We start from the raw sequence: 115,343 nt of genomic DNA, 5'->3' as shown, positions 1-115,343 counted from the left end.
CAGCAGTAGTGAAAGGAGTAAGAAATGGTAAACTGAAATATACAGCTTTACTTATTGCTGCGACTATAGTTTTTTTTGGGACCTTATCTTTTTTCTTTCCTCAAACCCTTTCCAGGTTTGAGAGCTTGAAGAATACAAGCTATAACTTCCAGAATAAATCGTCAGAATACCATTTTGCGTTTGATAATGCGGCCGAAAGCTGGAATGGTTTAAATTTAAGACTTGCCAAATGGGTATGCGCATTAGATGTGATAAAAGAAAATCCCGTTATCGGAGTCGGTTCGGGTGATATTAAGGATGCACTGGTAACTGCCTATACTAATCGTAGTTTTTTCTATGCTGTAGAAATGAGATTTGACCCACATAACCAATACTTAGAAACAACAGTAGGTATTGGCGCTATAGGACTTTTGGTACTATGTCTTTTTTATTTTTACCCACTTTACCTGGCAGTCAGAAAAAGAAATTGGCTTTTTTCAGCGTTTACTGTTATGGTTATTTTCTGTTCTTTAACAGAATCTATTTTAAGCAGTTCTCAGGGTATAATTTTCACTTGTTTTTTCATGTTCATTTTTGTAAAAATGGTGTTTGAAGACGATATCCTTATAACGAGAGAAGGATGATCTTCTAACATATTCTGAAATAAATATATTAATTTAGCTGTTCGAACTATAATACTTATTACTTTTCTGTGCCTGGGCTCTATAATAGATACATTAAACTTATACACTCACTGGGTGATTTAGCAGCAGTAATCATATCTACTGCCGTAGCTAGTTTTCTGGTCCATGGAGGAATCACCAAAAATATAACAACGGACAGCAGCCTTTTCCTGCTGCATTCTGTATTGGCATGGATAGTGTGTACGCTGCTTTTGGGTACGTATAGGTACTATAGAGTGGCAAAAACACTTTGGGTATTAGTAGATGCGCTAAAAGCAGTATTACTTTATATACTTCTTGTTGAAGCTACGATAGGTTTTGTCTACTCCTCTCCCTTTTCAAGAGATTTTCTTCTTTATCATTATCTGATTCTCGTACTGTTTGTTCTGACTCTGAGGGTGTCTGTAACTTATACGCTAAGATACTTGCGCCGAAAAGGGTATAATTCTAAAACAGCGATAATTGTAGGGAATTCTAAAACGGGGCAGGAATTAAAGAACTTCTTTTATAAACACCCGGAATATGGATACAGGTTTGTAGGCTTTTTTGATGATAACTCTGAGGGAAATCCGCTGACTATCGGGCAAGTAAAGGACGTAGAACAATTTGTGCTGAAATATCATATTGACGAAATTTACTGCTGTGCCTTCGCATTGAAAAAAGAACAGTTGATTTCATTGATGGAATTCTCTGACAACAACTTGGTTCGTATGAAGTTTCTACCTGAACCAGATAGTTTCAGATATCAAAAGCTTAAGATTGACTTCTATGACATGCTACCGATTCTGGTAGCTCGTTCTATCCCTCTCGATGATGTGATAAACAAAATTTTAAAACGCACTTTTGATATTGCATTCTCTCTTTTTGTTGTCGTATTCTTACTGTCATGGCTACTGCCCATACTGGCTATTATCATTAAACTAGACTCCAAGGGACCTGTTTTCTTCGGCCAGGTGCGCTCTGGCATTAATAATAAAACATTCTTGTGCTGGAAACTACGGTCTATGTACATCAACACAGAAGCCAATTCGCAACTTGCCCGGCGTGGAGACTCGAGGATTACACCTGTAGGCGCCTTTCTGAGGAAAACTAGCCTGGATGAGCTTCCTCAGTTCTTTAATGTTCTCCGAGGCCAGATGTCAATTGTTGGTCCCCGCCCACACATGCTAAAGGCAGATCAGGAATACGCACTTATAGCAGAGAAATACATGGTCCGTCATTTTATAAAGCCAGGTGTGACGGGTCTGTCACAGGTACGTGGTTACCGTGGCGACACGACCGCAGATTACCAGGTACGCGGACGGGTGAAGCTGGATATCTTCTACCTGGAAAACTGGACTTTCCTTTTAGATGTAAAAATTATCTTCTATACTATCTACAATGCCATTAGAGGCGATAAGGCTGCTTTCTAGCACCGTTATTCTTTAACTGGTGTGTTACCACCTTTCCGCTATTTAACTCCAACCTTTCGGCAGCTTTTAGTAACTTGCACCTGCAAACCTGCATGAGCATGAGTAAAGAAAAACCATCCATACCGAAAGGAACCCGCGATTTTGGCCCGGCTGTCGTGGTGAAGAGAAATTATGTTTTTGGTGTTATCAGACGCACCTTCGAGAAGTTCGGCTACCTGCCCCTGGAAACACCTGCCGTGGAGCAGCTGTCGGTACTGACCGGCAAATACGGTGATGAGGGCGACCAGCTGATTTTTAAAATACTGAACTCCGGAGACTTTCTCGCAAAGACTAAGCAAGCTGATATAGACGAGGGGCACAAACACCTGACCCGCAAAGTCTCTGAAAAGGCACTCCGTTACGACCTGACCGTACCTTTTGCGCGCTACGTGGTGATGAACCGAAACGACATCACTTTCCCCTTTAAGCGTTACCAGATACAGCCAGTATGGCGGGCTGATCGCCCGCAAAAAGGCCGCTATCGTGAATTTTACCAGTGTGATGCCGATGTGGTAGGTACAAACTCCCTGCTTTGCGAAGCTGAGATTGTACAGATGATAAACGAGGTACTGACAAAGCTGGGACTGACCGATTTTACTATCAAAATCAACCACAGGGGCATACTGGCTGGCATAGCGGAGGCGATAGGTGAAAAAGGACGTGAGGGTGACATTTGTGTGGCTATCGATAAGCTCGATAAAATCGGAAAGGAAGGTGTGCGCAAAGAATTGCTGGAACGAGGCATATCAGAGAAGGCTGTTACAAAGCTGGAACCGCTTTATTCCCTGGAAGGAAGCAACAAGGCTGTGCTAGACCAACTGCAAACCATATTGGGCGACACAGCCGAAGGGCAGCGGGGGCTTAAAGACCTGCACGAAGTATGGAATTACCTCAGCAGGCTGAATAGTGAGGCTCTCACTGCGCAGAATGATTCCGGAAACCCGCGCCTGCTGTTGGATGTAACGCTGGCAAGGGGCCTCTCCTACTACACTGGCTGCATTTTCGAGGTGAAGGTAAATAATGTGAGCATGGGAAGCATCAGCGGTGGTGGCCGCTATGACAACCTCACCCGTATGTTTGGCTTACCAGGCGTATCTGGGGTGGGCTTTTCCTTTGGCGTAGACCGCATCTATGATGTCATCGAAGAGTTGCAACTGTTCCCCGACAGCAGCCAGGTAGGCACGAAGGCGCTCATCGTGCAGTTCGACAGGGAGTCTGAACTATACGCTTTACCGGTACTGCAGCAGTTGCGTGATGCAGGCATAGCCTCAGAACTTTATCCTGAACAGGCCAAACTTAAGAAGCAAATGAGTTATGCCGACCAGAAAAGCATCCCGTACGTAATCCTGATAGGCTCGGAAGAAATGGCAAGTGGCAAGCTGAAGCTGCGCAATATGGAACTGGGTGAGCAGCAGGATCTGACGATAGATGACATTATCAGCCAACTGAAATAAAGGTATGGGCAAAGTCCATTACATATCCAACGAGCACCTGAGCCTGGAGGCGATAAACACAATTCTGACGCAGCAGTATACACTGGAGCTGTCTGAGGAGGCAGAGCAGCGAATTGTGCGCTGCCACGAATATCTGCAGCAGAAAATCAACAGTACTGACCGAAGTATCTACGGCATTAACACCGGCTTCGGCGCCCTCTGCAACAAGAAAATATCCCACGCTGACCTAGAGCAACTGCAGCGCAACCTCGTAATGTCGCATGCCTGTGGCACAGGACCCGAGGTGCCGCAGGAGGTGGTCAAACTCATGCTGCTGCTTAAGATCCAGTCGCTGGCCTACGGGCACAGCGGGGTGCAGTTGAAAACGGTAAAGCGACTGATTGACTTCTACAACCGGGAGGTATACCCGGTGGTGTACCAGCAAGGTTCTTTGGGTGCCAGCGGAGATTTAGCGCCTTTAGCGCACCTGTGCCTGCCTTTGATAGGAATGGGCGAAGTAAGTTTCCAGGGGTATAAACTGGCCAGCGAGCACGTGCTGGATATGTTTAGCTGGGAACCGGTTACTTTAAAAGCCAAGGAAGGACTGGCCCTGCTGAACGGAACCCAGTTTATGGCTGCTTACGGTGTGTTGGCACTCCTGCAGGCAAGGCGGCTGTCGCGGCAGGCAGATGTTGTTGGGGCTCTTTCGCTGGATGCTTTTGATGGACTGCTGGAGCCTTTTAATAAGGCTATTCACCGCCTGCGTCCGCACAAGGGGCAGTTACAGACAGCAGAAGCAGTACGCCGGTTGCTAAAAGGCAGCAAACTGATACAGCAGAAAAAAGAGCATGTGCAGGATCCTTACTCCTTCCGGTGTATGCCGCAGGTGCATGGCGCAACAAAAGATGCACTGGCTTATGCAGAGAAGGTGTTTCTCACAGAAATAAACTCTGTAACCGATAACCCTAATATTTTTCCGGAAGAAGATGAAATTCTTTCCGGGGGGAATTTTCACGGGCAGCCCTTGGCCCTGGCCTTGGATTTTATGGCCATTGCCCTGGCAGAACTTGGCAACATCTCCGAGAGGCGTATCTATCAACTCATCTCTGGCGGGCGCGATTTGCCGGAGTTTCTGATAGCGGAACCGGGTCTGAACTCCGGCTTTATGATCAGCCAGTACACTGCTGCCGCTATCGTGAGCCAGAGCAAACAGCTTTGCAGCCCCGCCTCCACCGACTCTATTTCCTCCTCCAACAACCAGGAGGACCATGTGAGTATGGGTGCAAACGCGGCCACCAAACTGTATCAGGTGGTGCATAACCTGGAGCGGATAATAGCCATTGAATTAATGAATGCTGCGCAAGCTCTAGATTTCAGGCGTCCGCTGAAAACTTCACGGGTGCTGGAAGGAATGGTGGCGCGGTACCGGGGAAAAGTTACTTTTGCCACCACAGACCGTATGCTGCACAATGACATTATGGCAAGCATTACTTTTTTACGAACAGACACAGTATAAATCTTTGCCTGAAGAAATAGGCGCTAAGCCATTCATGCTGATGCCGTACAATAAAAATACAAGTCTTCCTTTATAGCTATAGGTTTGTGACCCAAATTAAAGTTTTATACTTGAAACACCTGCTGTACATCGTACTCCTCTTCATAACCTTCATCTCTCAGGCGCAAAACGACAGGTGCTTCAAGGCATACAATCAGCAGGGGGAGGAAGTGGAGGTATTATGCGTTGGCCAGGAGGTAGAATTCAGGGACTGTGGTGACCAGGTGCCGGATGAAAATGAGTACTACATTTTCAATTATAAGAAGGGCACGGCCATACCAACACCAGCCTCTACTATTAAAACACATACTTATACTACGCCAGGTAGCTACAGAGTACTGCAAATAGCCAATTACGGAGGAAATACCCTGACAGACACTGTATCACAAGTTTTTGAGGTAAGAGAAGCTCCTGTTCCCGATTTCACTATCAGCCGCTGCGCCAACAGGGCTGTTTCAGTTGCCATTACGGATGACATCTATGACAGCTATACCATTGACTTCGGAGACGGCCAGCAATCTGTAAGCGCTCTTCCTAACAGTACCACCCCATATAGCTACAACACACAGGGAGACTACACCATCACAGTTACAGGGAGTTATACCGGCGGCACTTGCGCAGGAATAAATACTGCTACAGTTACCACGCTACCACCTGCCCCTCAGCCTTTTATCCGGAACCTGACGGTATTGGAGCAGGCAGCAAATGGCCTGCTTCAGTTGGCCCTCCAGGACTTACAGCCAGGATACAATTATGTGGTGCAGCAGTGGAATGGCAGCACATTTGGGACCATCGACACCATCCAAAACATTACACAGGCAAGTAGTCTAAATCATCAATTACAAGTAAACACAACAGCAGGCGCGCAGTACCTTGTAAAGCCAATAGATGCCTGCGGTACTCCCTTTCCAAACTCAAACGATATCTCTTCTATTGCCCTGGAAGCCACCTCCGGTAATGAGCAGATTACCTTGTCCTGGCTAAGTGCTCCTATTACCGGCACCTTTGAAGTCTACAGAAACGGCACCTTGTTGGAGACACTAAGCAGTTCCACCAGCATATATACCGATACCGATGTTTCCTGCGGGCAGGCTTATCAGTATGAAGTAAGGGGCATTGCTTCTGATGGCAGTGTTTCCGTATCAGCCCCACAGGAGGTCCAGGCAACTTCTACCACCGTTCCTGCAGCACCTTACTTGCTCACCACGTTCGACCTGAATAATCAGGTACTGCTTAGCATAGAATTGCCGCAGAATGAGGCAGCACAGCAAATAAATGTGGAGCGAAGTATGACAGGTGGGGCTTTCCAGAGTATTGGTCAGAAACAACAAACAACTTTTACAGACGATATTGATGCTCCGGAACAGGTATGCTACCGTGCCACCTTCTTGAATGCCTGCGCCAACACGTCATCTTACAGTAACATCTCCTGCCCTGTCTTTTTACAGGCGCAATCGCAGGAAAATGGCAGTGCTGTGGTACTTACCTGGTCAGCTTATGAGGGTTTTCCAGGGGGTGTGAGGCTGTATACTGTAGAACTGCTCGATGAAAGCAATAACATCATAAGCAGCAGCACTTTAACCGGAACCACCTTTACCGATCGCAGCCTCAGTAATGAGCAACAACAGCTTCGCTACCGCATAATGGCGACGGCAGCAAATGGCGCAGCTTTTACTTATTCCAACATCGTTGTTATAGAGCAGGAACTGCAGCTACATATGCCTTCCGGCTTCACTCCGAACGGAGATGGCCTGAACGATACTTTTGAAGTAAAAGGCCGCCTGTATGACAGCTATAATATACAGGTATACAACAGCTTAGGCCAAGTTGTTTACAGCGGCACTGAAGCAGATGCAGCATGGGACGGCACCTTTAAAGGGGAAAAATTACCCGCTGGCGCTTATGCTTATAAAATAACCGCACGGAACAGCTTTGGCACCACCAAAAGTCGCACCGGTACCATAACCTTACTGCGATAGCTTACTATAATTCACGCAGCCTTCATCCTGAAAATTTTAACACTGTAATAGATTGAATACCGCTGTTTCAGGAAGCAGTATCACCATACACTTCTACAAATATATTAAATAGCTTTTGTATGCCTATATTTGCAGAAACAACAGGCAAATATGCCTGAACCTCGTACAAATACACTTACCAAAACAGAAAAACTATGTTTGATATGATGGGCATGATGGGCAAAATGAAAGAAGTCCAGGCCAAACTTAAAGAAGCGCAAGACAAACTACAGGATATTACCGTTACTGCCGAATCGGGTGCCGGTTTGGTAAAAGCAACGGTAAACGGGCAGCGTAAGCTCCTGAAGATAGAAATTGATGAAACTATCATGAACGCGAGCGACCGTGAGATGGTCAATGACTTAGTGGTTGCCGCCGTAAACAACGCTATGCTGACAGCCGCAGAACGTGCACAGGAAGAAATGAAGAAAAACACCGAAGGCCTACTGCCAAACATCCCTGGCTTAGACTTAGGAAGCTTTGGCTTATAGTGAATTGAAAACAGCCATAGTTATCCTTAACTGGAACGGGCTGCGGTACTTAAAAGAATTTCTGCCATCGGTGGTGGCACACAGTGAGGACTGCCAAGTTATCGTAGCCGACAATGCCTCTACCGATGGTTCAGTAGCTTTCTTACAGGACCACTTCCCCCAGGTGCGCATTATTCTGCTGCTGGAAAACTATGGCTTCTGCGAAGGCTATAACCAAGCGCTCCGGCAGGTTCAAGCTACCTATTATGTGCTGTTAAACTCTGATGTGTCGGTGCCTGCCGGTTGGTTAGAACCAATAACGAATTTAATGGACGCTGATGCCAGTATAGCTGTTTGCCAGCCTAAAACAAACGCTCAGCAACATCCGGGCTATTTTGAATATGCCGGTGCCGGAGGTGGTCTATTGGATACGTTAGGCTATCCCTTCTGTCGGGGCCGCCTGTTTGAGACGCTGGAGGAAGACAGAGGGCAGTATGATGATGTGCAGGAGATTTTCTGGGCCACAGGTGCCTGCATGTTTGTGCGTGCAAATGTATTTCATGCTTTGGGAGGATTAGAGCCTGCTTTTTTTGCCCACATGGAGGAAATAGACTTTTGCTGGCGCGCCAAAAATGCCGGCTATAAAGTAATGTACAACGGCCACAGCCAGATATATCATGTAGGTGGCGGCACCCTACATAAATCTAATCCCCGCAAAACATACCTGAATTTCAGGAACGGACTCGCCTTGCTGTACAAGAACATCCCTTCAAAAGAGCTATTATCTACGCTATTGCTGCGCGTGTTGCTGGATTGGATAGCGGCCCTACGTATGGTGTTAGCCGGTCAGACAAAAGATGCGCAAGCTGTGTTAAATGCACACGCAGACCTGCTTCGCCACAGGCACTATTGGCAAAACCGCAGGAAAACGCAACAACCCAAAGGCAATTTCCCTGAAATGCCAGGCGTTTACAAAGGCAGTATTGTCTGGCAATATTTTATAAGGCAGAAAAGAACGGTAGCGGAATTATAGGTCCCAGACGGTGCTGCGCTCACGGCGCCAGTGCTTGTGCACGTTCATCCAGAACGCTAGCATCAGGTAAATAAGCACGGGAGAACCCATTGTCAGAAAAGACAGGTAAATAAATGAAAGTCGGATGCTACTGGTAGCAATGCCAAGCTTATCACCCAGCATCGTACACACTCCAAATGCACGGGATTCGATAAAGTATTGCAGTCGCTTCATTTACGTTAAGTTTAATTCACTAATTTACGCTTTGTATCACAAAAGCAAAAACAACTACGCTTCAATCGCTAAAATTGTAACATCTAAAACAGAGAAATTGTTTAAGGCTACATTATTTTACGAATTAAGCTTCTTACAGGATATGCAACAGCACAATAAAAATAAAAGTTTAATTCTGCTCCTTTCTCTCTCGCTTAGCATTGGCGGTTCTGGTTGCACCTTACAGCGCATGGTAAGAACAGCCGAGAAAAAACAGGAGGTAACAGTGCAGCCTAATCCCCTGTCTGCCAATGGCCAGCATGTAAACTTCGAGCTTAAAGCGCAGGTGCCGGAAAAGCTCGTAAAAGACAAGCAGACCTATAAGCTTGATATCTACTACGAGTATGGACTGGAGCGCGAAAACATCGCCACCTACAATTTTCAGTTCGGCGAGTTCATCTATGAAGGTGGAGAACCAACAATCACCAAACAGCTTTCTTTCCCTTACGCACCTGAGAAAAACAAAGGACGCCTGATGGTACAGGGACGTGCTATAGACAACGAGGATGGTGATGTGCGCTATACTGTTCCGGAGCAAGTAGCAACAGGTTTGGTAACGACCCCACTCCTGCTGGTTCGTAACAATGACTTTAACTTTATACCAGACACTTATAAAGCGAAAGCCGACCAGCCTGCCAGGTTTGACTTCTTTTTTGAGGAGAATCAGGCAAAACTCCGCAGTAACCTCGGGGCAAGGTTGCAGGTGCTGGACCAGTATGTGCTGGATAACGTTGACGCACAAAAAATCACCATCACGGCGAGCCAGTCGCCGGACGAGTCAGGAAACGGCCTGGCTGAAAAGCGGGCACAGACCCTGGAAGACTACTACCGCAAAAAGCTGAAAACGCTTGACTACAGCGGGAAAAAAGTTGATATCCAGACAAGCGTGCAAAAAGCGGACTTAGAAGCGCTGGTGCAGAAACTGCAGGCATCTGCGCTGCCAATTGAGGAAAAAAACGAAGCGCTTGCCATTCTCAACAGCGACCAAAGCCAGCAAGCTAAACTGAATGCGCTGAAGCAGGCCCAGGCATTCGATTACATTGAACGCTATATCTTCCCGGGGCTCCGCACTGCCCGCGTGGAAATGAACTATAACCGCACCCGCAAATCAGATTATCAGTTGTACATACTCGCTAAGAAGATTGCAGAGGAAAAAGCAGATGCAGATGAACTGACGGAAGAAGAACTGCAATATGCTGCCACTCTTACGCCCCTGTTGGCGGAAAAACGCAGACTCTATGAAGCAGCCGTTAAATCCACTGACAAATGGCCAGCCTATTATAATCTGGGCGTGGTATACAATGAAATGGCCCGCAAAGACTACCGACCTGAGGCAAAAAAGGCGCTGCTGGATAAAGCCATCCACAACCTCTCCTTTGCCGGTTTCCGGAACCCTACTCCACAGGTATATTACAGCCTGGCCAGTGCCTACCACCAACGCGGTGATATGCTGGAGGCGCTGCAGTACTATGATTATGCTATAAAATTAGGAGCCGAAGAAACCGTTTTACAGCGGATATTTGCCGATAAGGCGGCGCTGGAGATTGAAATCGGGCAGTATGACGATGCCATCGCCAGTCTACGTTACGCTGGAGACAGCTACCAGACCAACATGAACCTTGGCCTCAGCTATATGCTGAAAGAGAACTACGAGGGAGCTGAACGTTTCTACACCCGTGCCATCGAATTAAAGCCCGACGATGCCCTGGCCTATTACAGCATGGCCCTGCTTGGCGCCCGCTCGCAAAACGAACCGCTGCTGAAGCATGGCCTGCTCAGAGCCATACAGGCAGACCGCACCTATATGGAACGGGCCATCAACGATCCCGAATTTGAAGCCTACCGTAACAAAGAGGCCTACAAAGACGCGTTTAAACGTTAAAGCAAGGGCAGAAAAGAAATAAGTACATTGGAAATTGACTTACTTCTTTTAATTTTACCTTCTGACAAAAGATATAAAACATCATATATGCGAAGTATACAATTTAGAGAGGCTCTCCGCGAAGCCATGCAAGAGGAAATGCGCCGCGATGAGCGCGTATTTCTGATGGGTGAAGAAGTAGCTGATTATAATGGGGCTTACAAAGTGAGCCAGGGCATGCTGGATGAGTTTGGTCCGGAGCGTGTAATAGACACTCCCATTGCGGAACTTGGCTTTGCCGGTATTGGTGTGGGTGCTGCTATAAACGGCCTGCGTCCTATCATTGAGTTTATGACCTTCAACTTCTCTTTGGTGGCAATAGACCAGGTAATAAATTCTGCCGCAAAAATAATGTCCATGTCTGGTGGGCAGTACAGTGCTCCTATGGTTTTCCGTGGCCCGACTGGTAGCGCCGGTATGCTGTCTTCGCAGCACTCCCAGAACTTTGAGAATTGGTTTGCCAACACAGCAGGCCTGAAAGTGGTGGTGCCTTCTAACCCTTACGATGCCAAAGGACTTCTGAAAACCTGTATAAGGGATAATGACCCTGTAATTTTTATGGAGTCGGAGCAGATGTACGGAGACAAAGGGGAAGTGCCTGAAGAAGAGTACCTGATTCCAATCGGAGTGGCTGACATCAAGCGCGAAGGAACTGATGTTACGATCGTTTCTTTTGGCAAGATGATGAAAGTAGCACTTGCTGCTGCCGACGAATTGGCTAAAGACGGTGTAAATGCGGAGGTCATTGACCTGCGCACAGTTCGCCCGATAGATTATAAAACGCTGGTTGCGTCTGTTAAAAAGACAAATCGCATGGTAGTGGTAGAAGAAGCATGGCCTTTGGCTTCCATCTCTGCTGAACTGGCCTACCACATCCAAAGCAACGCTTTTGATTATATGGATGCCCCGGTGAAGCGCGTAACCTGCCGCGATGTGCCGCTTCCTTATGCTCCTACCTTGATCGAAGCATCGCTTCCGAACATTGAGCGTACCATTGAGGCCGTTAAGCAAGTTATGTATCAGAAAGCTTAAAAAAGCTGGATTTATGTAAAGCAAAAGCGAAGCCCTTCACAGGTGCTTCGCTTTTTTTCTTTTAGTGTATATCTTTATTCCCTAGCGCAAGCGTTGACTATAACTATGGATATTGCTAAGCCAGCTTAGCCTTACCACCACTTTAAAACCCTTTCGCTCGTCGTGCTACGAGCTACATGCATCGTATTACCGATTATTGTTCTGTTTCTATTTCCGTGGTTTCCACTTTCACGGCGTGTTCCTGAGGTTTGATACCTTTGTCATGCACACGGGAGTACACCTGCGTAAACTCTGCCCCCAGCAGGAAAATGATTGAAGCATAATAAACCCACACAAGAATCAGCACCAAAGAACCCGCAGCACCATATGTGTCAGAAAGCGGATCATGCTGGAAATATATATTAAGAACATACTTTCCTAACACAAATAACACAGCCGTTACGGAAGCCCCAACCCAAACATTACGCCACCTGATTTCTGCATCGGGAAGTACTTTGAAGATGGCCGCAAAAATAAGTATACTGATAGAGATGGAAACGATAATGTTGGCAGTTGTCATAAAATAAACGGCCACGCCAGTCATTTCCTGTCGCAGGTAATCATCTATCACACCTAAAACAATATCTACAGCAAGTGTCACCAGCAGCAAAAAGCCAAAACTGACGACCAGGGCCAGTGAAAGCAAACGGTCTATCACAAGCTTCCACCATCCTCTTTCAGGTTTGGCTCTCACCTCCCACATTGCGTTGATAGAATCCTGCAAGGCAACAAAAACGGTAGTGGCTGTAAATATCATGGTGGCAATCCCAATAAAAGTCCCAATAGCGCTTGATTCAGACTGGCTGGCATTTTCTATGATACTTTGTATCTGCTCAGCGCTACTTCGACCAATGATACCTCCGATCTGCTGCACCAGTTCTCCTCTAACTGCTTCCTCCCCGAAAGCTGCACCTGCAATCCTGATGGTGATAATAAGTACTGCCGGCATAGAAAAGATGGTATAAAAGCCTATGATGGCGGCATAATCCAGCGGTCTGTCATCGGCAAACTCTTTAAAAGTTCTTTTTGTGATGTCCCATCCTGTTTTGAATCCTTCTTTCATGTGCTTAAATAAAATTTTATAATGAAGCCTGTGCAGCTGTTTTTGCATGTATGCAACAGACACTATTGCTTTCTATTACGGTACACCAGCCATCACGATGCATGTAAATTGTTATAAAGGTTTAGCAGCATTATTTTCTGATTTTGGGCCATACCAACTCGTCACCTCTTCCAAAATCTTACGCTTCAGGTTGGGAACCTTCACCTCAGCGGCCGGATAGCCTACGGGTAACAGCAAAAAGGGGCGCTCGTTTTCCGGGCGCTTTAGCAGCTTTGTCAGGAAGTTCATAGGACTTGGTGTATGCGTAAGCGTCACCAGACCTGCCTGGTGTATGGCGGCAATCAGAAACCCACAAGCAATACCAACTGACTCAGAAACGTAGTAGTTATTGCGCTTTGATCCGTCATCCTTTAAATCATATGCTTTTTTAAAAACCACTATCAGGTAAGGCGCTGTCTCTAAAAACGGCTTTTGCCAGTCTGTACCCAGAGGAGCTAAATCCTCCAGCCACTCTTGTGTCATGCGGCCATTGTAAGAATCAAACTCCTCTTTTTCAGCCGCTGCTCTTACTTGTTTCTTCAAAACAGGGTCAGAAATGACACAGAAAGTCCATGGCTGCTTGTGCGCACCTGACGGCGCTGTGGAGGCAGTCAAGAGGAGTTGTTCCACTACCTCTTTTGCAACAGGCATGTCTGAAAAATCGCGCACGGTGCGGCGTTTGTCCATAAATTGGTAAAACTCCTGCGCGCGCTGCAGTGTTTCTTCCGTAGACAAGTGCTCTGGATGATAAGTTACAAAAGAGTTAGGTGTAACTGACATAGTGAATGTATACTAAGAATATATCAAAAGACTTCTAATTCAGTTATGCTTCGGCTAGTACAAGCCTTGCCAGGTATTCACCGTATCCCCCTTCATATAAGACCTCGAATGCAAAACCGTGTTGGATGGCATAATCTTCCAGAATAGCTGGATCTATAAAGAGCCAATCAAACCAACCTGTTTCCACTGTTTTATAATGCATATTATACTTCACTTCTCCGTAATAACCTGCGTTCAGGTCAAGCAGTACTCCCCCATCCTCATCTTCATACATATACAGGATATCAGAAGACTCTAGCAGAATCTGACCTCTTGGGTTCAGAATGGTTTTAGCATGCTCCAGAAAGCGCTCCAGCCCCACTAGGTTCCCTGCTATTCCAATGCCGTTCATCAGCATCAGGAGCGTATCATACTGCTGTTCTTTCAGCGCAAGCACATCCTGGTGCAGCACCTGCTTCACGCCCCGTTGCTGCATTGCGGCTACTGCCCCTGCCGATATATCCAGCGCAGTTACCTCCTGCCCCCGCTCCTGCAGGGCAAGGCTATGGCTGCCTGCGCCCGCTCCAATGTCTAGTACAGAACCCTTGCAAGCTTCCAAAGCTAAAAGCTCCAGTTCCGGCATCTCCTTTACACTTCGGAAAAGATAATGCACCGGTATCACATCATTCTCTGCCAGGTTACTGGCTACCACTACCTCAGCGTCTTTGGCACCTTGCATGTAATCTGCCAAGGCTGTTCCTATAGGGTCATTCTTCATCTTATAAATTTGATTTGATGCAATTTCGACACAATATCTTAAAGTAAAAAAAGCATATGATCTGTGTAGTTATAATGCGGGTACTGGAATGAGTGCATATCTTTTAAATCCAATTTAAGAAACATTATATTTTACTATATATTACATTGCTTTTATTGAAAATAGCTGTAGCTTTAAAATATGTTTTCTTACCCCGAGACTATGAGTACAGAAATTTATAGCCATATTGAGCTCATGAATTTAAAACTGGAACCGAAATACCTTCGGTTGGAGAATTCCCGCAACCGCCTTCTCGATGAACTGGAAGGCCTAGATGAAGTCTTGCTGAACACACCCGCCCCGGGGGGGAAATGGTCGCTTAACCAGCACGTAGCACACCTGATACTTGTAGACAAGGTGACGATGGGTTATGTGCAACATAAGCTGAAGAAAAAGGAGGAGTTACCCACTACTTCTTTTTCTAACTCAGTGAAGTCATTTTTACTAAAGCTGGCACTTCAGTCAGGAAGAAAGTTTAAAGCGCCGGCCCCTGTTGCCACAGTTCCTGATACTGCTATATTATCTGATTTACGCAAAGAGTGGGATGATGTGCGGTTTACCTTAGAAGATGTACTTACGGACACACCGGAAGAGTTGCTTGATAAGTGCCTTTTCAAGCACCCTTTTGCCGGTCCTCTCACCCTCTCCCAAACCCTCACATTTCTGCAGGACCATTTTGACCACCACCTCCGCATCATTCAGCAGTTAAAGAAGCAGTTGACTTCTTAAGCTTGATTATATGCGAAATATAATCAAGCTATGCACTTTTGTTTGATGCCATAACAGTTGAGACTCCTATTATCACACAAAGCGATAGCTGAAGACTGTCTTCCCTTGATACCGAGTCCCAAGGCAGGCGGAATCGTGAAGTATTTCAAATAAAGTTTCTATTTCAAAGTCCTTCAAGCAGTTAGTTTCAGGAGGACCCGAAGGAACTATAAATTAAAATAAAAATACGCCAATTATCTTGAGCAGATGCACAAAAACTAATATTTTGCATCATAATCTCATACCCTTATGAATACCCGTATTACCCGCTTTTTATGCACTTCTTTTGCCTCCGTCACTTTGTTTCTTGCTGCATGTGATGAGGCTAATACACCTGCTACTGCCGTTCCCCCACCTGACTCACAAACTACATCCTTACCCGGCACAGTTTCGTCTGTTGAGATAAAAACTGATGAACCGTTGCCGACTATAGATTTAATGGCTGATGCTAAAACAGTGCTGGCACGTCCGCAGGTACCTATTCTGTGCTACCACCAGATCCGTGACTGGAGACCTACTGATTCGAAACAGGCGAAAGATTATATTGTGCCCGTTGCTCGATTTGAAGAGCATATTAAAATGCTTGCCGACAGCGGTTATCATACTATTCTGCCTGATCAGCTGATCGCTTACCTCACCACCGGGGCTCCATTGCCGGAAAAGCCTATCATGCTTACCTTCGACGACACTAACCTGGACCAGTACACTGTTGCCGCTCCGGAATTGGAAAAATACGGGTTCAAGGGCGTCTTTTTTGTTATGACCGTATCCTTAGGTCGTCTCCGCTACATGAGCAGAGCAGAGGTAAAGGACCTGTCAGACAGAGGCCACAGCATCGGCAGCCATACCTGGGATCATCAGAATGTGAAAAAGCTGAAGAACGAGGAATGGATAACGCAGGTAGAGAAGCCTTCAAAAGTGCTGGAGGAGATAACCGGGAAGCCTGTGACCTATTTTGCTTACCCCTTTGGCCTTTGGAATAAAGAAGCTATTGCTGAATTACAAAACAGGGGTATCACAGCTGCCTTCCAGCTGGCCAACAGCCTGGATGAAGAAAAACCGCTTTATACCATACGCCGCAATATTGCCAGTGGCTACTGGGGAGCGGAGACACTGCATAAAAAAATGATAGAGAGCTACGACCTCAAGGAAGTTCCAACAGTTTCACCAACAAAGCTGGCCCTCCTGTCTTCAGCGCAATAATTGTTTTTCCGTATTACTAACCTGATGATGCTGAAAAGATGTCAGGGTACTGAGAGCGTTACTCAAATTTAAACTAGCTGATGAACGAAGATAGGCTGCAGCATATGGGCGTAGACTATGGGGCAAAACAGTCTGGCACCACGGCTGCAGCCATGCTGGTACAAGGGCACCTGCAGGTGTGGCAAAGCGCAAAGGGGCAGGATGCTGACAGATGGTTGCTTGAACTGGTACAGGAGCTACAGCCTAACGTCATTTACCTGGATGCCCCGCTCACGCTGCCAAAGGTTTACACCCAAAGCACTCACTCTCCCACCTCAGACTATTTCTACCGCCAGGCTGACAGGGAATTACAGGCAATGTCTCCAATGTTTATTGGTGGCTTAACGGCACGTGCCATCAAATTACGGTTTCAGTTAGCAGAAAAGGGCATAGCCGTTTTAGAGACTTATCCTTCAGCTCTGATAAGGCAGTTGCTACCACAGCTTCCCGGATATAAAAAAAGCCTTGCAGCTCTCCCCCATTTCTCAGAGGCACTACAAGGCCTGTTACAGTATAATTCAATCAAAACTCCTCAAAACTGGCATCAACTGGATGCACTGCTCGCCTGGTTCAGCGGTTATCGTCATCAGTTGGGGCAATCGCTGCTGTATGGGGATGCGCGTGAGGGTCGGGTTATTGTTTAATCACCAGTTACGTCTGCAGCAGTTTCAAGAGTACGAAACTCCATCTGCAAGGCTTTTATTTTCACCTCTGTCTCAGTATCTATATTGGTTTCAATCTCACTCTTGCGCTCGTTCAGTTCTTCAAGTACCATTTTGGCCATTTCCCAGTCTGCATCTGTCCAGTTTTCTCTTTGCTCCCGAACATTCTCCATGAACGTGATATAAGCTTCCCGCACATTTGTCGCGTTTATAGTGGACATATCGGCCCAGTTGCCGAGAAGATTTTGCTCCCACTCCGTCTTAACGGCTTCACTCCTAACACCCTCGTAAGCCTCATTCGCTTCGCTGAACTCCTGCTTCAGTTGCTGATATTCCGCCCTCAGCTCTTCGGAAAATTCTTCTTCTTTCTGGTCAAGTTCCTGCGTACGCATCTGAAAATCCTGCTTGGTACGTTCCCAGTCTGTCTTGGTTCTGTTAGCCAGTTGAGAAGTTTCTTGGCTTACCCAAGTTCTGAACTCGCCTAACTCATCTTCAATTTCCTGCTCCCTTGTAGTGGTACAACTGCTTATGCCTGATATGCCTATAAACAGCATCAGAATAAAATATATTTTGAATTCTCTTTTCATGATTTAAATGGTTGAAAAAACATAATAAACACTGCCATAGATACGAAAGAGCTACCTGAAAGATATTTGAGGATAGCCCAAGTCCGCAAGGGCCTGTAAAAGAGAGGTTAAAGCAATAAGCCTATGAAAGAAGCAGATTCATAAACCATTGATAACATGACACGTAACTATACTATGAGTGAACAAAAGAGTTCATCATCCTCTTATTTTAAGAGAGCAAGAGCGTGATAGCTTACAAGGCGAGTATGCGATAAAAAGCACAAGTGTCGGGTAAGCTATTTTTGCGAGAAATAAATCATTTAGCCCGCTCAAAAACCAGGAGCTGTTCTCCAGGTCCAATTTGGTTGAGAATTAACTGCTGAGGTGTCAGTTTCTCAATTTGCCAGCGGTAGAGCATGGCGCTCAATATAGAACGGCCATCTACATTGGTTACCTGTACACTAATATAGCCTCTGCCCATATTTATCTCCCAGTTACCCCATTCCACCGTTTCTATACTATTTAAGAAGTTAACTGTATTATGTTGCCGGATAAGCTTGTAAGTCGAATCTAGATAAAACTCCAGACGGATAGGTTCAAACGGTTTTATTGGCTGAAACTCACCCTCCTCTTTATGAAGGCGCTCACGTAATCCCCACACATTAGTAAGTAAAGACATGGAATCCTGCGCCACTGTTTCTGGCAACGGTAACATGGCAGGTGTCTCCCCCGGGGCAGGCGCTGCGTATAGGAGGCATACAAAATGTAAGAAAATTGTTATATTGACCATGGCATCTTACTGATACTCATATATACGGATACAGAAGGTTAGAGTAAATGAAATATACTCTGGAACTGATATTTCTCACCGTTTACCATACCTGATCACACCTGTTAAAATCTACAGCCCCGAAAGCACATGAATGAAAAGCAAAAGTTTATGAAAGAAGCCATACGCCTCTCTGTAGAGAAAATGGAACAAGGCTATGGCGGACCATTCGGAGCCGTGGTGGTTCGAAATGGAGAAATTATTTCCCGTGGCTTTAACAACGTGCTTTCCTCTAATGACCCTACTGCACATGCAGAGGTAGACGCTATCCGTAAGGCATCTCAGGCACTTGGCTGCTTCGACCTTTCTGATTGCGACCTGTACACCAGCTGCGAGCCATGTCCTATGTGCCTTGGGGCTATCTACTGGGCCCGTTTCAGAAATGTTTACTATGGCAACACCCGAGAGGATGCAGCCAGCATTGGTTTCGATGATGCCCTGATTTATGAGGAAATAGAAAAGCCACTTGAACAACGGAAAATTCCGATGCAGCAACTATTGCCGGAAGAGGCCCTGAAAGGATTTGAAGCTTGGGAGCAAAAGGAGAACAAGAAAGGATACTGAACAAGGTAGTCCGACGATAGTGTCAGGCTTATATAATGCTGGTTAAGCAACCGATAAAAAAAGGGAAATAAAGCAGCTTCAGAATATGAGTTAAAACAAAAGGGGCTGCATTTAAATAAAATACAGCCCCTATGCTAAGATACTACTTCTCCTGAATAGGAATTACTTTTTAATCATGTTGGCTAAATTGCCTAAACCACCGCGTTTCCCGGCCATTTTGTTCATCGAACGCATCATCTTGCGCATGTCATTGAACTGCTTCATCAGGTTGTTCACCTGCTGCACATCGGTACCACTCCCCTTCGCTATACGCTGACGGCGGCTACCGCTAATCATGTCCGGGTTCTCACGCTCGGCAGGTGTCATGGATTTAATGATGGCCTCGATAGGTTTGAAAGCACCTTCATCAATCTCCACATCCTTCAAGGCTTTGCCCACACCCGGAATCATCCCTACCAAGTCTTTGATATCGCCCATCTTCTTGATCTGCTCCAGCTGTGTCAGGAAGTCGTCGAAGTTGAACTGGTTTTTGCGGATTTTCTTGTTGATGCGCTTCGCTTCATCCTCATCGAAGGCCTGCTGTGCACGCTCCACCAGGGAAATCACGTCACCCATACCTAAGATACGCTGCGCCATACGATCCGGGTAGAACAGGTCCAGCGCTTCCATTTTCTCACCGGTAGAGATAAACTTTATCGGCTTCTCCACTACGGCACGGATAGAAAGGGCAGCACCACCACGAGAGTCACCATCCAGCTTAGTCAGCACCACACCATCGAAGTTAATGCGCTCGTTGAACGTTTTGGCTGTATTCACTGCATCCTGCCCTGTCATGGAGTCTACAACGAACAGCGTCTCCGTTGGCTTCACAGCGTTCTTTATCTCCGCTATCTCTTTCATCATTGCCTCATCCACAGCCAAACGACCGGCGGTATCAATGATGACTACTTTCTTGTTAGTCTTTTTAGCATGCTCTATGGCGTTGAGGGCAATCTGAACCGGGTTCTTGTTTTCCAGCTCTGTGTAAGCCTCTACACCTACCTGACCTGCCAGCACCTGCAGCTGGTTGATCGCAGCCGGACGATACACGTCGCAGGCGGCCACCAACACACTGCGACCTTGCTTTTTAATGTAGCTGGCCAGCTTTCCAGTAAATGTAGTTTTACCGGAACCCTGCAAACCTGCAATCAGGATAATGGCCGGATCGCCCTTCAGGTTGATGTCCTGTTTTTCACCGCCCATCAACGCTGTCAGCTCTTCGTGCACAATTTTCACCATCAGCTGCCCCGGCGACACAGCGATCAGTACATCGCGACCCATCGCCTCATCCTTGATCTTATCGGTTACAGTTTTGGCTACTTTATAGTTAACGTCAGCATCCACTAGTGCACGGCGCACCTCTTTAATGGTTTGCGCCACGTTGATTTCTGTAATGCTTCCCTGGCCTTTTAGCGTTTTGAAAGCCTGGTCTAATTTGTTACTTAAATTATCAAACATCTCTATTTCTGGGTTTACTTACAAAAATAAGCAATATCTCTTTTAATTACGAATTACAAGTTACGAATAACAAAGCCATCCTAAAGAATTCTGACATTAGATTAGTTATTCAAAGAATATCTTTCGGATGATTGAATCAAATTTTAAAAGTAACAGTCATTTATTCCTATTAATTTATATTTGCATGATACCGTTCCCCTTCCACTCATAAAGCTGCAGCTAAAAGCATATATAGAAACAGCAAATTCGCAGGTCCGTAATATTATTTTTATATTTGAGACGACAGCAAAGCAGAGGAAAGTACTTTGGAAAACACCGATATTACTGACATTTTATATATTTCTTATTACTGGCCCCCCTCTGGTGGACCCGGCGTACAACGTGGTTTAAAGTTCTGCAAATATTTTCCGCAGTTCAGTGTGCAGCCAACAGTGCTGACAGTAGACGAAAAGCAGGCCTCTTATCCGCTTCTTGATTTAACTTTCGAGAAAGAGGTGCCGCAGGGGCTGGAGGTGCATCGCACAGCCACCACAGAGCCTTTTGAATACTATAAAAGAATATCAGGCAAAAAAGAAATACCGTTCAGCGGTTTTGCCAACCAAAAGGGTAAAGACACACTGGTAGATAAGGTATTCAAATTCGTACGCGGCAATCTGTTTATACCGGATGCACGCGTTGGCTGGAACAAACATGCGCTAAAAAAGGCGGATGAACTACTGCAGGACGTTAAGTATAAAGCGATATTAACCACTAGTCCCCCACACTCTACCCAGCTTATCGGCCTGAAACTAAAGAAGAAGCACAACCTCCCCTGGATAGCTGACCTGCGCGACCCCTGGACCAATATACACTACTACGACCAGTTGCATCATACAGCAATTGCCAAGCGCTTAGACGAAAAGTATGAACAGCAGGTGCTGGAGGAGGCCGATGCTATTATCGTAACAAGTGAGGACACAAAACGTCTTTTCCTGAACAAGCCAGTCTCCATAGATGCAGATAAAATCCATGTTATTCCGAATGGATATGACCAGGAAGACTTCAAGTTTCCGTCCAACCCGCCCAAAGATGAACTTCTGATAACATACGTCGGCACTATTACAGAAAGCTACAACATTGATGTGTTCCTGAAGGTGCTCGCCCACATGATGTCGGTGCACAGCGAGGTAAACTTTAAACTGCGCTTTGTAGGCCAGGTGTCGGATGGGGTAAAGAAGCGCATCGAAAAGGCAGGTGTATTGGGCATAACAGAATTCATACCGTATGTGCCGCACGAGCAGGCAGTGAAATACATGATGGAGACAACCCTGCTGCTGCTCGCTATTGCCGATGTGGACACGGTTTATTCGAATGTGCCGGGCAAGCTGTTTGAATACCTGGCGGCGAACAAGCCTATTATTTGCCTGGGGCCCGTTCATTCCGATACCGACCGTATCATAGACGAGTGCGGAGCAGGCCGCCTGTTCCATTATACAGCCTACGACCTAATGGTGGACCACATGACACAGGTGAGCAAAGCCTGGAAAGTTAATCCGAATCATGACCTGCCTTCCATTAACCACGCCCGCTACTCTAGAAGGGCCTTAACAGAGGAACTGGCGGAGGTGGTGATGAAGGTGATAAAAGACAGATAAACTGGCAGCCTGAGCAGTAACTGTATTTAAAGATGTACTGAAAAACGAGTATCTTGCACCTGTATAGGTGACAAAAACACGCCTGCCGTATAAAGCAAAAAATCAAGATGGCATTAGACCTCAATAATAAGTCTATATTAATAACAGGTGGCACAGGTTCCTTTGGAAAAAAATTTGTGGAGATGGTTTATGCCCGTTTCCCGAACATCAAGCGCCTTGTCATTTACTCCCGCGATGAATTAAAGCAATTCGAAATGTCGCAGGTTTTCCCGCATAGCAAACACAATTCTATCCGTTATTTTATCGGGGACGTGCGCGACGGGCAGCGCTTTAAGCGAGCATGCGAGGGCGTTGACATTATTGTGCATGCCGCCGCCATGAAACAGGTACCTGCAGCTGAGTACAACCCGATGGAGTGTATCAAAACGAATATCCTGGGCGCAGAAAACATTATTAACGCCGCGCTGGATTGTGGTGTAAAGGATGTGGTAGCACTCTCCACCGATAAAGCTGCCGCCCCGATTAACCTCTATGGCGCAACCAAACTTTGCTCTGATAAACTGTTTGTAGCAGCCAATAACATGAAAGGCAAGCGCGACATTCGCTTTTCTGTTGTACGCTATGGCAACGTGATCGGCTCCCGAGGTTCCGTTGTTCCATTTTTTCTTAAAAGACGGGAAGAGGGCGTGCTGCCTATCACACATCCCGAAATGACACGCTTTAATATTTCACTTGAAGAAGGTGTAGAGCTGGTGTTTCATGCACTGGAGCACCATTGGGGTGGTGAAATATACGTACCAAAAATACCATCTTACGTTATCACGGATATGGCAGAAGCTATTGGTCCTAACTGTAAGCAGGAAATTATAGGAATCCGGCCAGGAGAGAAACTGCATGAGGAGATGATAACCGAAACGGATTCCCTCAGTACCGTAGAATTAGACAAATATTATGTTATACTTCCCTCCACCCCAACCTGGGCACCAGAGGATTTCATGAAGGCGCACAACGGGAAGAAGGTGGAAATGGGTTTTAAGTATAACTCAGGCACCAACGCAGAATGGCTAAGCGTAGAGCAGCTACGCGAGGAAATACGGCAGCACGTAGACCTAAACTTTAGCGTTTAGCCCAAAACAGGATTGTAGCATCAGGATAAAAGACTTTCACTTGTGACTCAAAACTCAGAAGACAAAACTCAGAAGCCTATTCCTTACGGCAGGCAGCATATTACAGCTGCTGATATCGAAGCCGTAGTGGAGACGCTGCAGTCAGATTTTCTGACCCAGGGGCCAAAAGTAGCTGCTTTTGAGCAGGCTTTTGCGGATTATGTTGGTGCTACCTATGCCGTAGCTGTATCGAATGGGACGGCTGCACTGCACCTGTGCGCATTGGCTTTGGGTGTTAACGAAGGGTCACGTGTTATTACCACACCCATTACCTTTGTAGCTTCTGCCAACTGTGTGCGATATTGCGGCGGTACAGTAGATTTCGCTGACATCGATCCTGCCACTGCGCTGCTGGACATAACTAAAGTACGGCAGTTGCTGCAGAGCAAGCCCAAAGGCTATTACAGCGGCATCATTCCGGTAGACTTTGCCGGCAACCCGGTGAATCTGGAGGAGTTGAAGGCCTTGGCTGATGCCCATGGGCTTTGGATAATAGAAGATGCCTGCCACGCCCCCGGCGGTTATTTTTACGACAGCCATGGAAAAAAGCAAACTTGTGGCAATGGGCAGTACGCAGACTTAGCCATTTTCTCTTTCCACCCTGTAAAGCACATCGCCACTGGCGAGGGCGGTATGATTACCACGAACGATGAGCAGCTGTACAAAAAGCTGTTGCAACTCCGCACCCATGGCATCACCCGCGATTCGGACCAGATGGAAGAGAACCACGGTGGCTGGTATATGGAAATGCAGGAATTGGGCTATAATTACCGCATACCAGACATGCTATGCGCACTCGGCATTTCGCAGTTACAATGTGCCGATATAGGCTTGGCTAGAAGAAAGGGCATTGCCAGGATATATGATGCAGCTTTTGAAGAGATAAAAGAAATAGAGGTATTAAAGACCAATACAGCTGCCTTAGGCACTGAAGGCGATACTGGTCATGCGTATCACCTGTACGTGTTTAGGGTACAGGATCGCAAAGGCCTGTACGACTTCCTGCGCCAGCACCAAATTTACACTCAGGTGCACTACATTCCGGTGCACACAATGCCCTACTACCGCATCCTAGGCCACAGCAAAGGAGACTTTCCGGAGGCAGAACAATATTATGCAGAATGCCTCAGCCTGCCAATGTACCCCTCGCTGACCCAGGAGGAACAGGGTTTTGTTATAGACAAGGTGAAGGAGTTTGTAAAAAAGTGAAGAATATTGCCATCATACCTGCCCGAGGCGGCAGCAAGCGTATCCCGCGCAAGAACATTAAAGATTTCTTAGGAAAACCAATTATAGCTTACTCTATTGAGGCAGCGCTACATTCCGGTCTGTTTGAGGAAGTAATGGTTTCTACAGACGATGAGGAAATAGCTGCAGTCGCGAAAAAGTATGGAGCAAATGTACCCTTTTTAAGAAGCAGTGCTACTTCAGATGATTTCGCTACAACCGCTTCCGTTCTGACAGAAGTTCTGCAAGAGTATGCAACTGCAGGAGCAAACTTTGAATATGGCTGCTGCCTGTACCCTACCGCACCGCTGGTAAAGATTACTTCTATTAAAGAGGCATTCGAACTAACTACTTCTCAGCAATATCACACAGTCTTCCCGGTCCTCCGCTACAGCTACCCCATCTGGCGAAGCTTAACGATGGTGGGCGACAAGGCATTGATGAACTGTCCAGAGCATCTGCTTAGTCGCTCACAGGATCTTCCTGCTTCTTTCCACGATGCGGGACAGTTCTACTGGTTCAACGTAAAGGTCTTTATGGAGAAGCAGGAGCTCTTTACAAATAACACAGGCGCCATTGAGCTTAGTGAGTTGGAAGTGCAGGATATTGACAATTTAAGTGATTGGAAGTTAGCTGAGCTGAAATATAGTCTAAGAGCAACAGAAGGTACTAATAATGAATGATAAGCGTCGGATAATATTCAGGGCAGACGGCAATAGTCAAATTGGCTTGGGGCATGTGGTACGGTCTCTTGCGCTGGCTGCCATGCTACGCGAGGAATTTGAGTGTGTGTTTGCCATTCAGGCGCCAAGCCATGAGCTGCAGGAGCAAATCCGTAAAGTATGCCATGGGGTAATCCACCTTCCTCTCTGTTCTCCAGCCGAAGATCGTTTTATACATGAACTTGACGCCTATATTTCTGCCGAGGAAATGGTGGTGCTCGACGGTTATTATTTCGACACAGTATACCAGGAAAGCATTAAAACCAAAGGCTGCCCATTGGTATGCATAGATGATATACAAGCATACCATTTTAAGGCGGATGCCATCATCAGCCCGGCTGGCGGTTTGAAACCTCACCTCTACAGCAGAATTTCTTATACCAAGCTTCTCTTAGGGCCGAAGTATGCGCTGCTTCGCCCACCCTTCTTGAAGGCATCCAAAGCAGAAAGAGTGCTACCGGAGGGCAAACCTGCTTTACTTCTGAATTTAGGCGGCGCCGACCCCGGAAATAAGACCCTGCACCTGGCAAAAGAACTGGTTCAGAGCAAGTACCTTCATAGCATAAATATAGTGGTAGGTGCGGCCTACCGTCATTTAGTGGAGCTTCAATCCTGGTTACAGGATAAGGAGCAAGTTACACTGCACCATAATCTATCAGCTGCAAAGTTGCGTGACCTGATGCAGCAGTGTGCCTTCGCTGTTACCTCTGCAAGTGGCGTAGCCTACGAATATGCCGCAGTAGGAGGAATACTTTATGTGTTACAGACAGCCGATAACCAGGATGCTCTATATCACTTCTTGATCGAAAGCGGTGTTGCTCACGAATATGAGGATTTACCCCAGCTTTTTAGCAATAATTCTCTCAGGAAACTCTTCCAGGAGCAGGTTGCAACCCAGCGGCAGCAATTCGATGGCCATAGCGATGTAAGGCTAAAGCAACTGTTTCGGAAACTCAGCCTTGGGGCAAGCCTTCATCTGAGAGATGCTACAGAGGAAGATATGATGCAACTTTTTAATTGGGCAAGCGATCCGGAAGTACGCAAAAATTCATTTAACCAGAACACCATCACCTTAGAAAATCATACGCGTTGGTTTCAAGCTGTTATGGAGGATGAGCAAACGGTTCTTTATATTGCAGAAGCAAACGGAAAGCCCGTAGCACATATACGCTTTAACATCAGTTCAGAAAAAGCGACAATCAGCTACCTGATAGACGCTGATTTTAGGGGACAGGGACTTGGGCTTCACCTGCTCCAGAAAGGAATGCAGGCACTAATAGCACAACGAACAGATGTAGAGCAGGTAGAAGGCTTGGTGCAACGGGAGAATATTGCCTCTGTACGCTCGTTTGAAAAAGCAGGCTTCAGCTATGGGCAACCAGATAAGCAACACCCTGAAGCACATCGTTTCATTTTGCTATTGAAGTAGCAGGTGGCAAAACATTAACCTTCAAAATGATACAGGAAATATACATAGGCGGACGCAACGTAGGGCCGCGCCACAAGCCATTTATTATAGCGGAGATGTCCGGCAACCACAACCAGTCGCTGGAGCGGGCACTGGCCATAGTAGATGCCGCCGCTTACGCAGGCGCCGATGCCATTAAGCTGCAGACCTACACCGCCGACACCATGACGCTGCCCGGCGCTTTTACCATTGAGGACGAGGCTTCACTCTGGAAAGGCCGGGAGCTATATGACTTATACAAAGAGGCCCATACTCCCTGGAAGTGGCACAAACCTATTTTCGAGCGGGCGAAGGCACTCGGTATGTTGGCCTTTTCCTCTCCTTTCGATGAAACTGCTGTTGATTTTTTAGAAAGCTTAGGTGCACCTGCCTATAAGATTGCCTCATTCGAAAATACAGATCACCCGCTGATACGCAAGGTTGCTGCCACAGGAAAACCGGTGATTATTAGCACCGGGGCTGCAACAGTGTCAGAGTTAGATGAGGCCGTGCGGGTACTCCGTGCAGCAGGTTGCTTGCAGTTTATCCTGCTCAAATGCACCAGCACCTACCCTGCTACGCCAGCTAATACAAACTTAGTTACTATTCCGCACATGCGGGATCTATTTGGCGTGCAGGTGGGTCTTTCTGATCATACCATGGGAATAGGTGTTCCCGTGGCTGCTGTGGCTTTGGGAGCAACAGTCATAGAAAAGCATTTCACCCTCAGCAGGGCTGATGGTGGCGTAGATTCCGCTTTTTCACTGGAACCTGATGAGTTGCGCTCTCTTGTAATAGAAACAGAAAGAGCCTGGGAAGCCCTGGGATATGTGCAGTATGGCGTGCAAAAGGCTGAGGAAAAGAGCCGTTTGTTTAAGCGTTCTGTTTATGTTGCAAAAGATGTGAATGCCGGTGACATGTTTACACGAGAGAACATCCGCATCATTCGTCCCGGACTTGGCCTTGCTCCAAAATTCTTTGAAGACTTATTGGGAAAGCCGGCAAAGCAGGACATTAAAGCTGGAACGCCTTTAAGCTGGGATTTGGTGTAGTACATGAAACGGTGGTACGACCTCTATAGCAATATCTTGTACATGCACTTCTCCGATGGGTTTTACAACCTACCGGAAAGCGCCAAAAACGCTGCTTCCCCACAAAGTACCCTGAAGCGCATGCTACGTATAGCAGGATATACCTTGTTGCGTTTATATGGTAATCTTCTCCAGTCGGTTGAGAGACCTGGGAAACTACAGGGTAAGGTATGGCTTTATGTCGTGAGTCAGAATAATTACGACAGCCTACAGTTTGTGCAGAAGGGAATGCCAGAGGCTGTTTTTGTAGCAGGCCAGAGCAAGGATATTGGCAAGTATAATGCAGCAGTCGAAAGGATTTCGCTGCGACGTAAGCTGCTCTACTACTACAAGTTTCCCATCCTGTTGCAGCAGTTCCTGACACATAAGAAGAAAAACACCCTCCGCTTCTTTGATTTGCTCTACGACGCCATTGGGTTTTATGAAATCTATTACCGGAAGCTACAAAAGTATTCTCCTGCTGCCGTTGTTTTTGCCAACGACCATAATGCCGACGCCCGCGCCATGCTTTTAGCGGCAAAAGCGTTAGACATCAAAACCATTTACATTCAACACTCTAGTGTAAGCCTTATATTTCCGCCCCTAACCTTTGACTTGAATCTTTTGGAGGGGCAGGACTCTCTGGACAAATACAGAAAGTGCGGTACGGTACAGGGGAAAGTAGAGCTGATAGGGATGCCCAAAGCAGATGCTTTTGTGACCAGGCGAAACTTCAGTCGGTGTATAAGCAGAGTTGGGATCGGGTGTAATCTGCTTGATGACCTGAAGGAGGTAGAAAATCTGCTACACAAGCTGACTGTGGCATTCCCAGACATGAAAATCATACTTCGCCCCCACCCCCGCGACACCCGGAATTTAGCCAGTCTGCTCACTATTACAAACAATGTTCTCCTTTCAGACAGCCGAACAGAACCTGTTTTTAACTACTTGCAGCAGTTGGATGTACAAGTAAGCAGCAACTCTGGCATTCACCTGGAAGCAGTACTGCTGAATGTGTGGAGCCTCTTCTATGATTTTAATCCGGAAGAGCAGCTGCATGATTACTACGGTTTTATCAACCATGGCTTGGTGGATGTAATAAAAACACCAGATCATATGATTCAGACCCTTTACTCACATCTAAATAATAAGCCACGGGTTTTTGAAAGAGCACAGTATTATAATGCAACTGTTGCAACAGAGTATGATGGCAAAAGCTCAGAAATTGCATTGCATCTAATCAGAAGTTTTTTAGAGTGTTGAAACCTAAATATCTATATATTTAGGTTTACTTTGTATTTCAGCTTTAGCAGTAAACTCTAACTCTACATGTGCAAACTTTATAAGTCCCTCCATAGCTTTACACTTTCTTTCGTCACTTGTCTAATCCTTATGCCCTCTTTTGTCTCAGCTCAAGGTGCTAAAGGGGCTTTACAGTTGGATGGGATTAATGATTACGCAGAATTCAGCAATGACAACAGAGGTATAACAAATCAGGTCACAGTAGAAGCTTGGATCAAGACCAATTCTATGGGACATCATCATGTTATGAGTAAATATGATCGTGACACAGAAAATGGCTTTCAGTTGCTCATTCAGAATGGCAAAGCCTGTGTGGCAGGCAGAGATGGTTCAGGCAACTATAGGCTTTCAGGATATTCAACCTCCATTGTAGCCGACAATAAGTGGCACCATATAGCGGGAGTAATAAACGATGGAATCTGGAAAATATATGTTGATGGGGTATTACAAAACCAATTCGATACAGGCTATAGAAACACTGTCTTAAATAGTAGAGAAAAACTTTTATTAGGAAACTTTTACTATGTACACCTTGGGAATCACTTTTACGCCGGATCAGTCGATGAAGTAAGACTATGGAAAAGAGCACTTACGGAAGAGGAAATAAGGCGAAATATGTGCAGAACACTTCCTTCTGATTCTCCTGGCTTAGTTGCTTATTTGAAGTTGGATAATATAGCCGGGGGAGTAATTATCGACAGTAGCCCCTTTAGAATGAATGGCATTTTAACAAACACTACTCCAGCAGTTGCTGCCATTACCTCCGGGGCTCCCATTGGGGACAGAAGCGTTTACAGGTATACAAACAGATGGGATTCCTCTCTTGAAATGGTCACTGATATAGCTAATTTCTCAGTAACCAATGTAGATCCGGCCATTCAGGGCTTCCATCTTTATTCTATTCAATTACCGCCTTCTTCTACAAATGGTATAAACTCACCGCAGGAGGTAGAGGAATATTACGGCTTGTTCAAAGTTGGAGACGCCAGCAAAAAATACAAGGTTTATCTCAAACAATACGGGATGAACTGTGGAGGCAATCTATACCGCAGATCCGATAACACAGTAGCAAACTGGAGTCAGGTGGCAGACACAACTGCATCTCCTATCATGTTATATAACTCTTCTGCAAACTATGGCGAATTTGCTGCTACAAGTAAAGCTGCTCCCACAGTTACAATTAGTGGGCCTGCTAGTGTATGTGCAGGCTCTACAGCGACACTTAGTGCGGCGTATGTGGGTGATGGGCAAATTCTTTGGAATACCGGAGAAACGACAAGAGACATACAAATAACACAAGGCGGCAGGTATGAAGTGAGCATAATAGAAGGTAGCTGTGTAGTAACAGGTTTTATAAATGTTACAAACACTTCACCAGTAAGTTTTAGTCTGGGCAATGATATTTCGCTGTGCCCTGGTGAGTCACAGGTACTTTCTGCTCCAGGTGGAATGGGCTCATATACCTGGAATACTGGAGAAACAACTCCAACCATTAATGTAACAACTGAGGGTACATACTGGGTGAAGGTAGTCACACCAACAGGTTGCTTCTCGATAGATGAGGTTGTTGTTTCGATCGCCAAGGAACCTGAATTCGGTTTCCAGACAGAAGTGTTTGCTTGTTACGGTGAATCTGTCACTCTTGATGCCACCACAACAGGAGCCTCTTATCTTTGGAGCAACGGCAGGACAACTCCAAGCATCATTGTAAGCGCTTCGGCTGATAACAGTGTTGTAATAACGGTAGATGGTTGTACTTACTTACATCAGTTTACAATCAAACGTGACGAATGCCCGCTCATTCCAAACGTTTTAACTCCCAATGGCGATGGGAAGAATGATGCCTTTGTGGTGCAGGGAGTAGAAGAAAACTCGCTGGAACTGCAAGTGTTTAACCGCTGGGGTAAACCTGTATACCAAAATAACCGGTACGATAACAGCTGGTCAGCAACAGCTGTGCCAACAGGGATATATTATTATCATCTAACCAGCAGTCGCACGCAAAAAGTATTTAAAGGGTGGGTAGAGGTTATAAGGTAAATTTGGGGCTCACCAACAAAAAGCACAATCCTGTTTCTGTCATTTTTTACTAAACCACAATAACCAGAATCCGCTACCTTTGTAGTTCTGAGCTTTTTTAATGAGGAAATTACAGCGCGAAGGTATCTGGAACACCACCATCTCGTACGCCGGTATCTTTATCGGCTATGTGAATACCATCCTGCTTTTCCCCAACTTCCTGGATGAAGCAGAGGTAGGACTCACGCGCCTCCTGCTCACCATATCAGTTATGTTTGCGCAGTTCTCAGCACTGGGGTTTGTGAACATGAGTACCCGCTATTTCCCTTATTTCCGGGACAAAGCGCAACAGCACAACGGCTTTCTCTTCCTGCTGTTAGCAGTACCTGTACTGGGTTTTGCCGTAGCAACGGGTATTTACCTGCTGCTGAAGCCTTCCGTAATAAATTACTACGAAGAGAAGTCGCCGCTGATCCTTGATTATTATTACTACATTATTCCGCTGGCACTTTTCACGCTGCTGTACAACATGTTCACAGCGTATCTGCGGTCTTTGTACAAAACCATTGTTTCCTCTTTTGTGCAGGACTTCCTGCTTCGTATTCTTACCACGCTCCTAATAGCTATATACGCATTGGGCGTGATGGATTTTCGGCAGTTCGTGCTGCTGTACATTATTATTAACTCGGTAGGCGCATTGGTACTGGTGGCGTATACCATCTGGCTGAAACAGCTTTACCTGCGCCCCTCCTGGACGGGTCTGCGTATAATCCCGATGCGGGAGATGCTATACTATGGTTTTTTCACATTTCTTGGAAATCTCTCTACCACCATCATCACCACCATTGACCAGGTCATGATCAGTGCCTATAGCCTGAGTGCCAATGGCATCTACACCACGGCCTTTTTTATGACAAGCGCTATTATGGTGCCGGCAAGGTCTATTCTCAAAATTGCCTCCCCTCAGGTGGCCGATTTCTGGAAAGAAAAAAACATGGAGGGAATGGAGAATCTGTACAGGCACGTGACGATGGTGAACCTGATAGTGGGACTGCTGCTCTTCATAGGTATATGGGCGAACATTGACAATCTCTTTTCTTTTATGCCGGAGACATACCGTGCAGGGAAGTATGTGGTTCTTTTTCTCTCCTTTGCCCGTATAGTGGATTTGGCAACCAGCCTGAACGGTGTGATTTTAGCGACTTCTGATAAGTTTCGCTGGGACCTTGGCTTTAACATTGTGCTGGCCATACTTACTGTCGGTACGAACTGGTACTTTATTCCACTCTACGGCATCAACGGGGCAGCGCTTGCCTCCATGCTGTCCTATGTTTTCATGAATCTTACCCGCCTTTTCTTTGTGCAGTTCATTTATAAAATACAGCCCTTTACGTGGAGTTCGGCTCAAATTGTAGTAATAGCAGCTGTTGCATTAGGTGTCTCATACCTGGTGCCGTATCTACAGAATGTGTTTGTTGATATGGTAGTGCGCTCCCTCCTGATCACAGTTATATATGGTGGCCTGAGCATCGGCTTAAATATATACCCGGAAATGAACGCATGGCTGAAGAAGGTGATTTTTGGCTTTACTGGCTGGAAGCTCTAGTTAAATGTTTTACATGTAAGCTACTGTTTTATTAATAAACCATCTTAATGCGGCCTATATAAAGAGCAGCAACTTTAGGCTTGGCGATGAACATAGTTCAGCACGTGGTGGCAAATATATTCCAACTGGTCCTGTTTCAACTCTGTGTGCATAGGCAGCGACAGCACACTTTGGGCTAGCTTTTCTGATACAGGAAAATCACCCGGCTTATTGTTCAAAGAAACGAACGTTTGCTGCAGATGCAGGGGCTTTGGGTAATACACCACACTTGGGATATGATTGTCCCGCAGGTAAATCTGTAACCCATCTCTTAATTCAGGGGCCACCTTAATAGTGTACTGATGATACACATGCGTACTGTAGGGCGACCGAACAGGTGCCTGCACCAGTTCCGTATCAGCGAAGGCATCATCATAAAAATGGGCTACTCCTTCCCTCTTCCTGTTGAAGGAATCCATTATTTTGATTTTCACCTCCAGCATCGCCGCCTGTAAAGTGTCCAGTGCTGCACCGCTAATGCTGCCTGTAACCGATATTTCAGGCTGAGTTAAATATTGAATCCTTTCTGCAAGTGTTGCATCATTTGTAAACAGCGCTGCTGCTTCTCCTGTATCGGGTAAAGGTTTGGTCGGGAAAAAGGAAGTGACACCTATGTGCCCGATACTCCCGCTTTTAGCTGCCTGCTTACCAGGTTCCGCATAAAAGGCTCCTAAGGATTGTGTTGCATCCTCTACCACCCACAGTTTATGCTCCTGTGCCATTGCCATGAAAGCATTCATCGGCGCGCACTGCCCAAACAGGTGTACCGGTACAATGGCGGAAGTGGCTGGCGTAATAACTTTTTCTACGGCCGCAGGGTCTAAGGTAAATGAATCTGGCAGCACATCCGCAAACACAGGTTTCAATCCTAACTGCATCACCACTTCAGCCACTGATGAATTATTAAAAGCAGGCATTACAACCTCTGCTCCTTCCGGTAGTTCCAAGGCTTTTAGCGCCAAATGAAGGGCAAAGGTATCATGAACACAGGGTATGGAATGGCGCACCTGCATATATTTCTCCAGCTTATTTGCAAAACTGCTAACCTGTGGGCCGTTCACAAACTCCATGTTTTCCATTACAGCGTTGAAGGCAGCATCCAATTCAGGTTTCAGCTGCGCATAAGCGGCCTTCGTATTTGCCATTTTTATGTCTTCCATGCCTTTACATTTTACAGGTACAAATATAGGCACTGCAGGGGCAAAACCGCAGTACAGCTCCTTTGTCAGCCTTAAAATGCCCGCTCTGCCTCCTACACGTAACCATGATGTTTAAGATGCGTTACTAAATATCATCCATAAAAAATATTTTATGCTTCACAAAATTAAAACCCTAACACTTACTCTTTGCCTGCCACTGCTGATATCCTGCAACTCAGAAAATGAACAACAGACAGCGGAAACCGATGTAGTCTATGAAGATTACCAAACGTTTGTGACAGACATTGAGCGGGAGTCGCTCACAGAAACAGAATTGCGGGCTATAGAGTCGGAAACATATGACAGTGCGGAATGGGAAGCGATGAAAGAAAACATGCAGCAGCAGTTTAATCAGCGGCTACAGGCGGTGGAGCAAAACCAAGACCAATACTCAGAAGAGCAGCGTCAGGAGATTTTGGACCTCGAGAACAGGTATAATCAGGCGGTTGAAAGACGCGGACAACAGTATGATGACGCTAACAGAAGGTACAGGCTACGAAGGGAACTGCTAGGGGTGGAAATAACTCAAAACGACTTAAGTGAAATAACCCAGAACAATATTGCTGAAACTTACCAGCGCTTTGTAGACACCGTTGCCGAGAACGGACAGAATTATGAAGGGCGCGATTGGGAAATGGTTGAAGGATGGTGGACTTCCCTGAACAACCGCTACAGAAGCCTGCAGGCAGAAATACCACAGCAGACAACCATTACCATTGAACAAGCCCAGGAACGTTATAGAGAGCTAAGAACTCAGTATAACATACAGTAGTTGCAGGATATTGCAGCGTCACTTTCCTGCCGCTGCCGAGTCATCTTTCAGAATACTTACTTATATTATACTATCTGTGTGTCTTATACTATCTGTGTGTCAGCCAACTATAAGAGGCTAATTACAACAAAGGGCTTGGGGGAAATAGTGTTTCAGAATCCGTTTATCAAATTAAACTCCTGCACCTGTGAGTCGAGCACTTTGCCTTCTACACACTTCAGGACACGCTTCGGATAACGTTTGATGATTTCGTAATTATGTGTAGCCATCAGAATGGCTGTGCCGCTGTTGTTGATCTCTGAGAAAAGTGTCATGATGCCATCGGCTACCATTGGGTCGAGGTTACCGGTAGGCTCATCGGCAAATAAGATGACAGGCTCATTAAGCAGGGCCCGAGCAATGACAATGCGCTGCTGCTCACCACCAGAAAGCTGATGTGGCATTCTGCTGGCTGCGGCATCAAGGCCAACACGCATCAAGACTTCTGAAATACGCTGCTTTATTCTGGACTTGTCTTTCCAGCCAGTAGCACGTAGTACAAAAGTAAGGTTCTCTGCCACTGAGCGATCAAAAAGTAGCTGGAAATCCTGAAAGATAATGCCGATTTTGCGGCGCAGGTAAGGCACCTGCTTGCGGGGCAGTTTCGTCAGCTTGAAGTCAGCGACAGATCCGTGGCCTGCCAGAAGTGGCAGGTCCGCATAAAGGGTTTTAAGAAGCGAGCTTTTGCCACTTCCGGTACGACCTACCAGGTACACAAATTCCCCTTTTTCAACATCAAAACTGACATTACTGAGAATAGTGTTCACGTCCTGAAAGACGGCCACATCGCGCAGCGATACCACAGGGGTAGAGGAAAAACTCATAAAACTAAATTTCTAACTTCTGAAGCTTGCCAAAATCAAGAGATGCGATAACGGCTGCTAAGGCATCTTCCTTTCCTTCCAGCCCATACCGGTCCAGGTTCTTGAGCGGGCGGTCAGCTCTAAAATAAGCAATCAGCACAAAATTACTGTCCCGCAGCTGGATATAATCCGGTATTTTGGCTTTGCCCTTTACTTTGATGATGTACATCTATTTGAATTATGAATTAGAAAATATGAATTATGAATTCATAAACGTTCAGAAGGTTATGCCCTCCAACCATTTATAATTCATAATTCATCATTCATAATTGGATTACTTGTTTCCTTTGGCGTGATCAGAGAGGAATGTTGCCAGTCCGCTGTCCGTTAAAGGGTGCTTCAGCAGGCCTGTGATAACAGACAATGGGCATGTTACTACGTCTGCTCCAATTTCAGCACACTGCACCAGGTGCATCACGTGGCGAACAGAGGCTGCCAGTACTTCTGTCTGGTATCCGTAATTATCGTAAATCTGCACGATTTGCTCTATAAGATTCAATCCGTTCGTTGACACGTCATCCAAACGGCCTACAAAAGGAGAAACATACGTAGCACCCGCTTTTGCAGCTAGTAAAGCCTGACCGGCAGAGAATACCAACGTACAGTTAGTTTTGATGCCTTTGTCACTGAAGTAACGAATAGCTTTTATTCCTTCACGAATCATCGGCACTTTTACAACGATGTTAGGGTGCAGGTCAGCTAAGGCCTCTCCTTCCCGTACAATCTCATCGAAGTCTGTTGCAATAACTTCAGCGCTAATGTCGCCGTCTACAATCTCGCAGATTTTCTTGTAGTGCGCCATCACGTTATCATGGCCGAAAATGCCTTCTTTTGCCATTAGGGAAGGATTGGTGGTTACACCATCCAAAACGCCTAAGTCAGATGCTTCCTGTATGTCTTGCAGGTTAGCGGTGTCAATAAAAAATTTCATAATGCTTGTGTGTTGATTTATTCACAAATCTAACGCATTAATCGAGAATCAGGAAAGTAAACAGTGGGAATTTTGGAGAAAGCCTAAAGCTTCAGGATAGGGAAAAAAAGTGGCAAACCGACATCGCGCCGCTCAACCGCCTACCCTTGCTACCTTCCGGTCCTGGGGGAGTTCGGCGGGAGCTGGCCGTGCCGATTTGCCAATGCAAAGGTACTAAAAAAGATATTCAGTGCAAATACACCAGTTAAAATAACACAGATTTCTTTCCCTCTAAAAGCTATTTTATTCAGCATCAACAGCTTTAGTAAATAAAAAACTTAGCACAAGCTCTTATCAAACAACCAGCCAGCGCTTGATGCAAAATACACCCATTTCAAAACTCTTCCTTGCCGGCTACTTTCTTCAGCTGATGCATATATCTAATAAAATTGGCAAAAACTGTAAAAGCACCTTACCTTTGCACATGCCAGAAAAAATTCTCATTCTCGATTTTGGCTCCCAATACACCCAACTAATTGCCAGAAGGGTGCGCGAGCTAAATGTATATTGCGAAATATACCCTTTCAATAATGTGCCACCCCTTACAGATGAAGTAAAGGGTGTTATATTCTCGGGCAGCCCCTGCTCGGTACGTGACGAAGAGCACCCTACCTTAGATTTAAGCCAGTACCTCGGCAAGCAGCCAGTTTTGGGTGTATGTTATGGTGCGCAGCTCATTGCCCACGAGCATGGTGGAGACGTAACGCCATCTACTATCCGGGAGTATGGTCGTGCCCGCCTCAGCGAACTGCATAACGCAGACCGCCTGCTGAAAGAACTTACACTTGGTTCCGTGGTGTGGATGTCGCATGGAGACACTATTAAAGAGGTTCCGGATAACATTGAAGTTATTGCCAGCACACCAAGTGTGCGCGTGGCAGCCTACAAGCTGCGTGGCCAGGAAACCTATGGCATCCAGTTCCACCCGGAGGTAACACACTCCGATGAAGGGAAAACGCTGCTTCGCAATTTCGTGGTGCACATTTGCGGCTGCCAGCAAGACTGGACGGCAGAACAATTTGTGGAAGGCACTGTTGCACAGCTGCAGGAGAAGATAGGTAACGACAAAGTTGTACTGGGCTTGTCCGGAGGGGTTGACTCCAGTGTGGCGGCCATGCTGATTCACCAGGCAGTTGGCAAAAACCTGTACTGCATCTTTGTAGATAACGGCCTGCTCCGCAAAGACGAGTTCGAAACCGTGCTCGACTCTTACAAGCACATGGGCTTAAACGTGAAAGGCCTGGATGCGAAAGACAGATTTTATGCCGCTTTAGAAGGTATAAGAGATCCGGAGCTGAAGCGTAAAGCCATTGGCAGAACCTTTATAGAAGTTTTTGACGATGAGGCACACCAGATAGAGGACGTGAAGTGGCTGGCGCAGGGTACCATTTACCCTGACGTTATCGAATCCCTCAGCGTAAACGGTCCGTCTGCCACTATCAAGTCGCACCACAACGTTGGTGGCCTGCCAGATTTTATGAAGTTGCAGGTAGTAGAGCCGCTGAACACGCTATTCAAGGATGAAGTGCGTTTAGTAGGAAGAACGCTGAAGATAGAGGAAACAATCATCGGCCGCCACCCCTTCCCTGGACCTGGCCTGGCTATCCGCATCCTGAGCGACATTACACCGCAGAAAGTATACATCCTGCAGCAAGTGGATCACATCTTTATCAGCAGCCTGAAAAGCGCCGGATTGTACGATGAGGTATGGCAGGCAGGAGCTATCCTTACACCGGTACAATCAGTGGGTGTAATGGGCGACGAACGTACCTATGAGCATGTGGTGGCGCTTCGTGCCGTAACAAGTGTGGATGGTATGACAGCCGATTGGTGCCGTTTACCGTACGAGTTCCTGGCAGATGTTTCTAATGAAATTATTAACAAGGTAAAAGGCGTTAACCGCGTGGTGTATGACATCAGCTCTAAACCACCTGCTACTATTGAGTGGGAATAACGTTAAGAAGAAAGACATTTCGACAAAGGAGGAAAGATAAGTTCAGAAACTTGTCATTCATCCTTTGTCTCTTCTCCTTCATCATATAAAGATATGAATCAAAGCTTTTGGAATAAAGCCGCTGGCCTATTGCTGCTTGGGGCGCTGGCTATGCCGGCGCATGCGCAGGTACAGGATGCCAGCACAAACTATAACAATGGCAAGATACTCCTGCAGCAGCAGCGGTATGACTTGGCAATGGCTGAGCTTTTGCCTCTAACTGGCAGCAATAGCCCTTATGCACCGGAAGCTTCTTATTTTTATGCCTTATCGGCCTTAAAGAACAACAAGCCCGACGAAGCATACCAGATGCTGCTGCAGCTTCAAAACCAGCACCCGAACTGGCGCGGAATGGCTGATGCAGATTACCTGCTGGCAAACGTCTTATTTGAGCAGGGAGACTATGAGCGGGCGCTGAGCAAACTTCAGGAATTAAAAGGTAGCGCTTTGGCAAGTGATGCGGAAGGCCTGAAGCGGTTTTACCTTAACAGCCTAAATGATAAAGCGACTTTTGAGCGCCTGGTGCAGCGTTACCAAGATGATAAAACAGTAGCACAAGTGTATGCTGATAAGCTCATCGGAGGATGGTACCGACCGCAGGATCGCCAGAGGCTGGAGAACTTGGTTGCTAGGCACAACTTAGACCGTAGCCGTTATCTAAATCCCAATGTACTGCGTGGACAGGAATATAATGTAGCTTTGCTTCTCCCCTTTCAGCTGAACCAGGATTTACAGCAGACTGCCCGTAAAAGTCAGTTTGTAACAGATATGTATGCTGGCATGAAGCTAGCGCAGGATTCGCTGCAGAAGCAGGGAATAGACATTAACCTGTTTACTTACGACACCAGCGCCGATACCATGAGCTTGAAAAGGGTGCTAGACATGACGGAGCTGAAACAAATGAGCCTTTTAATCGGACCCATCTATAAATCAACGGCAAAGGTGGCATCACGTTTTGCAGCACAACACAACATCAACGTTATCAACCCACTGTCGCAGGATTTGGATGTGGCAGAAGGCAATAGCAATGTGTTCTTATTTGAATCCTCTGTCGCTACACAGGCAAAACAGGCGGCAGCATATGCATATCAGAATTTCTCACCTAAAACAGCAGTTATTGTTTACGAGGACACTAAAGACGACACCAATTTTGCGAACCTTTACCGGCAGCATTTTGAAAAGTTAGGAGGAAAGGTAAGGATATTCAGCAAAATCAAGTCTAGTGAGACAACTGCTACGGCCACTGCGTTCAGAGGTCTTAATTTGGAGAATGCAGGTCATATGGCGGTTTTCTCAGATAAAATGACAGCAGCCGTAAACACAACAAGCCTCCTGCAGGGCAAGGCACGTACGCTGCCCCTTGTCACATACGATAAATGGCTGGATATAAATCAGATTAGCCTGCGGCAGCTCGACGACCTGGAGGTGTTCTTCATCAGCCCAAAGTACGTGAACAAGCTGAACCCGCTCAACGATTGGTTTAGGAAACAGTATATCAGCCAGTATAACCTTCCGCCGTCTATTTATGCTTATGCAGGCTTTGAGATGTTGTACTACTTTGGCACAATGCTCAAGAACCACGGTCCGCAGTTTAATCAGCAGCTGGCGCAGTCCGGTTCCAGGTTAGGAGTATTTTACCCGGGCATGAGCTATACTGATTCTAACAACAAAAGCGAAGTACATCCTGATAACCAGTATGTACCCATTACTAAATTAGAGAACTTACAACTTACTGTTGTCAATCCTGTTCTTTAATTCAAACTCATTTTGACATTAATTACTTATGATAAAAGCACAAGTAAGCAACGAGCTGTTCCAACGGGCACAAAACAGCATTCCGGGGGGTGTCAACTCCCCTGTCAGAGCTTTTAGAGCCGTTGGAGGTAATCCTAGATTCATGGTCTCCGCCAAAGGACCATATTTGTTTGATGAAGATGGCAACCAATTCCTGGACCTGATAAACTCCTGGGGGCCTATGATTCTGGGACACGCCGCGGAAGTGGTACAGGAGGCAGTGCAGAAAGCTATTCCAGACTCACTCTCCTTCGGCGCCCCAACCCGCAAGGAAATCGAAATTGCAGAGCTCATTGTGAGCATGGTTCCAAGTATCGAGAAAGTGCGCATGGTGAACTCTGGTACGGAGGCAACCATGTCTGCTATTCGGGTGGCGCGCGGCTATACCGGCAGGGATAAAATCATAAAGTTTGAAGGCTGCTACCACGGCCACGGCGACTCTTTTCTGATTTCAGCAGGTAGCGGTGCCATTACTTTAGGTGTTCCGGATAGTCCGGGCGTAACCAAAGGCACTGCCAACGATACACTCACCGCTCCTTATAATAACCTGGACGCTGTGAAAATACTGGTAGAGGCAAATAAGGGACAAGTGGCTGCCATTATATTAGAACCGGTAGCTGGCAACATGGGCCTTGTTACCCCACAGCTGAACTTCCTAAAAGGGCTGCGGGACCTGTGCGACAAGGAAGGCATTGTGCTTGTTTTCGATGAGGTGATGACAGGTTTTAGACTGGCTCCGGGTGGGGCGCAGGAAGTATACGGTGTGACACCTGATATGAGCACGCTGGGCAAAATTATAGGAGGCGGTATGCCGGTGGGGGCCTATGGTGGTAAAAAGGAGCTGATGGATTATGTAGCACCAGCGGGACCTGTTTACCAGGCAGGCACTTTATCTGGCAACCCTATCGCCATGTCGGCAGGGATGGCGATGCTCACTTACTTGAAAGAGCACCCGGAAACCTATACGCAGTTGGAGCAAACTTCCGCCAAAATGGTAGCCGGCATGCAGCAGAACATGCAACAATTAGGCCTGAACTATACCATCAACCGCATCGGCTCTATGTTCAGCATCTTCTTTACCCAGGAAAAAGTGGTTGATTTTGATACGGCAAAGACATCAGACACAGCTCTTTTTGGCCGCTATTTTAATAGCATGCTGCAACGAGGTGTCTATCTTGCTCCTTCTCAGTATGAAGCGCTCTTCGTATCAACAGCTGTAACAGATGACCTGGTAGCGCAATATGTGCAGGCCAACCTGGAAGCGCTTCAGGAGGTGCACCAGGGATTATTATAAAAAAGAGCTTCCCTTATCAGCAAAAGCAGCATCTACTACAGGTGCTGCTTTTGTATTTCCCTCTCAGCCTAAAATAATTCTGTGAGGGTGGTTAATAGCATACTCAGCAAAACAGCCCTGGCGCGGTGAAATAACCTAGCATTCACATACAATCCTTGTCTTATAGCAGCATATTTGCTTATTTTACAGACTATTTTTAGCCACACCATGATATTAACAGATAAGCAGATTTTATCAGAGATTGAAAAGGGAACCATCCTCGTAGAGCCATTTAACCGCGACTGCCTGGGTACAAACTCTTATGACGTGCACTTAGGGCGATACCTGGCAACCTATAAAGATGAGGTACTGGATGCCCGCAAACATAATGAAATAGACGTTTTTGAGATTCCAGAAGAGGGTTATGTACTGAGGCCGGGCACTTTATACCTTGGCGTTACACTGGAATATACCGAAACACATGCACATGTCCCTTTCCTGGAGGGCAAGTCCAGCGTAGGGCGGTTAGGAATAGACATTCACGCCACCGCAGGCAAAGGAGATGTGGGCTTCTGTAACACCTGGACGCTTGAAATTTCTGTGTCGCACCCGGTGCGTGTGTACTATGGCATGCCTGTTGGCCAGCTTATTTATTTTGAAGTAAGTGGCGGTATTGAGAACTACTACAACACCAAACAAAACGCAAAATACAATAACCGCACCACCAGGCCTGTTGAGTCTATGATGTGGAAGAATGAGTGGTAAATTTTACTAATTTATGCCAGAAAAGCCGTTTTTTAGCTAAAAAACGGCTTTTCTGGCATAATATCTGCACTATATTAGGCGTTACAATGATACAACTAAGCTTGAATTTTTTAACAATAAGCTGCGTTGTTTACAAAAGCAATTAAACCAAACTTAAAACTACAGAAAGAAATAAATTATGAAAAAGCTATTGATATTGACTTGCATGGTATTCAGTGGAGCATTCGCAGCTTCGGCACAAGACACACCAGGAATTTCAGCACAGGAGAGAGCTACAAACCTTTCCCATGAGATGATTCGGGATTTGCGACTGAATAACTATCAGTCAACAAAAGTAAACGAGATAAACCTTGATGTTGCCAAGCAAATGTTAGCTATTGAGAAGCAGTATGCAGGCAATCAGGAGAAAATAAATGAACTATGTAACGGCGTATGTGCCGAACGTGATCTAAAGTTAGAAAACGTACTGAGTACTGTACAGTATAACGAATATTTTGGTGACCGCAAGAACCTGGTAGCTCTTGACAGACAATTTATGAGTGACACCAACAAATCACGTGGTGGTAACGGTGTAGCATCATCCGAGACTGCATCAGGCTCATCACGAACAGTAAGTATCAACTAATCTCCATGCAAGCAAGGATTAATCTTTAGTTTTACTGAAATTTAAACATCAAAGCCGCTCCTTTCCAGGAGCGGCTTTGATGTTTATGGATGCCGCTTTACCACACCAGCCTCTTTTAATGTACCTCCTGCGGCGCTCCAACAGCTAATATAAACTTATACAGCCTCTGCTCCTATCTAAACCTACTTGATTTACGTATAAACAAGAAGAAGACAACTAAACAATCAAAAAGGAAGGACATGACAATGAAAAAAGTATTGGTAATGGCTTGTATGATGTTTGGTTCAACTTTAGCGACGAATGCCGCCGGAACTAAAATGGCTGCAAAAGCCCCTGGCGACAAATCGTCTAAAACTTTGGCAAGTTCTAGAGCGAAACATCTGTCAGATCAGATGATTCGCGGGTTGCATCTAAATAATTATCAGTCAAATAAGATAAGAGAAATTAATTTGAAGGTTGCAGAGCAGATTACCGCTATAGAAGAGGAAAATGCTGGCAACCAGTCAAAAATTGACGCACTAAGCAACAAAGTATACGCACAGCGGGATCGCTTTCTCGAAAACGTATTAAGTACAGTGCAGTATAACGACTATTTCGGCCTTCGCAAAGACTATACGGCTATGGACAAAGAGTTTACTGCCAATGCTGAACAGGAAGAAAATTTCGGTGAAGCTACAGCTAGTACAGGGGCAAAATAATTTCGTTAGTACATTAAGCACATTAGTATAAACCACAGCGCCTCCCCGGTTTCGGGAAGGCGCTGTGGTTTTATGCCTACTGCTTGTCGTTCTGCTGACGTTCCTGCTCTACATGCGTCATCAGTTCTTCGCAGAGCGCCTGTATTTTTTTTGCCATTACCTGGTCGCTGGTAGCAGTGGCAATGCTTTGTGCCATAGCCCCCATGGTATCAATGTAAAAATACTTCATCTCATCCACCGGCATATCCTTCGTCCACAAGTCTATCTTCATGGTACCCGCCTCGTCTCTGTCCCAGAGGGAGATGTTGATGGCTTTGGCAAAATGTATCTTATCTCCGGCATCCGTGGCACGCCAGCTGATGGCTTCCGGTACACGATTATCATCTAAGGCAATACTAAAATATATTTCAGATTTTTTCATTTGCTCAATTTTTAAACTTTATAGTGTATGAATCTCGTAATATTCTTATTCAGATATATGAGCACAAAGTTACACGATGCACCACGGAATTAAAACCCTCTCCCTTTTTTTTACCTTTATCCTGCTTATCGGATGCTCCAGGTCACCTATCTCTTCACAAAGAGGGAGACTCTATACCGTTGCTTTTTATAACTCGGAGGAGTTCTTCGACACAAACAACGATCCTCAAACCGCAGATGACGCCTATACCCCCACGGGTGCCAAGCAATGGACACAGGAGCGCTATAACAATAAAATGGAGAACATAGCGTCCGTTATAGCCAGTATTGGAGGCAAAGGAGGCCCGGCTATAGTTGGCCTTGCCGAAGTAGAAAACAAGCAAGTGGTAGAAGAACTGGTGAATACTCCTCTTCTAAAAAAGTTTGACTATGGCATTGTCCACCATGATATGCCAGATAACCAAGGCATGGATGTTGCGCTAATCTATCAGCCTAAACATTTCAAACCCACTTTCACCAAATCCATTCCTATAAACTTTGGCGCAAACTACAATTCACGTGACATTCTACAGGTAAAAGGAGAACTTAGAGGTGAATTGGTAACAATATACGTCACCCACTGGCCTCCCCGCAGCCGGACTAAGGCTGGTAAGCAGGATGATAGCCGGCTACGTAGTGCTGCAAAAACACTACGCCAGCAGATAGACCAGCAACAAGCTGCTGATGAAAACGCTAAGATCATCATACTAGGAGATTTCAACACAGAACCTGACGCTGCTGTCCTAAAACAGGTGCTGCAGGCTACCGGACGACCAGATCCTTCTTATGAAGAAGAACTGTTCAACACGCATTACCTGCCATTTGTTAACGGCTTTGGCTCCTATGCCAGCCAGGGAAATCTCCAGATGCTGGACCAAATCCTGGTATCAAAAGCATTGCTGAATGACGAGGCGGGGCTGCAATATGTGCGGGGCTCCGCTGGTATTTATAATCCAGACTTTATCAAACACATGTTCGGTAAGTACAGAGGCACCCCAAACCGCACCTTCTCCGGCAACCTCTACTTGGGCGGCTACAGCGACCATTTCCCGGTATACATCCAGTTGCGCAGAAAGCGATAGTGCAGCTTCATTGAAATAAACTGAGGTTAAGAAAAGAGTCTCAGCGGGACGACTTGTGTTAAGATATAAAACATGTTCTATTTATAGCTCCAGAGGAGTAACCTGTTATAGTATACTAAAAAGACTGCTCCTCTGGGGCTTTAATCCTTTAAGTTTTGAGAGTTATATAAAGAGCGCCCGGCTGGGACTGAAAACTACAAAAGATGGTTTTGTAGAAAAATCATATATAAAAAGAAAGGCGAGCACTATAGCTTGCCTTTCTTTTTATATATGATTGTATATCTTAAACTTTAGTAACCCTACTTACACGTAATTGTTAAGCATAACAGGCATTACCAGCATCAGCACGTTTTCACTGTCTTCGTTCACAAGCGGCATCAACAAACCAGCACGGTTTGGCGTGGAAAGCTCGAATGTGATTTCATCAGAATCAAGGTTGTTCAGCATCTCCATCAGGAATTTAGCGTTAAAACCAATTTCCATGTCCTCTCCTTCATACTGGCAGGTCAGGCGCTCATTCGCCTCATTAGAGAAGTCAAGATCCTCGGCAGACACTTGCAACTCAGACCCGTTCAGTTTCAGGCGTATCTGGTGTGTAGTTTTGTTTGAGTAAATAGAGATACGCTTTACAGAACTCAACAGGTCCTGACGATCAATCACCAGTTTGTTTGGGTTCTGCACCGGAATAACGTTCTCATAATCTGGATAACGCTCGTCGATCAGGCGGCAGATCATACGGATGTTGTCGAAGCTGAAGAAAGCGTTGGACTGATTAAACTCCATGCGAACAGCCGTGGCCTCTGAAGGAAGCGTAGATTTCAGCAGTGTGAAAGCCTTCCGCGGAATGATGAGGGAAGCTTCTTTGCTTGTCGCCACGTCCGTGCGTCGATACCGCAGCAGGCGGTGACCATCCGTAGCAACAAAAGTAACGCTGTCAGTGCGCAGCTGCACGAAGATACCCGTCATGGCCGGCCGAAGCTCATCGTTGCTAACGGCAAAAATTGTTTTGTTAATAGCTCTTGCCAAAGCATTAGAAGGAATCTCTATCGCATCGGCACCCTGCACTACTGGCACACGCGGGAAGTCCGTCGCATTTTCGCCAGATAGTTTATAGCGGCCGTTTGAAGAGCTGATCTCAATAGTATAAGTCTCTTCATCAATAGTGAACGTAACCGGCTGGTCGGGCAGGTTTTTCAGTGTTTCCAGCAAGATGCGGGCAGGAGCGGCAATACGTCCGTTCTCCTTTGCCTCTACCGGCAGCTCTGTGATCATGGATGTTTCCAGGTCACTTGCTGTGATGGTGAGGGTGCTGTTGTTAATCTCGAATAAAAAATTCTCGAGAATTGGCACGACCGGGTTGTTGGTAACCACTCCGTTGATGCTGGATAACTGCTTCAGAAGCGCAGATGAAGAGACGATAAATTTCATTATTCTACCTATAATGTTATTCGGACAAAGTTATAAATATTTCGCATTTCTCCTACGCCTTTCGCAAGTCCTTTTTCGCGTCCTGCTGTATAAGAGGCCGATAAAATTTAGAAGTGTTCATATTTGCGCTTCCGCAGGTAGTAACGGGTAACGCCAAAAATGCTCAACAGCACGATAGGTGCCACCAGGTTCAACAGCTGCCAATAGGTTTTCTCATCCCGCACGCGTACTCTGTCCAGCGGCCGGAGCTCGATCTGCTTGCTCCGCACATTTATCAAGCCCTCAGAGTCCAACAGGTAATGGATGGTGTTCATAGCCATGTCTCTGTTTGCAAAGGTGATGTTATTGTACCGATCGAAGCCAAGTTCATAGGCCTGGCCTGTACGTGGATTGATTTCGTTGCGCACTAGGTCGCCATCCGAAAAGACAGCAATCTTTGTAGGCACGCCCTGCTCCTTCACTTGCGTGTCCGGCACTCCGGCAGGAGGCCTGCGGTTGCGGAAAAGGGACGTAAACGCACCCTCCAGCAAATACCCCACAGGCTCTGGCCCTGCCTGAAAAAGTTCCGGGTTCACCTCCATACGCGCTTCTTCTAAAGTGATGGGTACAGGCGGCTCCAGCACCCTGGAGTAGGGTGAAGTAAACACCAGCGGTGTCTTTGTTATTCCATCTGCTCTCACAGTGTCAATAGTGCTAACAAACCGGGTATAAACGGCATCTAGATTGCGGGTTATCGGGTGTTGGCTAAAGTTATTCAGCAGCGGGAAGAAGCGCCAGTTAATCATCTCCGTCTGTGGCCGGTCGCCGGCATAGCCTGTTACCATGGGTATGAATCCTGAGTTTAAGTCCATAACTAAGGTAGGATTCAGGCGCACGCCATAACGGAAAAGCAGGTCATCCAGGTTGAGGTTATACGGGACGGCAAACATCCCTCCTGCGCCTACACTATCCATGTTGGCGTTCAGGGCATCCACAAAGAATACGGCCTTGCCGCCCTTCATAATAAACTGGTCGATTTTATATTTATCAGCCTCCGTAAACTGTTCCGTTGGCTTTGCCACAATGATCAGGTCAAGCCCCTGTAAACTCGGAATTTCACCTAATTCTCCCCGCGCCACCCTGTAATACTCCTGCAGTGACCCTAATAGGTCGGTTACCTGCTGCATCTGCAACTCTCCCTGCCCGGTGATATAGCCAATCACTTTATTGCCTTGAAAAGCCACTTTACGGATAGCACTTGCCAATTCATACTCTACCCCTTCCACGGATTGGTTCAGTCGCTCATCCGGTGAGGCGGCCAAGTTCCCCTTCAGCAGGTTTACGGCAGTTTCTTTGCCATTGTACCGTACGATAGCACCCGGAAATACCAGCCGCTCTACCTGCTTGCCTTCTTCTGTTGCTCTTAAATTTGTGGGGTTGATGCCTTTTTGAGCCAGATTTGTAATAAATTCTGTTCGCTGCTCCTGGTCTGAGATCTCGTTTGGGTCTATAAAGTTAAAACGTAGGTTGCCTCCGGAATAAATGCGGAACTCATCCAGCGTTTCGCGCACCGACTGCTGCAGCCGCTTGAAACCTGCCGGGAAATCACCCTCCAGGTATACATCCACCACCACTTCATTCTCCAGACTGCTCAGCATCTGCTTTGTAACCGGGGCAATGGTATACCGCTTGTCCTCTGTCAGGTCTAAGCGGAAGAAAAAATTAGCCGCTAGCACGTTCAGCAGAATGATACCGGCTACCCAGCCCACGAACTTTAGTATATCGCTGCTGCGTCTGCTCTTGTTTTGCACTGTTACCATTTTCTGCTCCTCAGGACAAGTTTAGTAGCTAAAATCATGACAGCAATAACGCTCAGAAAATAGAGCACATCCCGGGAATCAACCAGGCCTTTGCTGATGGAGCTATAGTGATAGGAAATACCCAGCTGGCTTATCAAGTAGCTGTAGCTGCCCCACACCGGCATAGAGGCAATCAGGTCAAACCCGGTGTAAATGATATAGCAAAGGAAAACTGCAACCACGAAAGAGATAATTTGGTTATCTGAAACAGAGGAGGCAAACACTCCTATAGCCGTAAAAACCCCTGCCAGGAAAATCAGACCGATATAGGAGCCTACCACTGCCGCAGAGTCGATATTGCCCTCTTGGTTACCTAGCTCATACACTGAATAGTAGTAGAGCAAAGTAGGGAGCAGCGCAAACAAGGCCAGCAGCAAGGCTGCAAAGTATTTACCCAGTATTAATTCCAAGTCAGTCAGTGGCTTAGTCAGCAGCAGCTCCATGGTCCCTTCACGCTTTTCTTCGGCAAACGTACGCATGGTAATTGCCGGGATCAGGAAAAGGAACAGCCAGGGCGCCATGTTGAAAAGTGTCTGCAAATCGGCAAAGCCATATTCCAGCACACTGCTTTCCGGAAACACCCACATGAACATCCCAATCGCCACCAGGAAAACCGTGATGACAATGTAGGCGATAAGCGAGTTAAGAAAGCCGTTAATTTCTTTTTTAAGTATGGAGAGCATTTTTTCTCAATTATGAACTATGAATTATAAATGATTTGCCTGTAGATTGCCTTTCCCATTCATGTCATTCATAATTTCTAATTCATCATTATCTAGTGAGTTGTTGAAATATTTTTTCGAGGGAATTTTCTTCCTGCCGCAGCCCCACCAGCGGCCAGTTGCGTTCTGCTGCTATCCGGAAAACGTTAGAACGGATGTCAGCATCCCTATGGGAAGTTACACGGTAGACATGGCCATCGGCAGGCGCTACACGCAGCACACCCGGTATAGTTTGCAGCACTTCCACCTCTACCGCTTGCTCAAACTCCACCAGCGTCACCTTTTCAGTGCTCTGATCTGCCTGCAGGCTTGCCACATCACTGTCTGCTACCAGTTTGCCCCTGTTAATGATGACGACACGGTCGCAGATGGCAGCTACCTCCTGCATGATATGGGTTGAGAAAATAACCGTTTTGTTTTGGCCGATGCGTTTGATAAGGGAACGGATCTCTACAATCTGGTTCGGATCGAGGCCGGTTGTAGGTTCATCCAGGATCAGTACCTGCGGGTCGTGTACCAGTGCCTGTGCCAGCCCTACTCTTTGACGGTAACCTTTGGAAAGCGCTCCTATTTTCTTGCCTTGCTCTACTTCAAGTCCGCACAACGCTACCATTTCCTGTACCCGTGCTTTTGCAAACTTGCCCTTCAAGCCATATACAGAGGCAACAAATGCAAGGTATTCGTGCACATACATATCCAGGTAGAGGGGGTTGTGCTCGGGCAGGTAGCCAACGATGCGTCGCACTGCCATGGGGTTCTGCACCACATCATGGCCATTCACGAGAATGGTACCCGCACTGGGTGGCAGGTAACAGGTGGCAATCTTCATGGTTGTGGACTTACCGGCACCGTTCGGCCCCAGGAAACCCAGAATCTGCCCCTGCTCTACTGTGAAAGATATATCATCCACGGCATGCTGCGCCCCGTAGATTTTAAAAAGATGCTTTACTTCAACAGACAAGATATATGGATCTAATTATGAATCAGTTAAACTTAATACATGTTACTATCACAAAGAAAGAAATTTAGAGCTTATGCATCATACGCGTCTGCAAATCCAGTCCCCCTCCATATAATTAGAAGGAATCCGGATAGAAAGCGGCAAGAGTTGACAGTCTAATTTCACTTTCTCTGAACCCTGCGTATTCACTCATCAAGTTAATCCTGAACCGCAAAGCTACAAAAGACGGGCCATTTTACACTTAAGTAGTGAATTTACCTTTTGGCATCAGTCGCCGAAGGTCAATGTTTAGGTGTTAGTCATTTGGATGCATAGGTCCAGCGCATGAAGAATAGTAAAGGCTATGTCTTTAGGCTATATCATATTAGGGCTTGAAGATGCAGCCGCACTATCTTACAAGATTACATTCAAGCCTTCTCGATGGCTTGAAAAAACTTCTCCAGCTTGTATGGGTCCAGTTGACCATTGGTACGCACGCCACTGCAAAGGTCTATACCGAATGGCCGCACCACCTCCAGAGCCTCTCTTACATTAGCTGCATTGAGTCCGCCTGCCAGAAAAACAGGTTTGCTAACGCTTTCACAGATTCTCCGGCTGATTACCCAATCATGAATACGGCCAGTACCGCCTAACTCCTTCACTTCCAGGTTAGGATTTCCTGAGTCTAAAAGTATGGCATCTACCTGCTCCGCCACACGCTGTGCCTCCTTCACCGATGTTTCTCCCTGCACATGCACTACCTGTACCAACTTGATGCCTGATACAGCCTCCCTCACCTGCTGGTAGGCTTCTATAGGCAAGGCATCCACAAATTGTATAGTGTTCGCCTGAGTACGCTGGTGGTGCTCTAAAATACTTTTAATATCAGTACAGGAAGTGAGCAGGAAGGTAGCTACGGGCGGAGGTACAGTCATCACGATTGCTTTGATCAAGGCATCTGGGATTACACCTGGTCCGCTGGGCATTTCACCGACCAGGCCCAGAGCATCCGCACCGGCAGATATAGCCAACTGCGCCTCCTGCACATTACTGATGCAGCATATTTTTATGCGGGGCTTTAGGCGCATGACCGTAGCTTAATTATCAGTTTGATCAGATAAATATGTTCATTGTAAATTAGAAGCTGGATTAAAGCCTGTATAGCAGGCCTAGGCGAAAAACTCTGGCATACACTTCCGGATTACTCCCATCATAGCCCCTTAAGTAATTAGTTATTCCGTGGGCATAGCTAGCACTAAGGCCAACGTGACGGCAATAAGCCGTTACACCCACACGTGCTCTTATATCTGTTTCAGGGTCACTCCTTTCAAAGTTGGCAGTATAAACAGCCCCATCGGCTGCTGTAGCCTCTCCCTTTACCCCACTCTTCAACCCAATGCCTAACTCTGGCCCTACATTAAAATCCAGATCCACAGCGCCTGCCTTTACACGGTATCCGAAGTATGGATACAGATTAATAAAGTCATTCCGCAGGATAGTCTTCCCCGAGGCTTCCCTATATTCAATAAAGCTGGAATAGACAGGCCCATAAACATAAACACCGTCAATATGTACTCTGTTGCGCAACACCTCTGCTCCAGCCTGTGCACCTAATAGAAAATTAGCACGCGTAACCCTTTGTACCTGAACAGACATGCCATACGAAGACGCAAATCTGCTGCCGTATGGGTTGAGTGTAAAAAATCTGTTGGCCCCTAAGCTATGCATTGTTGTTGTACTTGCTGCTGACTCACCACCAAACTTAGCCAAACCGGAATTTAACTGGCCTGCAACTTCTACTTTCTGACCATAAGCAGCGGTAGCGCAGATTAAACAAACAAAAAGCGATTTTACAGCCTTCATATAAAGCATTAATAACTAAACATCAGACATTTACAAACAATATATAAAGTTGTACCTGAAATATATTTACCTATTATTTTATACTGTTATCACTGCCGGGGCCATCTATTTTAAAACTTGGCACAGCTGCTGTATATTATAAATCACCTAGTTGCGGCCTGATAAGTAACTCTTCTACCACGCTATTCTCTGATAAGGTATAGGCATTGAACATGGCCATCGCAACATCCTCTGGCTTAATGAAACGCTCTGGTGGCAGGTCAACACCTTCCCAACTGGCTGTAAGTGTAGCCCCCGGAAGTATTGCCGTTACCCGTACGTTGTGTTCTTTTAGTTCCTCGCGCAGCACCTGGCTCATCCCGTACATGGCAAACTTAGAAATGCAGTAGGACCCACCATTAATGTAAGGAGTGATACTGGCTGTAGAGCAAAGATTAAAGATGTGCCCGGAGCGGCGCTTTATCATGTCCGGCACAATACCTTTGGTCATATAGTAAGCACTGTACAGGTTCGTCTGTATCATAAACGGCAGCGCCTCATCGTCTTCCTCCGTAATCTTGCCGGGTATAAATAAACCGCTGTTATTCACCAGCACATCCACTTCCACGTTCAGTTTTTTTACAAAGTCCAGAAAAGACCGAAGAGATTTGCTGTCACTCAGGTCGGCTTCTTTAAATAATACTTTTGAAAAAGTATAATTCTGCTCAATCTCCAACTTCAACTTTTGCAGGTCCTTTTCGTTTCGGGAACAGGTAATGATATGAAAGCCTTCTTTGGCAAACTGCTCTATAACGGCTCTGCCAATCCCTTTTGTACCGCCTGTAACCAAAATGTATCGTTGCATAGATATGTATTGTTTAGTATGTTTTTCAATTTTATACGTAATATAGGTATTTAACAGTATTTTTACTTAAGATCATCCTCAACAGATTGATTTAACCAGCTTCCAAACCCTCTATGCTGCAGCACTTCGGAAAATATTTACTCTTTATGTCCACCCTCTTCTCCCGCGGAGAGTCGCCCCGTATACTATTTAACAGGACAATGGATGAGGCTATTATTATTGGCATCAACTCTATATTTATTGTTGCCATCGTATCTACGTTCATTGGGGCTGTAACCAGCGTGCAAATATCCTATAACCTGGATAATGCTTTCATACCTCGTTCCACTATTGGTTTCATGGTACGAGAGATGACTCTCCTTGAACTGGCTCCTACCATAACTTCTATTGTGTTAGCCGGCAAAGTAGGCTCTAGTATAGCAGGTGGCTTGGGAACTATGCAGATCACAGAGCAGGTAGACGCACTTGAGGTAATGGGTATCAACTCTACCTCATACCTCGTGTTGCCAAAGGTGATTGCCTCCATACTGGTTTTCCCGATGCTGGTTATACTCGCCATGTTTTTATCTATAGGTGGTGGCTTCATTGCGGGTACTCTTACAGGTGAAATTTCTCAGCAGGAGTATATTTCAGGTATTAGGAGCGACTTTATTCCTTACAACGTGGTGTTCGCGCTTATAAAGTCGGTGGTGTTTGCCTTTCTTATCTCCTCTATCTCCTCTTTTAAAGGTTATTATACCTCGGGGGGTGCCTTAGAAGTGGGGCAGGCAAGTACAGGAGCCGTTACAAACAGTGTTATTGCCATATTGGTAGCCGATTTTGTGCTGGCAAACCTCCTGCTCTAAGTGAAAAGCGGAGAATTTATTTTTTTAGATTATGATAGAAGTACACAACATACATAAATCTTTTGACGGTGTAAAAGTACTGGACGGCATCAGCGGTGTGTTTGAAACCGGTAAAACAAACCTTCTTCTGGGGGCTAGCGGAACAGGTAAGAGTGTGCTGCTGAAGTGCATTGTTGGTTTGATAAAGCCTGATATTGGCAGCGTTACCTTCGATGGTACCTACTTCACCAACAACAAACTGGGCATTAAGCAGGAGATTCGCCGTAAGATAGGCATGCTCTTCCAAAGCTCTGCCCTTTTCGATTCCATGACAGTGGAGAAGAATATTGAGTTTCCGCTGAAGATGCTCGGAGATATGGAAAAGGACGAACGTATCGACCGCGTGAATACGGTGTTAAAGCGCGTGGGGCTGGAAGGCGCAAATAAGAAAATGCCATCAGAACTGAGTGGGGGTATGAAAAAGAGAGTAGGTATAGCCCGGGCCATAGCGCCTCACTGTACTTACCTTTTCTGCGATGAACCCAACTCTGGCCTTGACCCTTTAACAGCTTTAAAAATAGACGAGCTAATAAAAGAAATCACTGAGGAATACGGCATCACGACCATCATCGTAACGCATGACATGAACTCTGTAATTGAAATTGGGGATAAAATCTTCTTTCTCTTTAAGGGCAAAAAGCTTTGGGAAGGCACCCGCGATGCGATCATGGATACAGATGTGAAGGAGCTGAACGAGTTTATCTTCTCTAACCGCCTGATGCGCGATGCTAAAAAAATAGAGGACGAAGAGGAACAGCAGGAAGTAAATGGCAACAACCGCTAAGGGTACAAGAAACGCAGATTTATAAAAACAAAAGGGCTCCTACCGTAACAGTGGGAGCCCTTTTTAGGATTAGATTATTTTATATGCCGTAAAGCATGCCCGACACGGTTGCTGTCATCATACAGGCTAAGGAGGCTCCCAGCAAAGCGAGAAAACCTAATTTAGACAAATTGCCCTGCTGGCTCGGCGCCATGCTTCCTATGCCACCAATCTGAATAGCGATAGAGCTGAAGTTGGAGAAGCCGCAGAGCGCGTAAGTAGACATGACAATGGCCTTTGGTGATAAAGTACCGGCAGCCTTCATTTCAGCCAGGTCCAGATAAGCCACAAACTCATTGATGGCCGTCTTCTGCCCAAGCAAGCTCCCTACCTGCAGTGTATCAGCCCAGGGAACCCCCATGATAAAGGCGAAGATCCTGAAAATCTGCCCTAGGATATACTGGAGCGAAAAGCCTTGAAAACTGCCATTTGTACTGGCCACTACCCATTCATTCAGCCCTGTCCAGTCACCAAGCATATCAGTTAGCAGGTAATTAACCAGCGCAATAACGGCTATAAAAGCCAGCAACATACCTCCCACGTTTGCTGCCAGTCTTAGACCGTCAGCGGCTCCACGGGAGAGTGCATCCACGAGGTTTACACCTAACTGCTCTTCGTTTACCTCCAACTTAGTAGTAATCTTTTCCGGCTCAGTCTCTGGCACCAGGATTTTAGCCAGTACAATACCAGCCGGAGCATTCATAATAGATGCTGTGAGAAGGTGCGCCGCAAAAATAGCCTTTTGTGCAGGATCATCGCCTCCTAAAAAAGCGACATAGGCCGCCAGTACGCCACCCGCAAGGGTAGCCATACCACCTGTCATCAGGCACATCAGCTCAGAGCGCGTCATTACGCTGATAAAGGGTCGAACAAGCAACGGCGCCTCGGTCTGTCCTAAAAAGATATTTCCTGCAGCAGACAAGCTCTCAGCCCCAGAAAGACGCATGCCTTTAGACATTACCCAGGCAATTCCCCATACTATCTTCTGTAAAATACCGAGGTAATACAACCCGGAGGAGACAGTGGAGAAAAAGATAATGGTCGGCAGCACGTTGAAGGCGAAGATATAACCTAAACCGCCATTTTCTGCAGGGTTGGCAAGGTTGCCGAACAGGAACTCGGCACCAGCCTGGGAGAAGTCAAGAAAAGTAACAAAACCGCGGCTAACAACTGCAAACCCATCCGCCACCAAGGGCACCTGTGTAACCAATACTCCAAATAAAACCTGAAGGAAAACTCCAAAGCCTACCAGCTTCCAATCAATGCTTCTTTTATTTTTTGAGAACAGGAACGCAATGGCTAATAAGAGAGCTAATCCAATAACTCCTCTAAAAATGTCGTACATGCTGAGGGCCAAAATTTGCCAAAAGTAAACCTTATAACTCATAAAACAAAAAGTCCCGGACCGTGCAGGTCCAGGACTTTCGTCTAAGTTTATCGTGTATAAATCAGTTTCGCTTATTCAATTCGTCGCGTATCTTAGCGGCCCGTTCATAATCCTCCTTCTCCAGGGCCTCGTTCAACAACTTATTCAATTCATCAACAGACGTTTGGTTAAGGGGCTCTTTAGAACTGGAACTGGATGATGTAGAAGACGCGGTGCTTTTCACTGTCATCTCATCGTTTTCATCCTCGTCTTCCTCCAGATCGCTCAAAATGATACCTGCCTCCGACAGCACACTCTCTACCGTATATATCGGCACTCCAAAGCGTAGCCCGATGGCAATGGCATCCGAAGGCCGTGAATCCAGTTCGAACTCCTTTGTACCATCGGTGCACATAATCTTGGAGTAAAAAACCCCCTCCTTCAAATCAGATATCAGGATTTCTGTGATGGTGACATCCATCTGCTCGGCAAAGGTTTTGAACAGGTCGTGCGTGAGCGGGCGGTTTGGGTTTATCTTCTCAATCTGAATAGCGATAGACTGCGCCTCAAACATACCTATAATGATGGGCAACCTCCTGTTTCCCTCTTTTTCCCCAAGTACAAGTGCAAATGAGCCCGTCTGTGACTGGCTTGATGAGAGACCGAGTATCTCTAACTGAATTTTCTCCACAGTTTCTTTTATTCTATTTATCTAAAGCCTTGGCGGCTTCTATTAATTTCGGAACAACCTCAAATGCGTCGCCTACTATGCCGTAATCTGCGGCTTTAAAGAAGGGCGCTTCAGGATCCTTATTAATAACGACAATTACTTTAGAAGAGTTAACCCCTGCCAGGTGTTGTATAGCACCAGAAATACCGATGGCTATATAAAGGTTAGGACTCACCGTGATACCGGTCTGGCCCACGTGCTCGTGGTGCGGTCTCCAGTCCATATCAGACACAGGCTTGGAACAGGCAGTGGCAGCACCCAGTTCTTTTGCCAAATCCTCAATAAGGTGCCAGTTCTCAGGGCCTTTCATGCCGCGGCCACCAGACACAACCAGCTCAGCCTCCGGTAGCAATACGCCGCCACCGGTATCCTGCATCACCGTCTCCTTTGCTTTAACAGCAAAATCAGCGTCTGATAAATCAGCAGATAAGTTTTCTACTGTAGCGGTGTCGCCTCCGGAAGTTATTTCAATGGAGTTCTTTTTGATGGCGATTATTTTCAGGTCGGCAGTTAAGGCCACATCGGCAAAAGCCTTCCCTGAGAACACGCCGCGTGTAACGGTGAAGTTACCGCCATCCGTCTGAGGCAGGTTGGTTACATTGGTTGCAAGCGAACCGTTCAGGCGCACAGCCAGACGGGCACCTATGGCAGCTCCAATGTTGGAGTTAGAGAACACCAATACTTTGGCATCTTCCTGTTCTACTGCCTTTGAAATCACTTTTACATAAGCATCCGCCACAAACTGGTTCAGGCGCTCGTCTCCGTCGTACAACACTTTTTCAATTCCCTGCTCGCCAAGGCGGGTAAGGGCATCTTGCTTTACATCACCAATAGCAACGGCAGTGGCAGTAGTACTCAGTTGCTGTGCCACCTGGCTACCATAGGATGCAGCCTCCAGAGAGGACTTTTTGATCTCTCCGTTAAGACCTTCTACAAATACTAATACAGACATATCTTATAGTACTTTAGCTTCGTTTCTCAATAATTTTATTAACTCTCCAGCATTCTCAGGGTCAATCATTTTCACCCCGCCTTTTTTCTCAGGCTTGCTGTAGTTTACGTAGTCCACTTTCGTGTCGGCGCCCGATGGCTCCACTACTTTGAGAGGCTTGGTGCGTGCCGTCATGATGCCGCGCATGTTCGGGATACGGGGCTCAGACATAGGCTGTTGTGCACTGGCTATAAAGGGTAAGTTTACCTCTACCACCTCTTTACCTCCTTCTATCTCACGCTCCAATCGGGCTGTGGTGTCATCCACCATGTCCAGTTTAAAGGCCGGTACCACTGCGGGTATACCTAATAGCTCCCCCACCATGTTATGCACCTGAGAGCCGTTGAAGTCAATAGACTCCTTCCCCATCAGGATAACGTCATAGCTATTCTCTTTTGCTACGGCTGCAATCTGCTGCGCAACAAAAAAAGAATCTTTCGGGTAGGCATTTACACGTATAGCATCATCTGCGCCAATGGCGAGGGCTTTGCGAATGTTAGGCTCTGTATCGGCCTCTCCTACGTTTAATACGGTTACAGTGCCACCTTTTGCTTCTTTCAGCTCAATGGCTCTTGTCAGCGCATACTCATCCCAGGGATTTATCACATACTGCACGCCGGCCTTGTCAAACTCCTTGTTGTCAGCTGTAAAATTAATTTTGGATGTAGTATCCGGTACGTTACTAATGCAAACTAATATTTTCATGGTTAGAAATGTTAGCTTTTTAAATTTAGATTTGTGCGAAGTTAATTAAAATATAGTCAATCCGAAATGAACGAAAGCAGACTGGAGCAGCTCTTCAAGTTTCTTGAAGACGAACCAAACGACCCTTTTACATTGTATGCCATTGCTACTGAGTACCGCCAGGCTGATAAGGAAAAATCGCTTTCTTACTATGAGCGTCTACTGGCAGAACATGAGAACTACGTCGGCACCTATTACCACGCTGCTAAGCTATACGAGGAGTTAGGGCAGAACGATGTAGCAGAACAGACTTACAAAAAAGGTATGAAGATTAGCCGTCAAGAGGGCAACCTTCATGCTTTCTCTGAACTGCAGCAGGCATACAACAAAATGATGGGCCTTGATTATGAGGATGATTAATCAGCTATTCTTCTTCCCCACCTCCCGTTTAATCAAATATAGTATGCATGCAGCATAATTCCAAATCTATACTTTAGAACTGATATAAGGCAAAAAAGTTGCTGATTTCCTTAAATGAAGGAAAATGAGCTATGGATATTCGCTTTTGTATAACAGGCAGCAAAGAATTGAATAACGTGCAACAACAGGGTGTCTAAGCTACCCCGGAATTTCCTAATACGAGCTTATTAGCCTGTTCTAAAGCGTCTGATGCGTCATTTGCATAGCCGTCTGCCCCTATCTCTTTCCAGAGTTTTGGTGCAATGTTAAAAGGATGGCCTCCTACCATTACCTTTATATGCTGTAGTTCAGCATCAGCCTTCATAGCCGTGATGACCTCAGTTATGGCGTGTAAGTGATACGTCATGGTGGCAGACAAGAGTAACAGGTCAGGCTTTTGCTGGTGCAGCGTTTTAATGATGCTGCTTTTAGGTGTATTTGCTCCCAGAAAATAGGTATGCCAGCCTTCCATCTCCAGAAAGTCTGACACCATCCGGATACCGATTTCATGCATGTCGCCGGAAACGCAGGCGGCCACTACCTTATGGCCATTTTTCTCAGCATCGACAATTTTAAAGTAAAGCTGCGACATAATGAGTTGCGTGGCTGCTGAACAGTAATGCTCCTGGGCTACGGTAAGCTTATCCTGCTGCCATAAACGTCCTATCTCATACTGCACTGGCTGGAACACATGCATGTAGATAGTTTTCACATCGGTGCCCGCATCCACTTCTGCCAGAATAAGTTTGCTTGCCGCACCACGGTTTCCTTCCAACAGAAAGTTCATATATTGAATGGCCAGGCTGCTTAACGGTGCATCCTCTTCCAGGTATGAAGACTGCCGTGCCACCTTTTTTTCCAGTTGCAGCAAAGCACTATTCATGTATTTAGCGGCAATAACATAATTTTCTATTGGCAGGCGCTGCGCCAGAATTTCTTTCACGCAATTCAGGTTAACAGCCAGGTCATTGGCTGGTACGTTTCGTGCTGCCAATCTTTCCTGCACCCAGCTTATATAATTTTCAAACAAAGCCTGGCTGGAGGCAAGTATTGCTTCAGACAGGTGAGCCAGGTGGTCGTGCACACCCTGCAGGCACGCAGTGCGGCCTGCTTGACCGTATCGTGCTTCAAGCTCCGGTCTCTGCTTGAAGAATAAATCTGTAGCAGCCGTGGCTATGTCCAGTTCCTCATTAGATATTTTCTCCGCCGTCTGCTTCTTCACCATTCTCATCCAATCGTTGTATCCTTAACCACGCGTACTATTTCCATAATATTTTAACTTGTTGCACCTCTTTGATGCCTGTAGCATATCATGCATGCTAGGAGGCTTTCTGACTTCTTTTACTAATGTGCCTGAGGATACAATTCTGTAGCTACGAGTAAAGTATTTTATAGGGTTATAAATATATTAAGATAACAATTGCGCCATCGGCGGGTTTAAATTGGACAAACATTTTTTTCAAGGAAAATCAGCATGACATGGCATTCAATAATAAAAACATCCTGGTGATTGGAGGAACCTCCGGAATTGGTCTGGAAACAGCCCGCCAATTGAAAGAAAAAGGGGCAAATGTGGTAACAGCGTCCCGAAAGAGTTTTGAAGGAGCTGAAAGTGCAGGCCTGCAGCACATCGAATTGAATGTCATGGAATTCGACAGCAGTTTCATAGAACAGCTCCCGGAATCTCTGCATGGTTTGGTTTACTGCCCTGGCACTATAAAGCTGAAGCCTTTTGAGCGCCTGCAAATAGCTGATTTCAGAAATGACTTTGAGCTGAATGTGCTGGGAGCCGTACAAGTGCTTAAGGCGGTTATACCCTTACTTAAGAAAGCAGAGGGAGCCAGTGTTGTGTTTTTCAGCACTGTGGCAGCGCAACTTGGCATGCCTTACCATGCTTCCATCGCCACCGCGAAGGCAGCGATAGAAGGACTTACCGTTGCGCTGGCTGCAGAGTATGCCTCCGCACAAATCCGCTATAATGCGGTGGCTCCTTCACTTACAGATACTCCGCTCGCCTCGTCTTTGCTTAGCACATCTGAAAAGAAAGAAGCAGCCGGAAAGCGCCACCCGCTAGGAAGAGTAGGCCAGCCGCAGGATATGGCACAAGCCGCTATTTTTCTTTTATCAGATGATTCAGCTTGGATGACTGGCCAGGTGCTGCACGTAGATGGCGGTATGAGCTCCGTAAAACTTATTTAACATGATTTGTCAACCACTTTTCTAACCGTCATACTATCTATCTGATGCTGCTCTTCTGGTTCCGCCGCGACCTTCGCCTGCACGATAATGCAGGCTTGTACCATGCTCTTGAAACCGAAAAACAAGTACTACCCATCTTTATCTTTGATACCGGAATTCTAGATAATCTAAGCAACCGCCATGATGCCCGGGTAGATTTTATATATCAGTCCATCAAAAACATGAAGGAGCAGCTGGAGAAACAGGGCAGCACCCTGCTTGTACGGTATGGCAAACCCATAGAAGTGATAAAAGAATTGCTGCAGGAGTATGAGGTGGATGGTATCTATACAAACCGTGATTACGAGCCTTACGCCCGGGAGCGAGATGAGGAGGTAGAGGCGCTATTAATAGAAAATGGACAGGATTTTAAGCTTTGCAAGGATTCTGTAATTTTTGAGCGCAGCGAAATACTGTCTTTGAGTGGTACGCCTTATAAAGTATATACCCCCTATAAAAACGCCTGGAAGAAAGCCTTCAGGGAAAATATGGTAGCGCCTTTTCCTTCTGAGCAACATCTAGATAAGCTCCTGCCCCACCACAAATCCCCCCTGCCAACGCTACAGCAAGTAGGCTTTAAACCTGCTGACATCCCCACACCAGACCCCAACATGGCAGAGAAGGTACTGCGCCGTTATGAGGAGACACGCAACGTGCCTGCCCTCGATGCCACAACCAGGCTAAGTCCGCACCTGCGGTTTGGAACGGTAAGTACCCGTGAAGCCGTGCGGCTGGCGCTACAACACTCTGATACCTGGCTACAGGAACTTATCTGGCGGGAATTCTTTATGCAGCTGCTCTTTCACTTCCCGGCTTCTTCCCAGGAAAGTTTCGCTCCTAAATTCAGGCACATTGCCTGGCGCAACAACGAAGAAGAATTTAAACGTTGGTGCGAAGGCAAAACAGGATACCCCTTGGTAGATGCTGGTATGCGTGAGCTCAACAGCAGCGGCTTTATGCATAACCGGGTTCGGATGGTGGTGGCTAGCTTCCTGGTGAAAGACTTGCTCATAGACTGGCGCTGGGGAGAAGCCTATTTTGCAGAAAAGCTCCTGGACTATGAGCAGGCAAGCAATGTGGGCAACTGGCAATGGGCAGCGGGCACAGGCGCTGATGCCCAGCCCTACTTCCGCATCTTTAATCCAGACAACCAGGTGAAAAAATTTGATAAGGCCCACACCTATATAAGGCGCTGGGTGACTGAATTTGGAACTCCTGCTTATCCCGAACCCATGGTAGACCACAATATGGCCCGCGATAGAGCCATTGCGGCTTATAAAAAGGCTATTGCTTTGGCCGCAGGGTAAAGAATCAATTCTGTATCTTTGAGCTAATGCTCCGGAAACCACTGATTGCGCTCCTACTCCCCCTGCTCCTGCTGAGCAGGCAAAATATAGCTGTAGCCCAGGTAAAATCAGATACCACCACCGTCAACACCTCCCGGCTGTTAGCCATGGGCGGCATCTTTACCGCAGGCTACGCCACCATGTTAGTATCGCTAAACAACTCCTGGTATTCAGGAGAGCGAACGAGTTTCCACTTTTTTAACGATAACAACCAATGGAAACAGGTAGACAAGGCGGGGCATTTCTGGGGTGCTTTCCACGAAAGCCGGGCGGGCATAGACATGCTGCGCTGGGCAGGAGTGCCAGAGAAAAAAGCCATTCTGCTGGGAGGACTTACAGGCATCATCCTGCAAACCCCCATCGAAATTTTCGATGGCTATCAACCTGAGTATGGGGCTTCTGTTGGGGATATGATTGCCAACACAACAGGTGCTGCCGCTGTAGTGGCACAGGAACTGGCCTGGGGCGAAGTACGTATCATGCCTAAATATTCCTTTCACACAACCCAGTTTGCTGCTGTACGCCCCAATGTGCTGGGAAGCAGCCTGGCGGAGCAGGCCCTGAAAGACTATAACGGGCAAACCTACTGGCTTTCTGTGAATGTGGGCGCATTTATGAAGCGGGAAACAAGATACCCGAAGTGGCTGAACATAGCCGTCGGTTACGGTGCCGAGGAAATACTGTATAACCCGGAAAGCGCCAACAGTGCCAGTGGCTTTAGTGCACACCGGCAGTACTACATAAGTCCAGACCTGAACCTGATGCACTTCAAAGGCCGAAGCAAGTTCCTGAATACCGCTATGTACGTGCTCAGCATTATCAAAATACCTGCTCCTGCCCTGGAATACAACCGAAAGAACGGTTTCAGGATGCACGCGCTGTACTTCTGATATTGTGTTTATACCCTATCCGGAGCACAGGCTTAGCCCTCTTTATCAGGACTCGCTACCCGACACTTTAGAATTCCGTACCTTTGTTTACATATAATTCATCTGCTTCCGCAGTACATCTGTGCGCTGCTATGAATGAACAACGATAAACGAACAACGAGAACATGAACGTAGGAGACCGCGTGCGGTTGATGTCTGGCCGTGAGGAAGGCATTATTACCCGCATATTAGATAATAACATCGTAGAAGTCGCCATCGACAATGACTTCACTATACCTGTTGCCCGGCGGGAGGTGGTGGTGATTGCAAAGGAGGAGGCAACTTATTTGAAAAATGACCCGGAGATAAAACCTGTTGCCAAAAGAGAAACTTCAGCACCTGTTCTGGCGGCCCAAGGAATTTACCTGGCCCTGGTGCACCAGTCTGAAGAACTGTTGGCTGTTACCATCATCAACAACTCAGACCATGATGTGCTGTTTACCTCAGGCGAAGAACGTGAGAATAAATACCGCGGCCTCCAGAATGATAAACTGGCACCGAAAACAACCCGTGTCATCACCCACTATCACCTGAAGGACTTTGAGAAATGGCCCAGCCTGCTGGTGCAGTTCATACAACACCGCAACGGTAGCCCCACCGTGTATGAGCCTGTCACAAAAAAGGTGCAGTTCAGAGCCAGTTCTTTTTATAAGAGCAAAAAAACCGCGCCTGTGCTCAACAAAGAAGCTTACCTGTTCCAGCTCGACCAAAAGCCTGTTGCCGTCGACACTGATAAAATAGCAGAGCAATTGATAGACGCAACGGCTAAACATGAAACTTTTAAGCTGCAGGCACCAGACCATGAAATTGATCTGCATATTGAGAAGCTGGTAGAGGACCACAGCGGCATGAGTAACAGCGCTATGCTGAAGCTACAACTGGAGTACTTCCAGGATAGTCTGGACAGGGCCTTAGCCGCAAACATGCACGAAATTGTATTTATACATGGTGCCGGCAACGGAGTGCTTCGTAAGGAACTTCAGAAAGTACTCAGCCGCACACCCGGCATCAAATTTTTCGAAGACGCCCGAAAAGAGAAATTTGGCTACGGCGCCACTTTGGTAAAGCTGAAATAAGCATTTTGAGTTAGAGAGTTAGAGAGTTAGAGAGTTAGAGAGTTAGAGAGTTAGAGAGTTAGAGAGTTAGAGAGTTAGAGAGTTAGAGAGTTAGAGAGTTAGAGGTGTACTGCTCTTGCCAAACGAGGGGTTACAAAAAATCCTTAACTGGCGCGGGAATTTTTCCCGTGACGTAAAGAATAAATGCGAACTCTTGACTCGCTACTTAGGCCTTTGAGCATCTTTTATACTTCAGAGATATATAATTCAAACATTAAAAATTAAAAAGTTATAAAACGCTTCTAAATTACCTAATGCGGAAAATAATTTTTTCAACTTTCTAACTTTCTAACTCCTCAACTTTCTAACTCTACAAGAGCCTCCGGTTCGGAATTACTGTTACCTTTGCAGTACAGGTAATACAAAAACATAACAGCAAGCCGTCTTATCGCTGCCCTTTCGGGGGGAGAGGAAAGTCCGGGCAACGCAGAGCATCCTACTTCCTAACGGGAAGGGTTCCGGGTAACCGGGATACAGCCAGTGCCACAGAAAATAACCGCCAGCAGCAATGCTGGTAAGGGTGAAAAGGTGCGGTAAGAGCGCACCAGCGGCTGGGTGACCAGTCCGGCTGGGTAAACCTTAGGAGTTGAAAGACCAAATAGGCTGACAGTGCCACGCTTCGGCGGGGCTAAGGGCTGCTCGTCCGATGTCAGTGGGTAGGTCGATGGAGCCTGTGCGCGAGTGCAGGCCTAGATAAATGATAAGATCCCGATTCATCGGGAACAGAACCCGGCTTACAGGCTTGCTGTTTTTTTGTACCCTTTCTTTCCCCTCTCTCCTCACATAAATATACTACAAGTAAATCAACGGCTATTGGGCCTGAGAGATACACCTTCTCCCGCATATTAACTTCTCTACTGCACCCAAACCTATTTAACATATTATACCCACTAATACCGTAGTGCCCGTACTTATATTCGGAACTCGATGCTCCTGTTGCTATCTTTGTGGCTTGAACAGAAACAACCTCATGATTGACCTGACATTATACGACCCGTTCGAGAAAATGCAGTTTACAAACAAAAACTGCTTCCTCTGCGGCACCATTATCACGCCTCAGCACCGCGCACCTGTCTTCGCTGAATGGCTTCAACACAAATACGGTCTAAGAAACAAAGAACTTTTACTGCTGGATAAAAGCGTCACAACCTTTCATGAACTCACCATCCCCTGCTGCGACCGCTGCCACACACATTACCTGTTGCCGCTGGAAGCAAAAGTAGAAGAGGCAGCAGCAAAGGGTATAGCAGGCTTGAAAGCACTGGGAGCACAGGAGCTTTTCCAGTGGATTGGCAAAATGTATTATGGCACCCTTGTCACAGAACTCATTAAAGAAACAAATCCGCTGATTATGCCGCAATATGCGGTAAGCGAAAACCCACTGATGCTGGGAAAATTCAGGGCTTTCTTCCAGGTACTGCAATCGTTGCGGGTTCCCATGGCGTTTTCGGATTTCCTGCCTTGTTCGTTGTTTCTCTTAGAAATAGATCCGGCTGAAGACGAGCTTCCATTTGAATACCAGGATGAACTCACCACCATGTCTTTCAGCATTAAGCTAGGAACAGTCGCTGTAGTCTGCACCCTTTTAGACAATGGCATCATACGCTCCGCTATGGGCAAATTATACCAGCTCACGCAGGGAAAGGCTATACACCCCATTCAGCTGGCTGAATTTAAAGCACGCGTATTTTATGCCGCCTATATATTTAATGTAGTGCCGGAGTATTTTGTGCGCCCGGTTAAGCCGGAGGATGATCACCTTGTGCTGGATACATTGATTGATGATATAACAAATGAAATCTTCAACCCCTGGGAAATGCCTGCTTACGCCCATATGCTGGAAGAGATGCTGAAGCCCTGGAATATCCGGGAACAGGAAATCCTAAAGAACCCAGGACAGCCGCTGAGCTTCCTGCTAGATGAAAAAAACAACTTTAAGAAAATGAATACCTATCAGAAGCTTTAATCCTGATGATATAAACAGAAGAGGCGGCTGCAAAGTTTGCAGCCGCCTCTTCTGTTTGGGCAAAAGTACATTTTCTTTTACTCTATTATAAAGCTGACGTCTACATTAGCCGTTACCACTACCTCACCGCCTGCAATGGAAGGCCCACCGGCGCCATCATAAGCAGCTGATTCCATCATAACGGACTTATACATTGGTCTGGGGCCACCGCCATTTCCTCCTTCATTGATAGCATAGACACGACCTATTTTCGCATTTAACTCAGCCGTGAGGGCGCTGGCTTTCTGTTTCGCATCGGCTACGGCTTTTTTCCGGGCTTCGGCCTTATACTTTTCAAGGTCTGTCACCTGAAAATTGACACCATGTACATGATTAACTCCAACATTGTATATTCCCGATAGTATCTCATCAAACCTGTTCAGTTTTTTAATAGTAACATTCATGTTTTTCTGCGCTAAATAAAAGTCTGGTGTTGTTCTGCCATACTCCCCGCCGGTATGCATGGGTTGAAGCGTTACATAGGACGTTTGGATATCCTTCGCCTCCACTCCCTGCTTTTTCAGGTAATTGATAATAGCTGCTGCCTTTTTATCTGTTTCAGAACGGGCGGCTTCAAGAGTTTTTTCCCGTGTCTCCACGCCTAGGTTCACCACCACCTCGGTAGGCTGCACCCGCACCTCCCCCACACCAGATACACTAACGAGTGGCGGCAATGGCTGTTGCTGCGCCTGCGCCTGCAGTATTGTCAATACAAAAAGCAGCAGGACTATCAGATTTATCTTTTTCATTTCTTTCTGTTTAAGTTCTAATGATAACGGAAATATAGATGGTAACTATATAGAAGCAGTTAAATCAAATCATGTGCCAGTTTAACAAAGAGGTATATACTGAAAAGATAAAGCCCCTGTCACGATAAGTGCCAGGGGCTTTATAAAATGCAACGAATGTCTAATATTGCCTAATCCATATCATCACCGATAGGGCCGAACTTAGTTAAGAGTACAGCACCAACTGTTAAAGCACCTGCGGCCACAATTAACTGTGTAGTTGTAAACCTACGGGATGCTTTCATAATAATTTGCCCAAGATCCTGCATCAATTCAGGTAACTTTTCAGTTCTGCCCTGGAACACATGTAATGCCGATTCCACAGTTTTAGACATGTCATGCGGTTGCAGGAGCGTTAATACGCTTTCCTCTTGCTTTCCCTGCTTCTTATTGCTGTTGTCCTTATTGCCAGAATTGTTACTTGAGTTATTTCCACTGTTAGAGTTGTTGCTATTCTGGTTTTTTGAATTGTTGTCTTCCATAGTTTCTTTGTCTGTTTCTAAAAATCAAAAATTTATATTTTTATATACGTGGTGTGGTTGCAAAAAGCTACACCGTGTTCTGCTTCGGCCTGCCGCCGTGTTGTACTACTGTCTCCGTCAGGCGGCTTGAGAGCGTATCAATGTTCAGCATCATACTGGCCGGAAAGCCTATGCTTAGATCATTCAGATCCAACTCTTCCGTTTCGGGGTTGTAGTTGTATTTACCGGACACTCCTTTTTCTTTAAAGCTTCCGTTGTTTTCGCTCAGGTCAATGCCATAGGCCTGTAGCTTGCTTCTAAATTGATCAAAGGCATCTGGTTTTAGCCCTTCATAATGTAAATTCTTCGCCATTTTTTTTGCTATACGTCATGGTTTATAAAAGAATGCTTGTTTTAACGGATCGTAAACATATTGGTTAATATAAAGCGCGCAATCTTCAGCATAAATTTTTCAACCTGATTATCAATCAAATCCATAACCACAGTGCAATTATTCTCCTCAATCTTTTGCGCATTATAAATCTGCCCGTATCTTTGCACCGCAATACAGCAACAAGGCCCGTTCGTCTAGGGGTTAGGACGCTAGATTTTCATTCTAGTAACAGGGGTTCGATTCCCCTACGGGCTACACTAAACGCCTCCAGAGCAAACTGGAGGCGTTTTTTTATAATCTTCGGACACTATTCGGACACTAAAACCGCCACCTGTAGATTTAACACCTCTCGATTTGGCCAAATATTATTTCTTTAGGGGGGTAAAGCTTCTGTTATTTGCCTTATTCTCTTTGGTGTACCCTACTTTTAGCCTTTGGGTGAATCTATCAGTTAGCCTATGAACACACTGTTCATGATATCATGAACGGTCTCAGCTACTCATCTCTTAAAACAAATCATTAGGTTGAATTTTGAGACGGCAAAATGAGACGCATTACAGGCTGCAGGGGCAGGTACTGCTGCAGGTTCCACGATCCCACCATTCCCACGTTTTATGGGAAGCGAAACAGGTTGACCTGTCTTGGAAGCGCCGCGGAGAATCGGTTCATCCTCATAAGTAATACCTTTATTCTAATCCAACTTCTGGTATGTTGGTAAAGCCTTCAAGGGCGGCTATAGAGAGTTGTAAGCTTTGGTTGCCTACTAAGCTAAGGCTAGATTTGAAGCTGCCATGTGTTAAAAAAACACTGGCAGTAATGCCTGTTTAAATTTATATTTCGTATAGATATAGTTTAATAGTAGGTTCTAAAATAAAGCCGGAAAGGGTACCGCTACTGCTTTGTCTACTTATGGTTTCTTTGCTTGTTTTTGCCCAGCAGGATGCACCTAAGCCGGGCTTGAAAACTTTTTGTAAGGTGGGTTAACGACTCACATTGGAAAACTTCAGATAAACAGCAACTTAAAGCCGCTGCTTAGGTGAGAAAATTTTAATGCACCTTTTTATAGGCACTTAAAAATTATTGTTTTATAGCATATAAATAAAGATTATGAAGAATAAACTGCGATTATTACTTATTGGTTTGATGATTTGCTCATTGTCTTATGGACAAACTGAATCCTCTAAAGCTTCCCGTAATAATGCTTACCTGGAACTTTTAGGCAATGGCGGTTTATACTCAGTTAATTATGAACGAATAGTTGTTGAAAACTTTGCACTACGCCTTGGCTTTGCGGCTTTTAAGGCAGGAACCTTATTTGGAGAAGGTAATAACTCTATTATAACTGTACCTGTTTTGGGAAATTTTTTATTTGGAAAGAAAAAAAGTAAGTTCGAACTGGGAGCTGGCTTCTTATTCGGTCGCAAAAAATTTACATCCTCCCTTAACTTGGATGATAATACAAATTCTTCCATAATTGATCTTACAGGTGCAATAGGCTACCGTTACCAACCTTCCACAGCAGGATTTATGTTTCGAGTGGGACTAACTCCTTTTTATGCTTTGAAGGGAGGGAGCGATGCATATCCAAGCAGTGGTTTATTTCTTTCTGGGGGCTTAAGCATTGGCTATAGCTTTTGAAGGGAACGAAAGGCCTTACTTCTTTGAGTAGTCAATGGTAGTCACCGCATGATCCGCTGTCTTCATGCCGTTATCAAAGTACGGTGCATTGTCTTTCTCAGCGCTCCATCTCATGGAAGTGCCGGATATGGCTGTTATCTCAAATTCCGCTGAGGAACTTCCATTTACCAGAGTGATGTAGTCTTTCCCCCCTCTCTTGGAGATAGTATAGGTGCCGAGCATACCGCTGCCTCCTGAGGCATAGGTAGTAGTAACCTTTGCGCCATCGAAATTGAGCACGGTTTCAGTTTGGTGTGTCTCTTCATGCACTACCTGACCAGATGCATCATAATACCTGGACTCCTCTTTTGTAGTAACCCATGTACCCTTTATCTGCTCGCTTACTGTTAACGGTGCCGGGTCCCCTTCATCATCTTTGCAGGAGGTGAGCACCAGGAAGAACAGGACAGGGAATAGCAATAGCTTTTTCATGAGGATGGTCTTGTTTTATTTAATGTTACAGAATTACTACACAAAACTCAAATCTCATTAGGAGAAAAGCCGGGACCACCACCCGCGCGGTTTCTTTTCTTCAGTTACGGGAGTTTCTTCCGGTTCCGGTGCTTCTGGTGTGTTGCTCCTTTCCATCAGCGCCTGCTTCAGCGTAAGGCTGTCGCGCATGTAATCGCTCATAAATAGGGTGTCCTCGGACAGCGCTTAGTACCTTAGGATAGCGTTCTCTATTATTCTGAAATTCCTCCTGCAGCTTGGAGAACTGCCATAGCGACACACAGGCGAACACAGCATAGAATAATGCTATAAAGGCATTCTGACGGAGCCTTTGCTGGTAGGCCGTGAGCTGGTCGTAGGGTTCATGGCTTTAACTTAAAATTTGCATGTGTAAAATATGCAAAAAATCACCTAAAAGCCATCAGCGAGCCAACAGGAATAGGCTACTGGCCCAGATAAATACTACCGATACAGAAGGTGGAAGCGGCTCGTTGAAGAACTACCGTACCTATTGGGCAAGGAAGCGTGAGGCGCAGTATAGGCCTCCTACTTGCTACATTAGCACCACTGCCAATCCCTGTCCCTTAACAGCTTTTATGATAAGCAAAAGCATTCTTCAAGCTCCTGCTTACTGAACACAACCTGCTTTATAAAACAAGAATGGCTCCTCACAATGAGAAGCCATTCTTGTTTGTAGCATATGAGCTTTGTTATTTTCTATAGGCCTAAAGAGCTTTGTTCAAGGTTGTCGGAAACAGGGAGATAAACCTTTAGATCTTGCAAACCCTCTCTTGAACTGCCGCCAATGAATTTACCTCATTTAAGTGTTTTAGCACGGAGGCAGGAGACCATCCATTAGCCAATTTTATCGTATGAAGACAGGTAATTAAAGGCATGTCAGAGGCCCTGATGTCAGCTGCTGCCCCAGGGTAGGTTAACAAAAAGTGGAGGGACTATTATATGAAACACGCCTACCCTGCATTTCATTTGGCAGCTGCCTTGCTGCTCTTAGTAAGCTGTTCCAAAAATGAAGCGCTTTTCATTTCTAAAGGTGCCGATCCCTATGGTTTTTACAAGGAAGCCCGGAAGGCGGAGGAGATGCCAACTCATGCTGCTGCGCTCCCTTTAAAATCTGTACAGGAAAAAGCCTTTGAAGCCCATACTCTACCCCCAGAAGCTAATGCCAGCACAACAGCAAACTTATCGGAATCATCTACTCCAGAGCCAGTGCAGCTTGTTGGTTTTGTTTACAAGCCTGCTTTAACTCCAGGCAAAGTGGCGGACAGGCTGGCCAAAAGACCAGAAGGAAGTAGCAGACTGCAGACAACACTGCGACAGGGAGTACAGGCTACGCCTGAGGGTGAAACAGATAAAAGTAAAAAGGCTGGAGTTGGTCTGATGCTTAGCCTGCTGGCAGCTGCTTTTATCCTCGTTGGAATAGCGATATCCTCCCCCGTTCCTTTCCTGCTGGCGGCGTTAGCAGCTGTCTTCGGCATGATAGCGAGTATAGTAGCGCTCTTAGAAATTAAAAAAAATCCTGGCAAGCTTGCTGGGAGAAGAAGAGCACGTGCTGGGTTGATAATTAGTTCCATAGTGCTGGGTGTTTCCGCAATGCTGGCTGTGTTTCTTATGGTCTTAGCTGGGGTCATGGCTTGGGGGGAGGGGCTTTAGTGGTGGGCAGCAGTTCCTTCCATGGCGAATGGACACGCATGCCTGGGAATTGCATGTACTGACTGGTAGACAAAGCGCTTCTGTACAAGTGAGAGGCGCAACGGCTTTGTCGGGTCACATCCCTGCCGCGCCCTGGCCACATTCTGCAAGCGGCAGGCGCCGCGGAAAGGACCCTCTTTGCGGGTGGAGGAGGTGCTTCGGCAAAGCGCTAAGAAGCAGGTAAATCTATCCTCTCTTTTCGGCTAGCTCATAACATCTTTTATAATAAAAAGGCAATCTGTTGCTATTGTAGAAGAGGTTTTTTATTGCCCCTCTCCCATCTGTAGATACTTATCCACAGCCTCAAAATCTTTGTGGAAAAAGTTCGATAATTCGATACTGAGGTCTACCCGAAAGGCCCTCAGCTGCTGCTGAGGGCCTTTTTTCAATTGCTTCGCACACTATTCGGACACTAAACCCGCCACCTGTCAATTTAATACCTCTCGAATTAGCCAAATATAATTTCTTTGGAGGAGGTAAAGCTTCTGTTGTTTGACTTACTCTCTTTGGTGCCCTGCCCTACTAGTTGTCTTTAGGTAAATCTATCGGTTGGCTTTTGACACACTGTTCATGATATCATGAACGGTCTCAGCTACTCATCTCTTAAAACAAATCATTAGTTCGATTTGTGAGCCGGCAAAATGAGATGTAATACAAGCTGCAGGGGGAAGTACCTCTGCAGGTTCCATGATCCCACCATTCCCACGTTTTATAGGAAAAGTTTAACAACCTATATCAAGACAAGACACAGAGGCCTTTCGTCGACAAACAAAGGCTGAGTGGGGAATGATTATACTGTAGCAGCAGGTGTGGCTGAGGAAAGTTGGTGGCCTGCCGGAAGTCTGCTATTATTGCAGCTTGTGTTGTAGTGCGCCTTACTATTAGGCCTGTAATGAAGTGCAACACCAGGGTTGATGACCGAAAGTATACAAAACCTCTTTTTTAAGTTCATCAAGTTCGGAGTAGTGGGCCTTACGGGCCTGATGCTGGATTTTGGTATCACTTATGTTGCCAAAGAGCGGTTGTGGTGGAACAAGTATGTGGCCAACAGCCTGGGCTTCCTGGTTGCCAGTATCAGTAACTATTACCTCAACCGCATCTGGACGTTCCACAGCAATGACCCGGAGATAGGGTGGCAGTTCTCTAAATTCCTGCTTGTGGCCTTGATAGGATTGTTGCTCAACAACTTTATCGTATACCTGCTGACGGATCGAGCCAAACTCAACTTCTACATCGCTAAGTTTGGCGCCATCGTGATTGTTTTCCTTTGGAATTTCTCGATTAATTATTTCTATACCTTCACAAGGTAAGTCTGCTACGGCAGTATCTGGTAAATCTGCACATGCTCGTCTTGGTGCACACGCGGGTTAAGCAGGGGCAGCAACTGGTCGTAGCGTGATGGCATAATGGTGTGCTCCAGCTTCAGATTCGGCAGTAAGCCGTGGAGCCGTGCCATGCGTTCTTCCAGGTGCAGTACACGCTTCTGAGGCATCAGTTCACCGGCACGATTTTATAAATGTAGGACTTTCTATTCTTGTGCACTCTAGGGTTGAAGAAATGTTGTACCTGATCCATTGCAGAGGGCGCTATCTCCTGTATCTTAACAAGTTTTTTATTAGTAAAAATACTAATCAGTTCTCGTTTCCTTTCCTCTAGATGGTCGGACTTTTTAAAAATCACATAATTAGGAATTTTCCCGTTCTGTTCAATTTCTGATTTTAGAGTATTTACTGTCTTAGTGTTCGGTTTTCTGTAGATAACCTTTATTTCCTCCTTATTCAACCCATGCGCTTTATTTAAACTTCTAACTTCATCATCATTTAAACCGGCAATTCCACCTAGGTAATACTCAGGTACAGGTTTGATGTTAGAAGAGCTTTCAATGACAAGAGCTTCCAGATCGCTTTTGGTAGACAAGTAAGAGAGTGGTGCTATTCGGTCTTTTTTTGAGTAAGACAAAGAAAGCGCAATGGCTGTAAGTATGTTTACACACCAGAAAAACATCCAGATACCTTTTAGTAGCCGTCTATGCTTAGGCCAATAGGAGGACCTCACTAGAAATTCATTCCAACAAATTATCCCCAGTGAAATAAAGAAAGGGAAAAACGGAAGGATGAACCTTTCCTGCTTATTTGGGAAGATCGAATGAATGACAAAAAACAGAGTGGCCGCCAACCACATCTCATTGGAAACTTTCCAACTCTTTATATAGCCGTAGAGTAAGAGCAGGCTTATTGGAGGCACAGTGAATCCCATTACTGTAAGAAAAAACCTGTACACGGGGCCCGTTGAAAAATCATAGGCATGGCTCGTGTTAAACACGAAATAACTAACTATGGATTGAAACGGATATTCCCAGAAAAACCAGTCGATTACCCCTGTGACGCTGAAGGCGACTGTCAAAAATCCAGCACTAAACACTACTGCCTGCAGAAACTGCTTTCTATACAACATGATTATCCCCACACCGCCAGCAAAAATCACAACATGTAAACGGAAGGTGAAGGCCAGTCCTATAAGCCCCCCTGCTATCAACCAGTCCATATTGGAGACCTCTTTTTTAACTATCCGGTAAAAAGCGGCTAATAAAGGTGGCATACAGACCATCTCCACCAAATTCTGAACACTTAAAAAAGGCATAAACCAAAGTGTCGCCAACATAAGCCCGACTAGGGTGGCATTAGCGGTATTAGAAAGCCGCTCGGTTATTTTAAAACCGTAGTAGACAATCAGAACAGAATAAAAGGCGTGAACAAGCCTCACCGCTAGCATTTTGCTTTGCGGGTCTGTAATACCTATAGCTTCTGATATGTAAAGAAAAGCTGCATTGATGCCTGCATAGAACATGCTGTGGTTTGGGGGGACAGGGTCAGCAATCCAGTTAGGGATTCCGTCCAGCCAGTTTTGTGCGACTCTTATTACATCAAAATGCTCGTCATGAAAGGCATACCCTTTTGAGAATACCGCCGCTAGGACTCGGAGAGTTACGGCAATGAGCAACACCGATTTTAAGGGATCTCCATTCCAGGTTTTGCGCCACAACGGGACTAGGGCAAAAAGAAGACCCCTCTCTTTTCGCAACCGGTTTTTGTGGGATGCGAGGGAACTGCTGACTGTCTGCACTGTGTACGGAAGCGCTTTGGCCGCACCTCGCTCAAACTTTAGGCTATCTGCCATTGTGACTGGGTTATCTGTTACTGAGGATAAATGCTTTAGAACGTGTAGGTTAGGCTAGCTCCGTTATAGTCGCGCCCAGACACCGGAAGCAGGCTTATGTCTCTGTTGTTGTTTTTTTTGTGAAGCTGCGGGACCAGAATTCCCGCGGCAGCCCCAAGCGTGTAGCTTAAGATTTTATCGCTGAGAAAGTGCTTCCCAGCTCTTAGCCTCAGGTAACCCACAGTGGCTGGCACCGCTGCTGCGGCAGCCCACACATAGGGCCTTGCCGGAGAGTCAGGGTTGAAATCATGAAACACCTTCGCTGCGAAGAAAGCAGCGCTGGCTGAGGCAGCCGTGTGGCCAGAATATAACGAGCTTTGGGCGTTGCCCCTCATTTTCTCTGAGTCTGATACATCCGGGCTATATGTAAGGGGGCGGTTGCGTGGGAAATAGCCATTAGTCACGGTGAATAAAGCCCCTGTTATGGCCATCGTCTCCACGTATAGCACAAACACTTGTCCGGCATTGCTCTTCACATTATCATTTAGCAGAAGTGCCAGAGGCGCCACAAAAGACCCATAAAAGGGGTAGTCGCTGTGATTGTCTGCTGCCTCTGAATCCCAGCCTGCCGAGAAGCGGTCGAATCTGTTTACATCTTCTTTTGTTTGCGTTCTGATTTCCTCCTGCGTCAGGCCTTCTTTGTCCTTCAACAGGGTAAGGCCATAGGCATTGAGGCCAACACCGGCGGCAATAATGGAGCCATCTACTACTAGGCTTGTTTGGTAGGGAGAGTCGTCCTGGCTGATAACTTCCCCTGACAGGCAGGTGAAGAGGGTAATGGCTGCTACTATTCGTTTCATACAGTTAGGTAAGGTGCTGGTGCTTGGCTACTACAATAGGCAATTTCAATAAGCCTGATTGTGCTTTGAAAACATAAATCACAATCAGATAAAAATCAGTACTATAGCAGCGAAACGTTTCACGTCTGGATTCTGGATGCAGGTAGCTAGGCATGTAATTCTTCTGTTTCTGGGATGCATGGTTATGTCGTCCCTCCATTTCCTTTGCTGCCAAGTGCCTGCCAAAGGGCCGCACTTTGGCGATGAACCCTGGCCTGAAGTGGACAACTACACCATTATGAATGAGGCTAACTGCGGCTATGGAGTAATTTTGGGGCTTTTATCGTGGTTGGTAGAAGGCTCTTCTGCGATGTCCCCTCATGATGATGCTACAGCCGCAGACGGTTAAAGCAACCCGGTGGACTCGCGTACGCTTCAGAAGACCCAACTGGCATTTACACCAGCCGTTTCAGGCCCCATCCGTGGCACAATAGTAAAGTACTGCTTCCTGTTTTTAAGCTTTTGGTTAACGACCTCATATACATAGATTACAACCTTGGAGCTTAGGTAGCCTACCACCGCGCCGGCGATCACGTCCGTTGCCCAGTGCTGGTTGTCATGGATACGGGAAAGCCCCACGAGCGTGGCCATGCCATAGGCCAGGGGAGGCACGAGCCTGTGCTTGGAATAAACGGTGGCGACCGAGGTGGCGACAGCGAAAGCCGTGGAGGTGTGCGAGGAGGGCAAAGAGGTATGCGGCGAATTGCTAAAGGGGGTGTCAAACATCTCATTGTCGGTCGTTGTGCTGGGCCTGTACCTTCCAATGGAGCGCTTGAGGATGTCCGTTAGGGTGCCGTTGACGATAATACTCCCTATAGAGACAATGCCTGCCTTCCGCAGCATGGGGTCCTTCAGCGCTATCCCCCCCACTAAAGCCGCGCCTGCTACCGGCACCCAGTGCTTCTGTCGCCCCAACGGTTCCAGGATGTCCGTGAAACCATCACTGGCCCCATTTCTGATATTCTGCGACAGCTGCTGCAGGGGCTCATCGGCGAAGACAAAAGTGGCTGCCCAGAGTGCGGAGGCTCCTGTGATGGAGAGCACGCTTTCTGATGCCCTGGGCTTTTCCTTATCCCCGTGTTGCCCGGGGCCCTGGCTGACCTCTGTTTGCAAACTTTGGTAGAGGGACAGGGTATCCGCCGCTGTCGGAGGAGTTTGCCCAAAAGAGCTGAAGCTCTGCGCCAGCAGGAGAACAGCTACCCCTTTCCCAATGCTGCCAGTCAAGAACCTTTGTATGTGACTTTTACTCTGCATGATCATAAACGGTTAAAATGGGTGTTATATCAGCTGGCCCAGGTAAAACAAGAAAAGCCGGCTTCCCCATGACTCATTCTGCCTGTGCCGTGCCTTAAAACCGAAAAAAATAAGATTGGAATAAAGCTTACACACATTCCTTGGGCACTGTCTCAAAATAGGTTTTAGCGGGAAGGCGGAAATTCACTGTCGTGTGCTGTCTTTGGTAGAATGCACAAGGAAAAGTCTACCTCATTTTAAACCAATATGCTGCCCGTACCCCAAATAAGTCAGCCTTCATTCTTTCTTTTCCAATATTTCTGGCTCCTTTCTGGTAAAAAAGGGAGACTTCCAGCGCTTTATTATTATCAAGCTGCTGGTTGATACCTGCCGAGAAATTGACAGTAGCAGGGTAAAAGGCCCACTTTGTTATCTCATGGTCGGCGATAACACTCAGCTCCTGGTTTGCATTACTTCCTGGAACAAGGTAACTATACTCAAATTCCTGGTTGATGAGCACTAATCCGGAGGCACCCACCCCCAAGATAACATCAAACCTAGAAGAAGCCGGGTAATGGTACTTCAGATAGAGTGGAATTTCGAATGTTTTAGAATCAACCTCTAGCTCCTGCAAAGCACCTATTCCTTCATCTGCGTGAGGGAGGGTTACGTGACTTAGCTGTTGTGTGCCTTGCACTGTTACTCCTCTTTCCGAATACTTCACTCCTGTCTCCATGCTCCACCGCGGCGATAGAAAAAAGTCTGCTAAAAGCCCTACAGCAATAAAATTTGTTTTTTCACCTATCCGGTTATTTAGCCTCACTAGCTCGCCCGTGGGGCCTGCTTTTATTCCTATCCCTTTTTGATAATGCCTTTCCTGTTCCCTGGTCAGTTTACCTTGTAGGGTTGTTTTCTTTTCTGTTACTGGTTTTGTTTCGTCTTTATTATCTTTAAAAAGTAAGTTGACCTTGTGCGGGTCCTGTTCAGGGTCAGGGGACACAGGGGCGACTTGCGGAAGCGTGCTTCTGTTACCTTGTGTCGGACTAAAAAGAATGTTCCCGTTTTCCTCTCTGGCATAATAGCCATCCTGAACGGATGTTTTCAGGATTTCTACAGGAAGCTCCTGCAGGCTCCTTAGGTTTAAATAATCACTGGCAGGCAGAATGGAACCACGGCTGTTAGAAAACCGTAGTTTGCCTGCTGTTGTGGTAAAACCAGGCTTAAGAAAGTTCCTGTCTGTTTGACTGATATGTATTGTATCTGGCTTTTGCCTTCTTAGCCTTTCCAGTTCATCTTTAAGTTGGCTTAATGTGGAGATTTGTTCTTTCAGTGAAGCGTTTTCCTTTTCCAGGAGGGTATTGCTTTTTGTGTTCAGATGCCATTGGGAACCTATGATGACCAGAGAAATGATCACAGTCATCAGTGAGGCTATTGTTTCCAGCTTATACTTTTGGTACCAGGATGAAGGTAGCTTCCTAGCCATTTCTTGGTGCAGAGCAGCTAAAGCATTCGGATCAAAACCAGGCGCAGAATACTCGCCTAATTTCTTGCGTATTTCATCGTCAAACTTACTCTCTTCCATTTCCCTCTATTGGGTTTGAGTGATTATAGGATTCAAGCACTACCTTCTGTAGTTTACAACGAGCTATGGAAAGGTTCGACTTGGAGGTACCTACACTAATATTCAATTTGTTTGAAATCTCAGCATGACTATAGCCCTCTATGACAAATAAGTTAAACACCATTCGGTAGGAAGGAGGGAGTTGTTGAATTGCCGCAATCAACTCTTTTTCGGAAATTACATCCAAAGCATTTACAGTATCTTGCTCGCTATATGCGTAAGAAATATCCATGCTGTTATAATGTTTTTCGTTTCTTCGGTAATGGTCAATGGCCGAGTTGATCATAATTCTTCTAAACCAGCCCTTGAAAGAAAGTCCTTTAGTATACTTGTCCAGGCTGGAGAAAATTTTGATGAATCCGTCATTCAAAATTTCCACCGCCTCTTCATATGTTCTGGAATATCTTAAACAAATGCCCAGTCCATAGCCATAAAACTCCTTATAAAGCTTGTCCTGGCTCCTGCTGTCTCCCTTTTGACAGGACACTAACACCTTATGTAGCTCTTTATCAGTAATGGCTGTAGCTTAAAAATACAGGTTGCAAAACTTCCTTTAAATTAAATACCCTGGCATTTTTGCCAGGGTATAAAAGGTTTAAAAGTTAATCCTCATCCTCCACTTCCTGCCGGATGAAAATCCCTTCTTCATCAAAGAAAAGTTCGTATTCCTTGCCATTCTGGCTGAGTTCGGCAACAAAACCATTTCCCTCCTCAAGGCTTTCAAACGTTGCTGCTTCCTCCAGATTACCGCCAGGGAAGTTGGCTTCGATATAATCCTTAGCCTCTACAGGTAGGTCATCCACCGGTATATCTCTTTCCGTTCTCACCCAATTAAAATTGGCATCATATAAAACAGACACTTCCACAGAATTTGCCTCAAACTCCCCTTCCCATATGTCACCTTCTTTTTCCCATTCCACATCCTGGGCATTAGGATAGCGTTCGGCAAAATCATTGTTGATTTCTGACGGAACTTTTGGCGAATTCGGTAAAATGTCCTCTAATTGCTCGCAGGAAACTAACAAAAAGAAGCCTGCGGCTAAAAGAAAAAAGCTTTTCAAATTTTTCACACCAACAAATGTTTAGGGATTGATACTCACGTTAAAACCGTTAAAACCGTTAAAACCGTTAAAAGATAGACGAAGAAAATCTGTCAGAAGTTGGTCGGTCATTGAGCGGTGTGTGTAAAATTAATTATTTGACTTTCAGTTGGGGAGCCTGTAACCCGCTGCAGCTGCAGACAATTCCCGCACCCCCCTGAAAGTACCAGAACCCCTACCCCCTCCAGGAGGCCGGAAAGCAGGTTTCTCCCATAACACATCCTATGATAAAAAGGTAATCAGTTGCTATTGTATAAGAAGATGTTTATTGCCCCTCACCCACTTGAAGATACTTTTCCACAGCCATAAAATTTTTGTGGATATGGTTCGATAATTCACTCCTTCGGGCTACACGAAAGGCCTTCAACTAACGCTGGAGGCCTTTTACTTTTATAGAAGGTTTTTAAATGGTCACTTCATCGTAGTTAGACTAGGTGCATTGACCAAGGGGAATGAGAGACTGGAGGCCAGGTAAGTCAGCAGTACTATAGCGTAAAAAAGAAAGCGTTTTCCCTGATTATTTACTGCATTCTCACCCTCCCTTCCCTGGCCCAACCAGATAGTCTCTCAGGCGGGGAGTTGCCCGCCGTTATTACGGTCAGTGGTTTTGTGGATGTGTATTACTCCTATGACTCTAACCGCCCCCCGACCACGTAAGGCCGGGTTTCCTGTACAACCACAACCGCCACCATGAATTCAACCTGAACCTCGGCCTGGTCCGGGTGGCGGTGGACGGCGGGAGTTACCGGGCCAACCTGGGCCTGATGGCGGGGACCTATGCGCAGAATAACCTGGCCGGGGAGCAGGAATTGCTGCGGCATGTGTTTGAAGCCAACGCCGGGGTTGCTTTAGACGTGCAAGGTCCCCTTTGGCTGGACGCGGGCATATTCCCCTCCCACATCGGATTTGAAAGTGCCGTCTCCGCCGACAACCCCACCCTTACCCGTTCCATTTTAGCCGAAAACTTCCCTTACTACCTGGCAGGCGCCAAGCTTTCGTGTGGCCCTAGCGAAAAGTGGGAGCTGACGGCTCTGGTGCTCAACGGTTGGCAAAGGATCCAACGGGTACCCGGCAGTTCCCTGCCCAGCCTGGGCAGCCTGGGCACCCAAGTCACCTATTCCCCCAGCCCTGCCACCACCCTCAACTGGAGCACCTTCATCGGGGCAGATGATCCGGACCCGACCAGGCGAATGCGGTATTTCAACAATCTCTAAGGGCAGTTCCAGCTCTCCCCGAAGGTTTCCCTGATCAGCGGGTTTGATGTCGGGGTGCAGCAGCAAGCGAAATGGAGTCCGGATCTCGACCTTTGGCTGAGTCCGGTGGCGATTGGGCGGTTGGCCCTCTCCGGGCGGTGGGCAGTGGCCTGCAGGGGAGAGTACTACCAGGACAAAAGGGGGTGATCATCTCGACTGAATATCCTTACAGGTTCAAGACCACCGGCGTCTCGGCCAACGTGGATTACACCCTCCGGGAAGGCGTGATGGTACGGTTGGAGGCCAGGCGCTTTACCAGCCCGGATCCCATCTTCGGTCGGCGGGCCAGACCGGTAGGGGACAATTTTTTCATCGTCGGTTCCATCGCCGTGAAGGTGGGGCCATGAACAGACATGACATGGCCGGGAGGGAGGGCCGTCGGGGGGCCGGCAGGTCAAAGGCAGAAATAGGGAACCCGGCAGGGGGCTGAGCCGGAAAGGCTAAGTTAACTCGGGGGATTACCTACTGGAGCCGCAATTTAGAGATTTCATCCGTTTTGCAAATTAGGATCATCGCGGAATCGGGAGGAATAATGGTTTGGCCATTCGGCACCACCTTCAGTTCATCTGAGATCAAGGGCCGGATCCCGATGATGTTGATCCCGTATTTATTCCGCAAGTCCAGTTCGATTAGGCTCTTCCCCACAAAATTCGCGGGAGTTATCACCTCTATGATGCTATAGTCGTGGGCAATTGGGATGTTGAAGATCATGTTCGTCATGTCCAGCTTCTCCGCCAGACGTTTGGCGATATCCTTTTCCGGGAAAATCACCTCGTCCACGCCCAGGGCTTTTAGGATTTCCCCGTGATCCTCGCTTTTTGCTTTCGCCACCAGGTGCTTCACTCCAATGTTGCGGAGGTGGAGCGTCGTCAGAACGCTCATCTCGATGTCGTTGCCGGTGGCGATGATGACAGAGTCCACGTCTTTGTCAATGACCTGCGTCAACAACTTCAGGTCTTTGGCATCGGCCACAATGGCCTCCGTCACCTGGTCCTTTATATATTCGATATTGCGCTTCTGGTAGTCGATCGCCAGTACCTGGTTTCCGAGCCGATACAAGGATTTAGCCAAGTTAGAGCCAAATCTTCCCATGCCAATGACAACAAACTGCTTCATTATTTAATGAGTTAATAGGTGGATGAATGTATGAGTGAATAAGAGTTAATCAAAAAGCGGCTTTTCCCGGACTATTATTCCCCTTTCCAAAACCCATCATTTCTAATATCTAATTTCTAATTATACAATCAGCACATCCCCTTCCGGATATTGGAAGTCGGCTTTGTTTTGGTTGCGCAGCAGCGTGTACCCGACGATGAGCGGGCCTACCCGGCCGATCAGCATGGAGGCCGTCAGCACCACCTTCCCGGCCCAGGACAGATCGCCAGTGATTCCTGCGGACATTCCCCCGTTGCCCAAGGCGGAAACGGATTCAAACAAAATAAACAAGGCCGGCTGGTTTTCAGTGATACTCAGGGCAAAAATGGCGAAGAAATTCCAGACAATGGCCAAGAGCATGATGGAGAAGGCCCGCGCCACCCGCCGGGGATGAATCGAGCGCTTGAACAGGTGGACGTGCTTTTTATCGTTCAGGAAAGTGTAGAGCGCAATGATCATAATGGCAAACACGGTCATTTTGATACCGCCTCCCGTACCGCTGGGAGCCGCCCCAATAAACATCAGCACAATGATCGCGTGCAGGGAGGGATCGCTGTAGCCAGCTATGTCCATGCTGTTATAACCAACTGTAGTGGCAGCGGCGGCGGCTTGAAAAAAAGCTGTGAGCAGGGTCTCTTTCCCGGGCCCTTGCTTGATATTCTCGACCAGGAAGAGGACAACCGTCCCGATGGCAATCATCGAAAACGAGATAACAAGCACCACCTTGCTGTGAACGGAAAGCCGGTACCGGTCTTTTATCCGGAAAAAATACTTGAGGCGCAAAGACACGTCGTGCAGCACATAAAAGCCACAGCAGCCCAGGTAGGAGGTAATGATGATGATGAGGACGAAAGGGACATTGTCGTTATACCGAATCAGACTGTCCGGGAAAAGTGAAAAACCAGCCGTACAGAAAGAGGATATGGAATGGAAAACCCCCAGCCATAGGGCTTCCGGGAAAGGGAAATCCTGCAGGAAAATGAGGGTCAGCAGCACCGCCGCCACCCCTTCTATGATAAGGGTGTACTTAAAAACCTTGATAATAAAAAGATCCAAGTTCAGCTGGGCCGTGCTGATGGACTCTTTGATGATGATCTTGTTCACCATGGACAGCTTCTTGCCCAGAAACACCACCGCCAGCGCAAAAAAGAGCATGTACCCGATGTTGCCGATCTGAATCAGAAGGGCGACGACGGCCTGGCCGAACCCGGAAAAATAGCTCCCGGTGTCCACCACAATCAGGCCGGTGCCGGAAATGGAGGAAGTCGCCGTGAATATGGCGTCGACAAAAGAGAGCCCCACTCCTTCGGCACTCGAAATGGGCAGCATAAACAAACCGCTGCCGAGCATGATAAACACGATGTACCCGGTGAGGAGAACCTGCGCCGAAGAAAATTTCTCTGCAAAAAAAGAGGAAAGTCTTTTTAAATAAGCCATGCCGCAACGAAAGGCCCAGAGGGCAAGGCTGTTTTTCAGCCTATAGGGAGCAAATATACTAAAGGAAACTACTTTAGTACGTTTTGCCGCTCATTTCTTTTCTCCCCAACTCCTTGGGCGTTACTGGATCAGGCCCCTTTTCCATAGCCGTTTTTCTCACGACTCCAGGAAAATGACATACAACCCTTTCGGCCACCCCGAAATATCCAAAGTGGCTTCTTTCGAACCCGGCGACAGCAGGATAAGGGGGAAGAGCATAGGCTGGCTCAGGCTATTATACACCTTCAAGGAGGCCGGGCCTCGGGCGGACGGCTCTCCCCACCGAACCGTCAGCCTGCTCTGGGCGGGATTAGGAAAAACCTCCCAGCTTAGCTGCTCTGCCTCCGCCACTCTCGTCAAGATGTCGTACAGACGGTATATTTTGCGGCCCTCCCCGTGGCAAAGCACCGATTTTCTGGTTTTGGTCTTCCCCGAAGCCAGAAACCAGAAAACCGGCGTTGAGTAACAAGGCATTTTCGGCTACGGGACCGTCCTGGCGCAGCCTCAGGGCCCAAATATTGCCCGAGACGTAGTCGGCGTAAATGTATTTGCCCTGCAGGGCCGGAAGACTACTCCCCCGGTACACGTACCCTCCCGTGATGAACCGGCCGATTCCGGCCGAATGGGCATATTCATAAACCGGCAGCACCAACCCGGCCGTATTACAACTTGGCACCTTTCTTCCCTACCTCCTGATATCCCTGCGCTGTTGCTCCCGCTCCGGAGCCTGATGATGCTGCTGCGTCTTCTCCACCTGCTGGATATCCTGCCGGCGCTGGCTCTCCTGCTGGGCCCGTTTGTAGCTTGTCTGCCGGTCGAACGCCTCCCCAAAGGCATTAAAACACTGTGCCCGCATTGCCATGCCCGCTGCCCTTCCGGTTTAACATAAAATAAGCTTATTGGGCCGGCTCCTGTTCATGGGAGCCGACCTTGTCGATATTTACACTTGTTACACCTTAATCCCATAAAACCCTCCTTTTCCCGGGACACAAGCAACAAACAGCAACAAATAGCAAACATGCCTCGTCCTGAAAAAAGTTGACCGTAGAGGCATTTGTACATCTGTTGCCAAATTATTGGAGGATGGTCAGGTAGTGGTTCTGGATGCTACCGGAGATGGCGGAAATTGAGGCAAAGCCCGCATTCTCTATTTCCTTGTACCACCTTGCCATCTTGGTTAAGCCGAAGTCTTTCTTGTTGGCGATATGGCTTAACTGATAGGTTTAACCGGCACAACGGCAAACTAAATAGAAGGTACTTCCTACTTCTCCAACTGCCTTAAGCTAAACCAAAATTCTTAGTAAGCCTGAAGCAGCGTTAACATCTTTCTATCCAATTTGTGCCCCTTGTAATCTTCATAGGCAACATCAGCCCGGCCGCTATTCAGCACACCAAAATCGCCGCGTAAATTCCACAGCGACCAACCCCAACCGTTCTCTTTCCAGATTTCCAGGTTATCTTTCATCCAGGCAAGAGTTACGTCGTGGGGCGTATGTTTATATGCTCCCCATTCGCCCACATGCACCCCTACATTTTCGTTCGCTAACTTCTTCCATGGGCCGAATACTTCGCGTTGCAGGCGAGCTTTATCCCACACATCGGTTTCGGATTGTTTATAGGGCCAGGTAGGTAAAGGCCAGGTATCGGAGCCAGATGCCCAGGACGCTTTATAGTGCGTAAGTTGGAAAGGTCCGTAACCGCGGGTGCTTTGACCCACCTGCAGGTCTTTGATGCCAAAAACAGGCTTGGTGCCGTACTGCATGCCATCGGCTATAATCAGGCGTTTCGGATCTTCGGACCGGATGGCTTCAACCAGCCGCGTTACCACACGCACATAATCCGGTTCCTCTACTTTGGAGGGCTCGTTTATTAAATCGAAACTTAGCTTTTTATTGGATATGCCTTTGTAGCGTTTGGCAAACGTTTGCCAGTGGAAAGCAGCAGCTTCCAGGGCTTTTTCATCTTTCCAGAGGTTAAGCGGCTCTTCCGGCGGATTTACACAGTAGCCTGGAATGCGGTGGAGGTTCAGGTTTACGTGTATTTTGTGCTTCCGGCCAAAGGCAACAGCCTGGTCAATTTCTTTCAGCACCTTCTCATCCAACTGCAACCAGTTATCGGGCTTCGACCAGCAATGGTAGGACATAGGTAAGCGGGCAAAATCAAACCCCCATTCGGCCATCATCTGGAAGTCTGATTCCTGATAAGGCTGGTTACGGGCTCCGTTAAATTTTTCAAGCAGGTTAAAGCCCCGCCAGCGCGGCAAGTGGTTAGGGTTGGGTTTATCGCGGGCAGATAATGAAAATGGCACTCCGACTAACCCCATAGCAGTAGCACTTATTCCTAATTTAATAAAGTGGCGGCGGTTTAGGTTTTCGAACATCATAGGCAATTAGACTTTATACAAATTTTCGGTTAACTATATTACCTAAAATAAACAAGTTATTGTATCCTTTGGCAAAGCTTCTAATCATATTTCTAATAAGTAAGTTATAATGCCAGGCCCAGTGAAAGACTGCGAAGCATCATTTAAAACCTTCTTCCAGCCTCGCCTAAGGCTGGAAAATGCTTTGTACCTCTATTTCTGTAGTTGCTATTAGGAAAGCCTGCTGTATCACCATGCTATGGCTGGCTGAAAAAAAAATTCAGTAACACATTGTGAATCCTTTTGTTTGTAGCTTATAAGCTGTTTCAGGCTACTTGCCTGCAATCTGCTTTGTGACGTCTTCTTTCGGCCTGTTCTCAACCGGCTTTCCAGTAAGTTTGGTTAGCACCCACTCCCCCACTCTCTCCCCCTGCTTTGTTCCTTCCAGTGCGCCGTCCAGGTAATGAATCCCGCCGTACACACGGCTCATGGAGGTCTCTATGTAAGCATCTTCAATGGATTTGAAGGAACGGACCCCATGGCCGAACTCATACTCTGTCGAGTCGGTGAAGGCCACGTTTTCGCCCAGCAGGTGCGTGAGCACAGTTCCGGCAGCGGCAGATATAGCGCTGTGGCCGCTCACGTACTCGGGGAAGGGCGGCGTCTCCAGGTATGGCTCCCACCCCTCGCCCCGGAGCCGGTTGATGACAGTGACGGGACGTACGCGGTTGGAGCGGTACTTTTCTTCCCAGCAGGCGATGAAGGCCTCGTTCATGGCGATAGAGGAGAAAGTATAGGCCTCAAGCGACTGCATCATGTCCAGCTTCTGGTCGCGGGCGATGGTGCTGACGATGGCCTGCCAGTGCCCCGGCGGTGTCATCTTCTTGCTCAGGTAAGAAAGGTGCCCCTTGATGTTGGAAACGGTGGCGTTATCGTCCCAGAAGTAGGCAATCGCCTTCTGCTCCGGGGTAGCGTTCTTGCCGTAGTCATAGACCTGGTCCACCATCTTGCGGAAATCGCTGCCGGGCGTAATATCATAGGGGGCCGGAGGCGCAGGGGTGAACTGGGTGCAGGAATCGAGGGTGAAGGCACGGATGGCGCTCCACCTCGGCTCGCAGGCCTCGGCATAAGTCGGCGGTGTGGGCTCCCAGTCTCCCTCCGAGTAGGTGAGCACGTGCCGATAGCCGCGCGTGTACTTGTAGTTGTCCTTCTCGGCATAGTCCAGCACATGTTTGGCCACAAGCTCGCCGTAGGCCACCGAACGATCATACACGTCCTCGGGTATGTCCATCGCCTCATACTTGCGGTCAAGCTCTACCTCGTACGCATCCCACATGTCAACAGAGAAGGTAAGGGCCTTGCTTACTGCGATAAAGGCCTTGACGCTTGCCAGCGGATAGCAGTATTCAACGCCCTTTTCAGGAGCGGGCACCGGTGCGAACTCTTTAATTTTGCCGGCCAGGGAGGCATGTCCCGCCTCTGCCGGACGCAGGGCCTCATAGGCGGCGAGGTTGGCGTAGGCGTAGATGCGGCTGGCCACTGGCGGCTTGAAAATATCGCGGATGATGACGGTGGTGAGCTGCTTTGAAGTCTGGTGCAGCAGGTTCGGGTTAGCCGCCCTGCTGTTGTACTCCTCGGGTGGTGTATTGGTGCAGCCTGTGGCGGTGAAGAGTCCAGCAAAGAAGACCAGCAAGACAGCACCTTTTGCTTTGGAAAAAATGAGCATAGTGAAACGTGTGTGGTAAGCGGCAACAAATATCTGACACTGTGGTTACCCAACTAACCTTTCTGTTACCTCAAAAGATTCCCTCCGGCAGTGCCCAGTGCTTATGAGCTTACAAGATAAGTCTCTCTTCTTTCAGTTTCAACTGCTAAAACACCCACTGAACTGTTTTCTAATTAGTAAGGCCTCCTTTGGTTCTAAGCTTGGCACCAATCAGCAGCTACCTATTCCTCCTCTTCCTCTCCATAGCGGGCGTGCTTGTAGTCAATTACGGTACCGATTAAGGAGGCGTGCACAAATGTCTGGGGCAGGTTTCCCAGCCACTCCTCTGTTACCGGGTCTCCTTCTTCGGGCATGATGCCCACATCGTTCATAAAACGAAGCGCTGCCCCTAATATGGCTTCAACTTTATTCCATTCACGGCGCATCACCCAGTATTGGGCTACCCAGAGTGTGCCCGCCAGAAAAGCGCCTTCTTTGCTGGAGTCAAATTCTACCAGGTGGCGGCGGTAGAGATGGTCCTGACAGTATTCCCGTTCCAGCACTTCTACCGTTTTTAGCATGGCCCCTGAGTCAGCATCGTTAAAGCCCCAGATAGGAAAAAGTATAGCGCTTACATCCACCTCCTCGCTTCCGGCATAAACAGCGTAAGCCCCTTCTGAAGTAATGCAGTTGTCTTCTACATATGCTTTTATCTCTTCGGAAGTATCCTGCCAGCTTTTTTTTTCTTCTTCATCCGTTGAATGATCCGCTATGTACTTCAGGCTGATGGAGGCTATTACTTTGCTGGAGGTGTAATGCTGTGTCGGCGTTTCTTCCCAGATGCCGTGGCCCGGCTCCTGCCAGTGTGCTACCAGGAAGTTTGCCAGGCGCTGAATCGTTTCCCAGTGCTCACGGGTATCATAGCGGTTGTAAATTACTTTGGCGGCAATAAGAACATTGCTGTTTGCATCCAGCTGCAATTGATCGCTGGCCCCATTTCCGTACTCCACCGGTTTGCTGTTTTTGTAGCCCTGTAAATCAAGTGCCTGCTGCGTTCCTGCTGGTTGCGTGTCTAAGGTCAGCATCGGCACAACAGGCGCAGGAATGCGGTGCATGGCCGAACACATAAAGCTCAGGAACTTGCGCTCTTCCTCTCCATCACTGCCTGCCCGAGCCAGGGCGCTGATAATCATAGCGGCATCCCGCAGCCACACATAACGGTAATCATAATTACGCTCACCACCAATTACTTCCGGCAGGGATGTGGTAGCAGCCGCGATAATGCCTCCGTTTTCGGCATATGTCAGCATGCGCAGCAGGCGCAACGATTTGCGTACCTCCTCTTCATAAGGCCCTTTATAGGTGATATGACTGGCGATCTCGCGCCAGTTTTTCAGACTCAGTTCCCTGACCTCCTCCAGCATTTCTTTTGGATTATCCACGGCCTTCTCAGCCAGTATAAACCAGGCCTCCTCCCCTGCAGGCACCTGGCAGTAAATAGAATCCTGCTCCATCACCAGCGGATGAGAGGCGTAAAAGTGAAAGTCAAACTCCAAGGTAGCATGTTTTTCTTCCTTCTGCTCCAACACCGGAGATTGCCGGGCGTAGTTCGGGCGCGGGCTTAGAAGCATGCGGTACGGTACAGGGGACGGGGAGAGTTTGCGGCAGATACCATAGAAGCGGGCATACAACGGCATCCAGTCTTCAAGCAGAAGCTTTCCCTTCTCTCCTGAGAAATGGGTTTGCAGTATGCCACTGTCTTCCAGGTAAGCACGTTCCTTGAATTCTAATTCTTCCATCTCCAAGGTCCAGGCCCCTCCTTTTTGTGGATCCAGCAAAGAGGCAAACAACGAGGGATTATCAAAGCGTTTGGGGCAGTACCAGACAATGCTACCCCGCTTGTCCAGCAAGGCGCAGGTACGTCTGTCCCCGATTAGGGCCAGATCGTGTAGTGGGGTAAATTGTTCTGTCATTACATCGCACGTCATGGTCTATGAGTTAAGCGTAGCAGACTTTCTTCAGCTGACCTTAACTCACTCATTTAAAATTTAAAAAAGAAGAAAAGCATTATAATCTATAACACCTATACTCTTTTAGTGATGTATAAGCTACGATTGCAGGAAAGGTTTTAATTACAAAATGGTAATGTCAGCTTGCGGCTGCCACTCTAAACCGACAAGCTTTTCCAACAGCACGTCGTTCCTGATTTAGACAAGGTGCCTTAACACCTGTTTCCATCGCCAGCTTTTGATTGGCGTCCCAGCTATTGTCGGCTTTGCCCACCCAGATGAGAATCGGTGTAAGTTTATATGCATTTATAAACTCCAGTTGCTACGTTTTTTCAGGACAGTTATGATACTGGCACTGGTTCTCATACCAGTGCGGGTTGCGGTGGTGATACAGCAGGTAGTCTAAGTTATGTGTTAGGCAGCTTATGTCTTCAAAGAAATGCTGCAGTTTCAGGTTACCCATCAGGTGGCGCCAAATACCAAATCCATGATAATTTAAGTAGATGGTCGTGCTCATCGTATCTGCGTGGTAAATTCCGGACTTATTCCGGCCAAACTGCTCTTGCCTGTTATTTAAGCCCGCCACACATGTTCTGGAAAGGACAATGCAGAACCGCATGGCAGCTGTACCTACCTTACATTATACTGTCATGAACATACAACTTCTGGCACTTATCACAGAAATAACACGACCTGCCTGTCTTGCCGATTTTCTCCTTCCGCAAGGGGATGCGGTCCCGGGGGCACTCCTTCTGCCTGTACACCTGCCAGTGCTGCCCTTCTGCTCTTTCCCGTTTCCAGTCCAGATACTCAAAACTGAAGTCAACACAGGCTGCTATCAACTTTCGGAGTTCTGGTTCAGGAATATTACTAACTATGCTTTCCGGGTGTACCTGCCTGCGAAACAGCACTTCATTTTTAATGCCGTTGCCCACACCAGCCAAGATAGCCTGGTCGAGTAGGGCATCACAGATGAGCCTGTTTGGTTTGCTGTACAGCTTCTCAAGGGCTTTATCCGGGTCAAAAGAAGCGTGCATCACATCAGTGCTCCAGTCATTCAGTTTATTTAAGGAGCATCGAACCAGGCGGCAGTCGCAGGCGTAGAAGTTGATTTCTCCTGTGTCAAACGCAAGCCCCAGGCGAAGCTCCCGGTTTAACTCCCCGTTAATAGCATATTTCCCAAACAGCATCAGGTGAATGCGGATGGTAACGCTGGGAAAGCAGAAGAACAGCGCTTTCCCATAAGTTTTGATAGCTGTTAATGGCTGTCCCGCTATCTCATTAAAAGGCATATCCTTGGCATTTCCGTTCGCTTCTAAAACAAGCTGCCCTGTAAACTGCTCCGCCTGTTCTTTCAGAAAAACTATTTGTGGCCCTTCCGGCATTGTAAATAAGGTATGTTAAGTTTATACTGTTGATGAACAGAACCTATGTCATGACACACTATTCTTCCCTGCTCCAGCCACCGCCAGGCGCACGGCAGAGAATGACCAGGGCATCTAGTTGGCTGTACTGCGTATTCCCCAGTTCCAGTTGTGCCGCCAGCTTCTCGGATATTACCCGTAGCACCTACAGATTGTTGGCATAACCGTTCACAAGGAGTTTGTTTGCATAGTTCTCAGCGGCGGTCAGCGTCTCCACCTGCTTCTCCCGTGGTTCATACTATTCACTTTCTGCCTGTTAGGTTACCATTGCTTCCGGTACATCGCAGCCCGCTGTCCGTAAGGAGCTCTCAAAATTGAGTGAACTTTCTCTACAGATAAAGGTATAAATAATAATACCTTGTACGCTGTCAGCGGATACTCCTGTTCTCTCTTGGTGCCCTCATACACTATAATTATCCTGATTATATGTTACTGCCAGTTTCCTCCCTGCTGTTCTTCATGCTGATTACCCTTCCTGTCCAGGATGATGTTTTAAAGGAGAGAAGGGAAAAGATGGTGCAGCGAAACATTGAGGGAAGGGGCATCAAAGACGAAGCAGTGCTGGATGCCATGCGCAATGTAGAGCGGCACAAATTTGTTCCTCCGGGACAGGTCCCCCAGGCTTATGCGGATAACCCCTTGCCTATTGGCTATAAGCAAACCATTTCACAGCCCTATATCGTCGCCTACATGACGGAGGTAATCAGGCCAAACCCACAGATGAAAGTGCTGGAGATAGGCACCGGCTCCGGTTACCAGGCGGCAGTACTTGCAGAAATTGTGCAGGAGGTATACACCATCGAAATTGTTCCTGAACACGGCAAAGCGGCGGCAAAAAGGTTAAAGAAACTGGGCTACGACAACGTGCAGGTAAAAATAGGAGACGGCTACCGTGGCTGGGAAGAGCATGCGCCTTACGATGCCATTATCGTAACCGCTGGTGCCGAAGCTGTTCCTCCTCCCCTGCTAAAGCAACTGAAGGAGGGCGGCAGAATGGTCATTCCCGTAGGTCCACAGTTCAGGACGCAAACGCTGACGCTGATAGAAAAGAAGAACGGTAAAACAGTAACTAAGAACCTGATGCCCGTGGTGTTTGTTCCCTTTACCGGGAACGGGAAGAATTAGAGTACCGGTTTCCCCTGGTTACCTTATGATAGTGCCTGTGGCGAAGGGCTACCGGCAGGCCTGGAGCGGTCTTCCGGAAGCGGAACAAATTCCTGGTTGTCTGTAGGAGGTAGCAAAATCCTCCCTTCTTTCCAATCTGCCTTTGCCTGCTCTATCCGGTCTTTTCTGGAAGAGACGAAGTTCCACCAGATAAACCGCTCTCCCAGCGGTTCACCGCCTAAATACATAAGCGTTGATTTCTCTTTTGCCAATATCACCGGGTCTGCCCCCTTGTTAAAGACTAGCATCTGGCCCGCAGCATACGTTAAACCTGAAACTTCAATACTTCCTTTCGCAACATAAATGCCCCTCTCCGTATGCCCAGCAGGTAACCCGAAACGCGTTCCCTGATCCAGGATAACGTGCAGGTAGAATAAGGGAGAGTGCGTGTTTACATGACTTTTCAAACCAAACGCTTCCCCCGCTATTAACCGCATCCATATCCCGCTATCTGTAAAAATGGGTAGCTCTTCCGATTTATAATTATCGAAAGCAGGCGCAGCCTCTTCATCTCTTTCAGGCAGGGCAACCCAGGTCTGTATCATTTCCAGTTTTCCTCCTGCCAAGGCAGCAGGGTCTTCGAACCGTTCTGAATGGGCAATGCCACTACCGGCCGTCATCCAGTTCACTTCTCCGGGGCGTATCACCTGCTGCACCCCTGTGCTGTCGCGGTGCGTGACCTGCCCTCCGAATAAATAACTCACGGTAGACAATCCGATGTGCGGGTGCGGCAGCACATCCATCGAAGTGGTTAATGAAGGCTGTATAGCTACAGGGCCTGCATGATCCATGAAAATGAAAGGGCCTACCATTCTTCGCTTACGGAAAGGAAGAATCCGGCGCACATCCATTCCAGGACCGATGGATGCATTACGGGCTTCTATGACAATATCCAGCATGACAACATTTTATGATTCCTTTTCTGAAACGTAAACTTTCGTGCTTTGGCAAAATAAATTTTGCTACCCATTCCAAAAAAGAGGCATCTCATCTTTCTTCTCCAACATACACCCTTTTAAGACTATATACAGAAAGAAAACAGACCTTTGTACGGCAGGTTTATTGTAGCTGAAGTGAAGGAAAAGAGCGGGATGTTCTGAAAAGGATATATAAATTGAAAGACATTTAATTTGCACTTTCGTTACAACTTGTAATAACTGTTCGTTTTTATTCAAGAAAATGTATCCGCACTGCTTATGGAAATAGGTATCACAACTTTTGTAGAAAACACTCCTGACCCTTCTACCGGAAAACTACTAAGCCCCCATGAAAGGATGATGAACCTGATAGAAGAAATAGAACTGTCTGACCAGGTGGGCTTAGATGTATTCTCCATTGGCGAGCACCACCGGCCTGATTTTATTGTGTCTTCGCCTGCAGTAGTATTGGCAGCTGCGGCAGTTAAAACAAAGCAAATTAAGCTTTCAAGTGGCGTAACAGTGCTAAGTTCTGATGACCCAGTTCGTGTTTTCCAGGACTTTGCGCACGTCGACCTACTTTCTAAAGGCAGGGCTGAGATTATGGCAGGCAGAGGTTCATTTGTTGAGTCTTTCCCGCTCTTTGGAAATGATCTGAAAGACTACAACTCCCTGTTTGCCGAAAAACTGGAACTGCTTGTTCAGTTAAACAAAAGCGAAAAAATAACATGGGAGGGGAAACACAGGCCTTCCATAGATAACCAAGGTATTTACCCAAGGCCATACCAGGAGGAGTTGCCTCTCTGGGTGGCAGTAGGCGGCACACCCGAATCAGTAGTGCGGGCAGCGACTTACGGCTTACCCATGGCTCTGGCCATTATTGGTGGAATGCCGGAACGTTTTATTCCTTTTACAGACCTATACAAAGAAACCTACAAGAAGTCCGGACACGATCCGGCAAAGCTCCAACTGGCAATCAATTCACACGGTTACATTGCGGATGACTCTCAGAAAGCTGCTGATGAATTTTACGGGCCTTACGCCTATGTAATGAGCAAGATTGGACGTGAACGGGGATGGTCTCCTATGAGCAGGGAGCAATATGACATGATGCGCACGCCAGAAGGCTCTTTGCTGGTGGGAAGTCCGCAACAGGTAATAGACAAGATTTTATGGGAGTATGAGCTGTTTGGCAACACCCGCTTCCTGTTGCATATCAGCGTCGGCACTTTGCCACATGCTAAGGTCATGCACGCTATTGAGTTACTGGGAAACGTAGTAGCACCAGCCGTTAAAAAGGCGCTGGAGAAGCCGCAAGAATAATGTAAAGCGGAAGCAAAAGAACAAAGAGCGGAAAACGCATTATCATATCATAAGCCCTTCAGCAGATCATGTCATCACAGAATCGAACATTGAAACCTATAGCAGTAAGCATCAGCCACTTTCTATTGGCGTTGTGGCTATTTTCCTGCAGCCTTCGCGCGCAGGCACAGGATGCAGTTGAGGAATGCAGCATCAACTTAGCCGACCCGACTGTGTTTTATCATGAAGGGACTTACTACCTGGATGGTACAGTGGAGGGCAATGCCAATGAGGGATTTGAGGTATATACTTCAAAAGATATGAAGTCCTGGAAAGGACCTAAAGGAGTTCGGGATGGCTTTGCACTGAAGAAGGAAGAATCATTTGGAGAAATAGGATTTTGGGCACCCCAGGTGTTCTATCACCGAGGTAAATTCTTAATGGCTTACACAGCCAACGAGAACATCGCTGTCGCAGAAAGCAGCAGCCCGCTCGGGCCTTTTACACAGCAGGTAAAGGAACCCTTGGCTGCTCCTGTAAAGCAGATAGATCCATATATATTTGTGGATGATGATGGAAAAAAGTACCTGTACCATGTGCGCCTGAAAGACGGCAACAGGATATTTGTAGCTGAAATGACTGGTAACTTCTCCGCGATCAAAGAAGAGACCTTGCGCGAATGTATAGCAGCAGAAGAACCCTGGGAGAACACGGCAAATGCAGATTGGCCGGTAGCTGAGGGCCCAACGGTACTCAAACATAAGGGATTATACTACATGATTTACTCCGCAAATGATTTCCGTAATCCTGACTATGCAGTAGGATATGCTATCAGCAGAAGTCCTTTAGGGCCATGGGTAAAACAAAAGTCCAGCCCTGTTATCAGCTCAAAAACTATTGGTGAAAACGGTACAGGGCACGGCGATTTTGTAAAAGACAAGAAAGGTAAGTTAGTATATGTATTTCACACGCACCAATCAGATACCACTTTTGCCCCAAGAAAAACAGCTATCGTTAATGCGAACTTCACTAAAAGCCCCAATGGTGGTGAGGCTAAGCTCATTGTTGATCCAACCAGTTTCTACTACCCGAAAGTAAAGAATTAAGTCTCGGGGCATTTACCTTAAAGCACAAGAACATACTACGAACCTAGCATCATGAACTCACTTCAAAACCTATGTACTATTCAGCAGGTTGTAAATCAGCGCTGGGCTCAGCATCACTGGCAACAGCATGCTGCGATGTTATTTCATTGCTTACCAAAGCAGCTGCATTACTTTTGTTGAAATAGACACGGAAGGTTGAGCCCCCGTTTACCTCGCTCTGCACTTCAATTTTGCCCTGGTAGTTTTCGATTATCCGCTTAATGACATAGAGCCCTACCCCGTTCCCTTCCACATGGTCGTGCAGCCGCTTGAAGAGGTTGAATATTTTTTTCTCGTGTTTTTCTAAATCTATACCTATTCCGTTATCCTCTACCGCAAGCACCACATACTGCGCTGTTTCTTCTGTGCTTATTTTAACAACAGCATCCCGCTCAGGAGATCTGTACTTGATGGCATTGGTCAGCAGGTTTTGAAGGATGCTCTGCAAATGCTGGGGAATGAACCAGACAGCCGGCTGGCGGCTAAAGTTGGTCATAATCTGCACCCCAGACTGCTGTACCATATTCTGGATACTGCCCAACACATCTTCCAGCATTTTTTCGAATTGAATCTCCTCCATTATTTCATTATCAGGCCGGCGCTGTATTTTGCTTACATCAGACAAGTCCTGAATGGTATGATTAATCTTTTGCACAGAAGTCTCCAGCCGCTCCAGCACAGGCTCCACTGCTCCATCCGGAGCTTCCATTTCCTCACGCAAGGCATTAATGAGTCCCTCGATGTTTGATACAGGTGACTTCAAGTCATGGGAAGCCAGGTACACAAAGCTATCCAAATCAGCGTTTATCCGGACCAGGTCCTGGTTCTTTTCAAGAAGTGCTTTCTGCGCCTTCCTCCGTTGCTCTATTTCAGCCTCCAGATCACGGTTAGCCTTGAATAGCTGCGCTGTCCGCTCCTGTACCCGGTTTTCAAGCTCAATTTTTGCCAGGTTAAGCTCTGCCTGTGCCTTTTCGCGTTCATTTATCTCTTCTTTAAGTTGCCGGTTTGCCGTCTCCAGTTGTACGGTACTAGGTATGGCGAGCATAGTAGGAATAGACCTGTACAGAACAGCAGCAGTGGCTATAGAAACAAGGCCAGTTACCATTTTCACCACTCCGGCCAATCTGTAAGTCGGCACCCAGGCGGTCCAGATATCAAGCACGTGGGTGGTACCGCACAGGAGTATAAAAGCCGCAAACAAGAAAAATACATTCTTATGCGCCAAATCCTGTCGGTTCCGGGCAAAATAAAGCAGCATCAGGGGAATAGAATAGTAGGCCGCCGCAGTCAGGGCATCCCCTCCTACTGTCAGCCACAGGATTTCGGGTTTCCAGAAATAGCAATGCCCGTGGGGCATGAAGTCTGATTGAAATAATTTTTGAACAAACTCCATACTGCTGGCCTTAGGGTAAAATAGGGATCAAATTTAATCAAAGTTCCAAGCATTATGCTAAGTACAGCCGGATATATGATGCACAGGAACATTCCTCTAGCAATAGCAATAACGCGTATGGGCAGTGTGCCATGTAAGGGGTTAATATGGGTGGTGCAACGGTGCTACGCTAGGAAAGCGATGAAATGTGCAGCACATCATTCCTTCTCCGGCTGGTTGAAAACATATAAAGCTGAACCGCCTATTATATTCTCATGTACCGTATAAGCTTTTAGAATACAGCGGGCAACACGAGAAAATAGTTCGCGACGAAACAAGACTTTAGCACCAAGACATGAAAAGAGTAAAGTCATTTCCAACGCTGACAGAGAAGCAGGTTTACATTTTCGAAAAAGAAGGCAATTTAAAAACCTATCAGGCGCAGGAGGTCGTTATTGAGGAGGGCGAACGCGGGTTTGATTTCTTTATTGTATTAGAGGGAGAGGTTGATATAATAGACCCTTTTCAACCGGATACACTTATTACGACCCATACAAAAGGCGAATTCACTGGCGACAGTGACATGCTTTCCCAAAGGGCTTCCGTTTTCAGGGCCGTAGCAAAGACTGATTGTACCCTTATCCGGGTACCGCACAAAAAGCTTTCGGAAATTCTGTCTTCTTACCCTGACCTGAACGACATCCTTATTACGGCCTTTATAATGAGGCGCAAAGAGCTGCTGAAGAAACACGATGCTGGATTTACGCTGCTTGGCTCCAGATTTTCCCCTGAAACATACAGTTTGCGCGAATTTTTTTCTAAGAACCACCTGCGTTACGTCTGGCTAGACCTGGAAAAAGACAAAGAGGCGGAAGAGATATTGCTAAACTTCAACATAAAGCAGGAGGAAACACCTGTTATTATAGATGCTGATTTTAACGTGTACCGTAAGCCTTCGCTACAGGACATCGCGCGGCATACAGGTATAAGCGCCACTATTCAGGAAGACAAATACGATATTCTGATTGTAGGTGCCGGACCTGGCGGACTGGCCGCAAGTGTATATGGCGCCTCCGAAGGTCTGAAAACCATTACCATAGATAAAATAGGACCCGGGGGGCAAGCCGGAAACAGTTCCAAAATAGAAAACTACTTAGGTTTTCCGACAGGCATTTCAGGCAGCGAACTGGCAAACCGCGCCTACACACAGGCACAAAAGTTCGGTTGCACGGTGTCTGTACCCATGGAAGCTGATACACTGATACGCCACAAAAACCATTTTGAGTTAAAGACAAAAGATGGAAAATCAATATTCGCCAGTACTGTGATTGCCGCTTCGGGTGCAAAGTACCGCAGCCTGGAAGTAGAAAACATAGATTTCTATAAAGGAAGAGGCGTGTTTTATGGCGCTACAACCACCGAAGCAAACACTTGCCAGAAAGAAGAAGTGGCTATTGTGGGCGGAGGAAACTCGGCAGGCCAGGCAGCCATGTTCCTCGCCACTTTCGCAGCCAAAGTACACCTAATTATTCGGGGTGATACTTTAGAAAACAGTATGTCTTCTTACCTCATCAAACGCGTGGAGAATGAACCGAAAATTCAGGTGCATATCAATTCAGAGGTCACAGCTTTGGAAGGCGAAGAGCACTTGGAAAAGGTGACACTAACCAACAACATAAGCAATGAAAAAAGCAGCCTGCGTTTACGGAACCTGTTCCTTTTTATCGGCGCTGTTCCTGCCAGTGATTGGTTACAGAACCTGATATGCATGGATAGAAAAGGGTTTGTTTTGACTGGAAATGAACTTAGCGCATACGATTTACAGTGCTTCCACTGGGATTTAGATCGCCCGCCCTACCCTCTGGAAACTTCACAGCCTGGTCTGTTTGCCGTTGGCGACTTACGCAGCGGCTCTGCCAAGCGGGTAGCCTCCAGCGTTGGTGAAGGCGCCATGGCCATTAGCTTTATTCATAACTTTTTCTCTTAAAAAATTCTCCGAAGGGGTAAATTTCAAACTGATTGTAAAGCCAGCTTCAAAAGTAAAATGCTTGTTCTCACTCTAAGACCAAGCTATAGCCTTAAGTATAATATTTATCACTATTCATATAAGTTAAAGAAATTAATAAACATTTAAACACTTAAGATCATCAGGATGCAAAACAAAATATCTTTACTTAAACCCTCTAAAAACGTTTGCTAGTTATTCACCACTTGTAGACTTGGCAGAATTATAAAAAATAAAAAATTATACATTGTTTATATTTACAAACATATTATGTTTGCTATATAAACAACAGATACATGAAAATTTTCTACAAGTACTTATTTACTATGCTGGTCTGCATGCTCTTTTTTGTAGCTGCACAGGCACAAGATTATCGCATCAGCGCTTCTTCCGGAGCGAACATCAGGAAAGGCCCCGGCACCGAACAGCCGGTAATTGCTAAAATACCCCAAGGCTCCAACGTTAAGCTAATTGAACGCACCAACAGTAAATGGGTGAAAGTGTCCTACAGCGGGCAAACAGGCTATGTTGCTTCTGAACTGGTAACAGAGGATAAAGAGCAGAACCGGAATAGCAACAGCGGTAACAGCAACGTTAGAAACGCTTCTTCTAATTCCGGCTCGAAAGGCAGAAACAACAATACTTCCAGCCGTTCCACCTCTTCCTCTTCAAGTAAGAATATTGGTATCGGCCTCCGCTTTGGCGACCCTGCAGGCATCACTTTCAAAAAGTATAGCGGAAACACCGCCTGGGAGATAACCCTGGGCAGATCTTATCGTTGGGGCTACCGCTACGATGACCGCTTCTACCGTTACGACGGTTTCGACAACAGAAAACTATATGACTACAAAGGCCACAATGCCGGGCCTACAACCGCCCTACAGGTGCATTGGCTGAAACACCATGATATTACAGGTGCCAACGGACTACAGTTCTATTATGGAGTTGGTCCGCAGGTACGTTTCACCAACGTGCATTACAGGTACAAGTATGATGACGATGAATACTATGAAAGCTTTACAGATCTTGACCTGGGAGTGGATGGTGTTATAGGGCTGGAGTATACTTTTGATGAAGTGCCTTTTTCTATTTTCCTGGATGCAAATGCTTTCATTGAAGTATTTGATGCTCCAGGTTGGATACATGGCCAAAGCGGTATAGGCGTACGCTACAATTTCTAATACTATAGTTTGCATTGAGAGCTGAAATGGCCTCGCGGTATGTACCGTGAGGCCATTTTGGTGCAACCCTCTACCACATCCCCGGTACCTGCCTTTGATATTCAGGCAGGTGCTGCCTATCTTGCCGGATACAAACCATTAGCACCCCCTCATGAGTCACTCTTTTACCGCCATTGATTTTGAAACCGCGCAAGGCAAGCGCTGGAGCATATGCCAGATTGGATTAGTCCGGGTGGAGAACGGGCAGATATCTCAAAGGCTAAACAAACTGGTGTGCCCGCCTGACAATTTCTACTTCTATCGCAACACAGAGATACACGGCATTTCAGCAGCCGACACCTGCACCGCCCCCACCTTCGACAAAGTGTGGCAACAGATAAAACCTTACATCGAGCACCAGACTGTAGTCGCTCACAACGGTGCCTTCGACTTCAGCTGCCTGCGCCATACCCTTGATTATTATAAGGTGCAACAGCCGACTTACGAGCAGCAGTGTACTTACAAAATCTTCAAGAAAGGCCTTGCGCAGCTATGCCAGGAATACCGAATACAACTGAACCACCACGATGCCCTAAGTGATGCCCTGGCGTGTGCCGCTTTATACATGAGGCACCTGCGCAGTTTAGAGACCGCTTAACTTATACTTTGGATTGGCTGTTTGACATTAGAGCATGTTTAAATTTTGTTTTTGTAAGCGAAAATTGACCATAAAGGGTTCTGTCGAAACGGTTTTGGAGCTTCATAGCAGCGCTATGGAGCGAGAAAACTATGAAATCATGTTCCTTTAGGGGCGGCTTGCAGCGCAAAGGATGAATTTTAAACATGCTCTTAAAGCCATAGACTCTCGTGTGTTTTCCCACAGTTAAAAAGATAAATGACCTTAATAGACCGCATCAGAAAATCAGAAACACGCATCTTCAAAGCCGTGTTTCCAAACACCACCAACCACTACGACACCCTTTTTGGAGGCGCTGCCATGCAGCTGATGGAAGAAGTGGCTTTCATTACCGCCACCCGTTTCAGCCGGCAGCGCATGGTAACTGTCAGCAGCGACAAAATTGACTTTAACAAGCCAATCCCAGCAGGTACCATCATCGAGCTTATCGGTACTGTGACCAAAGTTGGTAATACCAGCATCAAGGTTCGAGTGGTTATCGATATAGAACAGATGTATTCTGACCATAGAGAGAATGCCATCAGTGGTCAATTTACCTTTGTTGCTATTGATGAAAACAAACAGCCTGTTCCTATATTGAGGTAAGGTTTACTTCATTTTAGCAGCTTTGTCATATCACCAATAAATATCTTTCGAATAGCAGCATCAGCACAAAAAGCACAACTGCCGGAGGCGCAGGCTTTCCATATATTTTCTTATCTTTTGTTTCGGAAACAGCCTTAAGATAACAGAACCTGCACCGCCCATGACGCACAACTTTTTTGAAAACATGTATGCGTCCCGTCATACTTACCAGGATCGGGAGCTCATCGTCTGGCCAACGGGCGGAAAAGACCTCGCCTCCGTTTCATACACAGGCAAAGACATAAATTTAAAGATTGCTGCTATCAGGCAGGCTTTGGAAGCGCTGCCCGTACAGAATGGGCAAAAGGTGCTGTTAGCGATGCCCGTTGGGTTCAACCTGATTTGTTCCTTACTGGCGGTAATGGCCACAGGGGCCGCTCCCGTCTTACCGCCTGCCAAGTTTTCAAAAGCCGCGCTTCTCAAGCTGTTGCACAGGAGCAACATTAAAGTCGTGCTGCTAGCTGATAAACCTTCTTTCCTGTTCAGGTTGTTGGGAAAAGTGCTGGACATAAAACTACTCTTTATACACAAGCAATCAGCAGATAAAGCGGCCTTATGGTTACCACCAGAACCTGTTTCTCCAAATCAGCCTGCCCTTGTCTCGCATAGTTCTGGTTCTACGGGCAAGTCAAAGCAAATTTACAGGAGCCACCGTGTGCTGCAGGCACAGCACACGGTATTGAAAGCCATATTCCCGCCCTTGCCGGCACAACGCGACTTCCCCCTTTTCCCGAACATCCTGCTTCACAACCTGTCTTTGGGTATCACCAGCGTGTTGCCGGACCTGCCCTGGGCTGACCTAACACAACTGAAACCAGCGCGTATTGTGGCGCAAATAAAACAGCAGCAAATAGATACCTTAACCGGAAATTTATATTATTTTAGGAAGCTGTATGCTTACCTGCAGCAACATCCCGATGTAATGTCCCAGGTGCAGGCCATCGGGATGGGGGGCTCTCCAATCACGGAGAGGCTGGCGCATGACTTAAAAGAATTTTTCCCAAAGGCAACGGTTTATATCATATATGGGTCCTCAGAAGCAGAACCCATCGCTGTCAGGAAAGTGGGTTCTCAGAAAGAGGCTCCTCACAAAGGATATGCTGTTGGGGCAGTATACCCTTCACTGACATATAAAATAGAAGCCATTGGGGATGTAGTGTTGCCTGACGGCACTGCACATAGTGTGGGTGAAATAAAAGTGCAGGGTGCACACGTGGCCACATCCGGTACAGAAGGCTGGTTGAGCACAGGTGATTTCGGATACGTGGATGAAAAGAACGTCCTCTTCCTCACAGGCCGGAAGGGAAACGAGCAGCTGCACAGCGGCGTGCAGCATTACCAGGTGGAGCATGTGCTGCGGCACCAGCCGGGTATAGCCAGGGCTGCGGCACAAGCTACAGCAGAAGGGTTTGATGTGTATATAGAAGGCCCAGCAAAGGAAATTGAAATAAGGCAGGCGCTGCAGCAGTATTTTCCCGCTCAGATTGTACATCGGGTTCTCTTCAGGGAGCAGTTACCTGTGGATGCACGCCATCATTCAAAGATACTTTACTCAAATTTAAAATAAATGCACTCGGAGTTTTACAATGTGGCGCTGGACAGGATTCGCTATTCCCTGGTTTGGGAAGACAGCAACACCCTGTACAAAGGCTTGGAGTTACAGCCTGATGACCAGGTGCTGGTCATCACCTCGGCGGGCTGCAATGTGCTGAATGCCCTTCTAAAAGCTCCCGCCAGCGTAACAGCCATCGACCTGAACCCGGTACAGAACAAGCTGCTGCTACTCAAAAAGCAACTCATCCTGAATTACGACTACGTTACTTTCCGGGCGCTACTTGGGCTGGATGGGCCTGAGAAGGTGACGCTAGCCTGGCATCAAAGTCAGGCTACCTTACCAGAGGATATGCGCAGGTACTGGTCTCCATTCTTTCAAAGCCACCCTAACGGGCTGATGGCAGCAGGAAAACTGGAAACCTATTTAAATGGCTTTTATGGCACCTTAAACAGCAGCCTGCAGGAGAAACTGAAGCAGCTCATAACATTCAATGATGTGGAGGCACAGCATCGCTTCTTTTTAAAAGAGTTGCACAGCACACCTTTCCAGAAGCAGTTTACTTTTTATTTTGATGAAGCCAACCTGAGCAAGGGGCGCGACCCGAAGCTGTTTAAGTATGCGGCAGAATCAGGCGGCGCTGCCTTTTATCAGCGGCTGCTCGCACAGGTAGCCTCTGTTCTGGTGAGGGATAACTTCTTTTTCAGGTTCTTCTTTTTCGGCGCTGTTGGTATACCCCCAGAGCTCTTGCCGCCCTGCTACCAGGAGCAGAACTTTACGCTGCTACAGGAACAGCTGCACAAGCTGAAGGTGGTGAACGCAGAGGCCATAGATTATCTTTTGTCACAGGAGGGCAAGCATATAAACAAGGCCAGTTTGTCTAACATTTTTGAGTACACCAGCCATGAGGAATTCGAACAGGTATACCAGCGGCTGTTCGCTGACCCGGTCAGAAACCTACGCATGATTTTCTGGAATCTGCTACAGGAGCAAGGTGCCGGTATAGCCGCTGATAATTGGCTGAACGCGCCTCTTTCAGCAGCCCTTTCCAAAACAGATGCCTGTTTCTACTTCCGTAACGTGCGGGTGCAGGCCAATGTGTGTTCAGAGACAAGTGCTTCTTGTAGTGCATAGGCTGCGGAATCTACACTGAGAGGCTTAACTTACATGATAGCAGCAAGATTATGTTCCTTATATCTTCACTTTAACCCAGCACTACTATGGAGTCAGTTTATTTTACCGCGCCTTTCATTCAGATGCTGATGCGGGAGCATGCGCCTGAACAGCATATAAAAGTGCAGCAAGTGACGCCGCTTCCGGTAGATAACTCCGCCAGTATACTGGTGGTGCTCACAGCAGGCAACACAGATAAACGCATCGGCCACTATGGGCTGGAAGTAAGCTACGAGGCGGGTGGAAAAACGGAGAAGCGCCACATGGTGCTGAAAGTGAAGCCGCATGGCGATGAGATTGTAGCCATGCTGAACAACCTAGCGCAGGCATGTAGCGGAGACCTGGCTGAAGTGTATGACCGCTATAAAGCACTGACTGGTTTCCAGCATACGCACATGCGCGAACTGGAAGTTTACGGAAAGCTGATGCATCCACTAATGCCAGAAATCTATGGCCTGCATGCTGAACCAGGCAACGGTAATTACCTCATTTTGATGGAGTACCTGGAAGAGGTGGAGCTTCTGAATACTGTGATGGCACCAGAGCAGTGGACGGATACCCACATCCGGACAGCACTTAAAAGTATAGCCGCCTGGCACGCAACGCATATAAACAAAGAACTTCCCATTGACAAAATCTTTTGGCCGGACGCGCCCTCCAAAGCCTATATGCAGGAACTCAGTCCGCTGTGGCAGGTGCTGCTGCAAAACGCTGCCGGGCGGTATCCTGCGCTTTATACGCCAGCCCGTGTGGCGCTCCTGCAGGAAGCCATCGAACAAATACCGGCTTACTGGCAGGAACTGGAGCGGATGCCCATGACGTTCGTGCACAACGACCTGAACCCGCGCAACACCTGTTTTAAGCGGCAGGGGGAAAAACTGGAGTTTTGTGTCTACGACTGGGAGCTTTCGACCTGGCACGTGCCGCAGTATGATGTGCTGGAGTTACTTTGCTTTGTGCTGGATGAAGAGAAATATCTATTGCGGGAGGAGTACCTGGAGTTTTACAGAAAAGAACTGCACCAACTCACTGGACTGTTCGAGGACCAGGAACAGTTCCGCAAAGGCTTTTACCTATCCGCTTACGACTTCGGCCTCCACCGCCTAGGCATGTACATGATGGCGCATTCCGTGAGCCCCTACCCTTTCCTGCCACGTGTGGTGAACAGCTTTTTCAATACACTTGAGCAGGGTCAGGCACTCACGCGTTTTTCAAACAAAGCATACCTGGCCAACTCGTAAGGGAGCATATCGGTAAAGTGGGTGGAGTAGTTGTCGGAGCGCATGAGGCAGAAAATCACCTCTTCGTATAGCTCCTGAAAGCAGAGCATGCCATAGGCCCCCAGGTAATTCATCAGTCCCTGCCCTCGAAAATCAGGGTGCACGCCCACTGATTTGGCCAGCAGCACTTTATGCTTCAGCCTCGGATAATCCTGTGCAAAGGAAGGCGATACGGAGGCAGGTAAACGCAGGGGCTGGTAATTCGGGTGGCAAAAGCTCATGGCCGCAAACCTGCCGGACGCTTTGTGCCGGAACAGGACAGAGGAACGCGGGCAAAGTTTCTGAGCAAATTTATCATTATACAGCATGTTAAACTGCTCCCTGGAAACTGGCTTATAGGCTGGGTTGCTCCCAAAGACATGATGTACTAGTTCAAAGATCTCGGTTGCATATTGCTGCCATACCTCGGGAGTTAGTGGCACAAAGTCGTAAGGTATTTTCTTCAGCTCATCCAGGAACAGCTTCTTATCAGAGTAAACAGCAGGTATATCCTCTTTGCAAATGCGCCTGCTCTCGAAGGTGCTTTTTTGCTCATAACCCAGTTGCGCCAGTATCGCACCATAATAGCTTGGGTTGACAGGCTCCCTATCAAAAGCACCCCAAGAGGGCGCCTCTCCCAAGCGCAACCGGTACCGCTGAAAAGTATTGAAATCAAGAGGTCCTGTAATGTTTATTCTATCTCTTTCGGCAACATCCGCTTGGAGTAAAGCAAATGCCTGCTTGTTCAGGGGCAGGTTGTCTGTTGTTTCCCAAAAACCGAAATGCGCCTCTCTCCCATCATGCGGAAAAATTCCCACCAGCCGTAGTTGCTGGTGGTCTGTGTACAGGATAATTTCATTTCGCTCTGACTCCAACTCGAAAAGCCTCTGAACTGCAGCGGTATCCTCTTGCTGCTTATAAGGGAGCTTTGCATAGCGTGGAGGTACCAGTGTAAAAAAAGACTCCGGCAAGGTGCCGGTATAATGGAAACGTTCCAGCATACTACACAACTTGTATTTCTCCTGTGCTGCCATTCATCAGCACCTGCTCCCCAGACTTCAGGCGCTTTGTTAGCCCGGGAACGTTGATGATCGTGGGTATGCCCAGTTCCCGCAACAGAATAACGGAGTGCGAAAGCGAAGATCCTTTCTCTATCAATGCACCCAGGCAGGTAGGAAAAAGTGCTGCCCAGCCCGGGTCAGTGCGAAGCGCGCAGATAATTTTCCCGGACACATTCAGGTCTCCCCCCGGCTCTGTAATAACCAGCACCTCTCCCGTCACCACACCCTGGAAGCAGCCTGTGCCCCGCAGCATGCCCGCCTCCTCAGTTTGGGCTAAACGAGTTTCAACAGGCGGACTTGGCACCACCACCCGGGCCGGCACCTCCTCCTTTCTGTAAAGATTAAGCTCCATGTTCCTGCGCTGCACTTTACCAGCTAAACCTGCTGTAGCAATACCACATAAAGCCTGCTCTATCTCCTGCTCTTCCAGGTAAAAAACATCTCTGGCTGCTGCCAAAATTCCCTGTTCCTGCAGGTAAGTGCCCATGCGCAGGTAGAGCGCCCTGTACATCCCGAACAGACGCGTGCGCTCTAACCGCAAAGATTCGCGGTAGCGGATTGCCTGTTGCAGTTTCTGAAGGCTGTTTCTTACGCTTCGCCGGAAGAGTTTTCCCCTACTCCTCAACAGATGCTGCAATTCTACTTCGGCTTCAATTTTTAAGCTGGTATTGCTCTCCTGCACAGGTGCAGGCGCTGCATCAGATACTAGGTAATTGCGCAGGTACTTGTAAAAGATGAGGGGCTGCAGGCGCATGGTCTGGGTTTCCAGTTTCAGTTCACCCACCGTGCGGTCGCCGTATTGGGAGATAAAAGCTTCTGCCTGCGCATGAAAAGCGGAAAACTTTTCCAGCACCTGCTGATGGATGTTGTCGGGTAAAGCAAGAATCAAAGCTCTAAGTTCTTCCAGTGGCCAGGCTTGGTGAGCTAAAACCTGCATGGCACGGGTGGGCTGCGTGCTTTCTATCTGGTGGTCTCCGGAGAGGTAGCGGCTCAGGAACTCATCTGTGTCCTGAACGCCTGCTTTCTTCAGCTTGCGGGCCACCCTGCCATTCATCATCATCACATAAAAATCATTGATGATGGGAGTCGTCCAGTTTTGCAGCAGTTCCCTGTCCAGCTGCTTTTTCAGGTTTAGCAGTTCTTCAGGACTCAGCTGATTTAGATGCTGCTGGTAAAAGTGGCTGTAGTGTTTCTGAAAATGGGCATGAAAAGCGGGTACAGCGGCATGTAACCTGCTGAAGGCCCAGAGCAAACGGGAGAGGTTGATGACCAGGCCGGGCAACAGCTTTATTTTTTCCAGTAGCGTCTTCTCCCTATCCTCCACAAAATCTACTGGCTCTTCCAGGCCCATCATCCGCTCCATGTCGGCTTTGTTCTGTTTGAACGACGGGAGCAGATGCAGCCCTCTGTACCAGTTGTTGATGTTGTAGTAGATTCTTCCTTTTACCAGCCCTAACAACTGCGTCACCACCTGCTCCTGCGCCTGAATGGTTTTTCCGGGTAAGCCCAGCACCTGCATCGTCTGCCGGTAAACGGTGGCATAGGCGCGGCTGGCAAAGCTAAAGGTAAGCGGAGTGGTTACGCCGCAGTAGCTTTCCTGTATGTTAGAATTGTCGTATACCACAACTTCGGGTATAGCTTGCGTAACAGGCCGCGCCTGCACGATAAAAACAGCGTTTTCGCTAACCACAAATTCTATATCCTGCGGATAAGCAAAAGCTTTTTCTACATGCGTTCCGATGGCATAGAGCTCCTGTAGCTGCGAAGCCGTAAGGCATGCTGCAGTTTGCCGCTCTTCCGCTACGTTTGCCGTTTGCAGACCAACGGCCTCCTCTGTGATGAAGTGCGCCTCTTTCTGAGCTAGTACGCTCCGATGCACAATACCTGTGCTTTTCAAGAAATAAAATTCATCTGCATCCACAGCTCCCTGCACCAATCCCTCCCCAAAGCCCCAGGTGGCATGTATAGCCAGTTCCTGCGGATACTCCGGAAAGGTGGTGAACATGACTCCGCTAGCAACGGGCTGCACCTGCCGCTGCAAGATAACAGCGGGCCTGGCTTCAAACGTTAAGCCTTTCATTTTGCGGTAAGCAAGAGCCCTGTCGGAGTAAGCGCTGGCGGTGCAAAGAGATATGGCTTTGCGTACATCCTCCAGCGTGGTCAGGTTCAGGAAGGAATCCATGATGCCGGGGAAAGCATCCTGCTGCCCGTCTTCATCGGCGATGGAAGACCGCACAACCACCGGCTGTTGCGGAAAGCCCCAGCTTTTCAATAAGTGTTCTATTGCAGATAAAGTGGAAGCAGGAAGAATAAATTGCAAGAGTTGCCCTTTCCGTTGTGCCGCTGCCGCTTCGGTTGGAGGCAGATTTTTTATGGCTTTGTCAAACACCTCGGCTGGAATCACCGCAAATTCCGGAACGGGAAAGCCAATATCCTTAAGCCTGAAAAGCCCGCAGGCTTTGCCGCCGATGGTGTACTTCTTTGCCTCTTGCTGGTTCTGTAGGAGCATACTTTTTATCTGAAATATACCTCCACTATGATAGACAGGTAACTCACCAGCATGAAAAGAGAAACGAAAACCTCCGCCATTTTCAGTGTTCTTTCCTGCGGCTTCCGGATAGAGAAAACGTAAAGGCTGAGGGTAGCCATGTACAGCACCCCCAGCAGTACATATGGCCACAATCGGGCCTGCAGCATCCACAGCAGGTAACTCTGTACCGCAATCCCGAGAAGTAAGATAACCAGCACACTCACAATGGCCACCACATACCCCATCGACTTGGAATAGGAATCCACCAGTTCCCGCTCGGCCTCCTGCGCGTGTATTTTCCGGGCTATTTCAAAAGAAAAGCCGCCTAGCAAACTCAGCATCGCCAACATGAAAAAGGTGGTGGAGAGGCCGTAGCTCTGCACATAAGCAGACCATATCCAGAGAATCACGAGGGGCATGATGAGCATATGTGTGATAGCATAGAGCACCAGCCGCTTCTTCAGGAAGTCGCTCACAAAAAATTCGTACCGCATCAGCAAGCTATAGCCCACTGCCAAAGCCCAACAAACAAACGTAGGGATACCCATCAGCCAGGCCCATGCAAACTCCAGCACCGCGCCAACAACAGCTAAAAGCACCAGTTGCTTTATACTTACCCGCCCCGATTGCAGCACTCGCTGCGGATGGTTTATCGCATCCAAGTCGTAGTCTTTTATCTCGTCGAACACCCGCAGCCGGTAGAAAAATGAAATGGTGGCCACTATACCCAAACCCTCTTTCCAGCCAAAGGCAGAAGGCCCTGCTACCGACGAAAACCAGGTAGCCACGGCATGCACGGTCAGGAAAAGAATGGCAAACAAGGCCATGTTGATGACAGGAAATCGCTCTTTGAAATAAGCCCACAGGTTACTTGCCATAAACAATTGTTATTGAATATATTTGGTAAATATATAGCTTTTATGCTTCGTCTGCTACATAGGTTTCGTTATGCGTTGCTACTGCTTATCGCTGTAGTTTGCCTACTGTTGTGGCCTGGCGTAAAGTCAGCTGTGGTGGTTGACAACAGCCTGACCGTCTGGTTTCTGGAAGATGACCCGGCCCTGATTCCGTACCGCACTTTCCAGGAGCGCTTCGGCAACGATGAGGTCATTATACTGGTAGTCAAAGATAAAAAAAGTCTGCTTTCGCAAAAGCATTTTAACGCATTTATCAAGTTGAGCGAGGAACTGGAGACTATACCTGAAGTGGCTGGAGTGTTGGGGCCTGGCAACGCCACCATCGCTACGTACAGCCCCCTTGGCTCCACTACCCGGTCGCTGCTTACCTCCAATACAGACACAGCCCAGGTAAAGATGACATTAACAGAGCAGCCCATCCTGCGCCAGCAATTTTTCACTGATAACTATAAAGCTGCCCGTTTCCTGATTGTATTGAAAACACTTCCTGATTTCGATATCAGAAGAGGGGAAATAATTGACAACGTAGAGCAGGTAATAGCGCAACACCTTACCGGAGACAGCTATCACCTAGGAGGCGTGGGCGTTATATTTGCAGGCCTTAACAAGCTCTCGCAGCAGGATTTCGGATTCTTTTTAGGGTTAGGTTACCTGATGATGTTCCTGCTCATCCTGATCATCTACCGGAAACCGCTACTGCTGGTATACGCTCTCGGCACCGTTGCCCTCGCCACTTACATGACACTGGGAATATATGGAGCCCTTGGTTTTCGATTAAACCTGATGACAACGCTCCTGCCTATTATCATTATCCTATTAGGTATAATGGATGTGCTGCATGTGCTGAATGAGCGGAATCAGCTTAGCCAGATAAATCAGGAAAATTTAAATCCGAAAGAGGCTGCGCTTGCTGCTTTAAGCCATGTTTTCCGGCCCTGCCTTTTTACCTCCCTCACCACCATGGCAGGTTTCCTGGCTTTGGCAGTAAGTCCAATGGCTATTCTGCAGAGCTTTGGTGTTTTTGCAGCGCTGGGGATTTTCCTTTGCCTGGTTTTTACTTTTGTACTGGGTGTTCTGATACTCCCTCATACCAAACCCGCTATGCAGTCAACCAAAGTTGCCAGCACAGGAATGGCACGTTTGCTGACTTTTGTGCTACAGCGGCAGCCCCTCTTCACACTGATGTCCCTCCTGCTGGTTCTCACCAGTATAATGGGTATGTTCAGGTTGAAGAGCGACACCTATACCCTCGGTTATTTCCCGCAGGAGCACGCTGTTGTAACCGATCACCAAGCTATGGAGGCTGCCTGGGGACCGTACATGCCGCTGGAGCTTTTGGTGCAGCCTGTGGATGGAAAGCAGCTGCATGACAAGGAGATAGTACAGGCAGCCCTGTCTTTTGCAGACTCGGCCAGACAGTTAAGAGGCGTCGGGCAGGTGTTTGGATTTCACTCGCTTTACCAGGCAGGTATGGAAGCGCAGTATAAAGAAAAAGGCAGCCGGATGCTTCAAAGCCAGTTTTACCTAACGCAGGTGCAAAAGCAACTTGCAACAGATTACCCTCAGCTAACAGAGCAGTTTATTCATGCCCCCACTCAAACTGGCCGTATCACTATCTTTGGCACGATGGCATCGGCCAGCGAACTGAATGCTAAAATGGATTCGCTCCTGCAGTTCTCCTCTACCACACTAGGTAAAGTGGCAACCGTTACTCCCTCCGGTTATCAGCCCTTGTATGCCGACATTGTGCAGTATGTCACTACCTCCCAGGTCAACAGCCTGCTGCTGGCCCTGCTGCTCGTTTTCCTGCTGGTGTGGCTGTTTATCCGCAACCTGAAACTGGCTGTTCTTTCACTTTTACCAAACTTCTTCCCCATTCTCCTGATGCTGGGCTTCATGGGCTGGATGGGCATTTACCTGGACACAGCTACTGCCAGTATAGCGGCAATTGTGCTAAGTTTCTGTGTGGATGATACCATTCACTTTATTTATCATTACCAGCAGCGCCGCAAAATTGGCCAACCTGCCGCCGCAGCGCGCCTCTCCACCATGAAACATGTCGGCCCTGCTATTGTCATTACAAGCCTAGTGCTGTTTTTTGGCTATGCACTGATGATTTTCGGCTCTCTTAAAACGGTGGAGTTATTCGGTATTCTCACTGCCCTGGCCATTGCAGGTGCCCTTTACAGTCAGCTCTTTATCTTCCCGCTGCTCCTGAAGCGCTTCGACAAATAATTTATACAAGGTTACCAACTCTTTACTACAAAACATTTTTATCTTTATATTAGATTATTTTTATAATTGCTCGTAATTATACTTCGAAGTACCGCATACTGTTCCCTGTTGATTTACCACCAGAAAATCAGCTTCCCATGATATCCTCTGTCAGTTCATCTCCCATTAAAACATGGTTCCGGACCTGTGCAGTGCTGGCACTCCTGCTGCTGGAGTCCTGTGCTGTTACTGATACCGTCGTTTCCAGAAACACGTCCGATCAGCCGGAGCGTGCCCGGCACTTGTCACACGTAGGCGCCACCCATTGGTCCTACTTATGGGGTTTGCTGCCAGCGGAGAACTGGGATGCCGGGTGCCAGCCGGGTAGCGACATGACACGGGTAAGGGTGCGGACAAATCCTTTGTTCATTACCGTTTCTTTTCTGAGCCTTGGCCTTGTGGTGCCGCAGCGGCTGGAATGGGACTGTGCCCCACCCAACAGAGGCACGGGCACTATTGGTACAGATGGTGCAGATAACTAAGTGCTACAAATTTAATCCTGTTCTATATGCCGTCACTGCCACCAGGTATAGAGCCATTTTACCCGGAAGATCCATGGGAGAATGCGCATCAGAATTTTAAGCACCGGTTTAAGCCGGGTGCTTCCTACACGCTCCGTGTTTACTCCAATGAGTCGCGGATAGAAGATTATAATGCAACAACGGCCAACATGCAGTGGCTTATCCGGAACGCCATCAATACCAATACCCCGTTTAGGGCGATGGGCAATAACTGGTCCTTCTCCCTGGTAGCAATGTGCAACGGAGGCATGCTGAATACAAAGGCGCTTAACCTCCGTTTTAGACTGGGCAACTCTTCCCTATCACAGGCTTACCTGCAAAGCGGCAAATCAAAAGAGGATTTGATTTTCGTGCAGTGCGGCATGAGCATCCTGGAACTGAATGAAGTATTAGAATTGCAGTACAGACGCAGCATCAAAGCCTCAGGCGGCAGCAACGGACAGTCGATAGCAGGCGCTACGGCTACAGGTACCCATGGCGGCGCCCTCTATACCGGTGCGGTGCATGACACCATTGTTGGCCTGCACCTGGTAACCGGACCAAACCGGCATGTGTGGCTCGAACGGGCTTCCGCTCCTGTTGTTTCTGATTCCTTTATTCAGGCGCTTGGCACCAGGCTCATCAGAGATGATGATATGTTCAACGCAGCCGTCATCAGCTTTGGCAGCTTCGGAATTATTCATGGCGTGATGCTGCAGACAGAGCCAATTTTTCTGCTGGAGGAGTTCCGCTTCGACAACATCCCTTACACACCGGAGCTAAAGAGAATAATAGAGGAGCAGGATATGACAAGGCTGCGCATTCTACTTAACCAGTTAGCTGATGAAAGCGGTTTGCCCAATCACCTGAAGGTTAAAATGCCGGAAGAAAGCCCAACTAGGAAACTGTACCACCTGGAGGTGGCGCTTAACCCGCACAATTTTGAAAAGAACAGCAGGGAGAAAGGCATTTACATCCGGATGTTTTATAAAATACCCTGCCCTCCTACCTACCAACCCGTCTTAAACCGAACTGATAGCGGGCGCACCTATAGCCAGGATCTCAATGGCATTATCTCACAGGTATTAGATGCTGCAGGCCCTACCCTGAACATGCTGACGATAAAACCACTCGTGAACAGATTCTTCCAAAGCACCCTCCGGGCAGCGCAACCCGCACCGAAGACCATGGGAGAGACATTCCGCCATACCCGCTTTAAAGGACAGATAGCAAGTGCCGCACTGGCAGTCGCTACGACAGATGTTTTCCGGGTGATAGAGGTGATTCTGGAGTTGAACAAGCAGCGCCCTTTTGCAGGCGGCATTGCCTTGCGCTTTGTGAAAGGAACAGCCGCTCTGCTTGGCTTCACCAAATTTAAGAAATCCTGTGTGCTGGAAATGGATGGCGTGGATGCGGATATAACCAGGAGCTTTTTCAGAGAAGTATGGCTACGGCTGGAAGCAAACCACATTCCCTATACGTTACACTGGGGTAAGCTTAATTTTATACTGAACGAACAGCGCGTGCGACGCATGTACGGCGATGTGAACGTAAATAAATGGCTTCGCTGCCGGGCTTTGCTGCTTGATGCGCCAACCAGACGGGTGTTTACTAACGATTTTATGATCCAGTGTGGATTAGATAAGGCTCCACCAGTCCCATTTGCTTGAGTTTTGGATTATGTATTTTGCCTTGTATACCTGATGTTGATGTTAACAGCGGGCGTTGCAGAAGTAGGACTGTACTTCTGCAACGCCCGCTGTGTGCCTTGAATCATTCAAAATTTGCCCCAGATACAAAAGGTATTCTACCTCCTGATTATGCGGCTTGTACTGTATCCGCTCCTACTTGTCACAGGGTTAAGGGGCATTCCTTTAGTATAAATTAAATTACAACAGTATGAGTGGCATGTTTTATATGAACCTTTTGGCCTCAGCACTTTTAACATAGTAAAACTACAAGTTAAGTAATAAGGATGCTCACTTATGTAGGTTTCATAGAATGATAAAGAAGAAGCTGTTTAGAATTTAAAGAACCTCCAAAGAATTAGGCTGGTAAAAGTGTTTGCAAAGACATTTCAACCTAAACCTAATCCGATGGAAGTCATAAGCGAAGATAGCATAAACCGCTGGATAGTGCCGCATCTGAGCGTGGGCAAAAAGGTCCCAAGCTACAGG

At 47.1% G+C, this 115,343-nt stretch carries 107 protein-coding genes, 1 tRNA gene, 2 other RNA genes and 1 pseudogene (1 of these 111 running past the window's edge); 58 read left to right on the top strand and 53 right to left on the bottom strand.

The annotated features are described in order from the left end of the window. From E1919_RS05705 to E1919_RS05675, 7 genes are all read left to right on the top strand, one after another. Positions 1–623, top strand: the 3' portion of a protein-coding gene (locus tag E1919_RS05705) for an O-antigen ligase family protein (protein WP_162052393.1). Its footprint begins 682 nt before the window's first position; 623 of the gene's 1,305 nt are visible here — the last part of the coding sequence; its start codon lies beyond the left edge, outside the window; the stop codon is at positions 621–623. A gap of 68 nt (positions 624–691) precedes the next feature. After that, on the top strand, positions 692–2,074 hold the full coding sequence (locus tag E1919_RS05700; protein WP_162052392.1) for an undecaprenyl-phosphate glucose phosphotransferase: 1,383 nt from the start codon (positions 692–694) through the stop codon (positions 2,072–2,074). Between the two features lie 98 nt (positions 2,075–2,172). After that, a complete protein-coding gene (gene hisS / locus E1919_RS05695; protein ID WP_162052391.1) occupies positions 2,173–3,567 on the top strand; it encodes a histidine--tRNA ligase in 1,395 nt (464 codons plus the stop codon). A 4-nt stretch (positions 3,568–3,571) separates the two neighbouring features. Beyond that, entirely contained in the window at positions 3,572–5,062 is a 1,491-nt protein-coding gene (gene hutH, locus E1919_RS05690; RefSeq protein ID WP_162052390.1) for a histidine ammonia-lyase, read from the top strand. 110 nt (positions 5,063–5,172) lie between these two features. Continuing rightward, complete coding sequence (locus E1919_RS05685; protein ID WP_162052389.1) at positions 5,173–7,080, top strand: T9SS type B sorting domain-containing protein; 1,908 nt, start codon at positions 5,173–5,175, stop codon at positions 7,078–7,080. A gap of 194 nt (positions 7,081–7,274) precedes the next feature. Beyond that, complete coding sequence (locus E1919_RS05680; protein WP_162052388.1) at positions 7,275–7,610, top strand: YbaB/EbfC family nucleoid-associated protein; 336 nt, start codon at positions 7,275–7,277, stop codon at positions 7,608–7,610. Between the two features lie 4 nt (positions 7,611–7,614). Further along, positions 7,615–8,622, top strand: a complete 1,008-nt coding sequence (locus tag E1919_RS05675) for a glycosyltransferase family 2 protein (protein WP_237144032.1) — start codon at positions 7,615–7,617, stop codon at positions 8,620–8,622. Here E1919_RS05675 and E1919_RS05670 read toward each other — a convergent pair. Then, on the bottom strand, positions 8,617–8,835 hold the full coding sequence (locus tag E1919_RS05670) for a PspC domain-containing protein (protein ID WP_115564320.1): 219 nt from the start codon (positions 8,833–8,835) through the stop codon (positions 8,617–8,619). The genes E1919_RS05675 and E1919_RS05670 overlap by 6 nt on opposite strands. A gap of 229 nt (positions 8,836–9,064) precedes the next feature. On the opposite strand from E1919_RS05670, the gene E1919_RS05665 reads away from it, so the two are divergent. Together E1919_RS05665 and E1919_RS05660 are read left to right on the top strand one after the other, a co-directional pair. Continuing rightward, on the top strand, positions 9,065–10,756 hold the full coding sequence (locus E1919_RS05665) for a tetratricopeptide repeat protein (protein WP_162052387.1): 1,692 nt from the start codon (positions 9,065–9,067) through the stop codon (positions 10,754–10,756). Positions 10,757–10,843: 87 nt separating this feature from the next. After that, positions 10,844–11,827, top strand: coding sequence for a pyruvate dehydrogenase complex E1 component subunit beta (locus E1919_RS05660; protein ID WP_162052386.1), 984 nt, complete (start codon positions 10,844–10,846; stop codon positions 11,825–11,827). A 193-nt stretch (positions 11,828–12,020) separates the two neighbouring features. On the opposite strand, the gene E1919_RS05655 is transcribed toward E1919_RS05660, so the two are convergent. The 3 genes from E1919_RS05655 to E1919_RS05645 all read right to left on the bottom strand — a co-directional run bounded on the left by E1919_RS05655 (position 12,021) and on the right by E1919_RS05645 (position 14,505). Further along, on the bottom strand, positions 12,021–12,929 hold the full coding sequence (locus E1919_RS05655) for a YihY/virulence factor BrkB family protein (protein ID WP_162052385.1): 909 nt from the start codon (positions 12,927–12,929) through the stop codon (positions 12,021–12,023). A gap of 111 nt (positions 12,930–13,040) precedes the next feature. Beyond that, positions 13,041–13,748, bottom strand: a complete 708-nt coding sequence (locus tag E1919_RS05650; RefSeq protein WP_162052384.1) for a nitroreductase family protein — start codon at positions 13,746–13,748, stop codon at positions 13,041–13,043. 43 nt (positions 13,749–13,791) lie between these two features. Then, positions 13,792–14,505: a class I SAM-dependent methyltransferase gene (locus tag E1919_RS05645; protein ID WP_162052383.1), complete on the bottom strand. Its 714-nt coding sequence runs from the start codon at positions 14,503–14,505 to the stop codon at positions 13,792–13,794. 234 nt (positions 14,506–14,739) lie between these two features. Between E1919_RS05645 and E1919_RS05640 the strand changes: the two genes are divergently transcribed. The 3 genes from E1919_RS05640 (at position 14,740) to E1919_RS05630 (ending at position 17,198) form a co-directional block, all read left to right on the top strand. Further along, positions 14,740–15,273: a DinB family protein gene (locus E1919_RS05640; protein ID WP_162052502.1), complete on the top strand. Its 534-nt coding sequence runs from the start codon at positions 14,740–14,742 to the stop codon at positions 15,271–15,273. A gap of 288 nt (positions 15,274–15,561) precedes the next feature. Continuing rightward, complete coding sequence (locus tag E1919_RS05635; protein WP_162052382.1) at positions 15,562–16,515, top strand: polysaccharide deacetylase family protein; 954 nt, start codon at positions 15,562–15,564, stop codon at positions 16,513–16,515. 80 nt (positions 16,516–16,595) lie between these two features. Beyond that, complete coding sequence (locus tag E1919_RS05630) at positions 16,596–17,198, top strand: DUF429 domain-containing protein (RefSeq protein ID WP_162052381.1); 603 nt, start codon at positions 16,596–16,598, stop codon at positions 17,196–17,198. Here the strand turns inward: E1919_RS05630 and E1919_RS05625 are convergent. Together E1919_RS05625 and E1919_RS05620 are read right to left on the bottom strand one after the other, a co-directional pair. Beyond that, complete coding sequence (locus E1919_RS05625; RefSeq protein ID WP_162052380.1) at positions 17,195–17,803, bottom strand: hypothetical protein; 609 nt, start codon at positions 17,801–17,803, stop codon at positions 17,195–17,197. The two genes, E1919_RS05630 and E1919_RS05625, sit on opposite strands and share 4 nt — an antisense overlap. 295 nt (positions 17,804–18,098) lie before the next feature. Continuing rightward, a complete protein-coding gene (locus E1919_RS05620) occupies positions 18,099–18,572 on the bottom strand; it encodes a hypothetical protein (RefSeq protein ID WP_162052379.1) in 474 nt (157 codons plus the stop codon). Between the two features lie 129 nt (positions 18,573–18,701). Here E1919_RS05620 and E1919_RS05615 point away from each other — a divergent pair, with 129 nt between their 5' ends. After that, on the top strand, positions 18,702–19,175 hold the full coding sequence (locus tag E1919_RS05615; RefSeq protein WP_162052378.1) for a nucleoside deaminase: 474 nt from the start codon (positions 18,702–18,704) through the stop codon (positions 19,173–19,175). A gap of 162 nt (positions 19,176–19,337) precedes the next feature. Here E1919_RS05615 and ffh read toward each other — a convergent pair whose 3' ends face one another. Beyond that, positions 19,338–20,672, bottom strand: coding sequence for a signal recognition particle protein (ffh, locus tag E1919_RS05610; RefSeq protein WP_162052377.1), 1,335 nt, complete (start codon positions 20,670–20,672; stop codon positions 19,338–19,340). Positions 20,673–20,977: 305 nt separating this feature from the next. Between ffh and E1919_RS05605 the strand changes: the two genes are divergently transcribed. The 9 genes from E1919_RS05605 to E1919_RS05565 all read left to right on the top strand — a co-directional run bounded on the left by E1919_RS05605 (position 20,978) and on the right by E1919_RS05565 (position 32,865). Continuing rightward, positions 20,978–22,306, top strand: coding sequence for a glycosyltransferase family 4 protein (locus E1919_RS05605; RefSeq protein ID WP_162052376.1), 1,329 nt, complete (start codon positions 20,978–20,980; stop codon positions 22,304–22,306). 107 nt (positions 22,307–22,413) lie between these two features. Further along, positions 22,414–23,433: a UDP-N-acetylglucosamine 4,6-dehydratase (inverting) gene (gene pseB, locus E1919_RS05600; protein ID WP_162052375.1), complete on the top strand. Its 1,020-nt coding sequence runs from the start codon at positions 22,414–22,416 to the stop codon at positions 23,431–23,433. A gap of 42 nt (positions 23,434–23,475) precedes the next feature. Further along, entirely contained in the window at positions 23,476–24,681 is a 1,206-nt protein-coding gene (pseC, locus tag E1919_RS05595) for a UDP-4-amino-4,6-dideoxy-N-acetyl-beta-L-altrosamine transaminase (protein WP_162052374.1), read from the top strand. Then, a complete protein-coding gene (gene pseF / locus E1919_RS05590; RefSeq protein ID WP_162052373.1) occupies positions 24,678–25,382 on the top strand; it encodes a pseudaminic acid cytidylyltransferase in 705 nt (234 codons plus the stop codon). Before pseC ends, pseF begins: the two co-directional genes overlap by 4 nt. After that, positions 25,375–26,850 carry a UDP-2,4-diacetamido-2,4,6-trideoxy-beta-L-altropyranose hydrolase gene (pseG, locus tag E1919_RS05585; RefSeq protein ID WP_162052372.1) on the top strand — a complete coding sequence of 492 codons (1,476 nt, stop codon included), beginning with the start codon at positions 25,375–25,377 and terminating at the stop codon, positions 26,848–26,850. Before pseF ends, pseG begins: the two co-directional genes overlap by 8 nt. A gap of 26 nt (positions 26,851–26,876) precedes the next feature. Then, positions 26,877–27,920, top strand: coding sequence for a pseudaminic acid synthase (gene pseI, locus E1919_RS05580; protein ID WP_162052371.1), 1,044 nt, complete (start codon positions 26,877–26,879; stop codon positions 27,918–27,920). A 3-nt stretch (positions 27,921–27,923) separates the two neighbouring features. Continuing rightward, complete coding sequence (locus tag E1919_RS05575; RefSeq protein ID WP_162052370.1) at positions 27,924–29,201, top strand: glycosyltransferase family protein; 1,278 nt, start codon at positions 27,924–27,926, stop codon at positions 29,199–29,201. A gap of 129 nt (positions 29,202–29,330) precedes the next feature. Next, entirely contained in the window at positions 29,331–31,280 is a 1,950-nt protein-coding gene (locus E1919_RS05570) for a LamG-like jellyroll fold domain-containing protein (RefSeq protein ID WP_162052369.1), read from the top strand. A gap of 100 nt (positions 31,281–31,380) precedes the next feature. Continuing rightward, the gene (locus tag E1919_RS05565; protein ID WP_162052368.1) at positions 31,381–32,865 is read left to right on the top strand and encodes a lipopolysaccharide biosynthesis protein; all 1,485 of its coding nucleotides are present in this window, start codon (positions 31,381–31,383) and stop codon (positions 32,863–32,865) included. A gap of 74 nt (positions 32,866–32,939) precedes the next feature. Here E1919_RS05565 and E1919_RS05560 read toward each other — a convergent pair whose 3' ends face one another. Further along, a complete protein-coding gene (locus E1919_RS05560; RefSeq protein WP_162052367.1) occupies positions 32,940–34,064 on the bottom strand; it encodes a DegT/DnrJ/EryC1/StrS family aminotransferase in 1,125 nt (374 codons plus the stop codon). Positions 34,065–34,215: 151 nt separating this feature from the next. On the opposite strand from E1919_RS05560, the gene E1919_RS05555 reads away from it, so the two are divergent. Continuing rightward, complete coding sequence (locus E1919_RS05555; protein ID WP_162052366.1) at positions 34,216–34,875, top strand: hypothetical protein; 660 nt, start codon at positions 34,216–34,218, stop codon at positions 34,873–34,875. A 152-nt stretch (positions 34,876–35,027) separates the two neighbouring features. Here the strand turns inward: E1919_RS05555 and E1919_RS05550 are convergent, their stop codons facing one another. The 4 genes from E1919_RS05550 to ffs all read right to left on the bottom strand — a co-directional run bounded on the left by E1919_RS05550 (position 35,028) and on the right by ffs (position 36,913). Then, positions 35,028–35,738: a cell division ATP-binding protein FtsE gene (locus tag E1919_RS05550; RefSeq protein WP_162052365.1), complete on the bottom strand. Its 711-nt coding sequence runs from the start codon at positions 35,736–35,738 to the stop codon at positions 35,028–35,030. 4 nt (positions 35,739–35,742) lie between these two features. Beyond that, entirely contained in the window at positions 35,743–35,946 is a 204-nt protein-coding gene (locus E1919_RS05545; protein WP_115564345.1) for a fructose-6-phosphate aldolase, read from the bottom strand. 105 nt (positions 35,947–36,051) lie between these two features. Continuing rightward, positions 36,052–36,708: a fructose-6-phosphate aldolase gene (gene fsa / locus E1919_RS05540; RefSeq protein WP_162052364.1), complete on the bottom strand. Its 657-nt coding sequence runs from the start codon at positions 36,706–36,708 to the stop codon at positions 36,052–36,054. 104 nt (positions 36,709–36,812) lie between these two features. Further along, an RNA gene (gene ffs, locus E1919_RS05535) (signal recognition particle sRNA small type) lies at positions 36,813–36,913 on the bottom strand. A 258-nt stretch (positions 36,914–37,171) separates the two neighbouring features. Between ffs and guaA the strand changes: the two genes are divergently transcribed. From guaA to E1919_RS05505, 6 genes are all read left to right on the top strand, one after another. Then, on the top strand, positions 37,172–38,701 hold the full coding sequence (gene guaA / locus E1919_RS05530; RefSeq protein ID WP_162052363.1) for a glutamine-hydrolyzing GMP synthase: 1,530 nt from the start codon (positions 37,172–37,174) through the stop codon (positions 38,699–38,701). 93 nt (positions 38,702–38,794) lie between these two features. Next, positions 38,795–40,495 (top strand): ABC transporter substrate-binding protein, encoded by a 1,701-nt coding sequence (locus E1919_RS05525; protein ID WP_162052362.1) that lies wholly within the window; start codon positions 38,795–38,797, stop codon positions 40,493–40,495. Positions 40,496–40,523: 28 nt separating this feature from the next. Beyond that, the gene (gene hemL / locus E1919_RS05520; protein ID WP_162052361.1) at positions 40,524–41,828 is read left to right on the top strand and encodes a glutamate-1-semialdehyde 2,1-aminomutase; all 1,305 of its coding nucleotides are present in this window, start codon (positions 40,524–40,526) and stop codon (positions 41,826–41,828) included. A 207-nt stretch (positions 41,829–42,035) separates the two neighbouring features. Next, a complete protein-coding gene (gene dcd, locus E1919_RS05515; protein ID WP_162052360.1) occupies positions 42,036–42,572 on the top strand; it encodes a dCTP deaminase in 537 nt (178 codons plus the stop codon). 178 nt (positions 42,573–42,750) lie between these two features. Continuing rightward, positions 42,751–43,197 carry a hypothetical protein gene (locus E1919_RS05510; RefSeq protein ID WP_162052359.1) on the top strand — a complete coding sequence of 149 codons (447 nt, stop codon included), beginning with the start codon at positions 42,751–42,753 and terminating at the stop codon, positions 43,195–43,197. A 239-nt stretch (positions 43,198–43,436) separates the two neighbouring features. Next, on the top strand, positions 43,437–43,895 hold the full coding sequence (locus E1919_RS05505) for a hypothetical protein (protein ID WP_162052358.1): 459 nt from the start codon (positions 43,437–43,439) through the stop codon (positions 43,893–43,895). A 76-nt stretch (positions 43,896–43,971) separates the two neighbouring features. On the opposite strand, the gene gldC is transcribed toward E1919_RS05505, so the two are convergent. Further along, positions 43,972–44,316 carry a gliding motility protein GldC gene (gene gldC / locus E1919_RS05500; protein WP_115564352.1) on the bottom strand — a complete coding sequence of 115 codons (345 nt, stop codon included), beginning with the start codon at positions 44,314–44,316 and terminating at the stop codon, positions 43,972–43,974. Positions 44,317–44,392: 76 nt separating this feature from the next. Between gldC and E1919_RS05495 the strand changes: the two genes are divergently transcribed. Then, complete coding sequence (locus E1919_RS05495) at positions 44,393–45,436, top strand: endonuclease/exonuclease/phosphatase family protein (RefSeq protein ID WP_162052357.1); 1,044 nt, start codon at positions 44,393–44,395, stop codon at positions 45,434–45,436. Positions 45,437–45,739: 303 nt separating this feature from the next. On the opposite strand, the gene dnaN is transcribed toward E1919_RS05495, so the two are convergent. From dnaN to E1919_RS05460, 7 genes are all read right to left on the bottom strand, one after another. Continuing rightward, positions 45,740–46,864, bottom strand: coding sequence for a DNA polymerase III subunit beta (gene dnaN, locus E1919_RS05490; RefSeq protein ID WP_162052356.1), 1,125 nt, complete (start codon positions 46,862–46,864; stop codon positions 45,740–45,742). Between the two features lie 107 nt (positions 46,865–46,971). Next, on the bottom strand, positions 46,972–48,663 hold the full coding sequence (gene gldG, locus E1919_RS05485; RefSeq protein WP_162052355.1) for a gliding motility-associated ABC transporter substrate-binding protein GldG: 1,692 nt from the start codon (positions 48,661–48,663) through the stop codon (positions 46,972–46,974). Continuing rightward, the gene (gene gldF, locus E1919_RS05480; RefSeq protein WP_162052354.1) at positions 48,657–49,385 is read right to left on the bottom strand and encodes a gliding motility-associated ABC transporter permease subunit GldF; all 729 of its coding nucleotides are present in this window, start codon (positions 49,383–49,385) and stop codon (positions 48,657–48,659) included. The genes gldG and gldF overlap by 7 nt, the downstream gene beginning before the upstream one ends. 88 nt (positions 49,386–49,473) lie before the next feature. Further along, the gene (gene gldA, locus E1919_RS05475) at positions 49,474–50,385 is read right to left on the bottom strand and encodes a gliding motility-associated ABC transporter ATP-binding subunit GldA (protein WP_162052353.1); all 912 of its coding nucleotides are present in this window, start codon (positions 50,383–50,385) and stop codon (positions 49,474–49,476) included. Between the two features lie 407 nt (positions 50,386–50,792). Beyond that, a complete protein-coding gene (locus tag E1919_RS05470) occupies positions 50,793–51,452 on the bottom strand; it encodes a phosphoribosylanthranilate isomerase (RefSeq protein WP_162052352.1) in 660 nt (219 codons plus the stop codon). A gap of 61 nt (positions 51,453–51,513) precedes the next feature. Further along, positions 51,514–52,227 (bottom strand): hypothetical protein, encoded by a 714-nt coding sequence (locus E1919_RS05465; RefSeq protein WP_162052351.1) that lies wholly within the window; start codon positions 52,225–52,227, stop codon positions 51,514–51,516. A 136-nt stretch (positions 52,228–52,363) separates the two neighbouring features. Beyond that, on the bottom strand, positions 52,364–53,071 hold the full coding sequence (locus E1919_RS05460; protein ID WP_162052350.1) for an SDR family oxidoreductase: 708 nt from the start codon (positions 53,069–53,071) through the stop codon (positions 52,364–52,366). A 116-nt stretch (positions 53,072–53,187) separates the two neighbouring features. Between E1919_RS05460 and E1919_RS05455 the strand changes: the two genes are divergently transcribed. Both E1919_RS05455 and E1919_RS05450 read left to right on the top strand, forming a co-directional pair. After that, on the top strand, positions 53,188–53,916 hold the full coding sequence (locus E1919_RS05455) for an MlaE family ABC transporter permease (protein WP_394351748.1): 729 nt from the start codon (positions 53,188–53,190) through the stop codon (positions 53,914–53,916). A gap of 31 nt (positions 53,917–53,947) precedes the next feature. Beyond that, positions 53,948–54,739 (top strand): ABC transporter ATP-binding protein, encoded by a 792-nt coding sequence (locus E1919_RS05450; protein ID WP_162052348.1) that lies wholly within the window; start codon positions 53,948–53,950, stop codon positions 54,737–54,739. 79 nt (positions 54,740–54,818) lie between these two features. Here E1919_RS05450 and E1919_RS05445 read toward each other — a convergent pair whose 3' ends face one another. The 4 genes from E1919_RS05445 to E1919_RS05430 form a co-directional block, all read right to left on the bottom strand. Continuing rightward, a complete protein-coding gene (locus E1919_RS05445; protein WP_162052347.1) occupies positions 54,819–56,123 on the bottom strand; it encodes a NupC/NupG family nucleoside CNT transporter in 1,305 nt (434 codons plus the stop codon). Between the two features lie 103 nt (positions 56,124–56,226). Further along, positions 56,227–56,835: a bifunctional nuclease family protein gene (locus E1919_RS05440; protein WP_162052346.1), complete on the bottom strand. Its 609-nt coding sequence runs from the start codon at positions 56,833–56,835 to the stop codon at positions 56,227–56,229. Positions 56,836–56,848: 13 nt separating this feature from the next. Next, a complete protein-coding gene (locus E1919_RS05435) occupies positions 56,849–57,826 on the bottom strand; it encodes an electron transfer flavoprotein subunit alpha/FixB family protein (RefSeq protein WP_162052345.1) in 978 nt (325 codons plus the stop codon). Between the two features lie 3 nt (positions 57,827–57,829). Then, complete coding sequence (locus E1919_RS05430; RefSeq protein WP_162052344.1) at positions 57,830–58,570, bottom strand: electron transfer flavoprotein subunit beta/FixA family protein; 741 nt, start codon at positions 58,568–58,570, stop codon at positions 57,830–57,832. Positions 58,571–58,636: 66 nt separating this feature from the next. Here E1919_RS05430 and E1919_RS05425 point away from each other — a divergent pair, with 66 nt between their 5' ends. Then, positions 58,637–58,969 carry a tetratricopeptide repeat protein gene (locus E1919_RS05425; protein ID WP_162052343.1) on the top strand — a complete coding sequence of 111 codons (333 nt, stop codon included), beginning with the start codon at positions 58,637–58,639 and terminating at the stop codon, positions 58,967–58,969. A 193-nt stretch (positions 58,970–59,162) separates the two neighbouring features. Here E1919_RS05425 and E1919_RS05420 read toward each other — a convergent pair whose 3' ends face one another. Further along, entirely contained in the window at positions 59,163–60,239 is a 1,077-nt protein-coding gene (locus E1919_RS05420; protein WP_162052342.1) for a cobalamin-dependent protein, read from the bottom strand. A 248-nt stretch (positions 60,240–60,487) separates the two neighbouring features. On the opposite strand from E1919_RS05420, the gene E1919_RS05415 reads away from it, so the two are divergent. From E1919_RS05415 to E1919_RS05390, 6 genes are all read left to right on the top strand, one after another. After that, positions 60,488–61,207, top strand: coding sequence for an SDR family NAD(P)-dependent oxidoreductase (locus tag E1919_RS05415; RefSeq protein ID WP_162052341.1), 720 nt, complete (start codon positions 60,488–60,490; stop codon positions 61,205–61,207). 44 nt (positions 61,208–61,251) lie between these two features. Continuing rightward, positions 61,252–62,553: a cryptochrome/photolyase family protein gene (locus E1919_RS05410; protein WP_162052340.1), complete on the top strand. Its 1,302-nt coding sequence runs from the start codon at positions 61,252–61,254 to the stop codon at positions 62,551–62,553. A gap of 26 nt (positions 62,554–62,579) precedes the next feature. After that, entirely contained in the window at positions 62,580–63,482 is a 903-nt protein-coding gene (locus tag E1919_RS05405; protein ID WP_162052339.1) for a DUF2279 domain-containing protein, read from the top strand. Between the two features lie 164 nt (positions 63,483–63,646). After that, positions 63,647–64,597, top strand: coding sequence for a Smr/MutS family protein (locus E1919_RS05400; RefSeq protein ID WP_162052338.1), 951 nt, complete (start codon positions 63,647–63,649; stop codon positions 64,595–64,597). 411 nt (positions 64,598–65,008) lie between these two features. After that, an RNA gene (gene rnpB, locus E1919_RS05395) (RNase P RNA component class A) lies at positions 65,009–65,389 on the top strand. A gap of 217 nt (positions 65,390–65,606) precedes the next feature. Continuing rightward, positions 65,607–66,602, top strand: a complete 996-nt coding sequence (locus tag E1919_RS05390; protein ID WP_237144030.1) for a hypothetical protein — start codon at positions 65,607–65,609, stop codon at positions 66,600–66,602. 77 nt (positions 66,603–66,679) lie between these two features. Here the strand turns inward: E1919_RS05390 and E1919_RS05385 are convergent, their stop codons facing one another. From E1919_RS05385 to E1919_RS05375, 3 genes are all read right to left on the bottom strand, one after another. After that, positions 66,680–67,390, bottom strand: a complete 711-nt coding sequence (locus tag E1919_RS05385) for an SIMPL domain-containing protein (protein WP_162052337.1) — start codon at positions 67,388–67,390, stop codon at positions 66,680–66,682. Between the two features lie 170 nt (positions 67,391–67,560). Next, complete coding sequence (locus E1919_RS05380) at positions 67,561–67,911, bottom strand: hypothetical protein (protein WP_202915858.1); 351 nt, start codon at positions 67,909–67,911, stop codon at positions 67,561–67,563. Between the two features lie 67 nt (positions 67,912–67,978). Continuing rightward, the gene (locus E1919_RS05375) at positions 67,979–68,263 is read right to left on the bottom strand and encodes a hypothetical protein (protein WP_162052336.1); all 285 of its coding nucleotides are present in this window, start codon (positions 68,261–68,263) and stop codon (positions 67,979–67,981) included. 204 nt (positions 68,264–68,467) lie between these two features. Here E1919_RS05375 and E1919_RS05370 point away from each other — a divergent pair. Both E1919_RS05370 and E1919_RS05365 read left to right on the top strand, forming a co-directional pair. Next, positions 68,468–68,539 (top strand) — tRNA-Glu (locus E1919_RS05370). Positions 68,540–69,391: 852 nt separating this feature from the next. After that, on the top strand, positions 69,392–69,922 hold the full coding sequence (locus E1919_RS05365; protein WP_162052335.1) for a hypothetical protein: 531 nt from the start codon (positions 69,392–69,394) through the stop codon (positions 69,920–69,922). Positions 69,923–69,937: 15 nt separating this feature from the next. Here E1919_RS05365 and E1919_RS05360 read toward each other — a convergent pair whose 3' ends face one another. Then, positions 69,938–70,393, bottom strand: a complete 456-nt coding sequence (locus tag E1919_RS05360; protein ID WP_162052334.1) for a hypothetical protein — start codon at positions 70,391–70,393, stop codon at positions 69,938–69,940. Between the two features lie 57 nt (positions 70,394–70,450). Then, complete coding sequence (locus E1919_RS05355; protein WP_162052333.1) at positions 70,451–70,594, bottom strand: hypothetical protein; 144 nt, start codon at positions 70,592–70,594, stop codon at positions 70,451–70,453. A 777-nt stretch (positions 70,595–71,371) separates the two neighbouring features. Between E1919_RS05355 and E1919_RS05350 the strand changes: the two genes are divergently transcribed. Together E1919_RS05350 and E1919_RS05345 are read left to right on the top strand one after the other, a co-directional pair. Continuing rightward, complete coding sequence (locus tag E1919_RS05350) at positions 71,372–72,082, top strand: hypothetical protein (protein ID WP_162052332.1); 711 nt, start codon at positions 71,372–71,374, stop codon at positions 72,080–72,082. Positions 72,083–73,035: 953 nt separating this feature from the next. Then, the gene (locus E1919_RS05345; protein WP_162052331.1) at positions 73,036–73,431 is read left to right on the top strand and encodes a GtrA family protein; all 396 of its coding nucleotides are present in this window, start codon (positions 73,036–73,038) and stop codon (positions 73,429–73,431) included. A gap of 5 nt (positions 73,432–73,436) precedes the next feature. On the opposite strand, the gene E1919_RS05340 is transcribed toward E1919_RS05345, so the two are convergent. The 3 genes from E1919_RS05340 to E1919_RS05330 are packed head-to-tail and all read right to left on the bottom strand — an operon-like array spanning position 73,437 to position 76,137. Continuing rightward, positions 73,437–73,613, bottom strand: a complete 177-nt coding sequence (locus E1919_RS05340) for a hypothetical protein (protein ID WP_162052330.1) — start codon at positions 73,611–73,613, stop codon at positions 73,437–73,439. Further along, positions 73,613–75,298 (bottom strand): glycosyltransferase family protein, encoded by a 1,686-nt coding sequence (locus tag E1919_RS05335; RefSeq protein ID WP_162052329.1) that lies wholly within the window; start codon positions 75,296–75,298, stop codon positions 73,613–73,615. The genes E1919_RS05340 and E1919_RS05335 overlap by 1 nt, the downstream gene beginning before the upstream one ends. 35 nt (positions 75,299–75,333) lie before the next feature. Beyond that, positions 75,334–76,137 carry a phosphatase PAP2 family protein gene (locus E1919_RS05330; RefSeq protein ID WP_162052328.1) on the bottom strand — a complete coding sequence of 268 codons (804 nt, stop codon included), beginning with the start codon at positions 76,135–76,137 and terminating at the stop codon, positions 75,334–75,336. Between the two features lie 184 nt (positions 76,138–76,321). Here E1919_RS05330 and E1919_RS05325 point away from each other — a divergent pair, with 184 nt between their 5' ends. After that, entirely contained in the window at positions 76,322–76,525 is a 204-nt protein-coding gene (locus E1919_RS05325; protein WP_162052327.1) for a hypothetical protein, read from the top strand. A gap of 26 nt (positions 76,526–76,551) precedes the next feature. Here the strand turns inward: E1919_RS05325 and E1919_RS05320 are convergent, their stop codons facing one another. The 4 genes from E1919_RS05320 to E1919_RS05305 all read right to left on the bottom strand — a co-directional run bounded on the left by E1919_RS05320 (position 76,552) and on the right by E1919_RS05305 (position 80,100). After that, on the bottom strand, positions 76,552–77,430 hold the full coding sequence (locus E1919_RS05320; RefSeq protein ID WP_162052326.1) for a phosphatase PAP2 family protein: 879 nt from the start codon (positions 77,428–77,430) through the stop codon (positions 76,552–76,554). 226 nt (positions 77,431–77,656) lie between these two features. After that, entirely contained in the window at positions 77,657–78,991 is a 1,335-nt protein-coding gene (locus E1919_RS05315; protein WP_162052325.1) for an outer membrane beta-barrel protein, read from the bottom strand. Next, positions 78,978–79,523, bottom strand: coding sequence for an RNA polymerase sigma factor (locus E1919_RS05310; RefSeq protein ID WP_237144029.1), 546 nt, complete (start codon positions 79,521–79,523; stop codon positions 78,978–78,980). The genes E1919_RS05315 and E1919_RS05310 overlap by 14 nt, the downstream gene beginning before the upstream one ends. 109 nt (positions 79,524–79,632) lie before the next feature. Then, positions 79,633–80,100 carry a PepSY-like domain-containing protein gene (locus E1919_RS05305; protein ID WP_162052324.1) on the bottom strand — a complete coding sequence of 156 codons (468 nt, stop codon included), beginning with the start codon at positions 80,098–80,100 and terminating at the stop codon, positions 79,633–79,635. A gap of 698 nt (positions 80,101–80,798) precedes the next feature. On the opposite strand from E1919_RS05305, the pseudogene E1919_RS28095 reads away from it, so the two are divergent. Beyond that, positions 80,799–81,730: pseudogene (locus E1919_RS28095) on the top strand (porin). A 115-nt stretch (positions 81,731–81,845) separates the two neighbouring features. Here the strand turns inward: E1919_RS28095 and E1919_RS05290 are convergent. From E1919_RS05290 to E1919_RS27895, 11 genes are all read right to left on the bottom strand, one after another. Next, positions 81,846–82,499, bottom strand: a complete 654-nt coding sequence (locus tag E1919_RS05290) for a potassium channel family protein (RefSeq protein WP_162052322.1) — start codon at positions 82,497–82,499, stop codon at positions 81,846–81,848. Between the two features lie 120 nt (positions 82,500–82,619). Beyond that, positions 82,620–83,867 (bottom strand): TrkH family potassium uptake protein, encoded by a 1,248-nt coding sequence (locus E1919_RS05285; RefSeq protein ID WP_237144027.1) that lies wholly within the window; start codon positions 83,865–83,867, stop codon positions 82,620–82,622. Positions 83,868–84,131: 264 nt separating this feature from the next. Beyond that, a complete protein-coding gene (locus E1919_RS27495; protein WP_237144042.1) occupies positions 84,132–84,365 on the bottom strand; it encodes a T9SS type A sorting domain-containing protein in 234 nt (77 codons plus the stop codon). Next, positions 84,325–84,690, bottom strand: a complete 366-nt coding sequence (locus tag E1919_RS05280; protein ID WP_162052320.1) for a PQQ-dependent sugar dehydrogenase family protein — start codon at positions 84,688–84,690, stop codon at positions 84,325–84,327. Before E1919_RS05280 ends, E1919_RS27495 begins: the two co-directional genes overlap by 41 nt. Before the next feature lie 9 nt (positions 84,691–84,699). Continuing rightward, complete coding sequence (locus tag E1919_RS05275) at positions 84,700–84,870, bottom strand: hypothetical protein (protein WP_162052319.1); 171 nt, start codon at positions 84,868–84,870, stop codon at positions 84,700–84,702. A gap of 441 nt (positions 84,871–85,311) precedes the next feature. After that, complete coding sequence (locus tag E1919_RS05270; protein ID WP_237144026.1) at positions 85,312–86,397, bottom strand: glycoside hydrolase family 5 protein; 1,086 nt, start codon at positions 86,395–86,397, stop codon at positions 85,312–85,314. Between the two features lie 310 nt (positions 86,398–86,707). Further along, a complete protein-coding gene (locus E1919_RS05265; protein ID WP_162052318.1) occupies positions 86,708–88,102 on the bottom strand; it encodes a vanadium-dependent haloperoxidase in 1,395 nt (464 codons plus the stop codon). Between the two features lie 221 nt (positions 88,103–88,323). After that, complete coding sequence (locus E1919_RS05260) at positions 88,324–90,069, bottom strand: glycoside hydrolase family 15 protein (protein ID WP_162052317.1); 1,746 nt, start codon at positions 90,067–90,069, stop codon at positions 88,324–88,326. A gap of 343 nt (positions 90,070–90,412) precedes the next feature. Continuing rightward, on the bottom strand, positions 90,413–90,676 hold the full coding sequence (locus tag E1919_RS05255) for a hypothetical protein (RefSeq protein WP_162052316.1): 264 nt from the start codon (positions 90,674–90,676) through the stop codon (positions 90,413–90,415). A 49-nt stretch (positions 90,677–90,725) separates the two neighbouring features. Next, positions 90,726–91,475, bottom strand: a complete 750-nt coding sequence (locus E1919_RS05250) for an endonuclease (protein WP_162052315.1) — start codon at positions 91,473–91,475, stop codon at positions 90,726–90,728. A gap of 58 nt (positions 91,476–91,533) precedes the next feature. After that, the gene (locus E1919_RS27895) at positions 91,534–91,659 is read right to left on the bottom strand and encodes a hypothetical protein (RefSeq protein WP_262888697.1); all 126 of its coding nucleotides are present in this window, start codon (positions 91,657–91,659) and stop codon (positions 91,534–91,536) included. A gap of 281 nt (positions 91,660–91,940) precedes the next feature. On the opposite strand from E1919_RS27895, the gene E1919_RS05245 reads away from it, so the two are divergent. Next, on the top strand, positions 91,941–92,639 hold the full coding sequence (locus E1919_RS05245; protein WP_162052314.1) for a protein-L-isoaspartate(D-aspartate) O-methyltransferase: 699 nt from the start codon (positions 91,941–91,943) through the stop codon (positions 92,637–92,639). Positions 92,640–92,662: 23 nt separating this feature from the next. Here E1919_RS05245 and E1919_RS05240 read toward each other — a convergent pair whose 3' ends face one another. Continuing rightward, positions 92,663–93,577, bottom strand: a complete 915-nt coding sequence (locus tag E1919_RS05240; RefSeq protein WP_162052313.1) for a pirin family protein — start codon at positions 93,575–93,577, stop codon at positions 92,663–92,665. 297 nt (positions 93,578–93,874) lie between these two features. Between E1919_RS05240 and E1919_RS05235 the strand changes: the two genes are divergently transcribed. Both E1919_RS05235 and E1919_RS05230 read left to right on the top strand, forming a co-directional pair. Continuing rightward, on the top strand, positions 93,875–94,918 hold the full coding sequence (locus E1919_RS05235; protein WP_162052312.1) for an LLM class flavin-dependent oxidoreductase: 1,044 nt from the start codon (positions 93,875–93,877) through the stop codon (positions 94,916–94,918). Between the two features lie 68 nt (positions 94,919–94,986). After that, complete coding sequence (locus tag E1919_RS05230; protein WP_162052311.1) at positions 94,987–96,003, top strand: glycoside hydrolase family 43 protein; 1,017 nt, start codon at positions 94,987–94,989, stop codon at positions 96,001–96,003. A gap of 76 nt (positions 96,004–96,079) precedes the next feature. Here E1919_RS05230 and E1919_RS05225 read toward each other — a convergent pair whose 3' ends face one another. Beyond that, complete coding sequence (locus tag E1919_RS05225) at positions 96,080–97,435, bottom strand: sensor histidine kinase (RefSeq protein ID WP_162052310.1); 1,356 nt, start codon at positions 97,433–97,435, stop codon at positions 96,080–96,082. Positions 97,436–97,769: 334 nt separating this feature from the next. Here E1919_RS05225 and E1919_RS05220 point away from each other — a divergent pair, with 334 nt between their 5' ends. The 7 genes from E1919_RS05220 to E1919_RS05190 all read left to right on the top strand — a co-directional run bounded on the left by E1919_RS05220 (position 97,770) and on the right by E1919_RS05190 (position 105,866). Further along, positions 97,770–99,401, top strand: coding sequence for an FAD-dependent oxidoreductase (locus E1919_RS05220; RefSeq protein WP_162052309.1), 1,632 nt, complete (start codon positions 97,770–97,772; stop codon positions 99,399–99,401). A gap of 314 nt (positions 99,402–99,715) precedes the next feature. Next, on the top strand, positions 99,716–100,600 hold the full coding sequence (locus tag E1919_RS05215) for an SH3 domain-containing protein (protein ID WP_162052308.1): 885 nt from the start codon (positions 99,716–99,718) through the stop codon (positions 100,598–100,600). A 151-nt stretch (positions 100,601–100,751) separates the two neighbouring features. Next, positions 100,752–101,237 (top strand): 3'-5' exonuclease, encoded by a 486-nt coding sequence (locus E1919_RS05210; protein ID WP_162052307.1) that lies wholly within the window; start codon positions 100,752–100,754, stop codon positions 101,235–101,237. Positions 101,238–101,474: 237 nt separating this feature from the next. Continuing rightward, on the top strand, positions 101,475–101,861 hold the full coding sequence (locus tag E1919_RS05205) for an acyl-CoA thioesterase (protein ID WP_162052306.1): 387 nt from the start codon (positions 101,475–101,477) through the stop codon (positions 101,859–101,861). A gap of 160 nt (positions 101,862–102,021) precedes the next feature. Then, entirely contained in the window at positions 102,022–103,467 is a 1,446-nt protein-coding gene (locus E1919_RS05200; protein ID WP_162052305.1) for an AMP-binding protein, read from the top strand. Next, positions 103,468–104,586, top strand: a complete 1,119-nt coding sequence (locus tag E1919_RS05195; protein ID WP_162052304.1) for a DUF3419 family protein — start codon at positions 103,468–103,470, stop codon at positions 104,584–104,586. It abuts the gene before it with no gap. An 86-nt stretch (positions 104,587–104,672) separates the two neighbouring features. Further along, on the top strand, positions 104,673–105,866 hold the full coding sequence (locus E1919_RS05190; RefSeq protein ID WP_162052303.1) for an aminoglycoside phosphotransferase family protein: 1,194 nt from the start codon (positions 104,673–104,675) through the stop codon (positions 105,864–105,866). On the opposite strand, the gene E1919_RS05185 is transcribed toward E1919_RS05190, so the two are convergent. From E1919_RS05185 to E1919_RS05175, 3 genes are read right to left on the bottom strand one after another with little or no spacing between them, the layout of a single operon-like run. After that, positions 105,818–106,885: a hypothetical protein gene (locus E1919_RS05185; protein ID WP_162052302.1), complete on the bottom strand. Its 1,068-nt coding sequence runs from the start codon at positions 106,883–106,885 to the stop codon at positions 105,818–105,820. The genes E1919_RS05190 and E1919_RS05185 overlap by 49 nt on opposite strands. Position 106,886: 1 nt before the next feature. Continuing rightward, on the bottom strand, positions 106,887–109,454 hold the full coding sequence (locus E1919_RS05180; protein WP_162052301.1) for a PEP/pyruvate-binding domain-containing protein: 2,568 nt from the start codon (positions 109,452–109,454) through the stop codon (positions 106,887–106,889). Between the two features lie 5 nt (positions 109,455–109,459). Further along, on the bottom strand, positions 109,460–110,353 hold the full coding sequence (locus E1919_RS05175) for a UbiA family prenyltransferase (protein WP_162052300.1): 894 nt from the start codon (positions 110,351–110,353) through the stop codon (positions 109,460–109,462). 135 nt (positions 110,354–110,488) lie between these two features. Between E1919_RS05175 and E1919_RS05170 the strand changes: the two genes are divergently transcribed. The 3 genes from E1919_RS05170 (at position 110,489) to E1919_RS05160 (ending at position 114,836) form a co-directional block, all read left to right on the top strand. Continuing rightward, complete coding sequence (locus E1919_RS05170) at positions 110,489–112,627, top strand: efflux RND transporter permease subunit (RefSeq protein ID WP_237144025.1); 2,139 nt, start codon at positions 110,489–110,491, stop codon at positions 112,625–112,627. 137 nt (positions 112,628–112,764) lie between these two features. Next, a complete protein-coding gene (locus E1919_RS05165; RefSeq protein WP_162052298.1) occupies positions 112,765–113,148 on the top strand; it encodes a hypothetical protein in 384 nt (127 codons plus the stop codon). A gap of 26 nt (positions 113,149–113,174) precedes the next feature. Beyond that, entirely contained in the window at positions 113,175–114,836 is a 1,662-nt protein-coding gene (locus E1919_RS05160; RefSeq protein ID WP_162052297.1) for an FAD-binding protein, read from the top strand. Positions 114,837–115,343: the final 507 nt, after the last annotated feature.

It is taken from the genome of Pontibacter pamirensis (assembly GCF_010015475.1).
Classification (GTDB): domain Bacteria; phylum Bacteroidota; class Bacteroidia; order Cytophagales; family Hymenobacteraceae; genus Pontibacter; species Pontibacter pamirensis.
The sequence above is the reverse complement of the archived record's forward strand: the minus strand, read 5'-3'. Positions and strand labels throughout refer to the sequence as shown.

What these genes read in the sequence shown, in the direction of transcription:
- E1919_RS05680 (WP_162052388.1), top strand. Translation starts at nt 7,275, where the DNA reads ATGTTTGATATGATGGGCATGATGGGCAAAATGAAAGAAGTCCAGGCC.
- gldF (WP_162052354.1), bottom strand. Translation starts at nt 49,385, where the DNA reads ATGCTCTCCATACTTAAAAAAGAAATTAACGGCTTTCTTAACTCGCTT.
- E1919_RS05625 (WP_162052380.1), bottom strand. Translation starts at nt 17,803, where the DNA reads ATGAAAAGAGAATTCAAAATATATTTTATTCTGATGCTGTTTATAGGC.
- E1919_RS05215 (WP_162052308.1), top strand. Translation starts at nt 99,716, where the DNA reads ATGAAAATTTTCTACAAGTACTTATTTACTATGCTGGTCTGCATGCTC.
- E1919_RS05270 (WP_237144026.1), bottom strand. Translation starts at nt 86,397, where the DNA reads ATGATGTTCGAAAACCTAAACCGCCGCCACTTTATTAAATTAGGAATA.
- E1919_RS05240 (WP_162052313.1), bottom strand. Translation starts at nt 93,577, where the DNA reads ATGCTGGATATTGTCATAGAAGCCCGTAATGCATCCATCGGTCCTGGA.
- dnaN (WP_162052356.1), bottom strand. Translation starts at nt 46,864, where the DNA reads ATGAAATTTATCGTCTCTTCATCTGCGCTTCTGAAGCAGTTATCCAGC.
- E1919_RS05390 (WP_237144030.1), top strand. Translation starts at nt 65,607, where the DNA reads ATGATTGACCTGACATTATACGACCCGTTCGAGAAAATGCAGTTTACA.
- ffh (WP_162052377.1), bottom strand. Translation starts at nt 20,672, where the DNA reads ATGTTTGATAATTTAAGTAACAAATTAGACCAGGCTTTCAAAACGCTA.
- E1919_RS05385 (WP_162052337.1), bottom strand. Translation starts at nt 67,390, where the DNA reads ATGAAAAAGATAAATCTGATAGTCCTGCTGCTTTTTGTATTGACAATA.
- E1919_RS05655 (WP_162052385.1), bottom strand. Translation starts at nt 12,929, where the DNA reads ATGAAAGAAGGATTCAAAACAGGATGGGACATCACAAAAAGAACTTTT.
- E1919_RS05430 (WP_162052344.1), bottom strand. Translation starts at nt 58,570, where the DNA reads ATGAAAATATTAGTTTGCATTAGTAACGTACCGGATACTACATCCAAA.
- dcd (WP_162052360.1), top strand. Translation starts at nt 42,036, where the DNA reads ATGATATTAACAGATAAGCAGATTTTATCAGAGATTGAAAAGGGAACC.
- E1919_RS05510 (WP_162052359.1), top strand. Translation starts at nt 42,751, where the DNA reads ATGAAAAAGCTATTGATATTGACTTGCATGGTATTCAGTGGAGCATTC.
- E1919_RS05650 (WP_162052384.1), bottom strand. Translation starts at nt 13,748, where the DNA reads ATGTCAGTTACACCTAACTCTTTTGTAACTTATCATCCAGAGCACTTG.
- E1919_RS05665 (WP_162052387.1), top strand. Translation starts at nt 9,065, where the DNA reads ATGGTAAGAACAGCCGAGAAAAAACAGGAGGTAACAGTGCAGCCTAAT.
- E1919_RS05465 (WP_162052351.1), bottom strand. Translation starts at nt 52,227, where the DNA reads ATGAAGGCTGTAAAATCGCTTTTTGTTTGTTTAATCTGCGCTACCGCT.
- E1919_RS05560 (WP_162052367.1), bottom strand. Translation starts at nt 34,064, where the DNA reads ATGGAAGACATAAAAATGGCAAATACGAAGGCCGCTTATGCGCAGCTG.
- E1919_RS05340 (WP_162052330.1), bottom strand. Translation starts at nt 73,613, where the DNA reads ATGCCTCAGAAGCGTGTACTGCACCTGGAAGAACGCATGGCACGGCTC.
- E1919_RS05405 (WP_162052339.1), top strand. Translation starts at nt 62,580, where the DNA reads ATGCTCCGGAAACCACTGATTGCGCTCCTACTCCCCCTGCTCCTGCTG.
- E1919_RS05275 (WP_162052319.1), bottom strand. Translation starts at nt 84,870, where the DNA reads ATGCGGGCACAGTGTTTTAATGCCTTTGGGGAGGCGTTCGACCGGCAG.
- E1919_RS05285 (WP_237144027.1), bottom strand. Translation starts at nt 83,867, where the DNA reads ATGCTGCCCATTTCGAGTGCCGAAGGAGTGGGGCTCTCTTTTGTCGAC.
- E1919_RS05505 (WP_162052358.1), top strand. Translation starts at nt 43,437, where the DNA reads ATGACAATGAAAAAAGTATTGGTAATGGCTTGTATGATGTTTGGTTCA.
- E1919_RS05620 (WP_162052379.1), bottom strand. Translation starts at nt 18,572, where the DNA reads ATGGTCAATATAACAATTTTCTTACATTTTGTATGCCTCCTATACGCA.
- E1919_RS05645 (WP_162052383.1), bottom strand. Translation starts at nt 14,505, where the DNA reads ATGAAGAATGACCCTATAGGAACAGCCTTGGCAGATTACATGCAAGGT.
- E1919_RS05225 (WP_162052310.1), bottom strand. Translation starts at nt 97,435, where the DNA reads ATGGAGTTTGTTCAAAAATTATTTCAATCAGACTTCATGCCCCACGGG.
- E1919_RS05470 (WP_162052352.1), bottom strand. Translation starts at nt 51,452, where the DNA reads ATGCGCCTAAAGCCCCGCATAAAAATATGCTGCATCAGTAATGTGCAG.
- hutH (WP_162052390.1), top strand. Translation starts at nt 3,572, where the DNA reads ATGGGCAAAGTCCATTACATATCCAACGAGCACCTGAGCCTGGAGGCG.
- gldG (WP_162052355.1), bottom strand. Translation starts at nt 48,663, where the DNA reads ATGGTAACAGTGCAAAACAAGAGCAGACGCAGCAGCGATATACTAAAG.
- E1919_RS05350 (WP_162052332.1), top strand. Translation starts at nt 71,372, where the DNA reads ATGAAACACGCCTACCCTGCATTTCATTTGGCAGCTGCCTTGCTGCTC.
- E1919_RS05220 (WP_162052309.1), top strand. Translation starts at nt 97,770, where the DNA reads ATGAAAAGAGTAAAGTCATTTCCAACGCTGACAGAGAAGCAGGTTTAC.
- E1919_RS05660 (WP_162052386.1), top strand. Translation starts at nt 10,844, where the DNA reads ATGCGAAGTATACAATTTAGAGAGGCTCTCCGCGAAGCCATGCAAGAG.
- E1919_RS05245 (WP_162052314.1), top strand. Translation starts at nt 91,941, where the DNA reads ATGTTACTGCCAGTTTCCTCCCTGCTGTTCTTCATGCTGATTACCCTT.
- E1919_RS05435 (WP_162052345.1), bottom strand. Translation starts at nt 57,826, where the DNA reads ATGTCTGTATTAGTATTTGTAGAAGGTCTTAACGGAGAGATCAAAAAG.
- E1919_RS05425 (WP_162052343.1), top strand. Translation starts at nt 58,637, where the DNA reads ATGAACGAAAGCAGACTGGAGCAGCTCTTCAAGTTTCTTGAAGACGAA.
- E1919_RS05185 (WP_162052302.1), bottom strand. Translation starts at nt 106,885, where the DNA reads ATGCTGGAACGTTTCCATTATACCGGCACCTTGCCGGAGTCTTTTTTT.
- E1919_RS05415 (WP_162052341.1), top strand. Translation starts at nt 60,488, where the DNA reads ATGGCATTCAATAATAAAAACATCCTGGTGATTGGAGGAACCTCCGGA.
- E1919_RS05235 (WP_162052312.1), top strand. Translation starts at nt 93,875, where the DNA reads ATGGAAATAGGTATCACAACTTTTGTAGAAAACACTCCTGACCCTTCT.
- pseI (WP_162052371.1), top strand. Translation starts at nt 26,877, where the DNA reads ATGATACAGGAAATATACATAGGCGGACGCAACGTAGGGCCGCGCCAC.
- E1919_RS05640 (WP_162052502.1), top strand. Translation starts at nt 14,740, where the DNA reads ATGAATTTAAAACTGGAACCGAAATACCTTCGGTTGGAGAATTCCCGC.
- E1919_RS05180 (WP_162052301.1), bottom strand. Translation starts at nt 109,454, where the DNA reads ATGCTCCTACAGAACCAGCAAGAGGCAAAGAAGTACACCATCGGCGGC.
- E1919_RS05670 (WP_115564320.1), bottom strand. Translation starts at nt 8,835, where the DNA reads ATGAAGCGACTGCAATACTTTATCGAATCCCGTGCATTTGGAGTGTGT.
- E1919_RS05320 (WP_162052326.1), bottom strand. Translation starts at nt 77,430, where the DNA reads ATGCAGAGTAAAAGTCACATACAAAGGTTCTTGACTGGCAGCATTGGG.
- pseG (WP_162052372.1), top strand. Translation starts at nt 25,375, where the DNA reads ATGAATGATAAGCGTCGGATAATATTCAGGGCAGACGGCAATAGTCAA.
- E1919_RS05250 (WP_162052315.1), bottom strand. Translation starts at nt 91,475, where the DNA reads ATGCCGGAAGGGCCACAAATAGTTTTTCTGAAAGAACAGGCGGAGCAG.
- E1919_RS05400 (WP_162052338.1), top strand. Translation starts at nt 63,647, where the DNA reads ATGAACGTAGGAGACCGCGTGCGGTTGATGTCTGGCCGTGAGGAAGGC.
- E1919_RS05165 (WP_162052298.1), top strand. Translation starts at nt 112,765, where the DNA reads ATGATATCCTCTGTCAGTTCATCTCCCATTAAAACATGGTTCCGGACC.
- pseB (WP_162052375.1), top strand. Translation starts at nt 22,414, where the DNA reads ATGGCATTAGACCTCAATAATAAGTCTATATTAATAACAGGTGGCACA.
- E1919_RS05360 (WP_162052334.1), bottom strand. Translation starts at nt 70,393, where the DNA reads ATGAAAAAGCTATTGCTATTCCCTGTCCTGTTCTTCCTGGTGCTCACC.
- E1919_RS05260 (WP_162052317.1), bottom strand. Translation starts at nt 90,069, where the DNA reads ATGACGTGCGATGTAATGACAGAACAATTTACCCCACTACACGATCTG.
- E1919_RS05615 (WP_162052378.1), top strand. Translation starts at nt 18,702, where the DNA reads ATGAATGAAAAGCAAAAGTTTATGAAAGAAGCCATACGCCTCTCTGTA.
- E1919_RS05265 (WP_162052318.1), bottom strand. Translation starts at nt 88,102, where the DNA reads ATGCTCATTTTTTCCAAAGCAAAAGGTGCTGTCTTGCTGGTCTTCTTT.
- E1919_RS05495 (WP_162052357.1), top strand. Translation starts at nt 44,393, where the DNA reads ATGCACCACGGAATTAAAACCCTCTCCCTTTTTTTTACCTTTATCCTG.
- E1919_RS05575 (WP_162052370.1), top strand. Translation starts at nt 27,924, where the DNA reads ATGAAACGGTGGTACGACCTCTATAGCAATATCTTGTACATGCACTTC.
- E1919_RS05330 (WP_162052328.1), bottom strand. Translation starts at nt 76,137, where the DNA reads ATGAAACGAATAGTAGCAGCCATTACCCTCTTCACCTGCCTGTCAGGG.
- E1919_RS05230 (WP_162052311.1), top strand. Translation starts at nt 94,987, where the DNA reads ATGTCATCACAGAATCGAACATTGAAACCTATAGCAGTAAGCATCAGC.
- guaA (WP_162052363.1), top strand. Translation starts at nt 37,172, where the DNA reads ATGCCAGAAAAAATTCTCATTCTCGATTTTGGCTCCCAATACACCCAA.
- E1919_RS05410 (WP_162052340.1), top strand. Translation starts at nt 61,252, where the DNA reads ATGCTGCTCTTCTGGTTCCGCCGCGACCTTCGCCTGCACGATAATGCA.
- E1919_RS05200 (WP_162052305.1), top strand. Translation starts at nt 102,022, where the DNA reads ATGACGCACAACTTTTTTGAAAACATGTATGCGTCCCGTCATACTTAC.
- E1919_RS05175 (WP_162052300.1), bottom strand. Translation starts at nt 110,353, where the DNA reads ATGGCAAGTAACCTGTGGGCTTATTTCAAAGAGCGATTTCCTGTCATC.
- E1919_RS05355 (WP_162052333.1), bottom strand. Translation starts at nt 70,594, where the DNA reads ATGAGCGATTACATGCGCGACAGCCTTACGCTGAAGCAGGCGCTGATG.
- E1919_RS05525 (WP_162052362.1), top strand. Translation starts at nt 38,795, where the DNA reads ATGAATCAAAGCTTTTGGAATAAAGCCGCTGGCCTATTGCTGCTTGGG.
- E1919_RS05460 (WP_162052350.1), bottom strand. Translation starts at nt 53,071, where the DNA reads ATGCAACGATACATTTTGGTTACAGGCGGTACAAAAGGGATTGGCAGA.
- E1919_RS05290 (WP_162052322.1), bottom strand. Translation starts at nt 82,499, where the DNA reads ATGAAGCAGTTTGTTGTCATTGGCATGGGAAGATTTGGCTCTAACTTG.
- hisS (WP_162052391.1), top strand. Translation starts at nt 2,173, where the DNA reads ATGAGTAAAGAAAAACCATCCATACCGAAAGGAACCCGCGATTTTGGC.
- E1919_RS05565 (WP_162052368.1), top strand. Translation starts at nt 31,381, where the DNA reads ATGAGGAAATTACAGCGCGAAGGTATCTGGAACACCACCATCTCGTAC.
- gldC (WP_115564352.1), bottom strand. Translation starts at nt 44,316, where the DNA reads ATGAAAAAATCTGAAATATATTTTAGTATTGCCTTAGATGATAATCGT.
- E1919_RS05205 (WP_162052306.1), top strand. Translation starts at nt 101,475, where the DNA reads ATGACCTTAATAGACCGCATCAGAAAATCAGAAACACGCATCTTCAAA.
- E1919_RS05445 (WP_162052347.1), bottom strand. Translation starts at nt 56,123, where the DNA reads ATGTACGACATTTTTAGAGGAGTTATTGGATTAGCTCTCTTATTAGCC.
- E1919_RS05375 (WP_162052336.1), bottom strand. Translation starts at nt 68,263, where the DNA reads ATGGCGAAGAATTTACATTATGAAGGGCTAAAACCAGATGCCTTTGAT.
- E1919_RS05210 (WP_162052307.1), top strand. Translation starts at nt 100,752, where the DNA reads ATGAGTCACTCTTTTACCGCCATTGATTTTGAAACCGCGCAAGGCAAG.
- E1919_RS05630 (WP_162052381.1), top strand. Translation starts at nt 16,596, where the DNA reads ATGAACGAAGATAGGCTGCAGCATATGGGCGTAGACTATGGGGCAAAA.
- E1919_RS05190 (WP_162052303.1), top strand. Translation starts at nt 104,673, where the DNA reads ATGGAGTCAGTTTATTTTACCGCGCCTTTCATTCAGATGCTGATGCGG.
- E1919_RS05325 (WP_162052327.1), top strand. Translation starts at nt 76,322, where the DNA reads ATGTCGTCCCTCCATTTCCTTTGCTGCCAAGTGCCTGCCAAAGGGCCG.
- E1919_RS05550 (WP_162052365.1), bottom strand. Translation starts at nt 35,738, where the DNA reads ATGAGTTTTTCCTCTACCCCTGTGGTATCGCTGCGCGATGTGGCCGTC.
- E1919_RS05195 (WP_162052304.1), top strand. Translation starts at nt 103,468, where the DNA reads ATGCACTCGGAGTTTTACAATGTGGCGCTGGACAGGATTCGCTATTCC.
- E1919_RS05365 (WP_162052335.1), top strand. Translation starts at nt 69,392, where the DNA reads ATGAAGAATAAACTGCGATTATTACTTATTGGTTTGATGATTTGCTCA.
- E1919_RS05420 (WP_162052342.1), bottom strand. Translation starts at nt 60,239, where the DNA reads ATGAGAATGGTGAAGAAGCAGACGGCGGAGAAAATATCTAATGAGGAA.
- E1919_RS05345 (WP_162052331.1), top strand. Translation starts at nt 73,036, where the DNA reads ATGACCGAAAGTATACAAAACCTCTTTTTTAAGTTCATCAAGTTCGGA.
- E1919_RS05635 (WP_162052382.1), top strand. Translation starts at nt 15,562, where the DNA reads ATGAATACCCGTATTACCCGCTTTTTATGCACTTCTTTTGCCTCCGTC.
- E1919_RS05335 (WP_162052329.1), bottom strand. Translation starts at nt 75,298, where the DNA reads ATGGCAGATAGCCTAAAGTTTGAGCGAGGTGCGGCCAAAGCGCTTCCG.
- E1919_RS05570 (WP_162052369.1), top strand. Translation starts at nt 29,331, where the DNA reads ATGCCCTCTTTTGTCTCAGCTCAAGGTGCTAAAGGGGCTTTACAGTTG.
- E1919_RS05450 (WP_162052348.1), top strand. Translation starts at nt 53,948, where the DNA reads ATGATAGAAGTACACAACATACATAAATCTTTTGACGGTGTAAAAGTA.
- E1919_RS05545 (WP_115564345.1), bottom strand. Translation starts at nt 35,946, where the DNA reads ATGTACATCATCAAAGTAAAGGGCAAAGCCAAAATACCGGATTATATC.
- E1919_RS05160 (WP_162052297.1), top strand. Translation starts at nt 113,175, where the DNA reads ATGCCGTCACTGCCACCAGGTATAGAGCCATTTTACCCGGAAGATCCA.
- E1919_RS05555 (WP_162052366.1), top strand. Translation starts at nt 34,216, where the DNA reads ATGCTTCACAAAATTAAAACCCTAACACTTACTCTTTGCCTGCCACTG.
- fsa (WP_162052364.1), bottom strand. Translation starts at nt 36,708, where the DNA reads ATGAAATTTTTTATTGACACCGCTAACCTGCAAGACATACAGGAAGCA.
- hemL (WP_162052361.1), top strand. Translation starts at nt 40,524, where the DNA reads ATGATAAAAGCACAAGTAAGCAACGAGCTGTTCCAACGGGCACAAAAC.
- E1919_RS05315 (WP_162052325.1), bottom strand. Translation starts at nt 78,991, where the DNA reads ATGGAAGAGAGTAAGTTTGACGATGAAATACGCAAGAAATTAGGCGAG.
- E1919_RS05380 (WP_202915858.1), bottom strand. Translation starts at nt 67,911, where the DNA reads ATGGAAGACAACAATTCAAAAAACCAGAATAGCAACAACTCTAACAGT.